This window comes from Halomonas cerina, assembly GCF_014192215.1.
GTDB classification, from domain to species: Bacteria; Pseudomonadota; Gammaproteobacteria; order Pseudomonadales; family Halomonadaceae; genus Halomonas; species Halomonas cerina.
Genome location: NZ_JACHXP010000011.1, coordinates 1 through 112,278, shown reverse-complemented (window position 1 = coordinate 112,278; position 112,278 = coordinate 1). Strand labels below are relative to the sequence as shown.

Annotated in this window: 106 protein-coding genes (1 of these 106 only partly in view); 68 read left to right on the top strand and 38 right to left on the bottom strand. The window is 67.6% G+C overall.

Going from position 1 to position 112,278, the window contains the following annotated elements; translation table 11 throughout:
* From minD to sbcB, 3 genes are all read left to right on the top strand, one after another.
* Window positions 1-817, top strand: partial view of a septum site-determining protein MinD gene (minD, locus tag FHR94_RS12130; RefSeq protein ID WP_183325987.1) — the 3' portion only. The gene continues 2 nt to the left of window position 1, outside the view; only the last 817 of its 819 coding nucleotides appear in the window; its start codon straddles the left edge of the window (only 1 of its three bases is visible, at window position 1); its stop codon occupies window positions 815-817.
* Window positions 814-1,065: a cell division topological specificity factor MinE gene (minE, locus tag FHR94_RS12125; protein ID WP_183325986.1), complete on the top strand. Its 252-nt coding sequence runs from the start codon at window positions 814-816 to the stop codon at window positions 1,063-1,065. The genes minD and minE overlap by 4 nt, the downstream gene beginning before the upstream one ends.
* A 63-nt stretch (window positions 1,066-1,128) precedes the next feature.
* Window positions 1,129-2,616, top strand: coding sequence for an exodeoxyribonuclease I (gene sbcB, locus FHR94_RS12120; protein ID WP_183325985.1), 1,488 nt, complete (start codon window positions 1,129-1,131; stop codon window positions 2,614-2,616).
* 69 nt (window positions 2,617-2,685) lie between these two features.
* On the opposite strand, the gene FHR94_RS12115 is transcribed toward sbcB, so the two are convergent.
* Window positions 2,686-5,568 carry an insulinase family protein gene (locus FHR94_RS12115; RefSeq protein ID WP_425485375.1) on the bottom strand — a complete coding sequence of 961 codons (2,883 nt, stop codon included), beginning with the start codon at window positions 5,566-5,568 and terminating at the stop codon, window positions 2,686-2,688.
* Complete coding sequence (locus tag FHR94_RS12110) at window positions 5,568-6,254, bottom strand: SOS response-associated peptidase (protein WP_183325983.1); 687 nt, start codon at window positions 6,252-6,254, stop codon at window positions 5,568-5,570. The genes FHR94_RS12115 and FHR94_RS12110 overlap by 1 nt, the downstream gene beginning before the upstream one ends.
* 190 nt (window positions 6,255-6,444) lie before the next feature.
* Here FHR94_RS12110 and FHR94_RS12105 point away from each other — a divergent pair, with 190 nt between their 5' ends.
* Complete coding sequence (locus FHR94_RS12105) at window positions 6,445-7,062, top strand: TetR/AcrR family transcriptional regulator (RefSeq protein ID WP_183325982.1); 618 nt, start codon at window positions 6,445-6,447, stop codon at window positions 7,060-7,062.
* Between the two features lie 71 nt (window positions 7,063-7,133).
* On the opposite strand, the gene FHR94_RS12100 is transcribed toward FHR94_RS12105, so the two are convergent.
* Complete coding sequence (locus FHR94_RS12100; RefSeq protein WP_183325981.1) at window positions 7,134-8,417, bottom strand: HlyC/CorC family transporter; 1,284 nt, start codon at window positions 8,415-8,417, stop codon at window positions 7,134-7,136.
* A gap of 80 nt (window positions 8,418-8,497) precedes the next feature.
* Complete coding sequence (locus FHR94_RS12095; protein ID WP_183325980.1) at window positions 8,498-9,298, bottom strand: cytochrome C assembly family protein; 801 nt, start codon at window positions 9,296-9,298, stop codon at window positions 8,498-8,500.
* 219 nt (window positions 9,299-9,517) lie between these two features.
* On the opposite strand from FHR94_RS12095, the gene ffh reads away from it, so the two are divergent.
* The 10 genes from ffh to FHR94_RS12045 all read left to right on the top strand — a co-directional run bounded on the left by ffh (window position 9,518) and on the right by FHR94_RS12045 (window position 19,927).
* The gene (gene ffh, locus FHR94_RS12090) at window positions 9,518-10,909 is read left to right on the top strand and encodes a signal recognition particle protein (protein ID WP_183325979.1); all 1,392 of its coding nucleotides are present in this window, start codon (window positions 9,518-9,520) and stop codon (window positions 10,907-10,909) included.
* Between the two features lie 222 nt (window positions 10,910-11,131).
* Window positions 11,132-11,380 (top strand): 30S ribosomal protein S16, encoded by a 249-nt coding sequence (gene rpsP / locus FHR94_RS12085; protein ID WP_183325978.1) that lies wholly within the window; start codon window positions 11,132-11,134, stop codon window positions 11,378-11,380.
* A gap of 38 nt (window positions 11,381-11,418) precedes the next feature.
* Window positions 11,419-11,970 carry a ribosome maturation factor RimM gene (gene rimM, locus FHR94_RS12080; RefSeq protein WP_183325977.1) on the top strand — a complete coding sequence of 184 codons (552 nt, stop codon included), beginning with the start codon at window positions 11,419-11,421 and terminating at the stop codon, window positions 11,968-11,970.
* Between the two features lie 29 nt (window positions 11,971-11,999).
* Complete coding sequence (gene trmD / locus FHR94_RS12075) at window positions 12,000-12,785, top strand: tRNA (guanosine(37)-N1)-methyltransferase TrmD (RefSeq protein ID WP_183326015.1); 786 nt, start codon at window positions 12,000-12,002, stop codon at window positions 12,783-12,785.
* A 136-nt stretch (window positions 12,786-12,921) separates the two neighbouring features.
* Entirely contained in the window at window positions 12,922-13,278 is a 357-nt protein-coding gene (rplS, locus tag FHR94_RS12070; RefSeq protein ID WP_183325976.1) for a 50S ribosomal protein L19, read from the top strand.
* A 125-nt stretch (window positions 13,279-13,403) separates the two neighbouring features.
* On the top strand, window positions 13,404-14,303 hold the full coding sequence (gene xerD / locus FHR94_RS12065; RefSeq protein WP_183325975.1) for a site-specific tyrosine recombinase XerD: 900 nt from the start codon (window positions 13,404-13,406) through the stop codon (window positions 14,301-14,303).
* A 20-nt stretch (window positions 14,304-14,323) separates the two neighbouring features.
* Window positions 14,324-15,061 carry a DsbC family protein gene (locus tag FHR94_RS12060; protein ID WP_183325974.1) on the top strand — a complete coding sequence of 246 codons (738 nt, stop codon included), beginning with the start codon at window positions 14,324-14,326 and terminating at the stop codon, window positions 15,059-15,061.
* A gap of 86 nt (window positions 15,062-15,147) precedes the next feature.
* Entirely contained in the window at window positions 15,148-16,464 is a 1,317-nt protein-coding gene (locus FHR94_RS12055) for a homoserine dehydrogenase (RefSeq protein ID WP_183326014.1), read from the top strand.
* Window positions 16,465-16,552: 88 nt separating this feature from the next.
* A complete protein-coding gene (thrC, locus tag FHR94_RS12050) occupies window positions 16,553-17,941 on the top strand; it encodes a threonine synthase (RefSeq protein WP_183325973.1) in 1,389 nt (462 codons plus the stop codon).
* A gap of 180 nt (window positions 17,942-18,121) precedes the next feature.
* Complete coding sequence (locus FHR94_RS12045) at window positions 18,122-19,927, top strand: single-stranded-DNA-specific exonuclease RecJ (protein WP_183325972.1); 1,806 nt, start codon at window positions 18,122-18,124, stop codon at window positions 19,925-19,927.
* 40 nt (window positions 19,928-19,967) lie between these two features.
* On the opposite strand, the gene FHR94_RS12040 is transcribed toward FHR94_RS12045, so the two are convergent.
* The 3 genes from FHR94_RS12040 to FHR94_RS12030 all read right to left on the bottom strand — a co-directional run bounded on the left by FHR94_RS12040 (window position 19,968) and on the right by FHR94_RS12030 (window position 23,522).
* Entirely contained in the window at window positions 19,968-20,387 is a 420-nt protein-coding gene (locus FHR94_RS12040) for a VOC family protein (protein WP_183325971.1), read from the bottom strand.
* A gap of 118 nt (window positions 20,388-20,505) precedes the next feature.
* Entirely contained in the window at window positions 20,506-23,079 is a 2,574-nt protein-coding gene (locus FHR94_RS12035) for a heavy metal translocating P-type ATPase (protein WP_183325970.1), read from the bottom strand.
* Window positions 23,076-23,522 (bottom strand): MerR family transcriptional regulator, encoded by a 447-nt coding sequence (locus tag FHR94_RS12030; protein WP_183325969.1) that lies wholly within the window; start codon window positions 23,520-23,522, stop codon window positions 23,076-23,078. The genes FHR94_RS12035 and FHR94_RS12030 overlap by 4 nt, the downstream gene beginning before the upstream one ends.
* Before the next feature lie 169 nt (window positions 23,523-23,691).
* Between FHR94_RS12030 and FHR94_RS12025 the strand changes: the two genes are divergently transcribed.
* From FHR94_RS12025 to FHR94_RS11990, 8 genes are all read left to right on the top strand, one after another.
* Entirely contained in the window at window positions 23,692-25,053 is a 1,362-nt protein-coding gene (locus FHR94_RS12025; protein WP_183325968.1) for an OmpP1/FadL family transporter, read from the top strand.
* Window positions 25,054-25,191: 138 nt separating this feature from the next.
* Window positions 25,192-26,290 (top strand): peptide chain release factor 2 gene (gene prfB, locus FHR94_RS12020; protein WP_183325967.1). Its coding sequence is split into 2 segments (ribosomal slippage): window positions 25,192-25,266 and window positions 25,268-26,290, totalling 1,098 coding nucleotides; the frame shifts between segments, so codons are not numbered across the junction.
* A 103-nt stretch (window positions 26,291-26,393) separates the two neighbouring features.
* Entirely contained in the window at window positions 26,394-27,932 is a 1,539-nt protein-coding gene (gene lysS, locus FHR94_RS12015) for a lysine--tRNA ligase (protein ID WP_183325966.1), read from the top strand.
* 59 nt (window positions 27,933-27,991) lie between these two features.
* Entirely contained in the window at window positions 27,992-28,378 is a 387-nt protein-coding gene (locus tag FHR94_RS12010; RefSeq protein WP_183325965.1) for a hypothetical protein, read from the top strand.
* Between the two features lie 77 nt (window positions 28,379-28,455).
* Window positions 28,456-29,880: an MFS transporter gene (locus FHR94_RS12005; RefSeq protein WP_183325964.1), complete on the top strand. Its 1,425-nt coding sequence runs from the start codon at window positions 28,456-28,458 to the stop codon at window positions 29,878-29,880.
* Window positions 29,881-29,922: 42 nt separating this feature from the next.
* Window positions 29,923-30,234, top strand: a complete 312-nt coding sequence (locus FHR94_RS12000) for a BolA family protein (RefSeq protein ID WP_183325963.1) — start codon at window positions 29,923-29,925, stop codon at window positions 30,232-30,234.
* Window positions 30,231-31,058: a hypothetical protein gene (locus FHR94_RS11995; RefSeq protein ID WP_183325962.1), complete on the top strand. Its 828-nt coding sequence runs from the start codon at window positions 30,231-30,233 to the stop codon at window positions 31,056-31,058. The genes FHR94_RS12000 and FHR94_RS11995 overlap by 4 nt, the downstream gene beginning before the upstream one ends.
* Window positions 31,051-31,533: a GNAT family N-acetyltransferase gene (locus FHR94_RS11990; RefSeq protein ID WP_183325961.1), complete on the top strand. Its 483-nt coding sequence runs from the start codon at window positions 31,051-31,053 to the stop codon at window positions 31,531-31,533. The genes FHR94_RS11995 and FHR94_RS11990 overlap by 8 nt, the downstream gene beginning before the upstream one ends.
* Before the next feature lie 7 nt (window positions 31,534-31,540).
* Here FHR94_RS11990 and zapB read toward each other — a convergent pair whose 3' ends face one another.
* Window positions 31,541-31,738, bottom strand: a complete 198-nt coding sequence (zapB, locus tag FHR94_RS11985; protein ID WP_183325960.1) for a cell division protein ZapB — start codon at window positions 31,736-31,738, stop codon at window positions 31,541-31,543.
* Between the two features lie 85 nt (window positions 31,739-31,823).
* Window positions 31,824-32,453, bottom strand: coding sequence for a 16S rRNA (guanine(966)-N(2))-methyltransferase RsmD (gene rsmD, locus FHR94_RS11980; RefSeq protein WP_183325959.1), 630 nt, complete (start codon window positions 32,451-32,453; stop codon window positions 31,824-31,826).
* A 91-nt stretch (window positions 32,454-32,544) separates the two neighbouring features.
* Between rsmD and ftsY the strand changes: the two genes are divergently transcribed.
* The 4 genes from ftsY to rpoH all read left to right on the top strand — a co-directional run bounded on the left by ftsY (window position 32,545) and on the right by rpoH (window position 36,492).
* Window positions 32,545-33,885, top strand: coding sequence for a signal recognition particle-docking protein FtsY (gene ftsY / locus FHR94_RS11975; protein WP_183325958.1), 1,341 nt, complete (start codon window positions 32,545-32,547; stop codon window positions 33,883-33,885).
* Window positions 33,882-34,550, top strand: coding sequence for a cell division ATP-binding protein FtsE (gene ftsE / locus FHR94_RS11970; protein ID WP_183325957.1), 669 nt, complete (start codon window positions 33,882-33,884; stop codon window positions 34,548-34,550). The genes ftsY and ftsE overlap by 4 nt, the downstream gene beginning before the upstream one ends.
* The gene (ftsX, locus tag FHR94_RS11965; protein ID WP_183325956.1) at window positions 34,547-35,518 is read left to right on the top strand and encodes a permease-like cell division protein FtsX; all 972 of its coding nucleotides are present in this window, start codon (window positions 34,547-34,549) and stop codon (window positions 35,516-35,518) included. Before ftsE ends, ftsX begins: the two co-directional genes overlap by 4 nt.
* A 107-nt stretch (window positions 35,519-35,625) precedes the next feature.
* On the top strand, window positions 35,626-36,492 hold the full coding sequence (gene rpoH, locus FHR94_RS11960) for an RNA polymerase sigma factor RpoH (protein WP_183325955.1): 867 nt from the start codon (window positions 35,626-35,628) through the stop codon (window positions 36,490-36,492).
* Between the two features lie 224 nt (window positions 36,493-36,716).
* Here the strand turns inward: rpoH and argB are convergent, their stop codons facing one another.
* Genes argB through coaBC form a run of 4 tightly spaced genes read right to left on the bottom strand, consistent with a single transcriptional unit; the run spans window position 36,717 to window position 40,893 of the window.
* The gene (argB, locus tag FHR94_RS11955; protein ID WP_183325954.1) at window positions 36,717-37,640 is read right to left on the bottom strand and encodes an acetylglutamate kinase; all 924 of its coding nucleotides are present in this window, start codon (window positions 37,638-37,640) and stop codon (window positions 36,717-36,719) included.
* 48 nt (window positions 37,641-37,688) lie between these two features.
* Window positions 37,689-39,086 (bottom strand): phosphomannomutase/phosphoglucomutase, encoded by a 1,398-nt coding sequence (locus tag FHR94_RS11950; RefSeq protein WP_183325953.1) that lies wholly within the window; start codon window positions 39,084-39,086, stop codon window positions 37,689-37,691.
* Between the two features lie 48 nt (window positions 39,087-39,134).
* Window positions 39,135-39,602, bottom strand: a complete 468-nt coding sequence (dut, locus tag FHR94_RS11945) for a dUTP diphosphatase (RefSeq protein WP_183325952.1) — start codon at window positions 39,600-39,602, stop codon at window positions 39,135-39,137.
* 25 nt (window positions 39,603-39,627) lie between these two features.
* On the bottom strand, window positions 39,628-40,893 hold the full coding sequence (gene coaBC, locus FHR94_RS11940; RefSeq protein ID WP_183325951.1) for a bifunctional phosphopantothenoylcysteine decarboxylase/phosphopantothenate--cysteine ligase CoaBC: 1,266 nt from the start codon (window positions 40,891-40,893) through the stop codon (window positions 39,628-39,630).
* Between the two features lie 132 nt (window positions 40,894-41,025).
* Here coaBC and radC point away from each other — a divergent pair, with 132 nt between their 5' ends.
* The 11 genes from radC to FHR94_RS11885 all read left to right on the top strand — a co-directional run bounded on the left by radC (window position 41,026) and on the right by FHR94_RS11885 (window position 50,101).
* On the top strand, window positions 41,026-41,700 hold the full coding sequence (gene radC / locus FHR94_RS11935) for a RadC family protein (RefSeq protein WP_183325950.1): 675 nt from the start codon (window positions 41,026-41,028) through the stop codon (window positions 41,698-41,700).
* A gap of 207 nt (window positions 41,701-41,907) precedes the next feature.
* Window positions 41,908-42,144 (top strand): 50S ribosomal protein L28, encoded by a 237-nt coding sequence (gene rpmB, locus FHR94_RS11930; protein WP_126483875.1) that lies wholly within the window; start codon window positions 41,908-41,910, stop codon window positions 42,142-42,144.
* 22 nt (window positions 42,145-42,166) lie between these two features.
* Window positions 42,167-42,322, top strand: a complete 156-nt coding sequence (rpmG, locus tag FHR94_RS11925; RefSeq protein WP_021819788.1) for a 50S ribosomal protein L33 — start codon at window positions 42,167-42,169, stop codon at window positions 42,320-42,322.
* 90 nt (window positions 42,323-42,412) lie between these two features.
* Window positions 42,413-43,237 carry a bifunctional DNA-formamidopyrimidine glycosylase/DNA-(apurinic or apyrimidinic site) lyase gene (gene mutM / locus FHR94_RS11920; RefSeq protein ID WP_183325949.1) on the top strand — a complete coding sequence of 275 codons (825 nt, stop codon included), beginning with the start codon at window positions 42,413-42,415 and terminating at the stop codon, window positions 43,235-43,237.
* Window positions 43,238-43,266: 29 nt separating this feature from the next.
* Window positions 43,267-44,460: a class I SAM-dependent rRNA methyltransferase gene (locus tag FHR94_RS11915; protein ID WP_183325948.1), complete on the top strand. Its 1,194-nt coding sequence runs from the start codon at window positions 43,267-43,269 to the stop codon at window positions 44,458-44,460.
* A 78-nt stretch (window positions 44,461-44,538) separates the two neighbouring features.
* Window positions 44,539-44,859, top strand: a complete 321-nt coding sequence (locus FHR94_RS11910) for a putative signal transducing protein (protein WP_183325947.1) — start codon at window positions 44,539-44,541, stop codon at window positions 44,857-44,859.
* A gap of 227 nt (window positions 44,860-45,086) precedes the next feature.
* On the top strand, window positions 45,087-46,202 hold the full coding sequence (gene ald / locus FHR94_RS11905; RefSeq protein ID WP_183325946.1) for an alanine dehydrogenase: 1,116 nt from the start codon (window positions 45,087-45,089) through the stop codon (window positions 46,200-46,202).
* 77 nt (window positions 46,203-46,279) lie between these two features.
* Window positions 46,280-47,305, top strand: coding sequence for a tryptophan--tRNA ligase (gene trpS, locus FHR94_RS11900; RefSeq protein ID WP_183325945.1), 1,026 nt, complete (start codon window positions 46,280-46,282; stop codon window positions 47,303-47,305).
* Window positions 47,306-47,436: 131 nt separating this feature from the next.
* Window positions 47,437-49,116 carry an NAD-dependent malic enzyme gene (locus FHR94_RS11895; protein WP_183325944.1) on the top strand — a complete coding sequence of 560 codons (1,680 nt, stop codon included), beginning with the start codon at window positions 47,437-47,439 and terminating at the stop codon, window positions 49,114-49,116.
* 122 nt (window positions 49,117-49,238) lie between these two features.
* Window positions 49,239-49,667, top strand: a complete 429-nt coding sequence (locus FHR94_RS11890; RefSeq protein WP_183325943.1) for a YybH family protein — start codon at window positions 49,239-49,241, stop codon at window positions 49,665-49,667.
* 41 nt (window positions 49,668-49,708) lie between these two features.
* On the top strand, window positions 49,709-50,101 hold the full coding sequence (locus FHR94_RS11885) for a cupin domain-containing protein (RefSeq protein WP_183325942.1): 393 nt from the start codon (window positions 49,709-49,711) through the stop codon (window positions 50,099-50,101).
* Between the two features lie 161 nt (window positions 50,102-50,262).
* Here the strand turns inward: FHR94_RS11885 and acnA are convergent, their stop codons facing one another.
* Window positions 50,263-53,028, bottom strand: coding sequence for an aconitate hydratase AcnA (gene acnA / locus FHR94_RS11880; RefSeq protein WP_183325941.1), 2,766 nt, complete (start codon window positions 53,026-53,028; stop codon window positions 50,263-50,265).
* Between the two features lie 163 nt (window positions 53,029-53,191).
* Here acnA and FHR94_RS11875 point away from each other — a divergent pair, with 163 nt between their 5' ends.
* Together FHR94_RS11875 and trxB are read left to right on the top strand one after the other, a co-directional pair.
* On the top strand, window positions 53,192-53,401 hold the full coding sequence (locus FHR94_RS11875; RefSeq protein WP_183325940.1) for a zinc ribbon domain-containing protein: 210 nt from the start codon (window positions 53,192-53,194) through the stop codon (window positions 53,399-53,401).
* Window positions 53,402-53,502: 101 nt separating this feature from the next.
* On the top strand, window positions 53,503-54,453 hold the full coding sequence (trxB, locus tag FHR94_RS11870) for a thioredoxin-disulfide reductase (protein WP_183325939.1): 951 nt from the start codon (window positions 53,503-53,505) through the stop codon (window positions 54,451-54,453).
* A gap of 160 nt (window positions 54,454-54,613) precedes the next feature.
* On the opposite strand, the gene FHR94_RS11865 is transcribed toward trxB, so the two are convergent.
* Window positions 54,614-54,859 carry a SlyX family protein gene (locus tag FHR94_RS11865; RefSeq protein ID WP_183325938.1) on the bottom strand — a complete coding sequence of 82 codons (246 nt, stop codon included), beginning with the start codon at window positions 54,857-54,859 and terminating at the stop codon, window positions 54,614-54,616.
* 150 nt (window positions 54,860-55,009) lie between these two features.
* Here FHR94_RS11865 and FHR94_RS19860 point away from each other — a divergent pair, with 150 nt between their 5' ends.
* Window positions 55,010-55,474 (top strand): cold-shock protein, encoded by a 465-nt coding sequence (locus FHR94_RS19860; RefSeq protein WP_281376015.1) that lies wholly within the window; start codon window positions 55,010-55,012, stop codon window positions 55,472-55,474.
* A 148-nt stretch (window positions 55,475-55,622) separates the two neighbouring features.
* Here FHR94_RS19860 and FHR94_RS11855 read toward each other — a convergent pair whose 3' ends face one another.
* The 7 genes from FHR94_RS11855 to map form a co-directional block, all read right to left on the bottom strand.
* Window positions 55,623-56,024, bottom strand: a complete 402-nt coding sequence (locus tag FHR94_RS11855; protein ID WP_183325937.1) for a hypothetical protein — start codon at window positions 56,022-56,024, stop codon at window positions 55,623-55,625.
* Between the two features lie 8 nt (window positions 56,025-56,032).
* On the bottom strand, window positions 56,033-57,199 hold the full coding sequence (gene dapE / locus FHR94_RS11850) for a succinyl-diaminopimelate desuccinylase (protein ID WP_183325936.1): 1,167 nt from the start codon (window positions 57,197-57,199) through the stop codon (window positions 56,033-56,035).
* Entirely contained in the window at window positions 57,186-58,211 is a 1,026-nt protein-coding gene (dapD, locus tag FHR94_RS11845; protein WP_183325935.1) for a 2,3,4,5-tetrahydropyridine-2,6-dicarboxylate N-succinyltransferase, read from the bottom strand. The genes dapE and dapD overlap by 14 nt, the downstream gene beginning before the upstream one ends.
* A 42-nt stretch (window positions 58,212-58,253) precedes the next feature.
* On the bottom strand, window positions 58,254-58,592 hold the full coding sequence (locus tag FHR94_RS11840; protein ID WP_183325934.1) for a Spx/MgsR family RNA polymerase-binding regulatory protein: 339 nt from the start codon (window positions 58,590-58,592) through the stop codon (window positions 58,254-58,256).
* A complete protein-coding gene (gene dapC, locus FHR94_RS11835; protein ID WP_183326012.1) occupies window positions 58,592-59,791 on the bottom strand; it encodes a succinyldiaminopimelate transaminase in 1,200 nt (399 codons plus the stop codon). Before dapC ends, FHR94_RS11840 begins: the two co-directional genes overlap by 1 nt.
* Window positions 59,792-59,966: 175 nt before the next feature.
* Entirely contained in the window at window positions 59,967-62,648 is a 2,682-nt protein-coding gene (locus tag FHR94_RS11830; protein WP_183325933.1) for a [protein-PII] uridylyltransferase, read from the bottom strand.
* Between the two features lie 8 nt (window positions 62,649-62,656).
* Window positions 62,657-63,448 (bottom strand): type I methionyl aminopeptidase, encoded by a 792-nt coding sequence (map, locus tag FHR94_RS11825; RefSeq protein ID WP_183325932.1) that lies wholly within the window; start codon window positions 63,446-63,448, stop codon window positions 62,657-62,659.
* A gap of 284 nt (window positions 63,449-63,732) precedes the next feature.
* On the opposite strand from map, the gene rpsB reads away from it, so the two are divergent.
* The 18 genes from rpsB (at window position 63,733) to tilS (ending at window position 84,528) form a co-directional block, all read left to right on the top strand.
* Entirely contained in the window at window positions 63,733-64,476 is a 744-nt protein-coding gene (gene rpsB, locus FHR94_RS11820) for a 30S ribosomal protein S2 (RefSeq protein ID WP_183325931.1), read from the top strand.
* A gap of 167 nt (window positions 64,477-64,643) precedes the next feature.
* Entirely contained in the window at window positions 64,644-65,513 is an 870-nt protein-coding gene (gene tsf, locus FHR94_RS11815) for a translation elongation factor Ts (RefSeq protein WP_183325930.1), read from the top strand.
* A gap of 114 nt (window positions 65,514-65,627) precedes the next feature.
* Window positions 65,628-66,395, top strand: a complete 768-nt coding sequence (pyrH, locus tag FHR94_RS11810) for a UMP kinase (protein WP_183325929.1) — start codon at window positions 65,628-65,630, stop codon at window positions 66,393-66,395.
* A 4-nt stretch (window positions 66,396-66,399) separates the two neighbouring features.
* On the top strand, window positions 66,400-66,957 hold the full coding sequence (gene frr / locus FHR94_RS11805) for a ribosome recycling factor (protein WP_183326011.1): 558 nt from the start codon (window positions 66,400-66,402) through the stop codon (window positions 66,955-66,957).
* A gap of 75 nt (window positions 66,958-67,032) precedes the next feature.
* Window positions 67,033-67,809, top strand: coding sequence for a polyprenyl diphosphate synthase (uppS, locus tag FHR94_RS11800; RefSeq protein ID WP_183326010.1), 777 nt, complete (start codon window positions 67,033-67,035; stop codon window positions 67,807-67,809).
* Window positions 67,802-68,602, top strand: coding sequence for a phosphatidate cytidylyltransferase (locus FHR94_RS11795; protein WP_183325928.1), 801 nt, complete (start codon window positions 67,802-67,804; stop codon window positions 68,600-68,602). Before uppS ends, FHR94_RS11795 begins: the two co-directional genes overlap by 8 nt.
* Before the next feature lie 2 nt (window positions 68,603-68,604).
* Window positions 68,605-69,798 carry a 1-deoxy-D-xylulose-5-phosphate reductoisomerase gene (gene ispC / locus FHR94_RS11790; RefSeq protein WP_183325927.1) on the top strand — a complete coding sequence of 398 codons (1,194 nt, stop codon included), beginning with the start codon at window positions 68,605-68,607 and terminating at the stop codon, window positions 69,796-69,798.
* Between the two features lie 36 nt (window positions 69,799-69,834).
* Window positions 69,835-71,190 carry a sigma E protease regulator RseP gene (rseP, locus tag FHR94_RS11785; protein ID WP_183325926.1) on the top strand — a complete coding sequence of 452 codons (1,356 nt, stop codon included), beginning with the start codon at window positions 69,835-69,837 and terminating at the stop codon, window positions 71,188-71,190.
* 87 nt (window positions 71,191-71,277) lie between these two features.
* Complete coding sequence (gene bamA / locus FHR94_RS11780; protein ID WP_246389937.1) at window positions 71,278-73,623, top strand: outer membrane protein assembly factor BamA; 2,346 nt, start codon at window positions 71,278-71,280, stop codon at window positions 73,621-73,623.
* A gap of 24 nt (window positions 73,624-73,647) precedes the next feature.
* Complete coding sequence (locus FHR94_RS11775; RefSeq protein WP_183325925.1) at window positions 73,648-74,154, top strand: OmpH/Skp family outer membrane protein; 507 nt, start codon at window positions 73,648-73,650, stop codon at window positions 74,152-74,154.
* Window positions 74,155-74,185: 31 nt separating this feature from the next.
* Window positions 74,186-75,223: a UDP-3-O-(3-hydroxymyristoyl)glucosamine N-acyltransferase gene (lpxD, locus tag FHR94_RS11770; RefSeq protein WP_183325924.1), complete on the top strand. Its 1,038-nt coding sequence runs from the start codon at window positions 74,186-74,188 to the stop codon at window positions 75,221-75,223.
* A gap of 105 nt (window positions 75,224-75,328) precedes the next feature.
* Window positions 75,329-75,772: a 3-hydroxyacyl-ACP dehydratase FabZ gene (gene fabZ / locus FHR94_RS11765; RefSeq protein ID WP_183325923.1), complete on the top strand. Its 444-nt coding sequence runs from the start codon at window positions 75,329-75,331 to the stop codon at window positions 75,770-75,772.
* The gene (lpxA, locus tag FHR94_RS11760; protein ID WP_183325922.1) at window positions 75,769-76,536 is read left to right on the top strand and encodes an acyl-ACP--UDP-N-acetylglucosamine O-acyltransferase; all 768 of its coding nucleotides are present in this window, start codon (window positions 75,769-75,771) and stop codon (window positions 76,534-76,536) included. The genes fabZ and lpxA overlap by 4 nt, the downstream gene beginning before the upstream one ends.
* 10 nt (window positions 76,537-76,546) lie before the next feature.
* Window positions 76,547-77,743: a lipid-A-disaccharide synthase gene (lpxB, locus tag FHR94_RS11755; RefSeq protein ID WP_183325921.1), complete on the top strand. Its 1,197-nt coding sequence runs from the start codon at window positions 76,547-76,549 to the stop codon at window positions 77,741-77,743.
* Entirely contained in the window at window positions 77,740-78,351 is a 612-nt protein-coding gene (gene rnhB, locus FHR94_RS11750) for a ribonuclease HII (protein WP_183325920.1), read from the top strand. The genes lpxB and rnhB overlap by 4 nt, the downstream gene beginning before the upstream one ends.
* A gap of 217 nt (window positions 78,352-78,568) precedes the next feature.
* Window positions 78,569-82,081: a DNA polymerase III subunit alpha gene (gene dnaE / locus FHR94_RS11745; protein WP_183325919.1), complete on the top strand. Its 3,513-nt coding sequence runs from the start codon at window positions 78,569-78,571 to the stop codon at window positions 82,079-82,081.
* Window positions 82,082-82,272: 191 nt separating this feature from the next.
* Window positions 82,273-83,226 (top strand): acetyl-CoA carboxylase carboxyl transferase subunit alpha, encoded by a 954-nt coding sequence (gene accA, locus FHR94_RS11740; protein WP_183325918.1) that lies wholly within the window; start codon window positions 82,273-82,275, stop codon window positions 83,224-83,226.
* 21 nt (window positions 83,227-83,247) lie between these two features.
* Window positions 83,248-84,528, top strand: coding sequence for a tRNA lysidine(34) synthetase TilS (gene tilS / locus FHR94_RS11735; RefSeq protein ID WP_183325917.1), 1,281 nt, complete (start codon window positions 83,248-83,250; stop codon window positions 84,526-84,528).
* Here tilS and ppx read toward each other — a convergent pair.
* Window positions 84,508-86,034, bottom strand: coding sequence for an exopolyphosphatase (gene ppx, locus FHR94_RS11730; protein ID WP_183325916.1), 1,527 nt, complete (start codon window positions 86,032-86,034; stop codon window positions 84,508-84,510). The two genes, tilS and ppx, sit on opposite strands and share 21 nt — an antisense overlap.
* Before the next feature lie 444 nt (window positions 86,035-86,478).
* Here ppx and rho point away from each other — a divergent pair, with 444 nt between their 5' ends.
* From rho to FHR94_RS11695, 8 genes are all read left to right on the top strand, one after another.
* A complete protein-coding gene (gene rho / locus FHR94_RS11725) occupies window positions 86,479-87,738 on the top strand; it encodes a transcription termination factor Rho (protein WP_183325915.1) in 1,260 nt (419 codons plus the stop codon).
* A 72-nt stretch (window positions 87,739-87,810) separates the two neighbouring features.
* Window positions 87,811-89,307, top strand: a complete 1,497-nt coding sequence (ubiD, locus tag FHR94_RS11720; protein WP_183325914.1) for a 4-hydroxy-3-polyprenylbenzoate decarboxylase — start codon at window positions 87,811-87,813, stop codon at window positions 89,305-89,307.
* Window positions 89,304-90,083: an NAD(P)H-flavin reductase gene (locus tag FHR94_RS11715; RefSeq protein ID WP_183325913.1), complete on the top strand. Its 780-nt coding sequence runs from the start codon at window positions 89,304-89,306 to the stop codon at window positions 90,081-90,083. The genes ubiD and FHR94_RS11715 overlap by 4 nt, the downstream gene beginning before the upstream one ends.
* A complete protein-coding gene (folM, locus tag FHR94_RS11710; protein WP_183325912.1) occupies window positions 90,080-90,793 on the top strand; it encodes a dihydromonapterin reductase in 714 nt (237 codons plus the stop codon). The genes FHR94_RS11715 and folM overlap by 4 nt, the downstream gene beginning before the upstream one ends.
* Window positions 90,794-90,876: 83 nt before the next feature.
* Window positions 90,877-91,005 (top strand): hypothetical protein, encoded by a 129-nt coding sequence (locus tag FHR94_RS19855; RefSeq protein WP_281376014.1) that lies wholly within the window; start codon window positions 90,877-90,879, stop codon window positions 91,003-91,005.
* A gap of 77 nt (window positions 91,006-91,082) precedes the next feature.
* On the top strand, window positions 91,083-91,220 hold the full coding sequence (locus FHR94_RS11705; RefSeq protein ID WP_183325911.1) for a hypothetical protein: 138 nt from the start codon (window positions 91,083-91,085) through the stop codon (window positions 91,218-91,220).
* A 299-nt stretch (window positions 91,221-91,519) separates the two neighbouring features.
* Complete coding sequence (locus FHR94_RS11700; protein WP_183325910.1) at window positions 91,520-92,593, top strand: 3-deoxy-7-phosphoheptulonate synthase; 1,074 nt, start codon at window positions 91,520-91,522, stop codon at window positions 92,591-92,593.
* Between the two features lie 138 nt (window positions 92,594-92,731).
* Window positions 92,732-94,861, top strand: coding sequence for a PhoX family protein (locus FHR94_RS11695; protein ID WP_183325909.1), 2,130 nt, complete (start codon window positions 92,732-92,734; stop codon window positions 94,859-94,861).
* A 109-nt stretch (window positions 94,862-94,970) separates the two neighbouring features.
* Here FHR94_RS11695 and ppk1 read toward each other — a convergent pair whose 3' ends face one another.
* Both ppk1 and hemB read right to left on the bottom strand, forming a co-directional pair.
* Window positions 94,971-97,172 carry a polyphosphate kinase 1 gene (gene ppk1, locus FHR94_RS11690; RefSeq protein WP_246389935.1) on the bottom strand — a complete coding sequence of 734 codons (2,202 nt, stop codon included), beginning with the start codon at window positions 97,170-97,172 and terminating at the stop codon, window positions 94,971-94,973.
* 50 nt (window positions 97,173-97,222) lie between these two features.
* Entirely contained in the window at window positions 97,223-98,221 is a 999-nt protein-coding gene (hemB, locus tag FHR94_RS11685; protein WP_425485376.1) for a porphobilinogen synthase, read from the bottom strand.
* A gap of 216 nt (window positions 98,222-98,437) precedes the next feature.
* Between hemB and elbB the strand changes: the two genes are divergently transcribed.
* The gene (gene elbB, locus FHR94_RS11680) at window positions 98,438-99,100 is read left to right on the top strand and encodes an isoprenoid biosynthesis glyoxalase ElbB (RefSeq protein ID WP_183325907.1); all 663 of its coding nucleotides are present in this window, start codon (window positions 98,438-98,440) and stop codon (window positions 99,098-99,100) included.
* Window positions 99,101-99,290: 190 nt separating this feature from the next.
* Here the strand turns inward: elbB and tatC are convergent, their stop codons facing one another.
* From tatC to FHR94_RS11615, 13 genes are all read right to left on the bottom strand, one after another.
* The gene (gene tatC, locus FHR94_RS11675; RefSeq protein WP_183325906.1) at window positions 99,291-100,055 is read right to left on the bottom strand and encodes a twin-arginine translocase subunit TatC; all 765 of its coding nucleotides are present in this window, start codon (window positions 100,053-100,055) and stop codon (window positions 99,291-99,293) included.
* On the bottom strand, window positions 100,052-100,516 hold the full coding sequence (tatB, locus tag FHR94_RS11670; protein WP_183325905.1) for a Sec-independent protein translocase protein TatB: 465 nt from the start codon (window positions 100,514-100,516) through the stop codon (window positions 100,052-100,054). Before tatB ends, tatC begins: the two co-directional genes overlap by 4 nt.
* Before the next feature lie 6 nt (window positions 100,517-100,522).
* A complete protein-coding gene (gene tatA, locus FHR94_RS11665; RefSeq protein WP_183325904.1) occupies window positions 100,523-100,783 on the bottom strand; it encodes a Sec-independent protein translocase subunit TatA in 261 nt (86 codons plus the stop codon).
* 61 nt (window positions 100,784-100,844) lie between these two features.
* Window positions 100,845-101,180 (bottom strand): phosphoribosyl-ATP diphosphatase, encoded by a 336-nt coding sequence (locus FHR94_RS11660; RefSeq protein ID WP_183325903.1) that lies wholly within the window; start codon window positions 101,178-101,180, stop codon window positions 100,845-100,847.
* A 42-nt stretch (window positions 101,181-101,222) separates the two neighbouring features.
* Complete coding sequence (gene ubiB, locus FHR94_RS11655; RefSeq protein ID WP_183325902.1) at window positions 101,223-102,845, bottom strand: ubiquinone biosynthesis regulatory protein kinase UbiB; 1,623 nt, start codon at window positions 102,843-102,845, stop codon at window positions 101,223-101,225.
* A complete protein-coding gene (locus tag FHR94_RS11650) occupies window positions 102,842-103,483 on the bottom strand; it encodes a ubiquinone biosynthesis accessory factor UbiJ (protein WP_183325901.1) in 642 nt (213 codons plus the stop codon). The genes ubiB and FHR94_RS11650 overlap by 4 nt, the downstream gene beginning before the upstream one ends.
* Before the next feature lie 7 nt (window positions 103,484-103,490).
* Complete coding sequence (gene ubiE / locus FHR94_RS11645) at window positions 103,491-104,246, bottom strand: bifunctional demethylmenaquinone methyltransferase/2-methoxy-6-polyprenyl-1,4-benzoquinol methylase UbiE (RefSeq protein ID WP_183325900.1); 756 nt, start codon at window positions 104,244-104,246, stop codon at window positions 103,491-103,493.
* Window positions 104,247-104,351: 105 nt separating this feature from the next.
* Entirely contained in the window at window positions 104,352-104,735 is a 384-nt protein-coding gene (locus FHR94_RS11640; protein WP_183325899.1) for a gamma-butyrobetaine hydroxylase family protein, read from the bottom strand.
* Between the two features lie 131 nt (window positions 104,736-104,866).
* Window positions 104,867-106,189: an ATP-dependent protease ATPase subunit HslU gene (hslU, locus tag FHR94_RS11635; protein ID WP_183325898.1), complete on the bottom strand. Its 1,323-nt coding sequence runs from the start codon at window positions 106,187-106,189 to the stop codon at window positions 104,867-104,869.
* Window position 106,190: 1 nt separating this feature from the next.
* A complete protein-coding gene (gene hslV / locus FHR94_RS11630) occupies window positions 106,191-106,709 on the bottom strand; it encodes an ATP-dependent protease subunit HslV (RefSeq protein WP_183325897.1) in 519 nt (172 codons plus the stop codon).
* A gap of 143 nt (window positions 106,710-106,852) precedes the next feature.
* On the bottom strand, window positions 106,853-107,560 hold the full coding sequence (locus FHR94_RS11625; RefSeq protein WP_183325896.1) for an SPOR domain-containing protein: 708 nt from the start codon (window positions 107,558-107,560) through the stop codon (window positions 106,853-106,855).
* 3 nt (window positions 107,561-107,563) lie between these two features.
* A complete protein-coding gene (gene argS / locus FHR94_RS11620) occupies window positions 107,564-109,249 on the bottom strand; it encodes an arginine--tRNA ligase (RefSeq protein ID WP_183325895.1) in 1,686 nt (561 codons plus the stop codon).
* A gap of 259 nt (window positions 109,250-109,508) precedes the next feature.
* The gene (locus tag FHR94_RS11615; protein ID WP_246389939.1) at window positions 109,509-111,704 is read right to left on the bottom strand and encodes a primosomal protein N'; all 2,196 of its coding nucleotides are present in this window, start codon (window positions 111,702-111,704) and stop codon (window positions 109,509-109,511) included.
* Between the two features lie 196 nt (window positions 111,705-111,900).
* Here FHR94_RS11615 and rpmE point away from each other — a divergent pair, with 196 nt between their 5' ends.
* Window positions 111,901-112,113: a 50S ribosomal protein L31 gene (gene rpmE / locus FHR94_RS11610; RefSeq protein ID WP_183325893.1), complete on the top strand. Its 213-nt coding sequence runs from the start codon at window positions 111,901-111,903 to the stop codon at window positions 112,111-112,113.
* Window positions 112,114-112,278: the final 165 nt, after the last annotated feature.

Sequence of the window (112,278 nt, the reverse complement as noted above, 5' to 3'; positions counted from 1 at the left end):
GGCCAAGATCATCGTTGTGACCTCCGGCAAGGGTGGGGTCGGCAAGACAACCAGTGCAGCAGCCATTGCCACCGGCCTGGCCCTGCGCGGCAAGAAGACCGTGGTTATCGACTTCGACGTGGGGCTGCGTAACCTCGACCTGATCATGGGCTGCGAGCGTCGCGTGGTGTATGACCTGGTCAACGTCATCCAGGGGGAGGCCGGGCTCAACCAGGCGCTGATCCGCGACAAGCGGGTCGACAACCTGCACATCCTGCCGGCGTCCCAGACCCGCGACAAGGATGCCCTGACCCTGGAGGGCGTCGAGAAGGTGCTCGACACCCTGGACAAGGACTTCGACCATATCATCTGCGACTCCCCGGCGGGGATCGAGCGTGGGGCGCAGCTGGCCATGTACTTCGCCGACGAGGCGATCGTGGTCACCAACCCTGAGGTCTCCTCGGTGCGCGACTCCGACCGGATCCTTGGCCTGCTGGGGTCCAAGACCCGGCGGGCCGAGCGCGGCGAAGACCCCATCAAGGAACACCTGCTGATCACCCGCTACAACCCGACCCGGGTCGACCTGGGCGAGATGCTCAATCTCGAGGACATTCGCGAGATCCTGGCCATCGACCTGCTCGGCCTGATTCCCGAGTCGGAGGCGGTGCTGCGGGCCTCGAACCAGGGGGTGCCGGTTACCCACGACGAGCACAGTGATGCCGGCCAGGCCTACGCGGATACCGTCGCCCGGTTGCTGGGGGAGGAGGTCCCTTTGCGCTTCCACGAGTTCCAGAAGAAGAGCCTGTTGAGCCGCATGTTCGGAGGAGGTCGCCGGTGAAGTTGCTCGAATTCCTGAAGCGCGAACGCAAGAAATCTGCGTCGGTCGCCAAGGAGCGGTTACAGATCATCGTGGCCCACCAGCGCAGCCAGCGGGGCCAACCGGACTACATGCCGATGCTCGAGAGGGAGTTGCTGGAGGTGATCCGTCGCTACGTCCAGGTCGACGACGATGCCATCAACATCAGCCTCGACAGCGAGGACAACTGCTCGGTGCTCGAGCTCAACGTCACGCTGCCCCGGGCCTGAGTCGCCGTCGGGGCTGTGCTAGGCTGGGGGCCTTGTCCCACTGCTGTTGGAGAGCCCTTGTCCATGGCGCAGCCGCAAGCCCCGCTGACCTTCCTGTGGCACGACTACGAGACCTTCGGCGCCGACCCGCGCCGGGACCGGCCATCGCAGTTCGCGGCCATCCGCACCGATGATGCCTTCCAGGAGATCGGCGAGCCCATCGAGCTCTTCTGCCAGCCGGCCGATGACGATCTGCCGCATCCCCGGGCCTGCCTGATCACCGGCATTACCCCCCAGCAGGCGCGTCGCCGCGGGCTGCCCGAGGCGGAGTTCGCTGGCCGTATCCAGGCCGCCATGAGCGAACCCGGGACCTGTGTCCTGGGCTACAATAACCTGCGCTTCGATGATGAGGTGAGCCGGCAGCTCTTCTACCGCAACCTGCTCGATCCCTATGCCCGGGAGTGGCAGCACGGCAACTCCCGCTGGGACCTGATCGATGTGGTGCGAGCCTTCCATGCCCTGCGTCCGGAGGGCATCAGCTGGCCGAGGCGCGAGGACGGCACGCCGAGCTTTCGCCTCGAGGACCTGACCGCCGCCAATGGCATCGAGCACGCCGGGGCCCACGATGCCCTGGCCGATGTCCGGGCCACCATCGCCCTGGCGCGGCTCCTCAGAGCGAGCAATGCGAAGCTCTTCGACTACCTGCTCGAACTGCGCGGCAAGCGCGCGGTGGCGCGGCGGCTCGACATCCCGGGGCGCAAGCCGGTGCTGCACATTTCCCGGCGCTATCCGGCGAGCCGCGGCTGTAGCGCCCTGGTGATGCCGTTGGTCGAGCACCCCACCAACCCCAACGGGGTCATCGTCTATGATCTTTCGGTGGCCCCCGATCCCCTGCTGACCCTCGGTCCCGAGCAGATCCGTGAGCGAGTCTTCGTCAGCAATGATGACCTCGCCGAGGGCGAGGTGCGCATCCCGCTGAAGGTCATCCATATCAACAAGTGCCCGGTGATCCTGCCGGCGAACGCCCTCAAGGACACGGCGGGACCGCATCAGGGGGAGTATGGCGAGCTCGTCGAACGCCTGGGCCTCGACCTGGCCGCCTGTCGCGACCACTGGAGGCAGTTGGCCGCGCATCCCGAGGTGGCGGCCCGCGTCAGTGAGGCCTTCGCCGCGCCACCCCCCGAGCCGCCCCGGGATCCGGATCTGATGCTCTACTCCGGCGGTTTCTTCTCGGCCGCGGACCGCCAGCAGATGCAGCGGGCCCGCGATACCGACCCCTGGGCGCTGAGCGAGGCCCGCTTCGCCTTCCAGGACCCGCGTCTCGAGGAGATGCTGTTCCGCTATCGGGCGCGCAGCTACCCCGACACCCTGACCAGCGAGGAGCAGGCGCGCTGGGAGGCCTTCCGCTGGGAGCGCATGAACGACCCGGCGCTGGCCGGCCTGACCCTGAAGGAGTTCGCCCGGCAGATCGAGGCGCTCAACCAGGAGCCGCTGGGCGACCGGGAACGGCAGATCCTCGAGGAGCTGGTGATGCATGTCGAAGCCATCATGCCGTCGCAGGCCTTCGGCTAGTCATTCGCCTCACGCTCGGCATCGATGCAAGCGCCCGGCCAGATGGTCGGGCGCTTGCGTCAGGGCGGGTCAGTCGCTGTGGCCTTGGGGACCGTCGCCTTGGGGGAGGGGCGGCAGGTCATCCTTGAGCGCCATGACGTCGCTAGGGGGGTCGCCGGGGTCATGGGTGATGTGCACCACGGCGTCGTTGCGCAGGCTGGGCCAGGTTTCGCGCAGCGCCACCGGAGTTACCGCCAGCACTCGCCTGGCCAGCCGCTGCCGCTGATCGAAGGCGGTATCGTCCATGGCCAGTGCCTGCCACAGACGATTCATGCGCTCGGGCAGGCCGGTGTCGCGACGCAGCAGGTCATCGTGCACCGCCTGGCGGTAGGGGGCCAGAACCGCGTCGTCCAGTTGGCCGAGGTGCGTGCCGAAGTCCTCGAGGAAGGCATCGATGCGCGACTGGATGATGGCGCTGTCGGTGTCCGGAGACTGCACCAGCAAGCCGATACCCGGGGCGTCGAGCAGTGGCCGGTAGCCGGCGTTGACCACATAGCCGAGCTGCTCTTCGGTGCGCAGCTGCTGATAGAAGGGCGTCTCGAGCAGGCGGCCCAGCAGGGCCAGTCGGGCCTGGCTATCCAGTGACCGGTCGGGGCCCTGCAGGTAGCGCATCACCAAGGACTCGTCCCGGGCGGTATCCGGTGTCAAGGGGGGGAGGTTGCGGCTGGCTTGCAGCGGAACCAGATCGGGAATGGCCGTCTCGGCAAGCTGCGGGGCCAGGGTCTCGGCCACCGTCTGGGCCTGGCGGATCGCCCCCTCGGCCGTCTGGTTGCCCACCGCCATGGCTTCCAGGTGCAGATCACCGAGGAAGGCATCGCGAAAGTCGCGCAGCGCCTGGGCATCGACGTCTTCGAGGGACGCCAGCAGCGCCTCGGTGGGCCACTGGGGACGGATCAGCGTCTCGGTCAGGGTGCGGTTGGCCTGCCGATAGAGGGATTCCTGGGGCGCGTTGCGCCACTCGCGGCGCAGCCGGTGGCTGACTCGCGCCACGTTGGCGGCCTCGATCTCGCCCTCGGCGAGCTGATCGAGAACGCGGTCGATCAGGCGGTCCTGGCGGTCACGCCAGCCGGAGAACGACAGGGTGATGCCACGGGCATGGGCGTAGGCCTCGAAACCGTGACCGGCCAGTCGCGCCGGGTAGAGGGCCTCATTCAGGCTATCCCCGAGCCAGCCGGCCAGCAGGCGTGCCATGGCGGCCTCCCGGGCATCGCGGCCCGCGGCGGGATGCTGCAGGCTGAAGCGCCACTCCACCCGGGGCGTGTCGAAGGTGTCATCGCGCATGTGCCAGAAGGCGAAACCCGGCTCATCGATCCGTTGAACGGGCCCCTCATCTTGGCCCTCGAGCAGATCGAGGTCCTCGGCGATATAGGGGTTGGGGGCCGGCAGCGCCAGGCCGGCGAGGGGGTCGGCCCTCATTGCGTCCAGGGGAACCTCACGCCAGGGTGTCTCGAACCAGGGGGAGGTGTGCTCACCCTCGACCTCGGGGCCGCTGTAGAGGCGCAACAGGTTGTCCGGCCGCAGGGCCCCCAGCCAGTCGCCGATCAGCGCGGGTCGGAAGCCGTCCATGCGATAGGGCGCATAATTGACGTCCTCCAGCGGATAGCGGGACAGATTTATCGACAGGCGCATGGCATCCTGCAGCGGCGCGCCATGTTGCTGGAAGCGAAACTCTTGCTCGGCGAGCTGGGCCTGCTCGTCGTAGCGCCAGGCCTCGAGTCCGGCCTCGCGGATCCGCTCGATGGCGGCGAACAGCGTGGCCTGAATGCGCTCCAGCTGGCGGGCACCCGCCGGCGTGAGGCTGATGTCGATGGTAAAGAGGGCATGGCGGCCATCGCCGTGGGTCACGCCGGCGGACAGCCCGTCGGCGAGGCCCGCCTCGCGCAGCACGTCGAGCAGGCTGCCCTCGCCCTCGTGGCCCAGCAGGTTGGCCAGGTAGCTGGCCGGCTTGTGGCGGTAGGCCGTCTCGGGGTCGGGCACGGGGAACAGGAAGCGGACCGAGCGGTGGTCACGCAACGACTGCATGGCCACCGCCCGGGGCAGGGTGGCGTCGAGGGCCAGGGGCGTGTCGATGACCGGGCGTGACAGGCCACGGTCGGGGATGGCGGCGAAGCGTTCGGTGACCAGCGCCTCGAGTTCGTCCAGCGGCTGGGGGGCAACCACGGCGAGCTGCATCACGTTGGCGCCGTAGTGAGCGCGGTAGAAGTCGATCACCCGTTGGCGTAGGCTCGGCTCCCCCGCGGGGCGGTCGGCCAGCGTCTCGCGGCTGCCCACCGAGAAGCCGGTCATCGGGTGGGCCGGGTTGAGCAGCTGGTCGAGGACGTCGTTATGGCGCCGTCCCTCGTCACGCTTGCGGGCCATGTATTCCGAATGCACCACTTGGCGCTCGCTCTCCAGGCGATCGGCATTGAACAGCGGGTTGACGAAGAAGCGACTGAAGCGGTCCAGGGCGCCGGCCAGGGCGTCAGGCTCCACCGAGAAGAAGTAGTTGGTGTCCCGGGGGGCGGTGAAGGCATTGTGCTGGCCCCCGTGGCGGGACAGGTAGCCCTGGTAGGCATCGGCCGCCGGATAGGTCTCGGTGCCCAGGAACAGCATATGCTCGAGGAAGTGGGCGAGACCGGCCAAGTCGTCCGGGTCCTGGGCGCTGCCCACCGCCACGTTCAGCGAGGTGGCGGCCTTGTCGGCGTCGGGGTCGCTGACCAGCAGGACGCTGAGCCCATTGTCCAGGGTGAGGGCGCGGTAGGCCCGGTCATCATGGGGGCTGACCTTGGGGGCGATTCGCGAGGCGACCGGGTCGGTCGAGGCCTCGGGCTGGCGTGCCTCGGCAGCCAAGGGCAGCAGCAGGGTCGCGGCGAGGGCCAGCAGGATCAGCGGCCGGCGTGTCCGTTGCCGGTGCAAGGCGATCGGTCTGGGCATCATGGCTCCTGTTCAGATGTCCGGCGCAGCATGGGGCCGGTGGGATAGGCGCAGGATGGATCCTGGTGACGAGGATCGTTCACCCGTCTTGATACCGGGAAAGCGCCCAACAGTTCCAATGGGGCGGGAACGAGTTGCGCTTGTAAGGCTTCCACGGGCGTATCGGGGTCGAGCCAGCGGCGGGCGTGCCCGGCGTCAATCATCGCCGGCAGGCGGTCGACGAGCGGTGCGAGCAGGCCATTGGCCGGCACCGTGATCAGCGCCATGGAGTCATTGTAGGCGGTCAGGGTGGTATGGAAGCGACACCATAGCCCGGCCAGCAGCAGCGGGCCGCGATCGGTCCGGGTCACCAGGAAGGGCTGCTTAAAGCGTGGCTGCGGCTTCCAGACATAGATGCCGCTCACCGGCACCAGGCAGCGTCGGGCGGCGAAGGCCTCGCGGAACATGGGGCGCGCCGTCAGGGACTCGGCCCGGGCACAGTGGGGGGCGTGATCCAGCACCTTGAGCCAGGGCGGCGTCAGGCCCCAGAACACGGTGTCGAGATTCGCTCGACCCGCCTCGAGGCGGATGATGGATAGCGGGCGGCGTGGCGCCAGGTTGGCCCCCGTGACCAGCGGTCGGTCCACCGTCAGGTCCGGCAGCAGGCGGTCGAGGTCGAGGGGCGTGATATAGAGACGGCCGGCCATGGGAACTCCGCGGGAGATGGCGAATCAGGGTAACCAAGAGCCGGAGGCGAGAAAAGCGTCGCCGATCGTGGTCCCAAGCGGGGTTTGCGTCGGCTGCAAGGCGCGATATGCTAAAGGAAACGGTGTTCGATCTGGCCTGCCCGTCAGGCCCCTCGGGCGCTGCCCCGTCACCACCGCAACGAGGAGCCTGATGGCCCGTCCCAGACAGCACGCACCGGAGGCGCTGCATGCCCAGGTCATGGCAGCCTGCGATGCCTGGCTCAGCAAACATCCCGTCCACACGCTGTCATTGCGTGCGCTGGCGCGGGAGGTGGGGTGTGCCCCCAGCACGCTGCTTAAGCTCTACGGCAGCTTCGGCAACCTGCTGCAGCACGTCAATATCGAGTCCCTGGCGCGCCTGCGAGCCACCATCGAGCCGCTGTTCACGACCGGCGCCCCCGAGGCGCGCCTCAAGGCCCTGGCCCGCGCCTACTGGGAGTTCGCCCGGCAGGATGCCTATCGCTGGCAGCTGCTGTTCGACTATCCCCTCGCCCAGGAGGGCGAGCTGGATCAGCGTCAGAGTGCCATGATCGAGGCTCTGTTCCTGAATGTGGAGGCCACGCTCAAGGAGTACCAGCCAGCGCTGGACGACCCGGAAGCACGGCGGCTGGGGCGTACCCTGTGGGGCAGCGTGCATGGCCTGGTCCAGCTGGGGCTCAACGAGCGCCTCGGCTACTGGCAGGGCGAGCCTCTCGAGGTGGGTGAGCTGCTCGACCAGCTGCTGTGCACAACCCTGGCTGGCCTCAAGCACCATTCCGATGTGGCGTGACACCATGGCTGCCTGCAGCGAAAAGCCCCTCGCGGCCGCTCGCGGGGGCGCCACTCCGCGGCCGTGGTGACTCAGCCACGGCGCGGGGCGCGCCGCACGGGCTGCCAGCAACGCGCCGCGGTGATCAGGTTGTCACGCACCTCGAGGATTTCCATGCGCACGCTGGCGATCTGCAGACAGGCCGGGCCGTCGGGGAAGGATTCCAGGTGCTCGAGGATCAGGCCGTTGAGGGTCTTGGGACCGTCGGTGGGCAATTGCCAACCCAGCGCCTTGTTGAGGTCGCGGATGTTGGCGGTCCCGTCGATGACGTAGCTGCCGTCTTCCTGGGGATAGATCTCCTGGTCCTGGCCGGCCACGTCGGTGGTGAATTCGCCGACGATCTCCTCGAGGATGTCCTCGAGGGTCACCAGCCCCTCCACGTCGCCATACTCGTCGACGACGATGCCGATGCGTCGCTTCTGTTTCTGGAAGTTGAGCAATTGGGTATGCAAGGGCGTCGACTCGGGGATGAAGTAGGGCTCTCGGGCCTCCTGGACAATGGCCGCCTTGGTCACCTCGCCCCGGGACAGGAAACGCGCCGCATTGCGCAGGTGCAGCATGCCGATGATGTTGTTGATGTCGCCCTTGAAGACCGGCATGCGGGTATGCTGGCTGGTGCGGATCTGCACCAGGATTTCCTCGAGATCGTCGTCCAGGTCGATGCCTGACACCTCGTGGCGGGGCACCATGATGTCGTTTACGGAGACGTTCTCCAGATCGAGGATCGACAGCAGCATGGCCTGGTGACGGTGGGGGATCAGCGTCCCGGCCTCGTGGACCACGGTGCGCAGCTCATCACGGGTCAGGTTGTCGCCGCCCCCCTCGATGCTCTTCACGCCGAGCAGGCGCAGCAGGCCGTTGGAAAGGGCGTTGACCAGCCACACCAGCGGGTAGAGCAGCTTGAGCAGCGGCTCGAGCACCAGCGAGGCGGGGTAGGCGATGCGCTCCGGCTTGATCGCCGCATAGGTCTTGGGGCTCACCTCGGCAAAGATCAGGATCACGATGGTGAGGAGCAGCGGGGCGATGGCCGGGCCCGTGACCTCGCCGAAGAAGTGGATGGCGAGCACCGTGGCGATGGCCGCGGCGAGGTTGTTGACCAGGTTGTTGCCGATCAGGATCACGCCAATCAGGCGATCGGGTCGGGCCAGCAGACGCAGCACGCGCTGGGCAGCGCGCTCACCGCTGCTCGCCTGGTGGCTCAGGCGGTAGCGGTTGAGCGACATCATGCCGGTCTCGGAGCTCGAGAAGAAGGCGGAAAGGCAGATGAGCAGAAGCAGCAGGCCGAATAGCAACTCCAGCGGGAAGTCGTCGCTCAAGTCGAAGGATCCTCAATCGCGTGTCAGGCTCGAGTTGTAGGGACTCGGTCGGGCAGTGTCAAGGCGCCCTCCCTGGCGGCTCAGCCGCGGCTCAGCAGCACCTCGAGCACGAACTTGCTGCCGAAGTAGGCCAGCAGCAGCACCGCATAGCCGCCCAGGGTCCAGCGCACGGCCCGCAGGCCGCGCCAGCCCAGCCAGTGATGGCTGATCAGGAGGATGGCGAAGATCACCCAGGCGGCCAGCGACAGGATCGTCTTGTGGGCCAGGTGCTGGGCGAACATGTTGTCAAGAAAGAGGAAGCCGCTGGCGATCGACAGGGTCAGCAGGGCCATGCCGGCCCAGATCAGTTCGAAGAGGATGCGCTCCATGGTGGTCAGCGGTGGCAGCGACTGCACTACGCCGCGGATGTGATGATGGCGCAGGGCCTGATTCTGGATGCCCAGCAGCACCGCCTGAATGGCGGCGATGGCCAGCACGGCGAAGGCCAGGGCGCTGCTCAGGGCGTGCAGGGCGATGCCGGGGGTCATGCCCGAGGCCCGCTCGGGACTCGGCAGCCCCGTGGCCAGCACCAGGGTCAGTCCGGCCAGCGGCAGCAGGCCGGTGGCGACGTTGAGTACCGGCTTGAAGAGACTGACCGCCAACAGCACCAGCACCGCCAGGCCGCTGGCCAGCACCGCGCTGGTCGAGAGCCCCGGCAACAGGGAGTCCCCTTGACCCAGCAGACCGATGGCCAGGGGCAGGTGGCAGAGCAGGCCCAGGCCGGTGAAGCTGCGTACCAGCGCGGGACGCGGTGGCACCCGCCGGGTCAGGGTCAGGCCCTGCCAGGAGGCGGCCGCGACATAGAGGATGAGGGCCATGACGGCAAGGGGGAGCGCCTGCATAGGTTGCTATCCGTGCGCCTTCGCCAGCGCCTGATGACGTGAATGGAGGCGTCGACTATACCGAATCCGTCCGGCGGCGGACAGTCGAAGGCCCTGCCCCGTGGATGGAGACTTGAGCGCACAAGGCGTATAATTTTTGCCCATTGCGGGTGAGTCCCCGGGGTGCCAAGCGTGACATGCCCTCGGTGGCTCGCCAGGCCATCGTTTGCGGAGAGGCCCATGTTCCAGAATCTCAGCGATCGTCTGTCCCAGACGCTCAAATCGATCAAGGGTCAGGCGCGCCTGACCGAGGACAACGTCAAGGACACCCTGCGCGAGGTGCGTCGCGCCCTGCTCGAGGCGGATGTTGCCTTGCCGGTGGTCAAGGCCTTCATCGAGCGGGTGCGCGAACGGGCCGTGGGGCAGGAGGTTTCGAAGAGCCTGTCGCCGGGCCAGCAGTTCGTCAAGATCGTCCAGCAGGAGCTCGAGGCGATCATGGGCGAGGCCAACGAAGGCCTGTCCCTCAAGGGTAAGCCTGCCGTGGTGCTGATGGCCGGCCTGCAGGGCGCGGGCAAGACCACCTCGGTGGCCAAGCTGGCGCGCTACTTGCGCGAGCGTGAGAAGAAAAAGGTGCTGGTGGTCTCCGCCGACGTCTATCGGCCGGCGGCCATCGACCAACTCGAGACCCTGGCCCGCGAGGTCGAGGTCGACTTCTTCCCTTCGCGGTCCGACCAGCAGCCGGTGGCCATCGCCGAGGCGGCGATCAAGCACGCCAGGGTCCAGTTCCATGATGTGGTGCTGGTCGATACCGCGGGTCGTCTGGCCATCGACGAGGCGATGATGGCCGAGATCCAGGCGCTCAACGCGGCCGTGTCGCCGGACGAGACGCTGTTCGTCGTCGACGCCATGACCGGCCAGGACGCCGCCAACACCGCCAAGGCCTTCCACGAGGCGCTGCCGCTGACCGGGGTGATCCTCACCAAGGCCGACGGTGATGCCCGCGGCGGGGCAGCGCTCTCGGTGCGCCACATCACCGGCAAGCCGATCAAGTTCATGGGCGTGGGCGAGAAGGTCGATGCCCTCGAGCCCTTCCATCCCGACCGGGTGGCCTCGCGCATCCTCGGCATGGGCGACGTGCTGTCGCTGATCGAGGAGGCCGAGCGGACCGTCGACAAGGGCAAGGCCGAACAGCTCGCCAAGAAGGTCAAGAAGGGCCAGGGCTTCGATCTGGAGGATTTCCGCGACCAGCTCCAGCAGCTCAAGAAGATGGGCGGCATGGGTGGCCTGCTGGGCAAGCTGCCAGGGATGGGGCAGATGGCCGAGATGGCCCAGGGGCCCGGCCCCGAGAAGGAGCTCGGCAAGCTCGAGGCGCTGATCAACTCGATGACGCCCCAGGAGCGTCGCAAGCCCGAGATCATCAACGGCTCCCGCAAGCGGCGGATCGCCGCCGGGGCGGGCCTGCAGGTGCCCGACCTCAATCGCCTGCTCAAGCAGCACAAGCAGATGCAGAAGATGATGAAGAAGGCGGGCAAGAAGGGCGGCATGCAGAAGATGATGCGCGGCATGTCCGGCATGATGGGCGGCGGTGGCCCCGGCGGCATGGGTGGTCCTGGTGGCCTGCCGTGGCGCTGAGCCCGGCCCTGGCCGGCCCGCCCTGCAAAAAGGTTTCCAAGCGGGGCGGATTTCCGTAGAATATCGCGTCTTCACTGGCAGGGCCGCGCTCGTGCGGCCGTCGTCGTGACCGAATGACCCGAAGCCGGGCCGCCGGCCCGCTTCCCCGAGCAGCTCGTCGAGGCCGGCCGGTGCCGGGCCCGACCGAAATATCCGCAACTTCAACCGAAGGACAGTCAACGCATGGTTACCATTCGTCTGGCACGTGGTGGCGCCAAGAAGCGCCCCTTCTACCACCTGGCCGTGACCGATTCACGCAATTCGCGCGACGGTCGCTTCATCGAGCGCCTGGGCTTCTTCAACCCGGTGGCCCGTGGTCAGGAAGAGCGTCTGCGCATCGACCTCGACCGCATCAGCCACTGGCAGGCCCAGGGCGCCCAGCTGTCCGGCCGCGTCGCCGAGCTGGTCAAGGAAGCCCGCAAGCAGGCCTGAGTGCCTGACGCGCCCGAATGTCCGACGCAGGATCGCCGATGAGCGCGAACACCGAGCGCCACCCGGCCGACGATCACGTAGTGCTGGGCAAGTTGACCAGTCCCTACGGCGTCAAGGGCTGGCTCAAGGTGTACTCGTACACCAGCCCCATGGAGGGCATCCTCGACTATGACGAGTGGGTGCTGCGCCATCAGGGCGGCCTGGTCCGCTATCGTCTCGCCCAGGGGCGCCCCCATGGCAAGGGCCTGGTGGCTCGTCTGGAGGGGGTCGACGGGCGTGAGCCGGCCGAGGCCCTGGTTGGTGCCGAGATCCTCCTGCCCAAGGCCGAGCTGCCCGAACTCGACGGTGACGACGAGTTCTACTGGTACCAGTTGGAAGGCCTCAAGGTGGTGACCCTCGAGGGTGAGACGCTGGGCCGCGTCGATTACCTCTTCGAGACCGGTGCCAACGACGTCATGGTCGTCAAGGGTCGAAGCGAAGACGCCATCGACGACCGCGAACGGCTGCTGCCCTTCCTGCCCGGCGAGGTCGTGCGTGATGTGGACCTCGAGGCCGGCGTGATGACCGTCGACTGGGACCCGGAGTTTTGAGCCCCGGGGTGGCGAAGGACGACACGGCGATGTGGATCGGCGTGGTGTCGCTGTTTCCCGAGATGTTCGAGGCGCTGACGGCTCAGGGCGTGACGGGCCGGGCGGTGGACAAGGGGCGCATCGCCCTGGAGTTCTGGAACCCCCGGGACTACGCCACCGATCGGCATCGCACCGTGGATGACCGCCCCTATGGCGGTGGCCCGGGGATGCTGATGAAGGTCGACACCCTGCGCGCGGCCATCCAGGCGGCTCGAGAGCGTGCCGAGCGCGCCACCGGGCAGCGCCCGAGGGTGATCTACCTGTCTCCCCAGGGGCGGCGGCTGGATCAGCGCGGCGCGCAGGAACTGGCCTCGGGTCCCCCGCTGGTGGTGGTGGCCGGACGCTACGAAGGCATCGATGAGCGGGTGGTGGAAGCCGACATCGATGAGGAATGGTCGATCGGCGACTATGTGCTTAGCGGCGGCGAGCTGCCGGCCATGGTGCTGATCGATGCCGCGGCAAGGCTGGTCCCCGGGGTACTGGGGCATCAGGATTCCGCGGCCGAGGACTCCTTCAACGACGGACTGCTGGACTGTCCGCACTATACCCGCCCCGAGCAGGTCGACGGGCGACGGGTGCCGGAGGTCCTGCTCAGTGGCCACCATGGCGCCATCCGGCGCTGGCGGCTGAAGCAGTCTTTGGGGCGGACCTGGCTCAGGCGGCCCGACCTGCTGGAAGGCAGGACGTTGACGGCCGAGCAGCAGCGCCTGCTCGAGGAGTTCATCGAGGAATACGCCCTGTCTACCAGCAGGCCAGGGCGGAGGTGCGGGACGTGACGGCCCCCTGAGGGCAGGCGGACCCGTGTCACCAACAGCACTCCCGCGCCTCGAGCCTTCTCGAGCGCCGGGATCACGATGCACCGGCAACGAACAGGATTCGGCGCATCACCGATGTTATCGAGGAGTTATCGTCATGAGCAGCAAGAACAAGGTGATCCAGGCGCTCGAGACCGAGCAGATGAGCAAGGACGTGCCGGCCTTCGCCCCGGGCGATACCGTGGTCGTCCAGGTCAAGGTCAAGGAAGGCAATCGTGAGCGTCTCCAGGCCTTCGAGGGCGTGGTCATCGGCAAGCGCAACCGCGGCCTGAACTCCGCCTTCACCGTGCGCAAGATCTCCCACGGTGTCGGCGTCGAGCGGACCTTCCAGACCTACAGCCCGCTGGTCGACTCCGTGAGCGTCAAGCGTCGCGGCGACGTCCGCCAGGCCAAGCTCTACTACCTCCGTGAGCGCAGCGGCAAGTCTGCCCGCATCAAGGAAAAGCTGGCCTGAGGCGGACTGCCGCCCGCCGGCGGTGACGGGCGTCTCGCCCCGCCACCCTCCGACACCCCGTCACCGCACTCGCGGGGCGGGGTGTTTTTGCATGACCGGATGGGCCGGTGAGCGAAGGAGAGACCATGCCAAGCGACCGCAGCGGTGAGCTGATCGATGCCTTCCTCGATGCCCTCTGGCTGGAGCAGGGCGCGAGCGATAACACCTTGGCCGCCTATCGCCGTGACCTCCAGGCCTGGGCGACGCAGTTGGAGGCACAGGGGCGGACCCTATGCGCGCCCGGAGGCGAGACCCTGGCGGCCTGGTTCGACGCGCGCCGCGAGGCCGGCTACCATCTGCGCAGCAACGCTCGGTTGCTCTCGAGCCTGAGGCGCTTCTACCGCTGGGCCCTGGCCGACGGGCTCGTCGATCACGACCCCCTGGTGGCGGTGCGCCTGCCCCGGGTGCGGCCGTCGCTGCCTGAGCATTTGCAGGAGGACGAGGTGGAGCGGCTGCTCGCGGCCCCGGATGTCGCCACCGACCTCGGCCTGCGCGACCGTGCCATGCTCGAGGTGCTCTATGGCGCCGGGTTGCGGGTCACCGAGCTGGTGGGGTTGACCACCGATGCCCTGAACCTGCGCCAGGGGGTGGTGCGAGTACGCGGCAAGGGGGACAAGGACCGGCTGGTGCCGCTGGGCGAGGAGGCGCTGGACTGGCTCGAGCGCTACCTGCGCACGGCCCGGGGCGCACTGATGCACGACACGACACGCCCGGCGCTGTTTCCGGGGCGGAGCGACGCCTGCCTGACCCGCCAGGCCTTCTGGTACCGGATCAAGGCCTATGCCCGGATGGCCGGTATCGACCGGCCGCTGTCACCGCACACCCTGCGCCATGCCTTCGCCACCCATCTGTTGAATCATGGGGCCAACCTGCGTGTCGTACAGCTGCTGCTGGGGCACAGTGACCTGTCGACCACGCAGATCTACACCCATGTGGCACAGGCGCGGCTGGAGGCGCTGCATGCCGACCACCATCCCCGAGGCTGAATCATGACCGAGGCTGAATCATGAGAGTACCGACCCTATCCGCCGGCCTGCTGGCCGCATCCCTGCTGCTGCCGAGCCTGGCCATGGCCGACGCCGCGTCCCGGCTCGCCGAGCGTCTCACGGTCAACGGCCGTGCCATGCCGGTGGAGCGCGTCAGCGAGACACCCCTGGCGGGCTTCTTCGAGGTGCGCCTGGAGACCGGCGAGACCTTCTACAGCAACGCCGAGGGCAGTCACTTCCTGGTCGGGGATCTCTTCGAGAACACCGAGGCGGGGCTGGTGAACCTCACCGAGCAGGCGCGCAATGCCGAGCGGGCCGCGCGGCTGGCCGCGGTGCCCAAGGCCGAGCGAGTGATCTTCCGCGGCGCCGAGACGCCGCAGGCGACACTTGCCGTCTTCACCGACACCACCTGCCCCTACTGTCGCCAGTTCCACGAGGAGGTGCCGCGGCTCAATGAGATGGGCATTGGGGTACACTACCTGGCCTTCCCGCGTGCCGGCATGAATTCCCCGGGCGCCCGTCAGCTGCAACAGGTGTGGTGTGCCGCCAACCCGAGCGAGGCGCTGTCGGCCGCCAAGCGCGAGGAAGCGCTGGCCGGAGCCACGGACTGCGACAATCCGGTCGAGGCACAGTATCATCTGGGCATGGAGCTCGGTGTGCAGGGTACGCCAGCCATCGTGCTGCCCGACGGGCGCCTGGTGCCCGGCTATGTGCCGGCCGAGCGCCTGGCGAGCATGCTGGGCCTGAATGATCGATGACCGACGTCGATGAGCGTCGGCGATCGGGGCCGTGCGCGGCCCCGCCTAAACGCTGAGACACACGCCACAACGAGAGGGGAATGACATTGAAACCGGTGAGAGTGGGAATCTGTGGCCTGGGCACCGTCGGTGGCGGAACCTTCAACGTGCTGACACGCAATGCCGACGACATCGCCCGGCGAGCGGGACGGCCTATCGTTATCGAGCAGGTCGCCTTCCGCACCCTGAATCCCGAGTGTGACACCACCGGCATCCGGACCACCTCCGACGTCTTCGAGGTGGCCACCAACCCCGAGATCGACGTGCTGGTCGAGCTGATCGGCGGTTACGACGTGGCCCGCGAGCTGGTGTTGACCGCCATCGAGCACGGCAAGCACGTGGTCACCGCCAACAAGGCGCTGATCGCCGTGCACGGCAACGAGATCTTCAAGGCCGCCCACGAGAAAGGCGTGATCGTCGCCTTCGAGGCGGCGGTGGCCGGGGGCATCCCGGTGATCAAGTCGCTGCGCGAGGGCCTGGGGGCCAACCGCATCGAGTGGCTGGCCGGGATCATCAACGGTACCGGCAACTACATCCTGACCCACATGCGCGACGAGGGCCGCGCCTTCGAGGACGTGCTGGCCGAGGCCCAGGCGCTGGGGTTCGCCGAGGCCGACCCGACCTTCGACGTGGAAGGCATCGATGCCGCCCACAAGCTGACCATTCTCGCCTCCATCGCCTATGGCGTACCGCTGCAGTTCGACAAGGCCTACACCGAGGGCATCTCGCGGGTCACCGCCGAGGACGTGGAGCAGGCCGACAACCTGGGCTATGTCATCAAGCACCTGGGCATCTCCAAGCGCACCGAGTCGGGCCTGGAGCTGCGCGTGCATCCGACCCTGATTCCCAAGGAGCGGCTGCTGGCCAATGTACATGGCGTGAAGAACGCCATCGCCATCATGGGCGATGCGGTAGGACCGACCCTCTACTATGGGGCCGGGGCCGGCGCCGAGCCCACCGCCTCGGCGGTGGTCGCCGACCTGCTGGATGTCGCCCGCGACATCGCCACCGACCACCACTACCGGGTGCCGTATCTCGCCTTCAGCGGCATCGGCGAGCAGGAGAGCCACCTGCCGATGATGCCCATGGAGGACATCACCACCGCCTACTACCTGCGGTTGCTGGCCGTGGACCGTCCCGGTGTCCTGGCCCGGGTGGCGACCATCCTCTCCGAGCAGGGGATCTCCATCGAGGCGCTGATCCAGAAGGAGGCCACCGAGGGTGAGCTGGTGCCGATCATCCTGATGACCCATCGGACTCGCGAGAAACAGATGAACGAGGCGATCCGCCTGATCGAGTCGCTGGCCGACATCGCCGGCCCGGTGACGCGGATCCGGGTCGAGTCCCTGGACGAGCATGAATAACATCGGCCGCGAGCCTCGGGTAGCGGGCGGCGGGCAGCGATGTGCCCGTAGCCCGTAGCCCGTAGCTCGAGTCCCACGGAGTGGAATGATGCGCTATATCAGTACCCGCGGGCGAGCGCCCGCGCTGTCCTTCGAGGAGGTCGTGCTCACCGGCATGGCCAGCGACGGCGGCCTCTACGTGCCCGAGACCGTCCCCGAGCTCAGCCGCGATGACCTGGCCGACATGGCAGGGTGCTCCTATGCCGAGATCGCCTTCCGGGTGATGAAGCCCTACGTGGGCGGCGAGATCGACGACGACATCTTCCGGACGATCGTCCGCGATGCCTACGCCACCTTCAGCCATGACGCCGTGGTGCCGCTCAACCAGCTCGACGCCAACCACTTCCTGCTCGAGCTCTTCCACGGCCCCACGCTGGCCTTCAAGGACGTGGCCCTGCAGCTGCTCGGCCGGATCCTCGACCACTTCCTCGCCAAGCGTGGCGAGCGGGCGGTGATCATGGGGGCGACCTCTGGCGATACCGGCTCCGCGGCCATCGAGGGCTGCCGCCACTGTGACAACCTGGATATCTTCATCCTGCACCCTTACCAGCGGGTTTCGGAGGTGCAGCGGCGCCAGATGACCACGGTGCTGGCCGACAACGTCTTCAACGTGGCCATCGAAGGCAACTTCGACGACGCCCAGGCCATGGTCAAGGCCAGCTTCGCCGACCAGGCCTTCCTGAACGGCACCCGGCTGGTGGCGGTGAACTCCATCAATTGGGCGCGCATCATGGCCCAGATCGTCTACTACGTGGCCGCCGCCGTGGCACTGGGCGCGCCGCACCGTCCGGTGAGCTTCTGCGTGCCCTCGGCCAACTTCGGCAACGTCTTCGCCGGCTACATGGCCTACCGCTCGGGGTTGCCGGTGGAGCGCTTCGTGATCGCCACCAACGCCAATGACATTCTGCACCGCACGCTCGCCGACAATGACTTCTCCAAGCAGGAACTGGTCGCTACCCTGGCCCCCTCCATGGACATCGTGGTGTCCTCGAACTTCGAGCGGCTGCTGTTCGAGGCCTACGAGCGCGACGGTGAGGCCGTGGCCGCGCTGCTCGAACGCTTCCAGAGCGAGCCCGCGGCGCTGGCCGAGGCGCCGCTCGCCCGGCTGCGCGAGCGCTTCGCCAGCCACAGCGTGGACGATGCCACCATCCTCGAGGTGATCCGCGAGGCGCATCACCGCACCCAGGAGATCCTCGACCCGCATACCGCCACCGGCTACCGGGCCGCCGAGTGCGAGCGGGGCGACGAGGCCGTGCCGATGATCACCCTGGCGACGGCCCACCCGGCCAAGTTCGCCGAGGCGGTGGTCAAGGCGGGCTTCCCGGGGGTGCCGCTGCCGCCGCACATGGACGACCTGCTGGAGCGCGAGGAGCGCTACACCGTGCTGCCGGCGGAGCTTGCCGCGGTGCAGAAGTTTGTCGCCGAGAACCGGCGCTAGTTTCCCCCTCGGGGCTGATCCGGCGACAGGCCTGCGAGGGGGCGCTGTGAACCCCTCCCTGGGCGCTACCGATGCCATCCCTGGCATAGGACCCCCTCTTCGGCCTGTCCCCGGCGCCCCTCGCTAGGCCGGCGGCCCTCTCTTGCCAGCGGTCACAGACTTGAACCACAGGAGCCAGGCTTGAACGCCGTAAGCGATCCCGTCGACCTTCATCAACGCCTGAAGCCGCGCATCCTGCCGCGGTCCCGGGATGCCGCCCTCTACGCCCGCGCTCAGCGCGAGGGGCTCTCCGAGCTTCAGGCTCGGGTGCTGGCCGGGCGCCTGGCCGGCTACGCGGGGGAGCTTGCGCCGCTGGTCTCGCCCAGCCTGCGCTACCTGGCCCATCCCGAAAGGCTCGCCGACGGCCGGCGCGCCGCCGAGCGCATCGCCCAGGCGGTGATCGACGGCGAGCATATCGGCATCCTCACCGACTACGACGTGGACGGCATCACCTCCCATGTGGTGATCCGCCGCACCCTGCACGAACTGTTCGGGGTGCCGGAGGCGAAGCTGCACAGCCTGATCGGCCACCGCATCCATGACGGCTATGGCATCAGCCTGCCGCTGGTGGAGCGCACCCTGGCACTCTCGCCGCGCCCCAGCCTGGTGATCACCGCCGACTGCGGCAGCTCAGACGAACCTCGCATCGCTCGGCTCAAGGCCGCCGGCATCGAGGTGGTGGTCAGCGACCACCACGCCCTGCCGGTGGAGGGCCCGCCGGCCTCGGCCTACGCCGTGGTCAATCCCACCCGTGACGACTGCGCCTATCCCGACCCGACCATCGCCGGCTGCATGGTGGCCTGGCTGGTCATGTCGCTGACCCGCGGCGTGCTGATCGAGTGGGGCGTGCTCGAGGCTGCCACGCCCAAGCTCTCTCCCTGGCTCTCCTACGTAGCGCTGGGCACGGTGGCCGACTGCGTGTCGCTGGGTGGCAGCGCCGCCAACCGGGCGGTGGTGACCCATGGCCTGGCCCTGATTAACCGCATGGAGGCCGCCTGCTGGCGCGCCATGGCGGCACGGCTGGGTGCCGACAGCGTGCCCTTCGATGCCGAGACCCTGGGCTTCCAGATGGGGCCGCGGATCAACGCCCGCTCGCGGCTCGACGATCCCTATGCGGCGCTGCACTTCATGCTCGCCGAGCAGGATCACATCGCGCAGCGCTATCTCGAGGTGCTGGACCAGGACAACCAGTCCCGCAAGGCGATCGAAGCGGAGATGGCGGAGGCGGCGAAGGCGCTGGCGCTGCCGGCCCTGATCGCCGACGCGCCGGCCTTGGTGGTCTACCTGGAGGACGGCCATCCCGGCGTGCAGGGCATCGTCGCCTCGCGCCTGGTGCAGGCCTACGGCCGGCCGGCGCTGGTGCTGACCCCGGCGGCAGCACCGGGCATGCTGACCGGTTCCGGGCGCTCCATCGAGGGCCTGCACCTGCGCGACGCCCTGCAGCGTACCTTCGAACTGGCGCCGGAGGCCCTGCCGCGTTTCGGCGGCCACCGCGGCGCGGCCGGCGTCGGGGTGCCGCAGGAGCACCTCGACGCCTTCAGGACCGCCTTCCTCTGCGCGGTGGGTGAACAGCTGGGCGAGGCCGAACTCTATCCGAGAATCCTGACCGATGGCGACCTGGCCCCCGAGCAGCTCAGCCTCGAGACGCTAGAGACCCTGGAGGCGCTGGGACCCTATGGCCGGGAGTTCGATGCCCCGCTCTTCCAGGGCGAATTCCGGGTGGAAGCCCTGCGCCCGGTAGGCGCCGACGGCACTCACCTGATGCTGGAACTCTCGGCGGGGGCAGCCGTGCACCGGGCGATCTGGTTCCGCGCCCTGACACCCGGCGAAGTGCCGGCCTTCGGTGTCGGCGACCCCCTGCGCTGCGCCTTCAAGCTCAACCGCAACCGCTGGCGGGGCCGCGAGTCATTGCAGCTGATGGTCGAGCACGCCGAACCGCTGGCGTAAGGCCTGGTAGACTGAGACAGGCTTTCTCGCGAGCGCGCTCTCAATAGTTGGGCCAGACCCCGGGGGTGGCCAGTTCCAGCAGATGCCCATCGGTGTCCCGGAAATACAGACTCTCCCCGCCTCGTGGCCAGTGGGTGCGCCCCTCGATCTCGATCCCGTGGTCATGCAGTTGCTGTTCCCAGGCCGCCAGGTCGCGCTCGGCGATAGCGAAGGCCAGGTGCACCCGACCGGCGCCATCATGGGGGGGGATGGTACCCATGTCATCGGGCAGCACCACCGTCTCCAGGGTCTCGCCATACAGGAACAGCAGCAGCACCGACCCGGCCCCCGCATCGTAGGCGGTGAAGCGGTGATCGGCGTTGAAGGGCTCAAGCCCCATCACGCCCTCGAAGAAGGACCGTGCATGAGGCATGTCTGCCACGTAGAGCGCAGTTTCCAGTACACCATTGAGACGAGGCATAGGACCTCCTGAGCCGGTGTGCTTGACTTTAAGCCTAGCAGCCGTCAGCGCCCGGCCCCCCAGAACCACCAGGCGATCAGGGCGATCAATGCCAGGCCAGCGAGATTGACGAGCCAACTCATGACAGGGCCTCCTGCGTTTCCCGGGGGGGCTGGGGGTGCGGCTTCGCATCGCGATCGCCGCGAGTCCTGAACAGCCGCAGGCGGCTGGCATTGCTGACCACGGTGATCGAGGACAGCGACATGGCCGCGCCGGCGATCATCGGCGAGAGCAGGGTGCCGGTGACCGGGTAGAGCACCCCGGCGGCGATGGGGATACCCAGCACATTGTAGCCGAAGGCGCCGACCAGGTTCTGCTTGATGTTGGCAAGCGTGGCCCGGCTGATCTCGATGGCATCCGCGATGCCATGCAGCGAGCCGCGCATCAGGGTGATGCCGGCGCTCTCGATGGCCACGTCGGTGCCCTGGCCGATAGCGAAGCCCACCTCCGCTCGGGCCAGCGCCGGCGCGTCATTGATGCCGTCGCCGACCATGCCCACGACCTCGCCCTCGGCCTGCAGACGCTCGATCTCGGCGTGCTTGTCCTCGGGCAGCAGGCCGGCGCGGAAGTCATCGATGCCCACTTCCCGGGCGATGGCCGCCGCGGTGTGCGCATTGTCGCCGGTGAGCATCACGACCTTCAGACCATCGGCCTGTAGACGCCTCACGGCTTCGCGTGTGTCGTGACGCAAGGGGTCACTGATGCCGAAGACCGCGGCCAGCCGGCCGTCCACGGCGAGATATACCACGCTGCGTGCCTTTTCCTCCAGGTCGGCGGCGATGTCGCGGCCGCGGGCCAGGTCGACCCCGGCCTCCTCCAGCAGGCGGGCATTGCCCAGCAGCAGCGGGCGACCGTCGGCGGTGGTCGCCTTGACGCCGCCACCGGTGATGGTGTCGAAGCCCGTGATCCCGGCGGGGGCGACCTCACGTGCCTCGGCATGGGCCATCAGCGCCGCGGCCAGGGGATGCTCGGAGCCACGCTCGAGAGCCGCCACCAGGGACAGCACGTCCTGTTCGTCGCCGGTGAGGACCTCGGCCTCCGTCACCCTCGGCCTGCCCTCGGTGAGGGTGCCGGTCTTGTCCACCACCAGGGTGGTGAGGCGGCTGGCGGTCTGCAGGGCCTCGCCGCTTCTCACCAGCACGCCGTGTTCGGCGGCCTTGCCGACCCCAACCATGGTGGAGATCGGCGTGGCCAGGCCCAAGGCGCAGGGACAAGCGATGATCAGCACCGTGGTGGCGGTGACCAGCATATGGATCACCCGCGGCTCGGTGCCAACGTTGAACCAGGCGAGCGCGGTGATCACGGCGATGATCATCACCGCGGGCACGAAGACGCTCGACACCTGGTCGGCCAGCGCCCCGATGGGCGGGCGCGAGGCCTGGGCGCGGGCCACCTGCTCGGTGATCTGTCCGAGTCGCGTGTTCGCCCCCACCCGGGAGGCGCGGTAGACGAAGCCGCCCTTGCCGTTGACGGTGCCGGCGCTGACTTCGTCTCCTTCGCGCTTGGCCACCGGCAGGGGCTCACCGGTGAGCATCGATTCGTCGATATGGCTCGCCCCCTCGATCACCACGCCATCCACCGGCAGGCGCTCGCCGGGGCGCACACGGAGCGGGTCGCCCTCGCGCACCGCGTCAATGTCCACCTCGCATTCCTCGCCATCGCGGATTACCCGCGCGGTGCGGCTCTGCAGGTCGAGCAGGCGCTTGAGAGCCTCGCTGGTTCGGCCCCGCGCCCGCAGCTCCAGGGCATTGCCCAACAGTACCAGGCCGATGACCATCGCCGAGGCCTCGAAGTAGATGCCCCGGGCCACCTCGGGCAGCCAGGGCCCGAAGGCCACCACCGCCATGGAGTAAGCCCAGGCAGTGCCGGTGCCCATGGCGATCAGGGTGTCCATGTTGGCCTGGTGGTGCCGGAAGTTCTTCCAGGCATTGACAAAGAAATGGCGGCCCGGGAACACCATGACCGCCAGGGTCAGCAGCCCCACCACCAGCCAGTAGAGCCGACCCCCGCCCACCGGGTGGGGATGGTAGACGAACATGCTGGCCATCAGCGGTACGGCCAGGGCCAGCGACCAGGCGCTCCCCTTCAGGCGGCGGCGGTACTCCCGCTCGTCCCGCTCGGCGCGGGCCTGCTCGGCCTGGCGCAGGTCGTGGATCGGCTCAGCGCCATAGCCCACCGCCTCCACGGCCCGAATCAGGTCGTCCTCGGTGGCGCGGCCGCGTACCTGGGCGGTGTGGGTGCCGAAGTTGACCGTGGCCGAGGCCACGCCAGGCGTGTGCTCCAGCGCCCGCTGAACGCTCTTCACGCAGCCGGCACAGGTCATGCCGCCGATGGAGAGCCGCTGGGTGGTGGTGCGCCCGTCCGATGTTTCCTGTGCCTTTGCCTCGGTCGGGGCCTCGGAGGGAGGTTCGTCGGTGCTCTCCTCGGCGCCATCGGCTGGTACCCCTGCCGCCTTCCTCGGCGGATAGCCGGCATCCACCAGCAGCCGGTCCAGCGTTTCGTCATCCAGGCGGGTGGTCACGCTGAGGCGCTTCTCGCCGGGCTCTCCGATCACCTCGGCGGCTGGATCCTTGGCCTGGATCGCCTCGCGCATGCGCTTCACGCATCCCTGGCAGTTCATGCCGGGCACGCGGCGCTCGAGTGTCGCATTCATGACATCTCCTTGGCGGAGCGATGGTCATCACCGCGCAGCGGTTCGGGAAAGCTCTCGATCAACTGGCACAGGCTATGGCCGTCCGGGGTGCCGTCCGGCATCTGCGCCCAGGCGTCCAGGGCCTGCTCCATGCGGCTGGCCAGGGCCTGGAGCTCCTCGATGCGCGCCCGGATCAGCGGCAGGCGACTGGCCAGCAAATCGCGCACCAAGGGGCAGGGCGAGTCGCCGTGGTCGGCATGATCGAGGATGTCGCGAATCTCGGCGATACCGAAGCCCAGGGTGCGGGCCCGCTGGATGAAACGCAGTCGCTCTAGATCGCCCTGGTCGAAGAGTTGGTAGCCGTTGTTCGGGTGGCGCTCCGGGTGCAACAGCCTCTCGCGAATGTAGTGGCGTACCGTCTCGGCGGTGACGCCGGCCCGGCGGGCCAGCTCGCTGACCTTCATCGCAGCCTCTCGTTTAAGGGAAGTTTTTCCAATATAAAACCCTTGGGTAACACAAGGGTCAAGCAGGGCGAACGGAAGCCATGCCCTTGGCCAGCTCGATAACACGGCCAGGCATCAATCGGCCATACTGCCAGAGAGTGAGGATTCTCAGGTTTCAAAGGGGGGCAATATGGATAACACGTTCAGCAGGCTTCCAGTCGCCATGCTCATCGCCTCGACCACCCTGATCGTCAGCCAGGCCTGGGGCTCCGGCTACCAGATCCGCGAGCAGAGCGCCAGGGCGCTGGGCAATGCCTGGGCCGGTGCCGCCGCTGCTGCCGAGGATGCCGGTTTCATGACCTATAACCCGGCGGCCATCGGCCAGCTCGACGGGACCCAGGCGATGGCTGGCCTCGCCTATCTCGATGCCACCTTCAAACTACACGATGGCCGGGCCGCCGCGGTGACGCCGATGGGGGCGGTGTCCTATGGCTCCTCGGCCTCGGGGGAGGGCGGCGAGTCGGCCTGGGTGCCGAGCCTTGCCGCCAAGACCCGGCTCGGCGACGCGCTGGACCTGGGCCTGGCGATCCATGCGCCCTATGGCCTCTCCACCGAATACGACGCGGACTGGATCGGCCGCTACCATGCCATCGAGACCGAGCTCGAGGTCCTTGAGCTCCAGCCGACCCTCAACTATCGGGCCACCGATCGGCTCAACCTGGCCGTCGGCCTGCGCGCCCAGTATGCCGATGCCACCCTCTCCAATGCGGTGGATCTCGGTGCCCTGGGAGCCGGCGCCGGCCAGCTGCCGCCCAGCGCCATCGGCAATGCCGACGGCAAGGCGGAGGTCACCGGCGATGACTGGGGCTATGGCTATACCCTGGGCGTCCTGTTCCAGGCCACCGAGCGCACTCGCCTGGGGCTCGGCTATCGCTCGAAGATCGACCTGACCCTGGAGGGCGAGGTCGACTTCAGCGCGGATAATGCCGTCGGCCAGCAGGTGCTGGCCGGTGCCCAGGCCGGAGGGCAGCTGCGTGACGGCGGTGGCAAGGCGGATCTGACCATCCCGGCCAACCTGAACCTGGGGGTCTATCACCAGCTGAGCGACCGCCTGGCGCTGATGGCCAATGCCGAATGGACCGAGTGGAGCCACTTCGACGAGCTGGTCGTCGAGTTCGATGACGGCACCGAGAGCCGGACCACCGAGAACTGGGACAACACCTGGGCCATCTCGGTGGGAGCCAGCTATGCGGTGAATCGTCAGTGGCTGCTGCGTGCCGGGCTGGGGGTCGACGAGACCCCGGTGCCCAGCGCCGAGTTTCGCACGCCACGGGTGCCGGATGCCGACCGTCGCTGGGCAGCCTTGGGGGCTACCTGGATGCCCAATGCCCACCTGGGCGTGACCGCGGGCTATCTACGGGTCTTCGGCGACGATGTCGAGATCGATCAGGACGCCACGCCGACCAATGAGAACGCCCGCCGCGGTAGCCTGTCCGGTGACTATGAGGTCGCGGCAGATGTGTTCGCCCTCTCGGTGGACTATCGCTTCTGAGTCACCCGGTGGGCGAGAGGTGGATGCGAGTCGCCGCGGCTTTGGCTACAATGGTCGCCTTTTCCGTGCCGCCGTGGACTGGGTCGCGATGCCCTCGTCGCGGCGGCCGTCTTGCCACTGCAGATTCAGGCGAATGCCATGCTGGAAACCAACCCCATCCACCACCTCATCAAGGACCTGTCTGAGCGGACAGACGTCCTGAGGGGGTATCTTTGACTATGCCGAACGCAAGGATCGGCTAGAGGAAGTCACCCGCGAGCTGGAGGACCCGGACGTCTGGAGCGACCCTGAGCATGCCCAGCAGCTCGGTCGCGAGCGTGCCTCCCTAGAGCAGGTCGTGGCCACTATCGACGAGCTCGAGCAGGGGCTGGGCGACAGCCGCGACCTGCTGGAGCTGGCCGAGATGGAGGAGGACGCGGGCACCGTCGAGGAGGTCCATCGTGAACTCGAAGGGCTGCAGGCGAGCCTTGAGAGACTCGAGTTCCGGCGCATGTTCTCCGGCGAGATGGACGAGAACAACGCCTATCTGGACATCCAGGCAGGCTCCGGCGGCACCGAGGCCCAGGACTGGGCCAACATGCTGTTGCGCATGTACCTGCGCTGGGCCGAGCACCATGGTTTCAAGGCCGAGATCATCGAGGTCTCGGCCGGCGAGGTGGCGGGCATCAAGTCGGCCTCCGTGCATGTCCAGGGCGATTACGCCTTCGGCTGGCTGCGCACCGAGACCGGCGTGCACCGCCTGGTGCGCAAGAGCCCCTTCGACTCCGGCGGTCGCCGCCACACCTCCTTCGCCTCGGTGTTCCTGTCCCCGGAGATCGACGACAGCTTCGAGGTCGAGATCAACCCCTCGGACCTGCGCGTCGATACCTACCGCTCCAGCGGCGCCGGTGGGCAGCACGTCAACACCACCGACTCGGCCGTGCGTATCACCCACGAGCCTACCGGCATCGTGGTGGCTTGTCAGAGCCAGCGCAGCCAGCATGCCAACCGCGACTTCGCCATGAAGCAGCTCAAGGCGAAGCTGTGGGAGCACGAGATGCAGAAGCGCAACGCCGCCAAGCAGGAGGCCGAGGACGCCAAGGCCGATATCGGCTGGGGCAGCCAGATCCGCTCCTACGTGCTCGACGACCAGCGCATCAAGGACCTGCGGACCGGCGTGCAGTCGAGCAGCTGCGACAAGGTGCTCGACGGCGACCTGGACCCGTTCATTATCGCCAGCCTCAAGCAAGGATTGTAGCCACGGGCTTCGCGCTACGGGCCGCGAGCGGGGACGCCTGCTCGCGCCCGTCGCCCGTCGCCCGTCGCCCGTGGCCCGTAGCCCATTCTTTACAGGTAACGACATGGCCAACCAGGACACTTCCCAGGACGAGAACCGGCTGATCGCGGAGCGCCGGTCCAAGCTGGCCGCGCGTCGCGAGCGCGCCGCTGGCGGCGGTGACAGTGCCTTCCCCAACGACTTCCGCCGCGACAGCCTGGCCGCCGAGCTCGTCGCCGAACTCGGCGACAGGGACAAGGCCGAGCTCGAGGCCCTGGGTCGCCCGGCCGCCGTGGCCGGGCGCATCATGCGCAAGCGCGGCCCCTTCATCGTCATCCAGGACGCCTCTGGCCAGATTCAGCTGTATGTCGACAAGAAGGGGCTGCCGGGTGAGGTGCTCGAGGACATCAAGGGCTGGGACATCGGCGATATCGTCGCCGGCCGCGGCCCGGTGCACAAGTCCGGCAAGGGCGATCTCTACGTGATGATGGAGGAGGCCCGGCTGCTGACCAAGAGCCTGCGCCCGCTACCCGACAAGTTCCATGGCCTGACCGACCTGGAAGCCCGCTACCGCCAGCGCTACGTGGACCTGATCATGAACCCCGACTCGCGCCGGGTCTTCGAAACCCGCGCCGGGGTGATCAGCGCCATGCGCCGCTTCTTCGAGGCCCGCGGCTTCATGGAAGTCGAGACGCCGATGCTGCAGCCGATTCCCGGCGGGGCCACGGCGCGGCCCTTCATCACCCATCACAATGCGCTGGATATCGACATGTACCTGCGCATCGCCCCGGAGCTCTACCTCAAGCGCCTGGTGGTGGGCGGCTTCGAGAAGGTCTTCGAGATCAACCGCAACTTCCGCAACGAGGGGCTGTCCACCCGGCATAATCCCGAGTTCACCATGATCGAGTACTATCAGGCCTACGCGGACTACCAGGACCTGATGGACCTCACCGAGGCGATGCTGCGTGCCGTCACCCAGGAAGTACTGGGCACCACCACGGTGGTCAATACGGTGCGCAATGCCGAGGGCGAGGTGCTGGAGACCTTTGAGTACGACTTCGGCCAGCCGCTGCGCCGGATCAGCGTCTTCGACGCCATCCTCGAATATAACCCCGACATCCGGGCCGAGGCGCTGGCCGACGAGACCGCCGCCCGGCAGATCGCCGAGCGCCTGGATATCGAGGTCAAGGACGGCTGGGGACTCGGCAAGGTGCAGATCGAGATCTTCGAGAAGACCGTGGAGCATCGCCTGCAGGCGCCGACCTTCATCACCGAGTATCCTACCGAGGTCAGCCCGCTGGCCCGGCGCAAGGACGGGGACCCCTTCGTCACCGAGCGCTTCGAGTTCTTCGTCGGCGGCCGCGAGATCGCCAACGGCTTCTCCGAGCTCAACGACGCCGAGGATCAGGCCGAGCGTTTCGCCGCCCAGGTGGCCGAGAAGGACGCCGGCGACCTGGAGGCCATGTACTACGACGCCGACTACATTCGGGCCCTGGAGCACGGCCTGCCGCCGACCGCCGGCGAGGGCATCGGTATCGACCGGCTGGTGATGCTGCTGACCGACAGCGCCTCTATCCGCGATGTGCTGCTGTTCCCGGCGATGCGCCCCGAGGCGGTGGAATAATTGGTAAGGGGTGCCCCGAGCGATCATAATGGCAGCGTTTCGACGTCGAGGAGACCGTGATGAAACTGCTCAACCGCTCCGCCCTGAGCGTCAGGCCGACCCAGCACTTCGTCGACTGGATCAATGCGCTGGAACCGACGGTCGGGGACGATGACTTGGACCTGTCCGACGTCGAACGCGAAAGTACCGTCTACCTGATCCCGGAAATGGACACCCCCGAGGCCATGCAGGCCTTCGTGCGCGAGCGCTACCTCGAGATCCTCGAGACCGAGCTGCGCGCCTGGGAGGAGGACGAGCGGCAGTGGCCCGAGACCCTCGACTGGGCGTTGTTCCAGCGTTTCCTGAGGCTCGAGCACAGCTACCTGGCCATCGACCTCGACGACGAGGCGGCGCTGGAAATTTCCGAGGTGGATGACAGCCTTCTCCTGGAAACCGACCAGGACTGAGCCCCGGCCGGTAGTGACCCCGAGAAACCGGCTGCGGCCGGTTTCTGCATGATGGATCCCGCAGTGATGGCAACAGGATGAGTCGACTCTTCGAGACGCGCCCCGGCGACGATGGCCTGCCGGGACCGGAGCGGCGCCTGGCGGTGCTGGCGCTGATCCTCGGCACCCTGATGTCGGTGGTGGATGCCACCATGATCAATATCGCGCTGCCGTCTATCGCCGCCGACCTGGGGGTGTCCGCCTCCCGAGTCGTCTGGGTGACCAACCTCTTCCAAGTGGTCTGTGCCGCCTTCCTGCTGGTGTTTGCCGCCCTCAGCGAGCTGGTCAGCCGCCGGCGGCTCTATGCCGCCGGGGTGGCGCTGTTCACCCTGGCCTCGCTGGGCAGCGCCCTGTCGTCCAGCCTCGAGTCCCTGCTGGTCTTCCGGGCCCTGCAGGGGCTGGGCGCCGCGGCCACCCTGTCGATCGGGCCCTCGCTCTATCGCACCATCTTTCCCTCGCGGCTGCTGGGCAGTGCCCTGGGTCTCAGTGCCCTGGTGGTGGCCGGCGGTTATGCTGCGGGGCCGGCCATCGGCGGCCTGGTGCTCTCGGTGGCGCGCTGGCCGTGGCTGTTCGCGCTGCACGTGCCGCTGGGGCTGTGTGCCGCGGTGCTGGCCTGGCGGGTGCTGCCTCGTGAGGCGGGGCGTGGCGGGGGGTTCGATTGGCGCGGGGCGCTGTGTTCCGTGGCCATGCTCGGCGGCCTCTTCCTGGCCATGGACGGGATCGGCCATGGGGCGCCGTCCTGGCAGCCCCTGGCCTGGGGCGCGTGCGGGCTGATGGCCGGCCACCTCTTCCTGAGACGGCAGCGGCGAGCCAGCCATCCGCTGCTGCCGCTCAGCCTGTTCGCGCAACGCCGCTTCAGCTTGGCGGTGTCGGCCTCGGGGCTAGCCTTCGTCGGCCAGGGACTGACCTTCGTGGCTCTCTCCTTCCTCTACCAGCAGGAGATGGCCTTCTCGCCGCTCGAGACCGCCTGGCTCTTCACCCCCTGGCCGTTGACGATCATGGTGGTAGGGCCGCTGGCCGGGCGCCTGGCCGACCGCCTCAATCCCAGCCTGCTCTCCAGCGCCGGCCTGGGCCTGCTGCTGCTGGGGCTGGCCTCGCTGGCCCTGCTCGATGCCACGGCAAGCGTCGCCGACTGCCTGTGGCGCACGGCGCTGTGCGGGCTCGGCTTCGGGCTCTTCCAGCCGCCCAACAACCGGGAAATGATGACCAGTGTGCCCCCGGCGCGTAGCGCCAATGCCTCGGGGGTGATGAGCACCATTCGCACCGTAGGGCAGTCACTGGGCGTGGCGCTGGTCGGCGCCTTCCTGGCCGCCGGCACCTCGGTACAGGCGACCCTGTGGGTGGGCGTCCTGACCACCGGCCTCTCGCTGCTGGCCAGCCTGGCGCGCGTTCCCCTGGCCGGCCGCGCTCGTCGCGAGGCGATGTGTGCCGCGCTGCCAGGGGCGTCGTCGCGCTCCGACTGAGCGAGTACAATGGGGCCATCATTCACCCACCGGGACGCCGCCATGAGCATCCAGGCCATCATCGAAGACAAGCTTCAGGCCCTCGAGCCCACCTTGCTGTCGGTGGAGAACGAGAGCCACCGCCACAACGTGCCCGCCAACAGCGAGACTCACTTCAAGGTGACCCTGGTCTCGCCTCGCTTCGAGGGGATCATGCCGGTCAAGCGTCACCAGCAGATCTATGCCCTGCTGGCCGATGAGCTGGACGGGCCGGTGCATGCCCTGGCGCTGCATCCCTACACGCCCGCGGAGTGGGAGGCCCGGGGCGGGACCCGCCCCGATTCTCCCGACTGCCGGGGCGGCAGCGGGTCGTGACCACCGAGCCCCAGCGGCTCCAGTATCTGGAGGCCATGGGCCTGACGGCCTGGGTGGCGCGCTTTCGGTTGCCCAACGCCCGACCCAGCGAGGCCTGCGAGTGGGTCTCCCCACCGAAGGCGACGCCACGCGCGCCTGGCGAGCGGCTGCATGCGCTGCTCGACGAGGCCGCCCGAGCCCGTGACACGGCGGCGATGCCGCCCGACGAGACGCCGCCGATGGAGCCCCCCGCGGCGCGATCGGGCGCCGTGCGTGGCAAGGCACGGGCCCTGCTCGGCGAGGTCGCCCTGACGAGTGCCGAGGCGGCGAGTCCCCAAGTGTCCTCCGTCGACTCGGCCGGCGAGCCGTCGGGTGAAGCGCTGCGCTTTACCCTGCAGGTCGGTTGCTTCGACGGCCGCTGGCTGGTGGTCCTGCCCCAACCGCGACCGCTGCCGGCCACCGAGCAACATCTGCTGATCAATGTGTTGCGGGCTGCCGGTGTAATGCCCGAGCAGGCCCCAGGCTTCGAGACCTTCCGCTGGCCCCAGGTGGAGGGGCTGCCGGTGCAGGCCCCGCTGGAAGAGGCCCGAGAGGGGCTGCAGGCCTTCCTCGCCGGTTGCCGCCGTCGGGGTTGGGCTCCCGAACGTCTGCTGATCTTCGGTCATGACACCACCTTGACCACGCTGTTGGCGTGCGAGGGTGGGTACTGTCCGCTTCTGGACCTGCCGGTCTGGGAGGGCCCAGCCTTGGACAAGCTGGCCACCAGTGCCGCGGCCAAGCGCGCGCTCTGGCCACGCCTGGCCGGTTGGCGAGAGGCCTGGCAGGGGGCCTCGGGCGATGCCTGACCCGCGATTGCGCTCCCTGGGGCCCGCCGACCTCGCGATCCTGGACGCGCTGGAACAGGCGAGCCAGGCCCAGCCCGGGTCGCGGAGACAGCTGGCTGAGGTGCTGGCCGATGCCCGGCGGGTGGTGCTGGGGATAGAGGTCGAGGGACGGTTGGTCGGCCAGGCCGTGGTGGCGCGCCAGCCCTTCGATGCCGAGCTGGAAAGCATCGCCGTGTCGCCGGGCTGGCGCCGGCGCGGGCTGGCGCATCGCCTGCTGGAGGCCGTGATCGAGCAGGCTCGGGCATGGGGAGGCGAGCGGCTGCTGCTGGAGGTCAGGGCCGGCAATGTGGCGGCCCTCACCCTCTACCGTCGTGCCGGCTGGCACGAGGATGGTCGGCGCCGCGGTTACTATCCACCGTGGCCCGGTGAGGGAAGGGCAGAGGGAAGAAGGGGAGAGGAAAGAGAGGACGCCGTGCTGATGTCACGGCGCCTCTGAGGCGATCTCAGGCCTGCTGAGCCGCGGCATCCACCTCATCGAACTTGCCCAGCAGGGCTTCGAGACGACGCTCCCACTCCTCGCGCTCCTGCTTGAGGCGGGCGTTTTCCTCGCGCAGCTCTTCGGCTTCCATCCTCGCCAGCTCCAGGGCCTCGACGGCGCTGGTCACTTTCTGCTCGAGCTGGTTGAAGAGTTCGGTGCTCATCCTGTTCTCCTGACGACATCCTGCGGATCGGGCGATGCCCGGGGGAAGATTCCACGAGGGCGCAGCGTAACGCCGCCGCCGGGGCTCAGCAAGCGTCGGTGTCCGGCGATGCGCTCGCCTGGCGTTGATAGAGGCGGCCAGTGCTGTCGCCGGCCCGCACCTCCCGATGGAGCTGCCAGGTCGGCGGCACCGCCGGCATCAGCGACGTCTCGGTCTCCAGATAGATCAGGGCCTCGGCCGTGAGCCAGCCGGTCTCCAGTGCCTCGCAGCAGGGCGCGGCGAGCCCCTGGCGGAAGGGCGGGTCGAGGAAGGCCAGCGTGAACGGGGAGGGCACGCCGGCCAGAAAGGCCCGGGCGTCGCCGGTGACTACCGTGCCGTCATGGATCCCCAGCGTGGCCAGGTTACGCGTGAGCTGGTCGGCGACTCGGGCGTCCTGCTCCACGAAGGTAGCCGCTCGGGCCCCCCGGGAGAGGGCCTCGAGGCCCAGCGCCCCGGTGCCGGCGAACAGGTCCAGTACCCGGGCGCCGGAGAGCGCCCCGCCCAGCCAGTTGAACAGCGTCTCGCGGACCCGGTCCGGGGTCGGGCGCAGGCCGGGGCGGTCGAGCACGGGCAGCTGGCGACGGCGATGCTCACCGCCGATGATGCGTAGCCGGCCGGCGGCCCGGCGCGGGGCGGACTGGCGGCGAGGGGGGCGAGGGTGGCGTCGTCGGGTCATGGCGGCCGATTGTAGCGGGCGTCGTGTCCACAGTCATGGTGCGCGATGGTAGGATGGAGCGATTCGTTCACCGCGAGGTTGAATCCCCCCCATGTTCGGTTTTCTCAAGCGCAGGAAGAAGCAGGAAGAGCAGGAACGTCAGGCAGAGCCGGCGACACGGCAGGCGTCGGAGCCGGCGCCCGAAGGCGCGAGCGCGTCGGAGCCGGAGGCCGGAACGGCCCCGTCGCGGCCAGCGATTCCCGAGGAGCAGCGACCCGATGAGGTCGCCATGGCCGGGCCGGCCACCGACGAGGCACTCGAGCGGACCGAGACAGTCGACGAGCTGAGCCAGGAAGAGGAGAACGCCACGTTGCGCGCCGAGGCGTTGGGAGGGGCGCGAGCCGAGGTGGAAGCGTCTGCCCCGGGGGATGTTGCGCCGGCCGAACCGGAGACGCCGCCGGCTCCTGGGCCTGAGCCGACATCGGCGCCCCTGCAGGAAAAGCCGCGCCAGGAGAAGAAGGGATGGTTTGCGCGGATCAGGGCGGGGCTTGGGAAGACCCGCGCCAGCCTGACCGATGGCCTGGCCGACCTCTTCATGGGGCGCAAGCAGATCGATGACGACCTGATGGAGGAACTCGAGACTCAGCTGTTGATGGCGGACGTGGGCATCGAGGCCACCACCGAGATCATCGATCGGCTCACCGAGCGGGTGTCGCGCAAGGAGCTCCAGGACCCTCAAGCGCTCTACCGGGCCCTGCAGGAAGAGCTCGCCGCGATGCTCGAGCCGGTCACCCGCCCCCTGGTACTACCGCCCAAGGGCGAGGGGCCCTTCGTGATCCTGGTGGTGGGGGTCAACGGCGTGGGCAAGACCACCACCATCGGCAAGCTCACCCAGCGCTTCCAGCGCGAGGGGCACAGCGTGATGCTGGCCGCCGGGGACACCTTCCGCGCCGCGGCGGTGGAGCAGCTCAAGGTGTGGGGCGAACGCAACGACGTGCCGGTGATCGCCCAGCACACCGGCGCCGACAGCGCCTCGGTGGTCTTCGACGCGCTTTCCGCGGCCAAGGCCCGGGGCATCGACGTACTGATCGCCGACACCGCCGGGCGACTGCACAACAAGGCCCACCTGATGGAAGAGCTCAAGAAGGTCCACCGGGTGATGGGCAAACTCGATGCCGCCGCGCCCCACGAGGTGATGCTGGTGCTCGATGCCGGCACCGGCCAGAACGCCCTGTCCCAGGCCAGCACCTTCAACGAGGCGGTGCCGGTCACCGGTATCACCCTGACCAAGCTCGACGGCACCGCCAAGGGCGGGATCATCTTCGCCCTGGCCAAGCAGCTGGGCACTCCGATCCGCTTCATCGGGGTCGGCGAGTCCCTGGATGACCTGCGCCCCTTCGTGGCCGACGAGTTCGTCTCGGCGCTGTTCGATCGGGACGTCGCCGAGGCATGATCGCCTTCGAGCACGTCGGCAAGCGCTATGGAGGGCGCTTCGAGGCGCTGGCCAACCTCGACTTCCGGGTGCGTCGGGGCGAGATGGTCTTTCTCACTGGCCATTCCGGGGCGGGCAAGAGCTCGCTGCTGCGCCTGATCATGCGCCTGGAGCGTCCGACCCGCGGCCGGGTGCTGGTGGCCGGCCACGATATCGACCGGCTGCACCCCACGCAGGTGCCCTTCTACCGGCGCCAGATCGGCGTGGTCTTCCAGGACCACCAGCTGCTCTTCGACCGTTCGATCTTCCACAACGTGGCCCTGCCGCTGGAGATCCAGGGCATCGAGCCCCGTGAGGCGGCCCGCCGGGTGCGGGCGGCGCTGGACAAGGTGGGCCTATTGCATCGCGAGAAGGCGCTGCCCATCGAGCTCTCCGGGGGCGAGCAGCAGCGGGTGGGGATCGCCCGGGCAGTCGTGAACAAGCCGGCGCTGCTGCTGGCCGACGAGCCCACCGGCAACCTCGACCCCCAGCTTTCCGCCGACATCATGACGCTGTTCGAGGACTTCCACCGCATCGGCACCACGGTGATGATCGCCAGTCATGACCTGGCGCTGATCACCCGCCTTCGCCACCGGACCCTGCGCCTGCACGACGGACGCCTGGTGGCCGACGAGGAGGCCGCATGAGTCGTGACGCCGCCCCCGCGCGCGGGGCCCGTACCCACCGCACCACGGCCGGCAGTCGCTGGCGCGGTTGGCTGCGCCATCATCGGGCCATGTGCCTGGACAGCGCCCGCCGCCTGCTGGTGCACCCTCTAGGCAGCCTGATGACGATGCTGGCCATCGCCATCGCCCTGGTCCTGCCGGCCGGCCTCTGGCTGACTCTCGACAGCGCCCGACTGCTGGATGCCGAACTCGAGCAGAGCGCCACCCTGACCCTGTACCTGGAGCACGGGATCGGGGAGGACGAGGCGCGACGCCTCGAGGCGACGGTGGCGGCCGAGGCGGGGGTGGCCGGCACCCGCCTGGTCACCGCCGCCGAGGGCATGGCCGAGTTCCAGCAGGCCCTGGGGCTCTCCGATGCCCTGCACCGGCTCGACGAGAACCCGTTGCCGGCCAGCATCGTGGTGCGTCCTCGCGACCCGTCCCCGGAGGTGGTACGCGCCCAGGCCGAGCGGCTCGGCGAGCTGGCCGGTATCGATGAGGTACGCCTCGACCTGGCCTGGCTCGAGCGCCTGCGCCACCTGGCCGCGCTGGGTCAACGGGTCATTCTGGCGCTGGGCGTGTTGTTCGGCCTGGGCGTGCTGCTGGTGGTGGGCAACACCATTCGTCTGGCGGTGGAGAATCGCCGCCAGGAGATCGAGGTGGTGACCCTGATCGGCGCCACCCATGCCTTCGTGCGCCGTCCCTTCCTGTACAGCGGGGCCTGGTTCGGTCTGGGCGGTGGCCTGCTGGCCTGCGGCCTGCTGGTCCTGGGGCGTGACTGGCTGTCGGCACCGGTGACCGCCCTGGCGGCGAGCTACGGGGCGAACTTCCGGCTGCCGGCCCTGGGGATGGAAGGCTCGGCAATCCTGCTCGCCTGTAGTACACTATTGGGCTGGCTGGGAGCCTGGATCACGGTGAGTCGTCACCTGGCCGGCATCCGGCCCCGCTAGCGAAACCGGCTGGCCTTTGCCAGGCTGACGGAACAAAAGCGCTGCCGAAACGTCCAATGCGGCGTCCGCGAACACCAATCTTGGGCTTCGATGGAGACAACCTGCACATGAGCACCAGTCTTCTGCCGGTGGGGCAACTTTCCCCGGGACACGATCTGAACGGCTATATCCAGGCCGTCAACGGGATCCCCATGCTGACCGCCGACGAGGAGCGTGAACTGGCCTTTCGCCTGCATGACGAGGATGACCTCGAGGCGGCGCGTCGCCTGGTGATGTCGCACCTGCGGTTCGTGGTGCATATCGCGCGGAGCTACTCCGGCTATGGCCTGCCCCAGGCCGACCTGATCCAGGAGGGCAACGTCGGCCTGATGAAGGCGGTGAAGCGGTTCGACCCTCGCCAGGGTGTGCGTCTGGTCTCCTTCGCCGTACACTGGATCAAGGCCGAGATCCACGAGTTCGTGCTGCGCAACTGGCGCATCGTCAAGATCGCCACCACCAAGGCCCAGCGCAAGCTGTTCTTCAACCTGCGCAGCGCCAAGAAGCGCCTGGCCTGGCTGAACAACGACGAGGTCGATGCCATCGCCAAGGACCTCGATGTCAAGCCCGAAGTGGTGCGCGAGATGGAGGGTCGTCTCACGGCCCACGACGCCGGCTTCGATGCATCGCCGAGCGATGACGAGTCATCCGCCTATCAGGCACCGGTGCACTACCTGGACGATGCCAGCCTGGATCCAGCCACGCAGCTCGAAGACAGCGACTGGGAACAGGATGCCACCCAGCGTCTCCAGCAGGCGCTGGAGCAGTTGGATGAGCGCTCCCGGGACATCCTGAAGCGCCGCTGGCTCAGCGATAACAAGGCGACCTTGCACGAGCTGGCCGACGTCTATGGGGTCTCCGCCGAGCGCATCCGTCAGCTTGAGAAGAACGCCATGAAGAAGATCCGCCAGCAGATTGGCGGCGCCCTGGCGGCCTGACGCCCTCGAGCAGCGCCAAGCTGCTCCGTGACGGGCGGCGGGTGTAGAGCCAGAAGATAAAACCCGTTGGGCGACGAGCCCAGCGGGTTTTTTGTTGACTTGTGATCCGTCGCCGGCATCATCCTGCTCGGCGCTCGGCGCTCGGCGCTCGGCGCTCGGCGCTCGGCGCTCGGCGCTCGGCGCTCGGCGCTCGGCGCTCGGCGCTCGGCGCTCGGCGCTCGGCGTCAGTCGGCAGTGGCCTCCGGAACGGGGACCGTGTCGGTGATCAGGGTGCCGACCCCGGCGTTAGTGAAGATCTCCAACAGGGTGGCGTGGGGTACCCGGCCATCGATGATGTGAGCGCTCGCGACGCCACCCTTCACGGCCTCCAAGGCGCAGCGGATCTTGGGCAGCATGCCGCCATGGATGGTGCCGTCAGCGATCAAGGCGTCCACCTGGGCGGTGGTGAGCCCGGTGAGCACCTCGCCCTCGGCATTCATCAGGCCGGCGACGTTGGTCAGCAGCATCAGCTTCTCGGCATCCAAGGCCTCGGCCACCTTGCCGGCCACCAGGTCGGCGTTGATGTTGTAGCTGTGGCCGGCGGCATCGACGCCGATGGGCGCGATTACCGGGATGAAGTCGCGCTCGGCGAGCATCTCGATGAGGTCGGTGGAGACGTGCTCCACCTCGCCCACGTGGCCGATGTCGATGATCTCTGGGGCGGTCATCTCCGGACTCTGGTGCTCCACCTTCAGCTGGCGGGCGCGGATCTGGGCGCCGTCCTTGCCGGTCAGGCCGATCGCCTTGCCGCCGCACTGGTTGATCAGGTTGACGATGCCCTTGTTGACCAGGCCGCCCAGTACCATCTCCACCACGTCCATGGTCTCGGCGTCGGTCACCCGCATGCCGTTGACGAAGCGCGACTCGATCTTGAGCTTGGCCAGCAGCTCGCCGATCTGCGGCCCCCCACCGTGGACCACCACCGGATTGATGCCCACCTCCTTCATCAACACCATGTCGCGGGCGAAGGAGTCGATCAGGGTATCCTCGGTCATGGCGTTGCCACCGTACTTCACCACCACGGTCTTGCCGGAGAAGCGCTGGATGTAGGGCAGCGCCTCGGAGAGCACCTCCACCACCAGGCGTGGGTCGCGGGTCTGTGCGGTCATGTTGGGGTTCCCTTGTGGTTCTTGAGAGCGGTTCTGGCGTGCGGGCGGCTAGAGGGCCGCGTTCAATTCCGGGGCCACCTGAGCCAGGGCGTCGGTGAAGCGGGCGCGGATGCGCGCCAGCGCCGCCTCGCTCTTGCCCTCGAAGCGCAGTACCAGCACCGGCGTGGTGTTGGACGCACGGCACAGGCCCCAGCCATCCGGGTAGTCGACGCGGATGCCGTCCAGGGTGGTCCTGATGCCCTCCTCGCCGAAGTCCCCCTTCCGGGCCAGCCGCGCCACCAGGTCGAACTTGGTCTCGTCGGTGACCGTGACGTTGATCTCCGGGGTGCCGATGTCCTGGGGGTAGCGGGCGAAGAAGGCGTCGGCGTCGACCTCTTGCTTCGCCAGGATCTCCAGCAGGCGGGCGGCGCCGTAGAGACCGTCGTCGAAGCCGTACCAGCGCTCTTGGAAGAAGATGTGGCCGCTCATCTCGCCGGCCAGCAGGGCGCCGGTCTCCTTCATGCGGGCCTTGATCAGCGAGTGCCCGGTGCGCCACATCTCCGGCGTCCCGCCGGCTTCCTCGATCACCCGAGTCAGGTTGCCGGTGCATTTGACGTCGAAGATCACCCGGGCGCCGGGGTTGCGCGAGAGCATGTCCTCGGCGAAGGCCATGAGCAGATGATCGGGATAGATCAGCTCGCCTTTGGGCGTGATCACGCCCAGGCGGTCGCCGTCACCGTCGAAGGCCAGGCCGATATCGGCACCGGTCTCTTGGACGGTGCGGATCAGGTCCATGAGGTTCTCGGGCTTGCCGGGATCCGGGTGGTGATGGGGGAAGGTGCCGTCGATCTCCGCAAAGAGCGGGATCGTCTCGGCGCCAAGCCGTTCGACCAGCGCCGGGCCGAGCTCGCCGGCCACGCCGTTGCCGCAGTCGACCACCGCCTTGAGCGGGCGCTTGAGCACGACGTCGCCGAGGATGCGCGCGAGATAGGCGTCGCGCACATCCTCCTGACGCACGCGGCCCTCGCCCACGGCCAGGTCGCCCTCCTTGATCCGGTGGCACAGGGCGGTGATGGCCTCACCGGAGAGGGTCTCGCCGCCCAGCACGATCTTGAAGCCGTTGTAGTCCGGCGGGTTATGGCTGCCGGTCACCATGACACCGGAGGCGGTGCCCTCCAGCGCGTGGGTGGCGAAGTAGAGCACCGGGGTGGGGACCATGCCGATATCGACCACGTCGCAACCGGTCCTGGTCAGGCCACGGGTCAGCGCGGCGAGCAGACGCGGGCCGGAGAGGCGCCCGTCCCGGGCCACCACCACGGTGGCTTCGCCACGCGCGAGCGCCGCGCTGCCGATGGCGCGGCCGATGGCCTCGACACCGGCCTCGGTGAGGGTGTCGTCGACGATGCCGCGAATATCGTAGGCGCGGAAGATGGAGGCCGGCACGGCCGAGTGCTGGTCTTGCGTCATGGTGTCGTCCTTGGTCGAGCAGAGTGGGGGCAGTGGCATCCCCGGGCGTCAGTGACGACCGGAGTGGCCGAAACCGCCCGCACCTCGGTCGCTGGCGGCGAAGTCGTCGACCACCTCGAGCTCGGCCTGCACCACCGGCACCAGCACGTACTGGGCCAGACGCTCGAAAGGCTCGAGGGTGAAGGGCGTGTCGCCACGGTTCCAGACCGAGACCATCAGCTCGCCCTGGTAGTCGGAGTCGATCAGGCCCACCAGGTTGCCGAGCACGATGCCGTGCTTGTGGCCCAGGCCCGAGCGGGGCAGGATCATCCCGGCGAGGCTCGAGTCGGCGATATGGATGGCCAGGCCGGTGCGCACCAACTCGCAGTCGCCGGGGGCAAGCACCAAGGGGGCATCGAGCAGGGCACGCAGGTCCATGCCGGCGGCGCCGGCGGTGGCATAGTGGGGCAGGTAGTCGCGCAGGCGCTCGTCGAGCAGCTTGACGGCGAGGCGGGGGCGATCGGGGAACGTCGGCATCGGGGGCTTCCAGCAGGGTATCGGTTCAGGTCGTGTCGGCGGCGTCGAGGCGTGCCAGGGCCTGGCGGACCACCGCCAGGGCAAGCTCGGACTTGGGTTGGGGCGGCAGGTCGACCTGCCCCACCTCGTCGCCGTCCCGCCACAGCAGCAGGGCGGCATTACGGTCGCTACCAAAGCCGGTCTCGGTGCCGGAGACGTCATTGGCGACGATCATGTCCAGACCCTTGCGGGTGAGCTTGTCCCGGGCATAGGCCTCGAGGTCGCGGGTCTCGGCGGCGAAGCCCACCACATAGGGACGGTCGGGACGGGCGGCGATAGCCGCGATGATGTCGGGGTTCTTCACCAGCCGGAGGATGAGCCCCTCCTCACCCTCGACTTTCTTGATCTTGTGCTCGGCGGCGGCCTCGGCCCGGTAGTCGACCACGGCGGCGCAGCCGATGAACAGGTCGCATTCCCCGGCGAGCCGCTGGGCGACCTCATGCATCTCACGGGCCGTCTCCACGTCGAGGCGTTCCACGCCTTCGGGGGTAGGTAGGGTCACCGGGCCGCTGATCAAACGCACTCGGGCGCCCAGGGCGGCGGCCGCCGCCGCCAGGGCGAAGCCCATCTTGCCGGAGCTGTGGTTGGAGAGGTAGCGCACCGGGTCCAGCGGCTCCCGGGTGGGGCCGGCGGTGATCACCACGGTCAGGCCCTCGGCCTCCCGTGGAGCAGTTGGCGTGGCCGGCGCGGCATCGGGCGCCATAGAGAGCAGCGCATCCATGATCGCCTCAGGCTCGAGCATGCGACCGGGGCCCACGTCGCCACAGGCCTGGTCGCCGTTGTCCGGGCCCAGCAGTCGCCAGCCGTCCTCGGCCAGTCGGCGGGCGTTGCGCTGCGTGGCGGGATGGCCCCACATGGCCTGGTTCATGGCCGGGGCCATCACCTTCTCGGCATCGCTGGCCAGGCACAGGGTGGTGAGCAGGTCGTCGGCCATGCCGGCGGCCAGGCGGGCCATCAGGTCGGCGGTGGCCGGGGCGATAAGCACCAGGTCGGCCCAGCGGGCCAGCTCGATATGCCCCATGCCGGCCTCGGCCTCGGGATCGAGCAGCGAGGTGCGCACCGCCTCGCCGGTCAGAGCCTGCAGCGTCAGGGGCGCGATGAAGGCTTGGGCGCCTTCGGTCATGACCACCCGCACCTCGAAGCCCGCCTGCCTGAGCAGGCGGGCGAGCTGGGCGCTCTTGTAGGCGGCGATGCCGGCGCTGATGCCGAGCAGTATGCGTCGGGTGATCCGGGGGCCGGTCGGTGTCGGCATGGCGGTGTCCGAGTGGAAATCTGGCTGCCTACCTTATCATTCGCCCATGGGCTTGCGTAGCCGTCAGGCCGGTCTCGCGACCAGCGGCTACACTGCTGCCAGGCGCAGGGATGACACGACAGGGAGGCAGGGATGTCGATTCGTGACTGGCCGGAGGGAGAACGGCCGCGAGAGAAGCTGCTCACGCTGGGGGCCGAGGCGCTGTCGGACGCCGAGCTGCTGGCGATCTTCCTGCGAGTGGGGGTGGCGGGGCGCTCGGCGGTGGACCTGTCCCGCGACCTGCTCGCCCGCTTCGGCGGGCTGCGCCAGCTGCTCGAGGCGGAGCAGGCGCAGTTCTGTGCGGCCCGCGGTATGGGCACCGCCAAGTATGTGCAACTGCAGGCGGTGCTCGAGCTGTCGCGGCGCCACCTGGCCAGCCAGCTGGCGCGGGGCGAGGCGCTGACCTCGCCGACGCTGGTGCGGGCCTATCTTTCCAGCCAGTTGCGCCACCTGGGCCATGAGGAGTTCGCCGCGCTGTTCCTCGACAGCCAGCACCGGGTGATCCGTTACGAGTCGCTGTTCCGCGGCACCCTGGACAGTGCCTCGGTCTATCCCCGCGAGGTGGCCCGCCGCGCGTTGGCGCTCGGCGCCGGGGCCGTGATCTTCGCTCACAATCACCCTTCCGGCATCGCCGAGCCCTCTGATGCCGACCGGCGCATCACCGAGCGGCTCAAGGAGGCGCTTGCGCTCTTCGAGATCCGCGTGCTGGATCACTTCGTGGTGGGGGACGGCGAGGTGACCTCGTTCGCCGAGCGGGGCTGGCTATAAGCGTGCCAGCACGGGCTTTTCCCCTCGGCTGACGCGGCGACCTGCCACGGCCCGATGACCTCATCGCTTGCCCGATGGGGCGGTCTCTGGTATAAAGTGCAGCCTTTGAATTCCCTTGGGTCAAATCACGACGGGGTCGCCCCGGTTTGCCCGACAGGTTTTGAACACTCAGGTATAGAACACCTGGCCAAGCGGTTGGAGGCTCTCATGTCCAAAGTATGTCAGGTTACCGGCAAGCGCCCGGTGACTGGTAACAACGTTTCACACTCCCAGCGCAAGACGCGTCGTCGTTTCGTGCCGAATCTGCACAGCCACCGGTTCTGGGTGGAGTCCGAGAAGCGCTTCGTTCGCCTGCGCGTCTCTTCCAAGGGCATGCGCATCATCGACAAGAAGGGCATCGAGGCGGTGCTCAGCGACATTCGCAAGCGCGGCGAAGCCGTCTAAGCGACCCGAAGGGAGAAGACTCATGCGTGACAAGATCAGAATGGTGTCCAGCGCCGGTACCGGCCACTTCTACACCACCGACAAGAACAAGCGAAACACCCCGGACAAGCTCGAAATGAAGAAGTTCGACCCGGTGGTTCGCAAGCACGTGATGTACAAGGAAGCCAAGATCAAGTAACCCTTGGTCGACTTCCGCAGGTGTTCTTGCCTGTCTGACTGAACCCGGCCTCGTGGTCGGGTTCAGGCGTTTAGGAGTCCGAAGGTCGCCATGCCCGAGTTGCCCGAAGTCGAGACTACTCGCCGCGGACTCGCCCCGCATGTGGAGGGGCGCGAGATCAATGAGGTCATCGTGCGCCAGCCCCGCTTGCGGGTGCCGGTCCCCGGGGATCTCGTCGACCGCCTGGTGGGGGCGCGTATCGGGCCCCTGTCGCGCCGCGCCAAGTACCTGCTGCTGCCCGTTGAGGGCGCGGCGCCGGCCACCCTGCTCTGGCACCTGGGTATGTCTGGCAGCTTGCGCATCGCGCGACTCGGCGAGTTCCCCAGGAAGCACGATCATGTTGACCTGGTGCTCGACGACGGGGCGGTCCTGCGCTATCACGACCCGCGTCGCTTCGGCTTCGTCGACTGGCTGGCCGGCAGCGTAGAAGGTGACTCGCGCCTGGCCCGGTTGGGGCCGGAGCCGCTCGCCGAGGCCTTCGACGGCGAGCGACTCTTCGCCCTGTCCCGGCGACGACGCCTGGCCGTGAAGCCCTTCCTGATGGACAGCGCCGTGGTGGTGGGCGTGGGCAACATCTACGCCAGCGAGGCACTGTTCCTGGCCGGCATCGACCCTCGCCGGGCCGCCGGGCGTATCGCGAAAGAGCGCTACCACCGGCTCGCCGCCGCGGTGAAGGAGGTACTGGCCGCCGCCATCACCCAGGGCGGCACCACCCTGCGTGATTTCGTCGGCGGTACCGGCGAGCCGGGCTATTTCAAGCAGCGACTCAATGTCTATGGTCGTCACGGCGAGCCCTGTCGTCGCTGCGGTGGCGAGCTGCGCCTGGTTACGCTCGGCCAGCGGGCCAGTGTGTTCTGTGCCCGCTGCCAGACCTGAACCTTCCCTCCCCAGTGAGACGATTCCTCATGACCCAGCACGCCCTGCGCCTGAAGAAGAACGCCGACCGCCGCCTCAAGGCCGGTCACCTGTGGCTCTACTCCAACGAGATCGACACCGACGCCACCCCGCTCAAGGCGTTCGCGCCCGGTGAGCAGGCGGTGGTGGAGGCCGCCAATGGCAAGGCCATGGGGGTGGCCTATGTCAATCCGCATTCGCTGATCTGCGCGCGGCTGGTGTCCCGGGACCCGAGCCAGAGGCTCGATCGCTCGCTGCTGGTGCACCGTCTGAACCAGGCCCTTGCCCTGCGCCAGCGGCTCTTCGACACTCCCTTCTACCGTCTGGTACATGGCGAGGGGGATCTGCTGCCGGGCCTGATCATCGACCGTTTCGACGATGTCCTGGTGGTGCAGCTCAATACCGCCGGCCTGCAGGCGGTGGCGGCCGAGCTGCTCGATGCCCTGGACAAGGTGCTCGCGCCGCGCGCCGTGGTATTGCGCAACGACACCCGCGGTCGGCGCCAGGAGGGCCTCGAGCCCGGTGTCGAGGTGGTGAAGGGCGAGTTGCCCGAGGTCGTGCTGCTCGAGGAGAACGGGGTGCGCTTCGCTGCCCCGGTGCTCGAGGGTCAGAAGACCGGCTGGTTCTTTGACCACCGGGTCAATCGTGCCTGGTTGAACGGCTTGGTGGCCGGCAAGCGGGTACTGGACCTGTTCAGCTACGTGGGCGGCTGGGGCGTGCAGGCCGCCGCTCATGGTGCCCGCGAGGTGCTGTGTGTGGACGCCAGCGCCAAGGCCCTGGCGCGCGTCGCCGAGAATGCGGCGCTCAACGGCCTGCATGAGCAGGTGGCAGTGGGCGAGGGCGATGCCTTCGAGGCCCTCGCCGCGCTCAAGGCCGACGGCGAGCAGTTCGACGTGGTGATCCTCGATCCGCCGGCCTTCATCAAGAAGCGCAAGGACATCCCTGCCGGCGAGCGGGCCTACGCCAAGCTCAACCGCGAGGCCATGCGTCTGCTGGGCCGTGACGGTCTGCTGCTCTCGGCGTCCTGCTCCATGCACCTCGCGCCGGAGCGGCTGGTGGACACGGTGCGCGGAGCGGCCCGTCACCAGGACCGCCACGCCCAGCTTCTCTTCCAGGGACATCAGGGGCCGGACCATCCGGTCCACCCGGCGATTCCCGAGACGTCCTACCTCAAGGCGCTGGGCGTGCGCGTGTTCCGCGACTAGGAAGGGGCACGGTGGCGTTCGGCTTCACCGCGTCGAGTCTGGCGCATCGGGCCGGCGCTCGCCCCTGTCTCGACAGTGATGAGAGAATTCGACTTCGTTCGCGTCTTCGCCCACTCGAATCCGCTGCTGGTCAGCCATGTCGCCAATCTGCTGGAGGTGGCCGGCGTGCCGGTCGAGCGGCGCAACCTGACCCTCGGCGGGGGCGCCGGGGAGTTGCCTCCGGGGGAGTGCGAGCCCGAGGTCTGGGTGGCGCCGCACAACCGGCAGCGGGCCGAGCGGCTGATCCGCGAGGCCCTGGCCGACGATGACCCGCGGCCGGCTTGGACCTGCCCCGGCTGCGGTGAGCGCCTCGAGGCGGTCTTCGACACCTGCTGGCAGTGCGGTCACTCGCGGCCATGAGCGGCGCCACCTGCCTGCGAAATATCGCCCGACGCCGGTCGATGCGTCGCCGCCAGCCTGACGTCTTTCCGTTTGATGCCGTTGATTCGGTTGGATGCTCGGTATGTCGGCGGACATGTCTGATATGTTTTTGTTTTCCTTCCGTGATCTCATCGTGAATATTCTGTTGTGCTGTAATGAGGAAACGAGCCGATCTCATCCCATCACCAGGCACCGGAGGACTTCCCATGAAGATCGCCGTTCCTAAGGAAATCAAGAACCATGAATACCGCGTCGCCCTGACCCCCAGCGGCGCCCGCGAGCTGGTCGACCGTGGCCATGTGGTGACCGTCCAGACCGGCGCCGGCGAGGGAGCCGGCTTCGGCGATGCCGACTACGAGGCCGCCGGCGCCCGCCTCGAGGCTGACGTGGCCAAGGTCTGGAGCGGGGCCGAGCTGATCCTCAAGGTCAAGGAGCCCCAGGCCAATGAAGTCGCCAGCCTGTCGGCCGGCCAGACCCTGTTCACCTACCTGCACCTGGCCGCCGAGGAGACCCTCACCCGCGGCCTGATGGACAGCGGTGCCACCTGCATCGCCTACGAGACCATCACGGACCGCCAGGGGGGGTTGCCGCTGCTGGCCCCGATGAGCACCGTGGCCGGTCGCATGGCCGTCCAGGCCGGCGCCCACAGCCTGGAGAAGGCCCAGGGCGGGGGGGGCGTGCTGCTGCCCGGTGTTCCCGGGGTGGCCCCGGCGAGGGTGGCCGTGATCGGCGGCGGCGTGGTCGGCGAGAACGCCGCCCGCATGGCGCTGGGCCTCGGAGCCGAGGTCACGGTACTGGACAAGTCGATTCCGCGCCTCGAGACCCTGGATGATCGCTACCAGGGCCGCATGAAGACCGTCTTTTCCACCGCCGATGTCCTCGAGACGGTCGTGCGCGAGTCCGACCTGATCATCGGCGCCGTGCTGGTGCCCGGTGCCGCGGCGCCCAAGCTGATCACCCGGGCCATGCTCGCCGAGATGAAGCCCGGCAGCGTGCTGGTGGACGTGGCCATCGACCAGGGCGGCTGCTTCGAGACCAGCAAGCCCACTACCCATGCCGAGCCGACCTATGTGGTGGACGGCGTGGTGCACTATTGCGTGGCCAATATGCCGGGGGCTGTGGCGCGTACCTCTACCCAGGCCCTGACCAACGCCACCCTGCCCTTCGTGAAAGCGCTTGCCAATAAGGGCTGGCAGCAGGCGCTGGCCGACGATCCGCATTTCGCCGCCGGTCTCAACGTCCACGACGGCCAGGTGACCTACGCCGCGGTGGCCGAGGCCTTCGGCCTAGAGTATGTCGAGCCGGCCAGCCTGTTGGGCTGAGGGGGTGGCCCCGGTCGCCTTGATCGGGGCCTCGCGTTACCATAGCGGCCATTTCCGAACCGCAGAGTCCGCTTTCCATGAGTGCAGCTTCCGAGAAGATCCGCGTTCTCACCGGCATCACCACCACCGGCACGCCCCACCTAGGCAACTACGTGGGGGCCATCCAGCCCGCCATCGCGGCGAGTCAGGACCCGAGCGTCCAGTCCTACTATTTCCTCGCCGACCTGCATGCGCTGATCAAGTGCCAGGATCCTCGACAGGTGCAGGCATCCCGCCTGGAGATCGCCGCTACCTGGCTGGCACTGGGGCTGGATGCCGACAACGCCATCTTCTACCGCCAGTCGGACATCCCCGAGATCCCTGAGCTCACCTGGATGCTCTCCTGCGTCTGTGCCAAGGGTCTGATGAACCGTGCCCACGCCTACAAGGCGGCGGTGGCCGAGAATGAGGCCGCCGGCAACCTAGACCCGGATAAGGGCATCACCATGGGGCTGTTCGGCTACCCGGTGCTGATGGCCGCGGACATCCTGATGTTCAATGCCCAGCGCGTGCCGGTGGGGCGCGACCAGATCCAGCATATCGAGATGGCTCGCGACATGGCCGGGCGCTTCAACCACCTCTACAAGGGCGACTACTTCACCCTGCCCGACGCGGTGGTGGACGAGCGGGTCCAGGTGCTGGGCGGTCTCGATGGACGTAAGATGTCCAAGAGCTACCACAACACCATCCCACTGTTCGTCTCCGAGAAGAAGCTGCTCAAGTTGGTGCGCAAGATCAAGACCAACTCGCTGGAGCCCGGCGAGCCCAAGGACCCGGAGACCTGCACCCTGTTCCAGATCTTCTCGGCCTTCGCCACCCCCGAGGAGACCGCGACCATGCGCACCGAGTATGCAAATGGCATCGGCTGGGGCGAGGTCAAGAACCGCCTCTTCGAGTATCTCAACGAGCATCTGCGTGAGCCCCGCGAGCGCTATCAGGCATTGATGGAGGATCCGGGACACATCGAGGCGGTGCTGCTGAAGGGCGCCGAGCGGGCCCGTGCCGAGGCCGCCCCCGTCATGGATCGTCTGCGTCAGACCGTCGGGCTCGGCCGCTTCATCTGACCGCCCCGGAGCCCTCTCGAGGGGAAAGCGCCCCGGCCGGGGCGCTGGCGTTTCCGGCATGGTAGAGTGACTGGCGAGGCGCCGGGAGGGCGCCCAAGGCCCGGATTCCAGTCACCCGATCGAGGCGAGAGATGACCACCGAACACAAGCGTCCCCTCTACATTCCCTATGCCGGCCCCCCCTTGCTCGAGATGCCCCTGCTCAACAAGGGCAGCGCCTTTACCCGCGAGGAGCGCCTGGAGTTCAACCTGATCGGCCTGCTGCCGCAGAACGTGGAGACCATCGAGGAGCAGGTCGAGCGTGCTTATCGCCAGTACCGCCAGTGCCAGAACGACCTGGACCGCCATATCTACCTGCGGGCCATCCAGGACGACAACGAGACCCTCTATTACCGGCTGGTCGAGGAGCACCTCGAGGAGATGCTGCCGATCATCTATACCCCCACGGTGGGCAAGGCCTGCGAGGAGTTCTCCAACATCTACCGCAACCACCGCGGGCTGTTCATCGCCTATCCCGACCGCGACCGCATGGACGATATCCTGCGCAGCGCCACCAAGGACAAGGTCAAGGTGATCGTGGTCACCGACGGCGAACGCATCCTGGGACTCGGCGACCAGGGCATCGGCGGCATGGGCATCCCCATCGGCAAGCTGGCGCTCTATACCGCCTGTGGCGGCATCAGTCCGGCCTACACCCTGCCGGTCATGCTCGATGTGGGCACCAACAACCAGGCGTTGCTGGACGATCCGATGTACATGGGGTGGCGCCATCCCCGGGTCTCCCAGGAGGAGTACGATGCCTTCATGGCGGAGTTCATCGCCGCGGTGAAGCGCCGCTGGCCCCACGTCCTGCTGCAGTTCGAGGACTTCGCCCAAGCCAATGCCATGCCGCTGCTGGAGCGCTATCGTAACGAACTGTGCTGCTTCAACGACGACGTCCAGGGCACCGCCGCGGTGGTGGTCGGCACCCTGATGGCGGCCTGCCAGGCGCGTGGCGAGACCGTGGCCGACCAGCGGGTCGTGTTCGTGGGGGCCGGTTCCGCGGGTTGCGGTATCGCCGAACAGGTGGTGGTGGCCATGCAGGCCGAGGGGCTGGCCGAGCGGGAGGCGCGCGCGCGGGTCTACATGGTGGATCGCGAGGGGCTCGTCACCTCGGATCAGACCTGGCTGCAAAACTTCCAGCGGCGCCTGGCTCACGATCCCGAGATCACGGCGGGCTGGGAGGGCCAGTCGCTGCGGGAGGTGGTGCGCCGGGTCGGGCCCACGGTGCTGATCGGTGTCTGCGGCATGCCGGGCATCTTCACCGAGGAGGTGATTCGCGCCATGCATGCCGGCTGCGAGAACCCGGTGGTGATGCCGCTCTCCAACCCCACCTCCCGGGCCGAGGCGGTGCCGGAGGACGTGATCCGCTGGACCGATGGGGCCGCGCTGGTGGCCACCGGCAGCCCCTTTCCGCCGGTGGAGCATGAGGGCCGCCGTATCCCCATTGCCCAATGCAACAACGCCTACATCTTCCCGGGCATCGGCCTGGGTGTGGTCGCAAGCGATGCTCGCCGGGTCACCGATGCCATGCTGATGGCGGCCTCCCGGTCGCTGGCCCGGGAGGCACCGCTGGTCAAGGAAGGCGTCGGCTCGCTGCTGCCGTCGCTCTCCCAGATCCGCGAGCTCTCCAAAGCGATCGCCTTCGACGTGGCCGGCCAGGCCCAAGGGGAGGGTGTGGCGCTCAAGACCAACGGCATCAAGCTGCGCCAGGCCATCGAGCGCAACAGCTGGTGGCCGGAATACCGGCGCTACCGGCGTCGCTCGTTCTGAGCCGCTAACATCCCCCTGAAAGGCCCCGTCGGCCCCCGGCGGGGCCTGCATGTTTCCAGCGCATCAACCCGGCCGCTGGTCTAAGCTGATTCTCGGGGAAGCCGAGGGTAGGAGACATTGCCATGTCGACAGAAGATGATGTTCAAGCCATATCGCGCCGGTTCTATGCGGCCCTGAATCGCATGGCCAACGGTGATGCCGCGGCGATGGAAGAGGTCTGGTCGCACGGTGAGGCGGTGACCGCCATGCATCCGATCGGTGATCGCCAGATCGGCTGGGGGGCGGTCAGAGAGTCTTTCGAGGCGTTTGCTCGAGTGGCCTCGGAGGGGCAGATCGAACTGAAGGATCGTCTTGTGCGCATCGAGGGTAATATGGCCTACGAGGTGGGACTCGAGTCCGGCACTTTCAAGCTGGCGGGGGAGGCGGTTACGTTCGAGCACCGGGTCACCAACATCTATCGGCGAGTCGAGGAGGCTTGGGAGGTGGTGCATCATCATGCGGATCTTTCCCCGGCGATCCTGGAGGTGCTCGATCGCCTTCGCGCCGCGTGATTAGGGAAGGCGGGGCCGCTCCGCGTCTCCGGAGGTGAACCATGCCAGAAGCAACCGTCCAGGGCATCCGTCCCGATGTCGAAGTGATGACGCGGCAGCGCCTGCCCTACTTCGTCGGCATCTCGGGGCAGACCGTGGGTGCCACGGGGCTGTCCATGCACCTGGTGGTCATCCCACCGGGCGGGCGTGCCGACCCGCACCTTCATGTCGGCTACGAAACCGGCATCTATGTGCTGGAGGGTCGGGTATGCACGCGCTGGGGAACGTCGCTCGAGAACGAGACGATCAGCGAGACGGGGGATTTCCTGTTCATCCCGCCGGGAGTGCCCCACGAGGCCATTAACCTCAGCGACACGGCGCCGGCCCGGGCGGTCGTCGCCCGTAACGACCCGGCGGAACAGGACAAGGTCGAGCCTTTTGACCCCGGGCGCTAGTGTCGCCCGAAGGCCGTGCGGGGCCTTCAGGACAGCGAGACAAGCGTAAAGGCCCCAGCGGTTTCCCCGGTGGGGCCTTTCGGTCAGCGACGAGTGATCAGGCTGCTGACGCTATCCTGGTTAAACTGACCGCGTCAGGCCGAGCCACCTAGGCGGTCCTGTCAGGCCGACCCAATCATCTTGCGCAGCACATAGTGCAGGATGCCGCCATGGCGGTAGTACTCCAGCTCGTTGGCGGTGTCGATGCGGCACAGCGCCTCGAGCTTCTTCTCGCCCTTGTCGGAGGCGATGGTCACCTTGACCTTGCCGCCCGGGGTGAGCTCACCGAGCCCTTCGATGGAGACCTGCTCGTCGCCGGTCAGGCCCAGGGTCTGGCGACTCTCGCCCTCGGGGAACTGCAGGGGCACGACGCCCATGCCGATCAGGTTGGAGCGGTGGATGCGCTCGTAGGATTCCGCCAGTACGGCGCGCACGCCCAGCAGCCGCGTGCCCTTGGCGGCCCAGTCGCGGCTGGAGCCGGTGCCGTACTCCTTGCCGGCGATCACCACCAGGGGCGTGCCTTCCTCCTGATACTTCATGGCGGCGTCGTAGATGGCCATCTGCTCGCCGGAGGGCACGTGACGGGTCTCGCCGCCGACCACACCATCGAGCATCTCGTTTCTGATACGCACGTTGGCGAAGGTGCCGCGCATCATGATCTCGTGATTGCCCCGCCGCGAGCCGTAGGAGTTGAAGTCCACCGGCTTCACGCCACGCTCCTGCAGGTAGCGCCCGGCGGGGCTGTCCGGCTTGATGGCGCCGGCCGGGGAGATGTGGTCGGTGGTCACCGAATCACCCAGCATGGCGAGTACCCGGGCGTCCTTGACGTCCTCCACCGGGGCCGGGTCGCGGCCCATGCCCTCGAAGAAGGGCGGGTGCTGGATGTAGGTAGAATCGGGGTCCCACTGATAGACCTGGCTCTGGGGCACGTCGATGGCCTTCCATACCTCGTCGCCCTCGAAGACCTCGGCATACTCCTTGCGGAACATCTCGGTCTTGACCTTCTCGACCGCCTCGGCAATCTCGGCCTGGCTGGGCCAGACATCCTGCAGGTAGACCGGCTTGCCATGGCGGTCGACGCCCAGCGGCTCCCGGGCGAGATCCTTCTGCACGTTGCCGGCCAGGGCGTAGGCCACCACCAAGGGGGGCGAAGCCAGCCAGTTGGTCTTGACCAGCGGATGCACGCGTCCCTCGAAGTTGCGGTTGCCGGAGAGCACCGAGGCCACCGTCAGGTCGCCATCGGTGATGGCCTCTTCGATGGGCTCGGGCAGCGGCCCCGAGTTGCCGATGCAGGTGGTGCAGCCATAGCCCACCAGGTTGAAGCCCAGGGCGTCCAGGTCGTCCTGGAAGCCGCCGGCGGCCAGGTAGTCGGTCACCACCTTGGAGCCGGGAGCCAGCGACGTCTTGACCCACGGCATGGTGTGAAGCCCCTTCTCGCGGGCCTTCCGGGCCAGCAGGCCCGCCGCCATCATCACGCTGGGGTTGGAGGTATTGGTGCAGGAAGTGATGGCGGCGATCACCACGGCGCCGGGATGGAGCCTGAACGCCTTGCCTTCATGTTCGACGTTCTGGCTGTCCTGGTGCTCGAAGGCGGTATGCTCGTAGTAGCTTTCCTCGACGCCCACGGCAGTCTGGCCGCCCTCGGAAAATAGCCGGCCCTTGTCCTCGGAGGGCGTGGCGGTCTTGTCGTCGTCGTCCATCACCCGGGCGAAGGCCTGGGGCATGTCCTTGAGGGCGACCCGGTCCTGGGGCCGCTTGGGGCCGGCCAGGCTGGCTTCGACCTCATTCATGTCGAGGGCCAGGGTATCGCTGTAGATCGGCTCGTGGCCGGGTTCGCGCCACAGCCCCTGCGCCTTGCAGTAGGCCTCGACCAGCGCCAGCTGGGCGTCGTCGCGGCCGGTGAGACGCATGTAGTTGAGCGTCTCCTCGTCGACCGGGAAGAACCCGCAGGTGGCCCCGTACTCGGGGGCCATGTTGGCGATGGTCGCGCGGTCGGCCAGCGGCAGGTCCTTGAGGCCGTCACCGTAGAACTCGACGAACTTGCCCACCACGCCGTGGCTGCGCAGCATCTGGGTGACCGTCAGCACCAGGTCGGTGGCGGTGATGCCTTCGCGCAGCTTGCCGGTGAGCTTGAAGCCCACCACCTCGGGGATCAGCATCGACACCGGCTGACCGAGCATGGCCGCCTCGGCCTCGATGCCGCCCACGCCCCAGCCCAGCACGCCCAGGCCGTTGATCATGGTGGTGTGGGAGTCGGTGCCGACCAGGGTGTCCGGATAGGCGATCATCTTGCCGTCTTCTTCCCGGGTCCAGACGGCTCGGCCCAGGTACTCCAGGTTCACCTGGTGGCAGATGCCGGTGCCCGGCGGCACCACTCGGAAATTGTCGAAGGCCTGCTGGCCCCAGCGCAGGAACGCGTAGCGCTCCCGGTTGCGCTCCATCTCGATGGCGACGTTGTCCTTGAAGGCGCTGGCGTTGCCGAACTCGTCGACCATCACCGAGTGATCGATCACCAGGTCCACCGGCGACAGCGGGTTGATGCGGGCCGGGTCCTCGCCCAGCGTCTCCACGGCGGCGCGCATGGAGGCCAGGTCAACCACGCCGGGCACCCCGGTGAAGTCCTGCATCAGCACCCGCGCGGGGCGGTAGCCGATCTCACGGGTCGATCTTGCTTCTTTCTGCCAGTCGACCAGCGCCTGCAGATCCTCCCGGGAGACGCTCTCGTCATCGGCGAAGCGCAACTGATTCTCGAGCAGGATCTTGAGGGTCATCGGGAGCCGGTCGATGTCACCCAGCGCCTCGGCGGCCTTCGGCAGGCTGTGATAGTGATAGGTGGTACCGCCTGCCTCGAGGGTTTGCAGGGTATCCAGTGTGGACTCGGTGCTCATGCTGTCCTCCTTACTGAGGGAGTGAACGTACCATCCTGGTATCAAGGCTATTACATGGTCATGATAGATGGCGTTTTCAACCACTGCCGTGGGAGCCGGCCGGGGCCTGCCTTGAAATATGCCCGCCGGCTCCCCATATTCCCTATAAATCAGGAGGTGTACGGTGAACGAGGAAGACCTCGCGTCGCAGCCGGTCCATTGTCCCTACTGTGACACCCCCTTCGACCTGCAGGTCGACCCTTCCCAGGGCAGTCATGTGACCTGGGAAGACTGCCCATGCTGCTGTGCACCCATCCAGCTGCGTATCGAGGTGTCGCCGTCGAGCGGCGACGTCGAGTCGGTTTCCCTGGGGCGTGACGATGATGTGCTCTAGGGGGCCGACGACAGCGCACTGCGCCATGCCGGCTAGTCCGCCCGCATCGCCCAGTCCGTTGTGTCTGATATCCGCCATTCTCCGAGTTGCGAGGTCTTTCCATGAGCGATACGCGTCATGAGCGCCTGGTCATCCTGGGCTCCGGTCCGGCCGGCTACACCGCCGCCGTCTATGCCGCCAGGGCCAACCTCAAGCCACTGCTGATCACCGGCATGCAGGCCGGTGGCCAGCTGACGACCACCACCGACGTGGACAACTGGCCCGGCGACGATGTCGGCGTGCAGGGGCCCGAGCTGATGGAGCGCATGAAGCGCCATGCCGAGCGTTTCGACACCGAGGTGCTGTTCGACCATATCAACGAGGTGGAACTCCGTGAGCGTCCCTTCACGCTGAAGGGCGATGGCGGCACCTACACCTGCGATGCCCTGATCATCGCCACCGGTGCCAGTGCCCGCTACCTGGGCCTGCCCTCCGAACAGCAGTTCATGGGGCAGGGCGTGTCGGCCTGCGCGACCTGCGACGGCTTCTTCTATCGCAACCAGGAAGTTGTGGTCGTGGGCGGCGGCAACACCGCCGTGGAGGAGGCCCTCTATCTCTCCAACATCGCCTCGAAGGTCACCCTGGTGCATCGGCGCGACAATCTGCGCGCCGAGAAGATTCTCCAGGACAAGCTGTTCGAGAAGGCCGAGAACGGCAATATCGAGCTGGTGTGGAATCACACCCTGGCGGAGGTGCTGGGCGACAGCAGCGGGGTGACCGGGGTGCGGCTCACGTCCACCCAGGACGACAGCACCCGGGAAATGCGTGTGCCGGGGGTCTTCATCGCCATCGGCCACAGTCCTAACACCGGGATCTTCGAGGGACAGCTGGAGATGAGCGGCGGCTACATCAAGGTGAAGTCGGGCCTCGAGGGGAATGCCACCGCCACCAGCGTGCCGGGCGTGTTCGCCGCCGGTGACGTGATGGATCACGTCTATCGCCAGGCGGTCACCTCCGCCGGCAGCGGCTGCATGGCCGCGCTCGACGTCGAGCGTTACCTGGACGAGCTTTAAGCTTCGGGCTTCGGGCTTCGGGCTTCGGGCTTCGGGCTTCGGGCTTCGGGCTTCGGGCTTCGGGCTCAATATACTCTGGCTAGCTCGTAGCTCGTAGCTCGTAGCTCGTAGCTCGTAGCTCGTAGCTCGTAGCTCGTGGCTCGTGGCTCGTGGCTCGTGGCTAATAGTGCGGCGGCACCTCGTCCTCGGGACGGGGTGTCGTCGCGCTGGTCTCCCGCAGCGCCTGCTGCTGCTCGCGAAATTTCTGCTGCATCAGCGCATTGAGGCGCTCGAGCCGCATCAGGCGGCGCTCCTGCTGTGCCACCGCCTGGTCGAGGGTATCCAGCCAGTGCTCCTGATGCGCGATACGGCTTTCCAGGGCGTCCAGGCGCTGACCCAGCGTCGAGGGCGTCGTGTCCTGGCTCATGGTAGAATCCCCCGCGGCGTGTCATCGTTCATCTTGACACCCCGCTGCCTGTGTGCAGCCGGGCCGAGGTCGGCGTCCGGCGTCGTGTCCTGTCTCGGTCCCATGGTCACTCCTTTCCTTTTTACCATGACAAGAGAGCATTAAAGGTCCATGAATCGTAAGGTCGTGTTTCGTTGTACCGTTATCAGCCTCCTGCTGGCCGTGCCGGCCCCGCTACTGATCGCCCTGTTCATCCATCTGACCGGAGGCGTGCTGTCCCGTGAGCTGTTCGCCAGCCTCGAGGTCGGTGGGGTGGTCCTTGTCTATGTCGCGGCGGCGGCGGCGGTGTTCCTGCTGCTGCTGATCGCTACCCTGGCCATCAATGCCCTGACGCCCCAATTGGTCAATCTGGCCGAGGTCGAGGACGATGACCGGGAGATCGGCGAGGTCAAGTGGTTCAATGTCAACAAGGGGTATGGCTTCATCACTCGCCACAGCGGTGAGGATGTCTTCGTCCACTTCCGTGCCATCCGCGGTCGGGGTCACCGGACCCTGGCCGAGGGGCAGAAGGTCCGCTATCACGTGACCGAGAATGAGCGGGGGTTGCAGGCCGACGATGTCACCGTGATCACTTGATTCGAAGCGCCTGAGTATGATCGCGGCTATGCCGCTATAAGAAGGAAGTACGGCGCTTCGCGCCTTGAAGAGGGAAGAAGAACCACTATCTTGGCTTCTTCCTTCTTCCTTCTTCCTTCTTCCTTCTTCCTTCTTCCTTCTTCCTTCCTTATTGCCCCGAGTCTGGCCAATCGATGGTGCTCTCGGTGCCATCGGGCAGGACCTGCAGGAAACGGTCCGGGGCGTCGCCGGGCTGCCAGCCGCCCAGCGAGCAGCGCACCTCCACGCCCAGGCGGGCGGCCGCCTCTCGGGCGCACTCGGCATCGGTGGCCCAGGGCGTGCGGGGGCTGTCGAACCACAGGCTGGCGAAGCCGTCGGCGGCCTTCGTTACCAGCAGCACCGGCACCTCGTCGCCGTCGATGCGCCCCCGAGTGCGCCACTGGTGCTTGCCGGCGGCGGCCAGTGGCGGGGCCGCCAGCGACTCGCCGAGCCAGGCGTTCAGGCCGTCGCGGTCGCCCTCGGCCAGGTAGATCTCGATATCGGGGTAGCGGGTCTCGTCGTCGCGTGCCATGGGGTGCCTCAGGGCTGGGCCGAGCCGTTGATGAAGAGTTTCGCGAGGATCGCCTCATAGACCCGGCTGAGCTCGTCGAGGTCGGCGGCGCGTACTCGCTCGTTCACCTGGTGGATGGTGGCGTTGCAGGGGCCGAGTTCCACCACCTGGCTGCCCAGGGTGGCGATGAAGCGCCCGTCCGAGGTGCCCCCGCTGGTGGAGAGCACCGGGCGGTGCCCCATCACCTGCTCGACCCCGCTCATCGCAGCGTCCACCAGCTCACCCTCGGCGGTGAGGAAGGGCTCGCCATTGAGCGTCCAGTCGAGGTGATAGTCCAGGCCATGGGCATCGAGGATCGCCTCGGTGCGCTGTTTCAGCCTCTCGTGGGTCACCTCCGTGGAGAAGCGGAAGTTGAACACCACCTCCACCTCGCCGGGAATGACGTTGGTGGCCCCGGTGCCCGCGCGGAGGTTGGAGACCTGGAAGCTGGTGGCGGGAAAGAAGGCGTTGCCGCCGTCCCAGTGCTCGCGGACCAGGGCGTCCAGGGCCGGCATGGCCTGGTGGATGGGGTTGCGGGCCAGGTGGGGGTAGGCCACATGGCCCTGTACCCCCTTGATGTGCAGCACGCCGCCCAGCGAGCCTCGCCGACCATTCTTGATCACGTCACCCACGTGGTCCGTGGAGGAGGGCTCCCCGACGATGCAGTAATCGAGTCGGTCGTGGTGCTCGCGCAGGTGCTCGACCACCGCGCGGGTACCGTCCACCGCCGGCCCTTCCTCGTCAGAGGTGATCAGAAAACCGATACGGCCGTGGTGGTTCGGGTGGCTCGCCACGAAACGCTCCACGGCGGTGACCATCGCGGCCAGGCTACCTTTCATGTCGGCGGCACCGCGGCCGCGCAGCATGCCTGCCTCGTCGATGCAGGGCTCGAAAGGGGGAGTAGTCCAGTGCACATGGGGACCGCTCGGCACCACGTCGGTATGACCGGCGAAGGCCAGCAGCGGGCCGTGGTGGCCGCGAGTGGCCCAGAAGTTCTCTACGTCGCCGAAGGGCAGGCGCTCGACACGGAAGTCGAGTGCCGTTAGGCGCTCGATCATCAACGCCTGGCAGCCCAGGTCGTCCGGCGTCACCGAGGGCCGCCGGATCAACTCGAAGGCGAGCTCGAGCGTCGGGGACAGGGCCTCAGTCATTGGCATGCAGCGCCTCGTTCAGCGCGATGGCGCTCTTGTTGGTCAGACACTCGATGCGGCCGTTCTGGGAGTTGCGGCGCAGTAGCAGGTCATCCTGGCCGGCCAGCTCCCGGGCGGCCACGGTGTCGGCGACCTGGCCCTGGTCGTCGAGCAGGGTGACCTTGGCGCCGGCGGTGATGTAGAGGCCCGCCTCCACGGTGCAGCGGTCACCCAACGGGATGCCGATGCCGGCGTTGGCGCCGATCAGGCAGCCCTCGCCGACCTTGATGACGATGTTACCGCCGCCGGACAGGGTGCCCATGGTGGAGCAGCCGCCGCCCAGGTCCGAGCCCTTGCCGACCATGACGCCGGCGGAGATGCGGCCCTCGATCATGCCGGGGCCTTCGGCGCCGGCGTTGAAGTTGACGAAACCCTCGTGCATCACGGTGGTGCCCTCGCCTAGGTAGGCGCCCAGGCGCACCCGCGCGGTATCACCGATGCGCACGCCGGTCGGCACCACGTAGTCGGTCATCTTGGGGAACTTGTCGACGCAATCCACTGACAGCGCTCTGCCCTCGAGGCGGGCCTTGAGGCGGCGCGCCGGTAGTTCCTCGATGTCGATCGGGCCTTCGCTTGACCAGGCGACGTTGCGCAGCAGGCCGAACATCCCGGTGAGGTCGACGCCATGCGGCTTGACCAGACGATGGGAGAGCAGGTGCAGCTTGAGGTAGACCTCCGGCGCGCTCTGGGGTGGCAGGTCCTCGCTGAGGAAGGTGGCCACCAGCGGGCGCTGGCTCGCCGCCAGGGACTCGGCGAGTTCCGCCTGCTCCGCGTGTCCCGCGGCCTTCAGGGCGGCGGCGAGCTCGGCGCAGTGCTCCGGCAGGAAACTCACCGCGGCGTTGCCAGCCGGGGCGTCGAGCACCTTGGCGGCGGCGTCGGTCAGGCGAGTGTCGGGATCGATCAGCGGTGCCGGATAGTAGATCTCCAGCCAGTCGCCTTGGGTGTTCTGGGTGCCGATACCGAGTGCAAAGCTGAGCATGGGAGGTGTCCTCTGGAAGGTGGGAAGGGGCGGAATGGCCGCCTAGAGTGAGTCGTAATCGCCATCGCGATAGCCGACGAGCAGCGTCTCGCCGGTATCCAGCAGCGGGCGCTTGAGCAGAGTGGGGTAGGCGAGCAGCAGCACGCGGGCGTCGGCGTCATCGAGCCCGGCCTTCTGTCCGTCATCCAGTTGTCGCCAGGTGGTACTGCGCTTGTTGAGCAGCGTGGTCATCGGGACGTGCGCGAGGAAGTGAGCGAGCAGATCGGCCGATAGGCCATCCTTGCGCAGGTCGTGCAGTCGGTAATCCAGGTCCTTGGCCTCCAGGGCCTGACGGGCGCGACGGCAGGTGTCGCAGCTCTTGATCACGTAGAGCGTCGGCATCAGGCCCTCCTCTCGACGAAGCGGCGGAGGCGGCGGGCGGCCTCGGCGGTGGCATCCGCCTCGGCCACCAGCGCCAGGCGCAGCCGTCCGGCGCCGGGGTTCACGCCATCGACGCCGTCACGGCCCATGTAGCGGCCGGGCAGCACGCTGACGTGTTGCTCGGCGTAGAGCGCCCGGGTGAAGGCCTCGTCGTCGCCGCCCGGCACCGCCGGCCACAGGTAGAAGCCCGCCTCGGGCGCGGGGAAGTCCATCACCGGGGCGAGGATCTCGGTCACCGCAGCGAACTTCGCGCGGTAGGCCTCGCGGTTGACACACACGTGCGCTTCGTCGTGCCAGGCGGCGATGGCGGCGTGCTGCACCGGCAGCGACATGGCACAGCCATGATAGGTGCGGTAGCGCTTGAAGGGCGCGATCAGCTTGGCGTCGCCGGCCACGAACCCGGAGCGCAGTCCCGGCAGGTTGGAGCGCTTGGAGAGCGAGTGAAACACCAAGCAGCGCCGGTAGTCGTGGCGACCGAGCTCGGCGCAGGCCTGGAGCAGTCCGGGCGGGGGTGCCATCTCGTCCAGGTAGAGCTCCGAATAGCACTCGTCGGAGGCGATGAGGAAATCAAACTCGTCGGCCAGCGCGATCAGTCGCGCGAAGTCGGCCAGGGGCGTCACCGCTCCGGTAGGGTTGCCCGGCGAGCACAGAAAGACCAGCTGGACGTCCCGCCAGGTCTCGGCCGGCACGGCGTCGAGATCCGGCCGGAAGCCGGTCTCGGGCCGGCAATCCAGGTAGAGCGGCGTGCCGCCGGCGAGCAGCGTGGCGCCCTCGTAGATCTGGTAGAAGGGGTTGGGCATCGCCACCCGGGCCGGACGGGTGCGGTCGAGCGCCGCCTGGACGAAGGCGAAGATCGCCTCTCGGGTGCCGTTGACCGGCAGCACCTGGTGGTCGTCATCCAGCGCCTTGAGCGCGAAGCGGCGGCTCGCCCAGGCGGCGATGGCGCGGCGCAGCTCGGGTGTCCCGGCGGTGGCCGGGTAGCGGACGAATTCTCCCTGATGGGCGTGGAGCGCCTCCAGGGCGGCGGCGTAGGGGGCATGTTGCGGCTCGCCGATGGTCAACGGGATGTGCGAAAGCCCTTCGGGCGGCGTCACGCCGGCCTTCAGCGCGGCGAGTTTCTCGAAGGGGTAGGGGTGCAGGGCATCGAGGTCGGGGTTCATGGGCGTCCAGTCGCACCCGAAGCGCAAGGCCATCGGGCGTCGTTAGCGTGCTGTCGTTGTCGTGAGGCAAGACAGCGATTATAGGGAAGCCCCGGGATGGCCTCAAACGCGGTGTCCCCGGACCGGCGTGTGGGCGCCTGCGCCCGACCCAGAGAGCCTGCCTGGCTGGCGACGCCTAGCCGGTCACGCTGAGGACCTCGACCAGGCGTTCGCGCAGCCGTTGCTGGCGGTCAGGATCGGTCAGCGGGGCGCCACGCTTATCGGTGATGAAGAAGACGTCCTCGACCCGCTCGCCCAGGGTGGCGATCTTGGCCGCCGAGAGGGCGATGTCCTGCTCCATGAAGATGCGTCCTACCCGGGCCAGCAGGCCCGGCCGGTCGGGGGCGGTGAGCTCGAGCAGGGTGCGCTCGTTGGCCGGATCCTGCTCGATGGCCACCTCGGTGGGCACACGAAAGTGCTTGAGCTGGCGCGGGGTGTGACGGCTGACGATCTGCGGGTAGTCGTCCGGGTCGTCGAGTTCCTCCACCAGGTGGCGGTGGATCTCCTCGATGCGCTGCGGGTCGCGGATCGCCTGGCCCCGGTCGTCGAGCACGATGAAGGTGTTCAGCGTCCAGTCGTTGCTTGAGGTGGCGATGCGGGCATCGTGGATCGATAGCCCTAACTGCTCCATGGCCGCCGAAGTGGCGGCGAAGAGGTCGTCCACCGAGCGGGTATGGATGAACACCTTGGTGCCACCCTCGGCCATGTCCTCGGTGGGGGCGCTGATCAGCACCAGCGGCAGCTCGCTGCCCTGGTGGGCGAGGATGCCCTGGGTCTGCCAGGCGATCTCGCTGGGCGCATACTGCAGGAAGTAGTCCTCGCCCAGCGACTCCCAGAGCCGGTCGACCCGGTCCATGTCGACGCCGATGACGGCGAGCAGGGAGTGGGCCTCGCTGCGGGTCTCGCGGACCCAGTCGTCCCGCTCCAGGGGGTTCTCCAGGCCGCGACGCAGGGCCCGCTTGGTGGCGGAATGCAGTTGGCGTAGCAGCGAGGCACGCCAGCCGTTCCACAGGGTGGGGTTGGTGGCATTGATGTCGGCCACCGTCAGCACGTAGAGGTAATCCAGCTGTGTCTCGTCGCGCACCACGCGGGCGAAGTCGGCGATCACGTCCGGGTCGCTGATGTCACGCTTCTGCGCCACCATCGACATCAGCAGGTGATGTTCCACCAGCCAGCTCACCAGCCGGGTATCGCGACGCGACAGGCCGTGGCGTTCGGCGAAGGCCTCCACGTCTCGAGCACCGATCAGCGAGTGGTCACCGCCGCGGCCCTTGCCGATGTCATGGAACAGCCCGGCGATCCACAGCAGCTCCAGCTTGGGCAATTGGTGGATCAGCGCCGCCGCCACCGGGAACTCCTCGCGCCCCTCCGGCTTGCGAAAGCCATGGAGGCACTTGAGCAGGCGCAGGGTGTGGGCGTCCACGGTGTAGATGTGGAAGAGATCATGCTGCATCAGGCCCACCGCCTGGCCGAATTCCGGCAGGTACTTGCCGAGCACGCCGTAGCGGTTCATGCGTTGCAGCTGGCGGGCGACATTGCCGCTGGAACGCAGCAAGGCCATGAACAGCTGCTGGTGACGCGGGTCGCTGCGATAGAGGTCGTCGATCTGGTGGCGATGGTCGCGGATCAGGCGGATGGTGGCGGCGCGTACCCCTTCGATCTCGGGATGCTCGGCCATCAGCAGGAAGAGTTCCAGCAGCGCCGAGGGCGACTCTCGGAACACCCCGCGCGAGCGTGCCTGGATGTAGCCGCCCTTGATCTCGAAGCGCGGATTGAGCGGTACCGTGGCGAGCGCCTCGCCGGCATGCAGGATCGCCTCGTCGAAGTGTTGCAGCAGCATGTCGTTGAGGCCGGCCAGCGCCGTCACATGACGATAGTAACGCTTCATGAACTGCTCGACAGCCAGGCGCTCGGGCGTGTCGTGATAGCCGAACAGCTCGGCGATGGTGGCTTGGTGATCGAACAGCAGGCGGTCCTCGGCACGACCGGTGAGCATGTGCAGGGCGTAGCGCACCTGCCACAGGAAGGCCTGACCCTGGCTGAGGATGCGCAGCTCGGCATCGTTCATGAAGCCGTTGGCAACGATGTCCTCGTAATGCTGGGTGCCGAAGTGGCGCTTGGCCACCCAGCCGATCATCTGGATGTCGCGAAGTCCCCCGGGAGAGCTCTTGATGTTGGGTTCCAGGTGATACTCGGAGTTGTTGAAACGGTAATGGCGAGCGATCTGCTCCTGCCACTTGGCCTCGAAGAAGCGATCGGCAGGCCACAGGTGATCGGTGGCGATCCGCGCGTTCATGGCCTGGCGTAGCCGCGCCGAGCCGGCCAGGGTGCGCGACTCGATCAGGTTGGTGATCACCGTGACATCGGCCTTGGCCTCGCGCTCGCAGTCATTGAGTGACCTAACGCTGTGGCCGATCTCCAGGCCGATGTCCCACAGGAAAGTGATGAAGGCCGTCAGCGGCTCCCGGTAGGGGGTATCGTCATCGTCCTTAAGCAGCAGCAGCAGGTCGACGTCGGAATGCGGGTGCAACTCGCCACGGCCATAGCCGCCCACGGCAAGCAGGGCGATGCCCTCGTCGGGCCAGTCATGCTGTGCCCAGGCCACCGCCAGTAGCTGGTCGAGGCACCAGGCACGGCCGTGCACCAGGTCGCGGATATCGGCGCCGGCGCGGAAGCGTTCGTCGAGACGGGCCTGGATCTCGCGCAGGGCCGCCTTGAAGGGCGCGATCGGCGAGCGGCTGCCCGTCAGCTCGGCGCGGAAGGCCTCGACATCGAACAGCGTCTCGTCGGGCACGAAGCGATAGTGGTGCAGCAGCATGGGCCGGCTCAGCGTTCGAGGAAGGAGAGGTCTTCGTCCTGCCGGGCGGTCAGCACCTCCACCCCGGTCGCGGTGACCAGCAGGGTGTGTTCCCACTGGGCGGACAGGCTCCTGTCCTTGGTCACCGCGGTCCAGCCGTCGCGCAGGACCTTGGTGCGGTAGTCGCCGACGTTGATCATCGGCTCGATGGTAAAGCACATGCCTTCCTCGAGGGCGATGTCGGCCTCGGGGGCATAGCCGTCGTAGTGGAGGATCTGCGGATCCTCATGGAAGCCGGCGCCGATGCCATGGCCGCAGAAGTCCCGGACCACCGAGTAGCCGTTGGCCTCGGCGTGACGCTGGATCGCCCGGGCCAACTCGGACAGGCGGACGCCGGGTCGGACGAGGGCGATGCTCCGATAGAGGCACTCCTGGGTGATGCGCGACAGGCGCTCGCCCTGGATGGTCTCGCCGATCACGAACATCATGCTCGAATCGCCGTGATAGCCGTCGGCGGTCTTCACGGTGATATCGATGTTCATGATGTCGCCCCGCTTGAGCTTCTTGGCGTCATCGGGAATGCCATGGCACACCACGTGGTTGATCGAGGTGCAGATCGACTTGGGAAAGCCGTGGTAGTTGAGCGGGGCCGGGGTGGAACCCAGCTCGTCGACGATGTAGTCGTGGCAGAGGCGGTCCAGCTCGCCGGTGCTGACGCCGGCCTGGACATGGGGGATGAGCATTTCGAACACGCTGGCGGCCTGACGACCGGCCTCGCGCATCTTATCGATCTCGTCGGGCGTCTTGATGGGTACGTTCATGGGGTCTCGGATCAGGGGGTGGTAGCGCCGGTGCCGGCAGGCGTCGACCTCTGGCGACTTCATCTCGAAGGGGATCCATGGTATAAAGCTGCGCGCTTTCCTGCAATCGCCGAGCCGTCGGGGCCATCCGACGGGGCGTCGACCCCCGCGGGAAGGTTCGAACCAACGCAACGCCTTGAAAACACACATGCACCGGCACATGGTCCCGGGTGCCGTCGGTTCATCCCGCCGGTCGGATCCATGGGGTGCATGGAGGCCTAACCCGATTTTTCCAGGAGTCATCCATGGCACACGTCAACATGCGTGACCTGCTGAAGGCAGGCGCTCACTTCGGTCACCAGACCCGTTACTGGAACCCGAAGATGAGCAAGTTCATCTTCGGCGCTCGCAACAAGATCCACATCATCAACCTCGAGCACACCCTGCCGGCCCTCAACGAGGCCATCGATGTGGTCGAGAAGATGGCGGCCGCGAACAACAAGATCCTGTTCGTCGGCACCAAGCGTAGCGCCAGCAAGATCGTCAAGGAAGAGGCGACCCGCGTGGGCCAGCCCTTCGTTAACCATCGCTGGCTCGGCGGCATGCTGACCAACTACAAGACCATCCGCGTTTCCATCAAGCGCCTGGCCGAACTCGAGGCGATGCACCAGGACGGCACCTTCGACAAGCTGACCAAGAAGGAAGTGCTGATGGCGACCCGCGAGCAGGAGAAGCTCGAGCGCTCCGTGGGTGGCATCAAGGACATGGGCGGCCTGCCCGATGCCCTGTTCGTGGTCGACGTCGACCACGAGCGTATCGCCATCAACGAGGCGAACAAGCTGGGCATCCCGGTCATCGGCGTGGTCGATACCAACTCCGACCCGGACGGCGTCGACTACGTGATTCCCGGCAACGATGACTCCATCCGTGCCATCCAGATCTACGTCAAGGCCATCGCCGATGCCTGCGCCCGTGCCAAGGAAGGGCGTCCGGACGAGTTTGTCGAGGTCACCGAGGCCAGCGAGGGCGACGCCGCCGCCGCCGAGTGATCGTCGACCCGTCCGGGCCGGCCAGTGCGCCGCCCGTCAGGGTGGCCACCGCCGGTCAGGCGGAAGGGGGCCTCGGCCCCCTTTTCTCGCCAGGGCGGGCACCGGATGCCGCCGGGCTGCATGCTCGGTCCCCAACCCCTAGGTCGAACCATTCAGAGGACACTACCATGGCAGCGATCAGCGCCTCCCAGGTGAAGGAACTGCGCGAGCGTACCGGGCTCGGCATGATGGAGTGCAAGAAGGCACTCACCGAAGCCGGTGGTGACATCGAAGTCGCCATCGAGAACCTGCGCAAGAGCTCCGGGCTCAAGGCCGCCAAGAAGGCCGGCCGCACGGCCGCCGAAGGCGCCGTGGTGACTCGCGTCGCCGAAGACGCCTCCTTCGGCGTGGTGGTCGAGATCAACTCCGAGACCGACTTCGTCGCCCGAGACGATAACTTCAAGGCCTTCGCCGAGAAGATTGCCGACGCCTTCTTCGACGCCAGGAGCGAAGACGTGGCCGCGGTGATGGAGGGCGCGCTGGAAACTGCTCGCGAGCAGCTGGTGCAGAAGATCGGCGAAAACATCGGCGTGCGCCGCTGCGCCGTGGTCGAGGCTCCGGAAGGCGGTGTGGTGGGCGAATACGTCCACGGCGGCCGTATCGGCGTGCTGACCCTGCTCAAGGGCGGCAATGCCGAGGTGGCCAAGGATGTCGCCATGCACGTGGCCGCCATCAACCCGGCCGTGGCGCGTCCCGAGGACATGCCCCAAGACAAGCTGGAGGCCGAAAAGGCGATCATCCTGGCCCAGCCGGACATGGCCGGCAAGCCGGAGAACATCGCCGAGAAGATGGTCCAGGGCCGTCTGAAGAAGTACCTGGCCGAGAACAGCCTGACCGAGCAGCCGTTCGTCAAGAACCCGGACCAGACCGTCGCCGAGTTCGTCAAGGCGGCCGGCGGCGAGGTGGTCGGTTTCACCCGCTTCGAGGTGGGCGAGGGCATCGAGAAGGAAGAGGTCGACTTCGCCAAGGAAGTGATGGAACAGGCCAAGCGCAGCTGAAGTCAGAGCTTCCAGTGTGACGATGGCGTGCGCGCAAGCGCACGCCATCGCGTATCCGGCCGGTGATTCCGGCCATCCACCATGTCCCATTCGTCGAGACCCGGAGACTCCCTCATGACCCGTGCCGATCACTCCCTGCCCAGCAAGCCCGAGAAGACCCGTGCCGAGGTGTCGAAGTACAAGCGCATCCTGCTCAAGCTCTCCGGCGAGGCGCTGACCGGCGACGCGGAATTCGGCATCGACCCCAAGGTGCTGGACCGCATGGCGCTGGAGATCGGCCAGCTGGTGGGCATCGGCGTACAGGTCGGCATCGTGGTCGGTGGCGGTAATCTGTTCCGGGGGGCCGCCCTGCATGAGGCCGGCATGGAGCGGGTCACCGGTGACCACATGGGCATGCTGGCCACGGTGATGAATGCCCTGGCCATGCGCGATGCCCTGGAGCGCTCCAATATCCGCTCACGAGTGATGTCGGCGATTCCCATGAGTGGCGTGGTGGAGCACTATGACCGACGTACCGCCATCCGCTACCTCACCTCCGGTGACGTGGTGCTGTTCTCGGCCGGTACCGGCAACCCTTTCTTTACTACCGACTCGGCGGCCTGCCTGCGCGGTATCGAGATCGATGCCGACGTAGTGGTCAAGGCCACCAAGGTGGACGGGGTCTACGATAAGGATCCGGTCAAGTTCGTGGATGCGGTCAAGTATGAGCAGCTCTCCTACGATGACGCGCTCGACCAGAAGCTCGGCGTCATGGATTTGACCGCCATCTGCCTGGTGCGGGACCATGACATGCCGGTACGGGTCTTCAACATGAACAAGCCGGGCGCACTGCTGAATCTGGTGGTGGGCGGCAAGGAAGGCACGCTGATTGACAGAGGGTGAGATCGTGATCGACGACATCAAGCAGGATGCAGCAAACCGCATGAAGAAGAGCCTCGAGTCTCTTCACCACAACTTCAACAAGATTCGTACCGGTCGGGCGCACTCCAGCATCCTGGACGCCGTGACCGTGGAGTACTATGGCAGCCAGGTGCCGCTCAACCAGGTGGCCTCGATCAATGTCGAGGATGCCCGCACCCTGGCCGTGGTGCCGTGGGAGCAGAACATGGTGCCCAAGATCGAGAAAGCCATCATGACCTCCGACCTGGGCCTCAATCCGGCCAGCGCCGGCAATGTGATCCGGGTGCCCATGCCGATGCTCACCGAAGAGACCCGCAAGGGCTACATCAAGCAGGCACGGCAGGAGGCCGAGCATGCGCGGGTGGCGGTGCGCAACGTGCGCCGCGATGCCAACGGTGATATCAAGGCCCTGCTCAAGGAGAAGGAGATTACCGAGGATGAGCAGCACCAGGCCGAGGAGGCGATCCAGAAGCTGACCGACGGCATCATCGCCGAGATCGACAAGGCGCTCGAGTCCAAGGAACATGACCTGATGCAGGTCTGAGACATGGTCAACGGCACCGCCTGGGTGGTGCCGCCCGCGATGGACCGCCGCCGCTCACCCGCCCAGCGAGACACCATGACGTCACCGCAGTCTTCCCATTCCCGTCCCACGGCGTCCCCTGCCGAGGAGGCCTTGCCGCGCCACGTTGCCATCATCATGGACGGCAACAACCGTTGGGCGAGGGCCCAGGGTCTCTCCGGCGTGCGTGGCCATCATGCCGGCGTCGAGGCGTTGCGCGCCGTGATCCGGCGTGCCGCCGAGCGGCGCATCGAGACCCTCACGCTGTTCGCCTTCTCCAGCGAGAACTGGAAGCGTCCCGTCACCGAGGTCAATGCCCTGATGGAGCTGTTCCTGATGGCGCTCAAGCGGGAGGTCAAAAAGCTCCATCGCCATGGCATCCGCCTCTCGGTGATCGGCGAGCGTAGCGCCTTCTCCACGGCGATCCAGCGCCACATCGAGCAGGCCGAGGCGTTGACCGCCGACAATCCCGGCCTGCACCTGGTGGTCGCCGCCAACTACGGCGGGCGCTGGGATATCGCCTCGGCGGCGCGGCGGCTGGCCGAGCGGGTGGCCGCCGGCGAGCTCGAGCCCTCCGCCATCGACGAGCAGGCCCTCGACCGGGAGGTCAGCCTGTCGGGAGATGCCCCAGTGGACCTGTGCATCCGCACCAGCGGCGAGAAGCGCATCTCCAACTTCCTGCTCTGGCAGATGGCCTATGCCGAGTTGCACTTCACGCCGGTGCTGTGGCCCGACTTCGGCGCCGAGGCCTTCGACGCGGCCCTGGCCGACTTTGCCGGCCGCCAGCGCCGCTTCGGCATGACCGACGAGCAGGTCGAGGCCCGGGGTGCTTAGGCAGCGCATCACCACCGCGGCCTGGCTAGTCCCGCTGGCCCTGGGGGGGCTGTTCGGCCTCTCGGGTGGTGGCTTCGCGCTGTTCACCGCCGCCATCGTGCTGATCGCCGGCTGGGAGTGGGCCAACCTGGCCGGGCTGACCGCCTCCTTCCGCCGGCTGCTGCCGGTGGCCGCACTGGCCGTGCTGATGGCCCTGTTGTATGCCACCGGTGCCTCCCGGTCGCCTTGGCTGCTATGGCTCGGGGCCCTGGGCTGGCTGGTCAATCTCTATTGGGTGAGCGGCCACCCCGACCGCCAGGCCCAGTGGCAATCGACCGGCATGCGCCTGGCCATGGGGCTCTGGGTGCTGCTGCCCGCCTGGGTCGGCTTCAATGTGCTGCGCGAGAGTGGGGCGGTCTGGCTGCTGTTCGTGCTGCTGCTGGTGTGGGGGGCCGATATCGGTGCCTACTTCATCGGCCGTGCCCTGGGGCGCCACAAGCTGGCGCCGCGCGTCAGTCCCGGCAAGACCCGGGAGGGGGTGGCCGGTGGCCTGGCAGTGACCACGTTGCTGGCGCTGGTCTTCGCCGTCTGGCAGGGGCTAGGACTGGCCGGGGGGCTGGTCCTGCTGGTGGTGACCCTGGTGGTGACGCTCGTCTCGGTGCTGGGCGACCTGCTGGAAAGCATGCTCAAGCGTCATCGCGGGATCAAGGACTCGAGCCAGCTGCTGCCCGGCCATGGTGGCGTGCTCGACCGTATCGACAGCCTGACGGCGGCCGTACCCTTGTTCGCCCTGCTGTATTCAGGAGTCATGTGAGCATGTCGACGACCCTGCGATGCCAGGCGGTTACGGTGCTCGGGGCCACCGGCTCCATCGGCACCAGTACCCTGGACGTGATCACCCGTCACCCCGACCGCTATCGGGTGCATGCCCTTACTGCCCACCGCTCCCGCGAGGCGCTGCTGGCGCTATGCCGTATCCATCGGCCAGCCCAGGCCGTCATGAGCCGCGAGACGGATGCGGCCTGGTTGCGCGAGCGCCTGCGCGAGGCCGGCCTGGCCACCGAGGTGCGGGCGGGGGCCGAGGCGCTGGTCGAGGTGAGCGAGGCCGCCGAGGTCGATACCGTCATGGCGGCGATCGTGGGCGCCGCCGGGCTGCTGCCGACGCTCGCCGCCGTGCGGGCCGGCAAGCGAGTGCTGCTGGCCAACAAGGAGGCCCTGGTGATGTCGGGGGCGCTGTTCATGGAGGCGGTCGCCCGCTGCGGTGCCACCTTGCTGCCCATCGATTCCGAACACAACGCCATCTACCAGTGTCTACCCATCGAGCATCGGGGCGGGCTGGCCCGGCATGGCGTTACCCAACTGCTGCTGACCGCCTCCGGGGGACCCTTCCGCGGCTGGTCGGCGCGAGAACTCGCGGCGGTGACACCGGCGCAGGCCTGTGACCATCCCAACTGGTCGATGGGCCGTAAGATCTCGGTGGACAGTGCCACCCTGATGAACAAGGGGTTGGAGCTCATCGAGGCGTGCTGGCTGTTCGACGCGCGTCCGTCGCAGGTGCAGGTGGTGGTGCACCCCCAGAGCGTGATCCACTCGATGGCGGCCTACAGCGATGGCTCGGTGATCGCCCAGTTGGGCAACCCCGACATGCGCACGCCGATCGCCTACGGGCTGGCCTGGCCGGAGCGCATCGAGGCGGGCGTGAAGACGCTGGACCTGTTTTCGGTGGCCCGGCTCGACTTCGAGCCCCCGGACGAGACGGCCTTTCCCTGCCTGCCCCTGGCCCGGGCGGCCATGGTGGCGGGGGGCACTGCACCGGCGGTGCTCAATGCCGCCAACGAGGTGGCGGTCGCGGCCTTCCTCGACGGCCGGCTCGGCTTCAACGGCATCGGCGACCTGGTGGCCCGGGTGCTCGAGGCGCGCCCCGCCGAGCCAGCCGGTGAGCTGGGCACCATCCTGGAGGCGGATGCCGCCGCCCGGGAGACAGCGCAGGCCTGGTTGGCCGGGTGCTGAACCTCTCCCCCTGTCGTCAATCATGAGGAGACTGCCGTGGGCCTGATCCAGAACGTGCTGGCCGTGATCGTGGTGCTCGGCCTGCTGATCACCTTCCATGAGTTCGGCCACTTCTGGGTGGCACGTCGCTGTGGCGTCAAGGTGCTGCGCTTCTCGGTGGGCTTCGGCAAGCCGATCTGGTCGCGTCGCGACCGCCACGACACCGAGTTCGCGGTAGCGGCTATCCCGCTGGGCGGCTACGTCAAGATGCTCGATGAACGCGAGGGGCCCGTGGATCCGGCCGAGCGTCATCTCGCCTTCAACCACAAGACGGTGTGGCAGCGTATCGCCATCGTCGCTGCCGGCCCCCTGGCCAACTTCCTGCTGGCCATCGTCGCCTACTGGGCGCTGTTCGTGGCCGGCACCACCACGGTGGTGCCGGTGATCGGTGAGGTGGCCCCAGACTCGCCGGCGGCTCGCGGCGGTCTGGCCGCCGGCCAGGAGATCACCGCGGTGCGCGGTGAGGCGGTGCGCTCCTGGGAGGAGATCAACCTCAAGCTGGTGGCGGCCATCGGCGCCGACGGGGCCCTCTCGGTGAGCACCCGGGAGGGTGGCGGCGAGCCCCGCGAGCATCGCCTGCCCGTGCAGGACTGGCTGGTCCGCCAGGATCCGCCCCAGCCGCTGCCGAGCCTCGGCATCACCCCCTGGCGGCCGGCGATCCCGGCGGTGCTCGATCGAGTGGTCGAGGGCGAGCCGGCCGCCGCCGCCGGACTCCAGGCCGGCGACGAGATCCTCACGGTGGACGGCAGGCCGATCGAGGACTGGCAGCAGTTCGTCGAGATCGTGCGGGCCAGCCCCGGCGAGACGCTCGACCTCGAGGTGGCGCGTGACGGGGCACGGCGTGAGCTCTCCCTGACGCCGCGCGCCAACACCCTGGAGGACGAGGCCACCATCGGCTACATCGGGGCTGGGGTGGCGGCAGTCGACTGGCCGGAAGAATACCGTCGCGAGGTCCGCTACGGTCCGCTGGCTGCGGTGGGCCAGGCGGTGGGACGCACCGGCGAGATGACCGTGCTGACCGTCGACGCCATCCGCAAGATGCTGGTGGGGCTGATCTCGCCGTCGAATCTCTCCGGGCCCATCACCATCGCCCGCATCGCCGGGGACACCGCCCGTTCCGGCCTGGAGAGCTTCATCGGCTTTTTGGCCTACCTCTCCATCAGTCTGGGGGTGCTCAACCTGCTGCCGATTCCGGTGCTGGACGGGGGGCACCTGCTCTACTACTTGGTCGAGGTGGTGCGTGGCCGGCCGGTCTCCGAGCATGCCCAAGCGGTCGGCCTGCGCATCGGGCTGGCCCTGGTCGGCACCCTGATGCTGATGGCGCTGTATTTCGATCTGATGCGGCTCTGGTAGCCGGGCGCCGGCTTGTCAGTGGCGTATGCAAATGTATAAGGTGCCTGTCTGGACGGGTAGGCAGACCAACGCGAGTGAATCGACTGAATGAAGATCAAGACCATCGGACTGGCGGCTCTGCTGCTCGCCGGTGCCGGACCGGCACTGGCGGAACCCTTCAATGTCTCCGACATCCGAGTCGAGGGCCTGCAGCGGGTCTCCGCCGCTTCCGTGTTCAATGCCTTTCCCGTCAATGCCCGTGATCGGGTCGACGAGCGCGAGTTGGCCGAGGCGGCCGAGCGCCTCTTCGCCACCGGGCTGTTCGAGGACATCTCCCTGGCCCGGGAGGGCGACGTGCTGATCATCCAGGTGGTCGAGCGTCCTACCATCGTCCGGCTCGACATCGAGGGCAACAGCCAGATTCCCGACGAGGACCTGCGCGAGGGACTCAAGCAAGCCGGCCTGCAAGAGGGCCAGGTGCTTGAGCTCTCCACCCTGGAGGAGATCCAGCGTGAGCTGGCCGGGCTCTACCAGTCCCAAGGCCGCTATAGTGCCCGCATCGACACCTCGGTCGAGGAGGTGGGCGAGGGCCGAGTCCAGGTCAACATCGACATCGATGAGGGGGCGGTGGCCAAGATTCGCCAGATCAACATCGTGGGCAACCGGGCCTTCGACGATGCGACTCTGCGCGAGGTCTTCGAGCTGGAGGACACCCCGGGCTGGTTCTTCGGCTGGTTCTCCAGCGACGACTACTCCCGCCAGGCACTCTCGGGGGATCTCGAGCGGCTGCGCTCCTTCTACCTGGATCGCGGCTACGTCAACTTCAGCATCGAGTCCACTCAGGTCTCGATCAGCCCCGACAAGTCGCGAATCTTCGTCACCGTCAACGTCGACGAGGGGGATCAGTACCGCCTCGGTGACGTGCGCTTCGCCGGCGATCTGCGCGTCAGTGAGCGCGAGGCCCGCGAGCTGCTTGAGGTGGTGCCGGGCGAAATCTTCTCGCGTAGCGACGTCACCGCCTCGTCGGAGGCTCTGCGCGCGCGCCTTGGCGCCGAGGGCTTCGCTTTCGCCAGCGTCGACGGCATCCCGGAGGTCCAGGCCGATGGCGAGACCGTCGATCTGATCTTCCGCGTCGACCCCGGTCGTCGGGCCTATGTGCGGCGCATCGAGTTCGTCGGCAATACCACCACCCAGGATGAGGTGCTGCGCCGTGAGATGATCCAGATGGAGGGCGCCCCGGCCTCCACCGAGTCGATCAGCCAGTCGCGCCAGCGCCTCGAGCGCCTGGGGTTCTTCAAGCAGGTGGAGGTCCAGACCCAGCCGGTGCCCGGTGACCCCGACAAGCTCGATGTCACCTACACCGTCGAGGAGCAGCCCTCCGGGTCGATCTCGGCGAGCATCGGCTTCTCCCAGAGTGCCGGGGTGATCTATGGCGCCTCGCTTTCCCAGAACAACTTCCTTGGCACCGGCAATCGGGTCAACATCGGCGCCCAGCGCAGCGATACCTTCACCAGCCTCAACTTCGGCTTCACCGATCCCTATTGGACCTTGAGCGGCATCTCGCGCGGCTACAACCTCTACTACCGCGAGACCGACTACGAGGACTCTGATATCTCCACCTACTCGACCGACGCCTATGGCGGCGGGATCAACTTCGGCTACCCGATCAACGAGCTGACCCGGCTCAACTTCGGGGCCAGCGCCGAGAACCTGACCATCCGGACCTTCCGCGACACGGCCTCGGAGATCGAGCGCTACGTGCAGGAGGAGGGCGAAGATGCCCAGGCCCTCAAGCTGACCGCCAGCTGGACCCGTAACGACCTCAACCGCGGCATCATGCCCACCGCCGGCAATTACCAGCGCCTGTCGCTGGAGACCGCGGTCCCTGGTAGCGATGCCGAGTACTACAAGCTGCGGGCTCAGGCGCGCCAGATCCTGCCATTCAACGAGGAGCAGACCTGGGGGCTGAAGTTCAGCGGCGAGCTCGGTTACGCCGACAGTGTCGGTGGTGATCCCTATCCGTTCTACGAGAACTTCTTCTCCGGGGGGCTGGGCTCGGTACGTGGCTTCACCGGCAACACCTTGGGGCCGGCGACTACGCCTCAGGCCGGCTCGAGGGGAGATGACCGCACCCTGGGCGGCAATGTCCTGATGGAGGGCAGCGCCGAACTGCTCTTCCCGATGCCCTTCGTCGAGGATCAGCGCTCCCTTCAGAGCTCGCTGTTCTTGGATGCCGGCAACACCTTCCTGACCGACTGCTACCCGGTGCTGGAGGAGGACCGCTCCAGCTGCGAGTCGGGGGTGGATCTGGGGGAGCTGCGCTACAGCGTCGGTGTCGGCCTCTCCTGGCTGACGCCGGTAGGACCGCTGACCTTCAGCATCGCCGAGCCCCTCAACGACAAGAGCGGCGACGATACCCAGTTCTTCCAGTTCTCGCTGGGACAGACCTTCTGATTCGTTTTTCAAGGAGCCCGATCCATGCGCACGTTGACCGCCGCTTTCTGTCTCGGCCTGCTGGGCATCATCGCCCTGCCGGCCCAGGCCGCCGATGTCGCCGTGCTGGACTGGCGCACCGCGCTGCTGGATACCGAGGCCGCGCAGCGCTCCATGAACCAGTTCCGCAACCAGACCGGCAGCCAGCAGCAGGAAGCCGAGGCGCTGGGCCAGGCGTTGCAGGACCTGCAGGCCCGCCTCCAGGAGGAGGGCGAGGTCATGGCCGAGGCCGAGCGCCGCTCGGCCGTGCAGGAGCTCCAGCAGAAGGGCCAGCGGTTTCAGCAGCTGCGCCGTGAGCTGCTAGAGGCCCGCCAGCAGGCCGAGCAGCAGTTCCTCCAGGAAGCCGAGCCCAAGCTGGATCAGGCGATCCAGCAGGTCATCGACCGCCACGAGGTCCAGGTGCTGGTGGACCCTAACGGGGTACTGCATGCCGAGGCCGACCTGCCCGATCTGACGGGCGAGGTGACCGAGATCCTCGACTCGCGCTTCTGAGCCGGCCCTACGTTCTGGATATCGGGTTCCCATGACACACGACACCCCTACCTTCACGCTTGCCGAACTCGCCGAACGCCTCGGGGCCCGCCTGCAGGGTGACGGTACGCGACGGGTCGGTGGCCTGGCCACGCTCCGCGATGCCGGACCGGATCAGGTGGCCTTCCTGGCCAACCGCGCCTACCTCAAGGACCTGCCGGATACTCGGGCCGCCGCCGTGCTGCTCGCGCCGGCCCATGGCGAGGCCTGTCCCGTGGACCGCCTCGAGCTGGACAACCCCTACCTGGGCTATGCCGAGCTCTCGCGCCTGTTCGACCCCCTGGTCGGGCGTGCTCCGGCGGGGGTCCACCCCACCGCCGTGGTGGCCGACGACGTGACCCTCGGGGCCAACGTGGCCATCGGGGCTCAGGCCATGGTCGAGTCGGGTGTCGTGCTAGGCGACGGCGTGGTCATCGGTGCCGGCAGCGTGGTGGGTGCCGATACCCTCATCGGCGCGGATTCGCGCCTGCATGCCAATGTCACCGTCTATCATGGCGTGGTGATCGGCGCCCGGGCCATCCTGCACAGTGGCTGCGTGATCGGTGGCGATGGCTTCGGCTTCGCCCACGACGGCGAGCGTTGGCACAAGATCGCCCAACTCGGCGGAGTGGTGCTGGGCGATGACGTCGAGGTGGGCAGCTGTTCGAGCATCGATCGCGGGGCCCTGGGCGATACCGTGATCGGTGATGACGTCAAGATCGACAGCCAGGTGCAGATCGCCCACAACGTGCAGGTCGGCGACCACAGTGCGCTGGCCGGCTGCGTGGGGATCGCCGGCTCCACCCGGGTCGGTCGGCACTGCATGCTGGGCGGCGGGGTAGGACTCTCGGGGCACCTGACCATCGCCGATGGCGTGCAGGTCACCGGCATGAGCCTGGTCACCAATTCGATCCACGCGCCGGGCGTGTATTCCTCCGGCACCGGGGCCATGGACAACGCCCATTGGCGCCGCAATGCGGTGCGCTTCAAGCAGCTCGATGACATCGCCCGGCGGCTCGCCAGGCTCGAGAAGGTCGGGCGCCGCGGTTGAGCCGAGCTCGCAGGGCGGTATAATCGCCGCCTGCCCGTCGGTCCGGCGCCGACGGTCATGTCCGTTCCACAGGGCGGGCAACCTGTCATTTCAGAGGTCGCTACGATGGTAATGGACATCAACGAGATTCGTGAGTATCTACCCCACCGCTATCCCTTCCTGCTGGTGGATCGGGTGACGGAACTCACCATTGGCGAAGTCATCGTGGCCTACAAGAATGTCAGCATCAACGAGCCGTTCTTCAATGGCCATTTCCCGCACCATCCGATCATGCCCGGGGTGCTGGTGATCGAGGCCCTCGCCCAGGCCTGCGGCATCCTCGGCTTCAAGACCGTCAACAAGCTGCCCGCCGATGGCTATGTCTACTACCTGGTGGGCAGTGACAACGTGCGCTTCAAGCGGCCGGTGATGCCCGGCGACCAGCTGACGCTGGAGGCTCGGGTGATCCGTGGCAAGCGCGGGATCTGGAAATTTGCCTGCCGCGCCACCGTGGCCGGCGAGCTGGCCTGCGAGGCCGAGATCATCTGTGCCGAGAGGAAGGTCACTTGATTCATTCCACCGCCCTCATCGATCCCGCGGCGCGGCTGGCCGACGATGTCGAGGTCGGTCCCTTCACGGTGATCGGCCCCGATGTCGAGGTCGGAGCCGGTTCGCGCATCGGGCCACACGTGGTGATTAAGGGGCCCACGGTGCTCGGCGAGCGTACCCGGGTCTTCCAGTTCGCCTCGGTGGGCGAGGACTGCCAGGACAAGAAATACGCCGGCGAACCCACCCGTCTGGTGATGGGCGACGACAACGTCATCCGCGAGGGCGCCACCCTGCACCGCGGCACCGTCCAGGATCGCGGCGAGACCACCATCGGCTCGCGCAACCTGTTCATGGCCTATGTCCACGTGGGTCACGACTGCGTGATCGGCAATGACTGCATCCTGGCCAACCAGGTGACCCTGGCCGGCCATGTCCATTTGGGCGACTTTGTGATCCTCGGCGGCCTCTCTGCGATCCACCAGTTCTGCCACTTCGGCGCGCATGCCATGGCCGGCGGCGGCTCGATCATCACCAAGGATACCCCGGCCTACGTGATGATCAACGGCAACCCGGCCCAGGTCCATGGGCTGAACCTGGTGGGCCTGCGCCGCCGCGGGTTCTCCAACGAGGCACTCCGGGCGCTCGGCGAGGCCTACAAGCTGGTCTACCGCCAAGGGCTGACCGTGGCTCAGGCGCTCACCGAGATTCGCGCACGCTTCTCGCTGCCCGAGACCGAGGCCTTCGCGACCTCCATCGAGGCCTCGACCCGCGGCATCGTGCGCTGAGGGGGCGCACATGACGCTTGAACGTGTTTACCTCGTCGCCGGGGAACTCTCCGGGGACATCCTGGGGGCCGGCCTGATGCGCGAACTGAAGGCGCGCCATCCGGGGGTCGCCTTCCGCGGCATCGGCGGGCCGCGGATGATCGCCGAGGGCATCGACAGCCGCGTGCCCCTGGAGACCCTCTCGGTGATGGGGCTCGTGGAGGTGCTCCGGCATCTGCCCGGCCTGATTCGGGTGCGCCGTGCGCTCAGGCGCGATGCTCTGGCCTGGCGGCCGGATATCGTGATCGGCATCGATGCCCCGGACTTCAACCTGGGCCTGGAACGACAGTTGCGCGAGGCCGGCCTGCCCACCGTCCACTACGTCAGCCCCTCCGTCTGGGCCTGGCGACAGGGCCGGGTCAGGGGCATCGGACGGGCCGTGGACGCCATGCTCACCTTCCTGCCTTTCGAGGCGGCCTTCTATGCTCACCACCGGGTACCGGTGGCCTTCGTCGGCCATCCACTGGCCGACGAGCTGCCGCTCGACAACGATCGCGAGGCGGCCCGGCAGGCGCTGGGACTGGACACCTGCGGACCACTGCTGGCCCTGCTACCCGGCTCCCGGGCCAGCGAGATCCGCTTTTTGGGGGCAACCTTCCTGGCGGCGGCCGAGCGACTGTGCCACGCGCGTCCCGCTCTGCGAGTAATCATCCCCGCCGCTACCCCAGCGCGACGCGCCGAGCTCGAGGCTCTGCTCAGGGAGCGTGAGGCGTTGCGCGATCGGGTGACCCTGGTCGAGGGCCATTCCCGGGAAGCCATGGTGGCCAGTGACGCCGTGCTGCTGGCCTCGGGCACCGCGGCGCTGGAGGCGATGCTCTGTCACCGCCCCATGCTGGTCGCTTACCGCATGGCGCCGCTGACCCATTGGCTGGCCAGGCGTCTGGTCAAGACCGAATGGATCTCGCTGCCTAACCTGATCGCCCGTGAGACCCTGGTGCCGGAGCTGATCCAAGACGCGGCGACCCCGGAAGCCATCGCCGACCGGCTTGCCGCGATACTCGACGATCCCGAAGGCCGAGCCGCCCTGGAGGCGCGTTTCGCCGCGCAGCATGCTGGTCTGCAACGCGGAGCCAGTCGCCGTGCCTGCGAGGCCATCGAGGCCGTTGCGGCGCGCCGGGCGCTCCCGGAAAGCGTCGCGCCCGAGCGGGCACAGGCGGGTATGCCATGATGACAAGCGAGCTGCCACCGCTGGTCATCGATTACCACGGCGACCGGCTGGCCGGGATCGACGAGGTAGGGCGCGGTCCGCTGGTCGGCCCGGTGGTGGCCGCGGCGGTGATCCTCGACCCCGCTCGGCCCATCGCCGGCCTCACCGACTCCAAGATGCTCGCCGCGCCGCGCCGAGAGGCCCTGGACGGCGAGATCCGCGCCCGGGCTCTGGCCTTCGCCGTGGCCGAGGCCTCGGCGGCCGAGGTCGATGCGCTCAACATCTTCCACGCGACACATCTCGCCATGCGCCGGGCCATCGACGCCCTCTCGCCCGCGGCCGAGTACCTGCTGGTGGACGGCAATCGGCTGCCCGGGCATCATGTCCCCGGCCAGGCGGTGGTCAAGGGCGACGCCCGCCACCCGGCCATCGCGGCGGCCTCGATACTCGCCAAGGTGGCCCGGGATGCCGGCATGGTGGCGCTGGATGCGCGCCATCCCGATTATGGCTTCGCCCGCCACAAGGGCTACCCGACGCCCGAGCACCTGGCCGCTTTGGAGCGTCTGGGGCCGCTGCCCGACCATCGTCGCTCCTTCGGCCCGGTGAAACGCCAGCTGGCGTTGTTCTAGCCAACGAGTAGCTCCCGAGAGCGAGGAGCGCCGGGGATAGATCGTAGCGGGGGTCTTTTTCCATGGATGGCAAAAGTAGCGTACAGGGAGGTATTTACAGCGCCCCCGCGTAGATCTATCGCCGGGTCAGCCCGAGCGGACAGGATGCGAAAGCGCTGGATCAGCGTCGAGCAATGTCACCAGTACTGACTATTTATCGCCCAATCTTGAGTCCACCATGACCACGCCCTTCGTACATCTTCGCGTCCACAGCGAATTCTCCCTGGTCGACGGCCTGGTGCGCCTCAAGCCGCTGGTCAAGGCGGCGGTGGCCCAGGGCACGCCGGCGCTGGCGCTCACCGACGAGACCAACCTCTTCGCGCTGGTCAAGTTCTACAAGGCCGCCCAGGGCGCCGGCCTCAAGCCGATCATCGGCAGCGATCTCTGGTTGGCCAACCCCCATGACGAGGGGCACCCCTATCGCTTGACCCTGCTGGCCATGAACGACGTCGGTTATCGTAACCTCACCGAGCTGATCTCGCGGGGCTGGATGCACGGCCAGCGCCAGGGCCAGGCGCTGATCGACAAGGCCTGGGTGCTCGAGCAAAGCGCGGGGCTGATCGCGCTTTCCGGCGGGCGTGAAGGGGAGGTCGGCCGCCACCTGCTCAGCGACCATCATGACGAGGCCCGCGTCCTGCTCGAGGAGTGGCAGGCCGCCTTCCCGGGTCGCTTCTACCTGGAGCTGACCCGCACCGGCCGGGCGCTGGAGGAGGAATGCGTGCACCTCTCGGTGGACCTGGCCATCGAGACCGGCACCCCGGTGGTAGCCACCAACGACGTGCGCTTCCTCGAACGCGAGGACTTCTGGGCTCACGAGACCCGGGTGGCCATCGGCGAGGGCAAGGCGCTGGACGACGCACGCCGCGAGCGCAAGTACACCGAGGAGCAATACCTCAAGGGTCCCGAGGAGATGGCGGAGCTGTTCGTCGACATCCCCGAGGCGCTCACGAACAGCGTGATGATTGCCGCGCGCTGCAATGTCGAGGTGCGCCTCGGCGAGATCTTCCTGCCGGAGTTCGAGATTCCCGAGGGCATGACCCAGGACGAGTTCTTCCGCAAGATCTCCCACGACGGCCTCACCGAGCGCCTGGACTTCCTCTATCCGACCGACCAGTACCCCCGCGACGGCGACGCGTATGCCGAGATCGACGCTCGCTATCGCCAGCGCCTCGACTTCGAGCTCGACATCATCATCCAGATGGGCTTCCCCGGCTACTTCCTGATCGTGATGGACTTCATCCAGTGGGCCAAGGACAACGACGTCCCGGTGGGGCCGGGGCGCGGCTCCGGCGCCGGCTCCCTGGTGGCCTACGCCCAGAAGATCACCGACCTGGACCCCATCGGCTACGATCTGCTGTTCGAGCGCTTCCTCAATCCCGAGCGGGTCTCCATGCCCGACTTCGACGTCGACTTCTGCATGGAGAAGCGCGACCGGGTGATCGACTACGTGGCCGACCGCTACGGCCGCGACGCCGTCTCGCAGATCGTCACCTTCGGCACCATGGCCGCCAAGGCGGTGGTGCGCGACGTGGCCCGGGCCCAAGGCAAGCCCTACTCGCTGGGCGACAAGCTCTCCAAGCTGATCCCCTTCGAGGTGGGCATGACACTCGCCAAGGCGCTGGAGGCCGAGCCGGCGCTCAAGGACTTCCTCGAGGCCGACGAGGAGGCCGCCGAGATCTGGGAGATGGCCGAGAAGCTCGAGGGCATCACTCGGGGCACCGGTAAGCACGCCGGCGGCGTGGTGATCGCGCCCACCAAGCTCACCGACTTCTCGCCGCTGCTCTGCGACGAGGACGGTTCGGGGCTTGTCGTGCAGTTCGACAAGAATGACATCGAGGACGCCGGCCTGGTCAAGTTCGACTTCCTGGGCCTGCGCACCCTGACCATCATCGACTGGGCGCTGGAAATGGTCGACAAGGTGCGCGCCGTCGAGGGCCAGGGGCCGCTGGACATCGATGCCATCCCGCTGGATGACGTGCCGACCTTCGAGATGCTCAAGAAGGCCGAGACCACGGCGGTGTTTCAGCTTGAATCCCGCGGCATGAAGGAGCTGATCAAGCGCCTGCTGCCCGATTCGCTCGAGGACATGATCGCCTTGGTCGCGCTGTTTCGTCCGGGCCCCCTGCAGTCGGGCATGGTCGACGACTTCATCAACCGCAAGCACGGCCGGGCGGAGATCTCCTACCCGCACCCGGACTACCAGCACGAGCTGCTCGAGCCGGTGCTCGCCCCGACCTACGGCATCATCCTCTACCAGGAGCAGGTGATGCAGATCGCCCAGGTGATGGCGGGGTACTCGCTGGGTCAGGCCGACATGCTGCGCCGCGCCATGGGCAAGAAGAAGCCCGAGGAGATGGCCAAGCAACGCGCGGGCTTCATGGAGGGCTGTGCGGCCAACGGCATCGACAAGGATCTGGCCGGCAACATCTTCGATCTGGTGGAGAAGTTTGCCGGCTATGGCTTCAACAAGTCCCACTCGGCGGCCTATGCGCTGGTCTCGTATCAAACGGCTTGGTTAAAAGCGCATTATCCCGGCCCTTTTATGGCCGCGGTGATGTCCACCGAGATGGACAACCTCGACAAGGTGGTGCCGCTGATCGAGGAGTGCCGCCACCTCTCACTCACGGTGACGCCGCCCGACGTCAACGTCGGCGGCTACAAGTTCACCGTGGATACCGAGGGACGCGTGGTCTATGGTCTGGGGGCCATCCGCGGCGTCGGCGAGGGCCCGATCGGCGCCATCGTCGAGGCCCGGGAGGCGGGCGGCGCCTTCACGGACCTGTTCGACTTCTGCAAGCGGGTCGATCCCAAGCGCATGAACAAGCGCACCCTGGAGGCGCTGATCCGCTCCGGTGCCCTGGATGCCCTGGGGCCGAGCCGAGCGGTGCTCGCCGCCTCGCTGGACGCGGCCCTCAAGGCGGCGGCCCAGAACCAGACCAACCAGAACCTGGGCATGATGGACATGTTCGGCGAGGTCTTCGCCGCCTCAAGCGACGAGGGCGACGCGTCCGATTCCTACGCCGACTATCGCGGCGTGCGCGACTGGACGGACAAGGAGCGTCTGGCCGGCGAGAAGGAGACCCTGGGGCTCTACCTCACCGGCCACCCCATCGACGAGTACGAGGGTGAGCTTGAGCGCTTCGTGTCGACCCGCATCGGTGAGCTCAGGCCCTCCCGGGAGCCCCAGCGGGTGGCCGGCCTGGTGGTGGGGCTGCGCACCATGAAGTCCAAGCGTGGCGACACCATGGCCTTCATCACCCTGGACGACCGCACCGGACGCATCGAGGCGTCGCTGTTCGGCGAGCTGTTCGAGGCCCTGCGTGGCAGGCTCGAGGCCGACCAGGTGCTGATCATCGAGGGCGAGGTCTCCACCGACGACTACTCCGGCGGCCTGCGCCTGCGCGGCAAGGAGGTCACGCCGATGGTCGAGGCGCGGGCCCGCTACGGCCAGGCCGTGGAGCTGTCGTTGGACGGGGCTCGGCTCAACGGCCGGCTGGTGGAGAGCCTGCGCGAGAGCCTGGCCCCCTTCCGCGACGGCGAGGGCCTGCCGGTGCGCCTGCGCTACCGCAACGCCGAGGCGGCCGGTTGGCTGGAGCTTGCCGACGAATGGAAGGTGCTGCCGTCCGACGAGCTGCTGATCGCCCTGCGCGAGGTGCAGGGCCAGGATGGCGTGCGGCTCAAGTATCGGTAATTTGGCTTCGGGCTTCGGCGTATCAGCGAGGGGCGTCGGGGGGCCGAAGAGGAGGTCCTACGCCGGGTCAGCCCCGAGCAGTCGCGGCAGCGGTAGATGTACTGCCTTGCGTGGTACCGTCAGGGTGAGATAATGCCCGCCATTCACGATTCGCCCCGGTCGTGCCCCGGCCGACGAGACAAGGCTAGCCCATGAACCCCAACTATCTCGATTTCGAACAGCCCATCGCCGAGCTCCAGGCCAAGATCGAGGAGCTGCGGCTGGTTGGCAACGACAGCCAGGTCAATCTCAACGACGAGATCGGTCGGCTCGAGGAGAAGAGCCGCCGGCTCACCGAATCGATCTTCAAGGATCTCTCTCCCTGGCAGGTCTCCCAGCTCTCTCGGCATCCACAGCGGCCCTATACGCTGGACTATTTGGAGCACGTCTTCACCGACTTCGATGAACTCCACGGTGACCGGCGCTTCGCCGACGATGCCGCCATCGTCGGCGGGGTGGCCCGGCTCGACGACCGGCCGGTGATGGTGATCGGTCACCAGAAGGGCCGCGACGTCAAGGAGAAGGTGCGCCGCAACTTCGGCATGCCGCGCCCCGAGGGCTATCGCAAGGCCTGCCGGCTGATGGAGATGGCCGAACGCTTCCGGATGCCGGTGCTGACCTTCATCGACACCCCGGGCGCCTATCCGGGCATCGATGCCGAGGAGCGCGGACAGAGCGAGGCCATCGCCTACAACCTGGCGGTGATGTCGCGTCTCAAGACCCCGATCGTCGCCACCGTGGTAGGCGAGGGCGGCTCCGGCGGGGCGCTCGCCATCGGCGTCTGCGATGAGCTGGCCATGCTGCAGTACTCCACCTATTCGGTGATCTCCCCGGAGGGTTGTGCCTCCATCCTGTGGAAGAGCGCCGAGAAGGCCGCCGATGCGGCCCAGGCCATGGGCATCACCGCCGAGCGTCTCAAGGAGCTGGGCTTCGTCGATACCCTGATTCCCGAGCCCCTCGGTGGCGCCCATCGTCATCCGGTGACCACCGCCGAGCGGGTCCGGGCGTCGCTGCTGGCCAGCCTCGACCGCCTGGAGGCGATGGGGGTGGATGACCTGCTCACACGCCGCTATGAGCGGCTGATGTCCTATGGAGCCCCGGCTTAACGGCCCTTTCTGCACTCGGCCATGTCCCTGCAAACCTTGATCGATGACGCCCTAGCGCAGACGCCGCCGGGGCGCCCTGTCTGGGTCAGCCTGTCCGGCGGGCTCGACTCCACGCTGCTGCTGACGCTGGCCGCCGATGCCTGCCGGCGTTACCCCCGCCCACTGCGCGCCCTGCATGTGCACCATGGCCTCCAGGCCGCGGCCGATGATTTCGAGACTCACTGCCGTCGCCTCGGATCACGCCTTGGGGTACCGCTTTATGTCGCGCGGGTTGGCGTGGACCGCGATACCGGCCAGGGGGTCGAGGGCGCGGCGCGGGAGGCCCGTTACGCCGCCCTGGCCCGCCGGGTGGCGCCCGGCGAGACCCTGTGGCTGGCCCAGCATCGTGATGATCAGGCCGAGACCTTCCTGCTTGCCGCCCTGCGTGGCAGTGGTGTGCGTGGCCTCGCGGGCATGCCATCGAGCCGCGACTGGCGCGGGCGCCGGCTCGGACGCCCGTTACTGGGGGTTGCCAGGGCCGAGCTCGAGGACGCCGCGGCGCACCGCGGATTGGCCTGGTGCGAGGACCCCTCCAACATCGATACTTCCTTGGACCGTAACTTCCTGCGCCACCGGGTACTGCCTTTGCTGGCAAGGCGCTGGCCCCATGTCGGCGAGGCCCTGGCGCAGAGTGCCGCCTTGACCGGTGACGCCGAGGCCCTGCTCGAGACGCTGGCGGAGGAGGACCTCGCTCGGTTGGGCGGCGATCCGGGCTGCCTGCCCGTGACGGGGCTGGTGGCGCTCAGTGCGCCGCGCCGTCGTCTGCTGGTGCGCCATGCCTGCCGTCGGTCTGGCCTGCCCACGCCGCCGTCCCGGCGTCTCGAGACCCTGCTCGGCCAACTCGCGGCCCGGGGTGATGCCGAGGTGTGCCTGGACTGGCCCGGTGCGGAGGCACGGGTCTGGCGGGGAACGCTCTATCTGATGCCCCCGGTGATGCCCCTGCCGGTCGACTGGCACGCCGACTGGGATGGTGCCTCGCTGCTGGTCACCCCCGCCGGGCCGCTGATCGGTGGCCTGGTACATGAGGCGGGCGAGGCAGAGGGGCTGGGGGTGTCGCCGCGGCGTGGCGGCGAGACGCTGCGCCTGGGGGCGCGCGGTCGACGGGACCTCAAGCGTCTGCTGCAGGAGGCGGGGGTCCCCCCCTGGCGGCGCAGGCGGCTGCTGGTGGTCCATCACGGCGCGACGGTGGTGGCGGTATTCGATCCGGCGATCCAAGGCTGGATTGCCCTGGCCGAGGGCTGGTCAGGTCTGGATCAGCGCTAGGGGGAAATCGGCCGCCGCCTGGTAGGCCACCTCCTGTTCCAGGTCGGTGTGCAGCAGGCTTGGTTCGTCGCTGCCCGGCAGCGTCAGGGTCAGGGCATCGCCGTCTGCTGCCAGGGGCAGCGCCTCGGGGGGGGATTCGGGGCGCGAATGGTTGAGCAGCACCGCCAGGCGCAGCAAACGGGCGAGGCGGGCATGCGAGGCCCGTTCGCTCGATGGCAGGGCCTGCCACTCCTTGAGCGGGAACTTGCGGCGATGCGCCCGGACCAGAAAGGCCAGTAGGCGCTGCTCGGGCCGCGAGAAGCCGGGCAGGTCGGAGTATTCCAGCAGATAGGCGCCGTGGCGGTGGAACTGGCTGTGGGAGATGGCCAGGCCGATCTCGTGCAGGCGGCTGGCCCACCTCAGGAAGCGTGCCTGGTCGTCGTCCAGCGACCAGGCCCCGCGCACCTGGCCGAGCAGGGCGGTGGCCGTGGTGGCCACGTTACGGGCCTGGCGAGTGTCCACGCCGTAGCTGCGTTCCAGCACGGCCAGGGTCTTGAGGCGGGAGTCCTCGGGGCTGTTACGTCCCACCATGTCGTAGAGCACCCCCTCGCGCAGGGCGCCATCGGCATAACGCATGCTTTTTAGATCGAAGGCCTCGAAGATGGCGCAGAGGATGGCGATGCCGGCGGGGAAGACCCGGGCCCGGTCGGCCTTGAGGCCGGGCATGGCGACCTTGTCCAGGTGCTTGCACTTGATCAGTCGCTTGCGCAGGGCCGCCAGCCCCTGGCGAGTGATGATCCCCTCTGGGGCATCCCCGGTGGCACCGATCACCGCGGCCGCCGCCTTGATGGTGCCGCTGGAGCCGACCGGGTCGGCCCAGCCGAGCTCCCGATAGGGCCGCTGGATGTTGGCCAGTTCCGACAGGGTGATAAGCTCCGCCTTGCGAAAGGCCTTCTCGCTAAGCGCGCCGTCGGCGAAGAAGCGATCGCGGAAGGTGACACAGCCCATGCGCAGGCTTTCCAGAGCCAGTGGCTCGAAGCGCTCGCCGATGATGAACTCGGTGGAGCCACCGCCGATGTCGACGATCAGGCGTCGGCCGTCCTCGGCCAGGGCGTGGGCCGCGCCCAGGTAGATCAGGCGCGCCTCCTCGCGACCGGCGATGATCTCGATCCGGGTCCCCAGCAGGGCCTCGGCGCGCTCGATGAAGGCCTGGCTGTTGTCGGCGTCACGCAGGGCGTTGGTGCCCACCACCCGCAGGTGACCGGGAGCAATATCCACGAGGAAGGGGGCGAAGCGGGCCAGGCAGTCCAGGGCACGCTGCATGGCCGCCTCGTCGAGCAGGCCGTCCGTGCCCAGGCCGGCGGCGAGCTGGACCTTCTCGCCGAGGCGCGCGACGACCTGCAGGCGGTCTTCCCGGTAGTTGGCCACCAGCAGGTGGAAGCTGTTGGAGCCGAGGTCGATGGCGGCCAGGCGGCGCGGGGGGTGACCGGGCGGCGACATGGGGGGCCTTTCCGTGGGTATGGTCATGGCGGGTCCTGTCGGGCAATGTGCCAAGGTTGCGGGCGCCCTTCGGGCTTGTCAATCGCACGGTGCGGCGCACTTGCGTTTCCCGGTGGCCTTGACTAGTATCGAGACGTTCGCCTGTTCCGAATGCTTCTCGACCGCTTCATGGCGAAGGCTACGCGGTCAAATCTCAAGTCGTCAGTCAGCCCACTGCATCAGCCTGCGATCCTGGTCGATCGGCCACGACCCGCTGATCAGGCGAAAACGAACCTGTCCCCTCGCTTCCGCTATCGGCCCGGCACGCCGCTACCGCGCGGCTGCCCGTCCCCGGCCATGCGACGCATCACGACGAGTGGCAGCCTGACCGGGCACTGAACGCATCCATGCGGCGTTACCCTCTCGCCTCCTGTCTTTTCATGGTCACGGCGCCTGACCGCCCGGCTTCCAAGAGCAACTCTGAACACACCGATGAACCTTACCGAACTCAAGCAAAAGCCCGTTCCGGAACTCCTGGAGATTGCCCGCGAGATGGGCATCGACAACCTGGCCCGTTCCCGCAAGCAGGACATCATCTTCGCCATCCTCAAGAAGCACGCCAAGAGTGGCGAGCCGATTTACGGGGACGGGGTGCTGGAGATCCTGCAGGACGGCTTCGGCTTCCTGCGCAGTGCCGACAGTTCCTACCTGGCTGGCCCCGACGACATCTATGTCTCGCCCTCGCAGATTCGCCGCTTCAACCTGCGCAAGGGTGACTCCATCTCCGGCAAGATCCGTCCGCCCAAGGAGGGGGAGCGCTACTTCGCCCTGCTCAAGGTCAGCGAGATCAACTTCGACAAGCCGGAGAATGCCAAGCACAAGATTCTGTTCGAGAACCTCACGCCGCTATTCCCCCAGGAGCGGCTGCGCATGGAGATCGGCAACGGCTCCACCGAGGATCTTACCGCGCGCATCATCGACCTCACCGCCCCCATCGGCAAGGGCCAGCGCGGTCTGCTGGTCTCCCCGCCCAAGGCGGGCAAGACCCTGATGCTACAGAACATCGCGACCTCGATCACGCGCAACAACCCCGAGTGCCACCTGATCGTGCTGCTGATCGACGAGCGCCCCGAGGAGGTGACCGAGATGTCGCGCACGGTACGTGGCGAGGTGGTGGCCTCGACCTTCGACGAGCCGCCGGCACGCCACGTCCAGGTCGCCGAGATGGTCATCGAGAAGGCCAAACGCCTGGTCGAGCACAAGAAGGACGTGGTGATCCTGCTCGACTCCATCACCCGCCTGGCGCGGGCCTACAACACCGTGGTGCCCAGTTCCGGCAAGGTGCTGACCGGCGGCGTCGACGCCCACGCCCTGGAGAAGCCCAAGCGCTTCTTCGGCGCGGCGCGCAACATCGAGGAGGGCGGCAGCCTGACCATCATCGCCACGGCGCTGGTGGACACCGGCTCCAAGATGGACGAGGTGATCTTCGAGGAGTTCAAGGGCACCGGCAACATGGAGGCGCACCTGGACCGTAAGCTGGCCGAGAAGCGCGTCTATCCTGCGATCAACATCCGTCGCAGCGGCACCCGCCGCGAGGACCTGATCGCCTCCGAGGAGGAGATGCAGCGCATGTGGATCCTGCGCAAGCTGCTCAACCCCATGGACGATACCGCGGCCACCGAATTCCTGATCGATCGCCTGAAGGATAGCAAGACCAACCTCGAGTTCTTCGAGGCGATGAAGCGCCGCTAGGGAAGCCGGCGATGCGCGAGGGGGCGGCATGCTATGCTGCCCCTTTCGTCATTCAGGAACCGGGAAATCCGAATGAAGTACAAGGACCTGCGCGAGTTTATCACGGTGCTCGAGGCTCAGGGCGAGCTCGTCCGGGTCACCGCCGAGGTGGACCCCTATCTCGAGATCACCGAGATCTGTGATCGCACCCTGCGCGCCGGCGGCCCGGCGCTGCTGTTCGAGAACGTCAAGGGACATAGCATGCCCCTGCTGGGTAACCTCTTCGGCACGCCGAAGCGGGTCGCCTTGGGCATGGGTCAGGAGTCGGTCGCCGCGCTGCGCGAGGTCGGCAAGCTGCTCGCCTTCCTCAAGGAGCCGGAGCCGCCCAAGGGGTTCCGCGACGCCCTGGACAAGCTGCCGGTCTACAAGCAGGTCATGAGCATGGGGCCCAAGGTGCTCAAGCGGGCGCCGGTGCAGGAGGTAATCCTCGAGGGCGATGATGTCGACCTCGACCGCCTGCCCATCCAGCACTGCTGGCCCGGCGACGCCGCGCCGCTGGTGACCTGGCCCTTGGTGATCACGCGAGGGCCCCACAAGACGCGCCAGAATCTCGGCATCTATCGCCAGCAAAAGCTTGGCAAGAACCGTCTGATCATGCGCTGGCTCTCCCACCGTGGCGGGGCCCTCGACTTCCAGGAGTTTTGCAAGGCCCATCCCGGCGAACCCTTCCCGGTGGCAGTGGCACTGGGCGCCGACCCGGCGACCATCCTCGGCGCCGTGACCCCAGTGCCCGATACGCTTTCCGAGTACGCTTTCGCCGGGTTGCTCCGGGGTTCGCGCACCGAACTGGTCAAGTGCGGCCATGCCGACTTGGAGGTGCCGGCCTCGGCGGAGATCATCCTCGAGGGCTTCCTCTATCCGGACGACACCGCGCCGGAAGGCCCCTACGGCGACCACACCGGTTACTACAATGAGGTGGAGACCTTTCCGGTGTTCACGGTGCTGCGCATGACGATGCGTCGCGACGCCATCTATCACTCCACCTACACCGGTCGCCCGCCGGACGAGCCGGCGGTTCTGGGGTTGGCGCTCAACGAGGTCTTCGTGCCCATTCTGCGCCGCCAGTTCCCCGAGATCGTCGACTTCTATCTGCCGCCGGAGGGCTGCTCCTACCGCATGGCGGTGGTGACCATGCGCAAGCAGTACCCGGGCCATGCCAAGCGGGTGATGATGGGCGTGTGGAGCTTCCTGCGCCAGTTCATGTACACCAAGTTCGTGGTGGTGCTCGACGACGACGTCAGCGCCCGAGACTGGAAGGACGTGATCTGGGCCATCACCACCCGCATGGACCCCGTCCGGGACACGGTGCTGGTGGAGAACACGCCCATCGACTATCTGGACTTCGCCTCGCCGGTGGCCGGACTGGGTTCCAAAATGGGCCTGGACGCTACCACCAAATGGCCCGGCGAGACCGACCGCGAGTGGGGCACACCCATCGTCATGGACGCGGCCGTCAAGGCCCGCGTCAGCGAGCGTTGGGCCGAGCTGGACATTCCCCTTTCCCCCGACAACGACACGAGGCATTCATGACGCCAAGGACCCTGACCTGCCGGGTCGCCGAGGTCGAGGACCTCACCCCCGACGTCTTCCGCGTCACCCTGGAAGGGCGACCCGAGGCGGTGGCCCACGACCCCGGCCAGTACCTGGAGCTCCGGCTGGATGACACGACCTGGGTCCCCTTCTCCATCGCCAATGCCCATGGTGGTGACGGCGTGATCGAGCTGCATATCCAGCACTGGCCCGAGCGCGACAACTCCGCCCGGCTGCGCGAGTTGCTCCAGGTCGCCGAGCGGCTCACCCTGCGCCTGCCCGGCGGTGACTGCGTGCTCGACCCCGACAGCGAGCGCCCCCTGCTGCTCATCGCCGCCGGTACCGGCTTCGCCCAGATGAAGGCGATCGTCGAGGCGGCGCTGCATGCCGACCCGGAACGCGAGATCGAGCTGTGGTGGGCGGCCCGCGAGCGGCGCGACCTCTACCTGGAACGCCTGGCCCGGGAGTGGGTGGAGCGGCACGCGGGCGTGACCTTCCATGGCGTCAGCGAGCAGCCGCTGGAGGCCGGCTTCGACGCCGAGCGGGTGCTCGGCCACCGGGGGCGGATCGACCAGGCCCTGGCCGAGCACCTCGATGACGCCTCGCGCCATGACGTCTACCTCTCCGGCTCGCCGGGCATGGTCTATGCTTGCGTCGATGTCCTGGCGTCGCTGGGGCTTGTGGCCTCGCGGGTCTTCTCGGACGTCTTCGCCTACGCGCCCCGGGATCCCCTGGTGCCGACGGTGGGCAGCCTGGTGCGGAAGCGGCGGGCATGAGCGCCTCGCCGGTCCTGATCACCGGCGGCGCCCAGCGTCTGGGGCGCCACTGCGCCGAGCGGCTTGTCGATGATGGCCACCCGGTGATCATCAGCTATCGCCGCGAGCGCCCCGCGCTCGATGCCCTGCGCGAGCGCGGCATCGTCACCCTGGCGGCGGACTTCTCCACCGAGGCGGGCATCCTCGACTTCCTCGAGCGCCTGAAGGCCGAGACGTCGTCGCTGCGGGCCATCGTCCACAACGCCAGCGACTGGGCACCGGATATCACCGGCCCCAAGGCCGGCGAGAACTTCGAACGACTGTTCCGGGTGCACATGCTGGCGCCCTACCTGATCAACCTGCATGGCCGAGCGCTGCTGGAGGCCTGCCGCGAGCCCCAGCGCGACATCGTGCACCTGACCGACTACGTGGCGCGCAAGGGGTCCAGGAAACACGCCGCCTACGCGGCCACCAAGGCAGGACTCGAGAATCTGACGCTGTCCTTCGCGGCGATGTATGCGCCGGCGATCCAGGTCAACGCCATCGCGCCGGCGCTGATCATGCTGGGGGAGGGCGATGACGACGCCTATGTGGCGAAGGTCAAGGCCAAGGCGGTGATGGACATGGTGCCCGGCCCCGGGGTGATCTACCAGAGCCTGCGCTACTTGCTCGACAACCGCTATGTCACCGGCATCACCCTGCCGGTGGACGGCGGTCGGCACCTGCGCTAAGGGCGACACCCCGTGCCGTCGGTCGCCATCTTCGCTAGAATGTCCGACCGACCCCGGCGCGACGACATACGGAGGCAATACCCATGGCGGAACACGACGAGAACTTCAAGGACGACAGCGGCCTGCTGTCGGTCCTCCTGGGGCTGGTGGTGCTGGTGGGCATGAGCGCCCTGCCCGCCACCATCGGCTGGATACAGCTCGCCACTGGCTGAATGCCCCTGCGACCTTGGGGGCACTTGCCAGGGCCATGCTCCATGCGGCAGGATGAAGGCTGACTCAGGAGATGACCATGATCCCGACGCGACACATCCATGCCCCTGCAGACGCCGCCGCTTTCGGCGCGATGCGGCGCGGTCGCGTGATGGCGAGTCACTATTATGGTATCGGCTACTGGTTTAGACCCGGTGTGCCGGCGGCCATGTCCTGAACGCAAGACACGACATCGCCGAGAGGCACACCCTCCCAGGGTTGCCTCCCCCAGAACCCCCGGACGGCAACCCGCCCGGGGGTTCTGTCTTTCACGACACTCGACAGCACAGATGACATCAAGGAGCGCGACCATGACCGCATCCATCGCCATTCGCCTGACCCGGAGCCTTGCGGGCTATTACGGCTATTGGCGATTTAGCGAGCTGCGGTCGGCTCACTCCGCCACACCCGGCCGTAGCGCGTTCGGTGGCCCCCGACAGACACGATGGATGACCGCTACCCGGAGTTGATGACGCCATGACCGCTACCCTTGCCACTGCCCCGCTGAACGACACTGCCCGTCCCGCCTCCCATCCGGCACGCGCCCTGCCCACCGCCGGCGAACTGCGGCGCAGCCTGCCCGTGGCGCCCGAGCTCGCCACCCGAATCGCCGACCAGCGCCAGGCGATCCGCGACATCCTGGCCGGTCGCGACGACCGCCTGCTGGTGGTGGTCGGCCCCTGCTCCATCCATGACCCCGAGGCCGCTCTCCAGTATGCCCGCCGCCTGGCCGCGTTGGCCCCCCAGGTCTCCGATCGGCTGCTCCCGGTGATGCGGGTCTACGTGGAGAAGCCGCGGACCACCGTGGGCTGGAAGGGGCTCGCCTATGATCCGGATCTGGACGGCTCGGGTGACATGGCCCGGGGCCTTGAGCTCTCGCGTGCCCTGATGCGTGACATCGCCGGGCTGGGCCTGCCGGTGGCCACCGAACTGCTGCAGCCGATGATCGCCCCCTACCTGGACGACCTGCTGGCCTGGGTGGCCATCGGCGCGCGGACCACCGAGTCCCAGCTGCATCGCGAGCTGGCCAGCGGCCTTTCCGCCGTGGTGGGCTTCAAGAATGCCACCAGCGGCGACGTCCAGGTGGCGCTGGATGCCATCCGGTCTGCGGCCCACCCCCACCACCACTTCGCTCTCGACGCAGACGGTCGCCCGGTGATGCACGAGACCCGGGGCAATCCCCACACCCACCTGGTGCTGCGTGGCGGTCACGGGGAACCCAACTACCGGGCCCCCCAGGTGGCCGCGGCCCGTCGCGCCCTGGAGGCCGCAGGGCTTCGCCCCGGGCTGATGGTCGACTGCAGTCATGCCAATGCCCGCAAGGACCATCACCGCCAGGGTGAAGTGCTGCGTGATGTGCTGGGTCAGCGCCTGGCCGGTGACACCTCCCTGGCAGGGGTGATGCTGGAGAGCCACCTGCACGAGGGCAAGCAGCCCTTGGTGCCCGGCCAGCTGCGCCATGGCGTCTCGGTGACCGATGCCTGTATCGGCTGGGAAACCACCGAGCGGTTGCTGCTCACCGCCGCCGAGCGGCTGCGTGGCATGCCGTAGCGCATCTTCCCGCTCGCCCGTTCGAGGGGGCGGCGGGCGTCATCCTCCTGTCACCTGGCTTGGGTATCGTCCTCCTTGCATCGATGCGCGGCCTTGCCAGTGCCGCGCCCCGCACCAGCGTGACGAGTGAGGACCCTCATGAGCAAGGAAATCGAAGATCATCGTCTCTTGAACCCCAGCAGCAACACGCCTTTCTCCTCGGTGCTGGAGCGCCACGTCTCGCGTCGCGAGGTGATGAAAGGCGGCATGGGCATGGCGGCCATGACCATGCTGGGCGGTTTCGGACTATCGGCCCTCGCCGACCGCCATGAAGAGGGCATGGCCAAGAAGCCACTGACGCTGGCCTTCGACGCCATCGCCGGCTCGCGCACCGACGCGATGGTGGTGCCACCAGCGTACACCGCCCAGGTACTGGTGCCTTGGGGCACGCCGCTGAACGACGGCGCGTCGGAATGGAGCGAGGACCTGGCCATGACGCCGGAGCGCCAGGCCGCCAGTGTCGGCATGCATCATGACGGCATGCACCCCTTCGCGCTGGATACCGCGACGGCATCCCAGCACTTCCTGCTGGTGATGAACAACGAGTACATCGACGAGCATGCCCTCTGGGGGCCCCAGGGCGGCCCCACCAACCTGGCCGAGGGCCGGCGTCCCGCCGATGAGGTGCGCACCGAGATCAACGCCCATGGCGTCACCGTGGTCGAGGTCAAGAAGAACGCCGACGGCCGCTGGAGCCACGTCACTGGCTCGCCACACAACCGGCGCTTCACCAGTGCCACGCCGATGCACCTGGCCGGTCCCGTAGCCGGCAGCGACTACGTCAAGACCCGGTACTCGCCCCAGGGCACCATCGCTCGTGGCACCAACAACAACTGCGCCAACGGCTATACGCCCTGGGGCACCTACCTGACCTGCGAGGAAAACTGGCCGGACTACTTCGTCAAGGACGAGGGGCGCACCCGGGACGATAACCGCCTGGGCATCGCCACTGGCCGCGGCCGCTATGGCTGGGAGACCGCCGCCGGCGACGAAAGCGAGCGTGAAGACGAGTTTACCCGCCTGATCGGCAACCCCACGGCCGACGACGCCAGCGGCGACTATCGCAACGAGGCGCGTCAGTTCGGCTATATCGTCGAGATCGATCCCTACAGCGGCGAGCAGGCGGTGAAGCGCACCGCCCTGGGCCGCTTCCGCCACGAGGGCTGCTGGCCGGGCAAGCTCGACGCCGGTGAGCCGGTGGTGTTCTACTCCGGTCACGACTCGCGCAACGAGTACATCTATAAGTTCGTTTCGGCCGCTGCCTGGGACCCGGCCGATGCCCATGCGCCCGGGGCCGAGGCCGACCGTCTGGCGATCGGGGCCAAGTACCTGGACGAGGGCACCCTCTACGTGGCGCGCTTCGATGCCGACGGCCGCGGCGAATGGCTTCCGCTGACGCCGGCGTCGGTCACGCCCGACGGACGCCCCCTGGCCGAGGCTCTGGGGCTGGCCGCCGATGATCAGGCCGGCGTGATCATCCACACCTGCGACGCCGCCGACCTGATGGGCGCCACCCCTATGGATCGCCCCGAGTGGGGGGCGGTGGACCCGACCTCCGGCGACGTCTACATGACGCTGACCAACAACTCGAAGCGTACCGCCGAGGGCACCGCGCCGACCTTTACCCATGCCGGCGAGGCCATCGAGATGCCGGGCTCGGGCTACGCCACGGCACCCGTCAACGCGGCCAATCCCCGGGCCAACAACGAGGCGGGGCAGATCATTCGCTGGCGCGAAGGCGATGACGTCACGCGCTTCGACTGGGAGGTGTTCGTGTTCGGCGCGGCCGCGTCGGATACCGACAATCTCTCCGGCCTGACCGAGATGAACCAGTTCGCCAGCCCCGATGGCCTGTGGTTCGATGAGCGCGGTGATGACCAGGGCATCCTGTGGATCGAGACCGATAACGGCTATGAAGGCGTCGCCGAGACCACCAACGACCAACTGCTGGCGGTCGTGCCGGCAGCACTTCAGCGCGCCGATGGCAGCGCGGCGGTGGTCTCGGGCGCGAACCAGGAGCAGGTGAAGCGCTTCGCCGTCGGCCCCAACGGCTGCGAGGTGACCGGGATCTTCGCCACCCCGGACAAGACCGCGCTGTTCATCAACATCCAGCACCCGGGCAACTGGCCGGCCTCGGCCGATGCCACGGTGCCCGCCGAGGGCACGGTGCGCCCACGTGCCGCCACGGTGGTGATCCAGAAGCAGGATGGCGGCAAGATCGGCGTGTAACCGAAAGCGAGAAGCTGGAAGAGCGCCCGCTTCGCGGGCTTGAGCTTGAAGCCGGAAGAGTAAACCTTGACCCCAGCGTTAGCGGGATCATGCTGGCTTCCAGCTTCGCTCAGGCGCGGGCCGCGTAGGCGTAGAGCAGGGTCTCCTGGGCGCTGATCGGCGCGGCATCGCCTGGGTTCTGCTTGACGTAGGTGCCGTCCCCCTGCAGTAGCCAGCTCTGGCAGTTGTCCACCAGGTAGGTCTCGAGGTCCTTGCGCACCCGGGCGGCCAGCTTCTTGTCCAGCAGCGGGAAGCAGGTCTCCACCCGGTGGAACATGTTGCGGGCCATGAAGTCGGCGCTCGAGCACCAGGTCTCGGGCTTGCCGTCGTTGTGGAAATGGAACACTCGGGTGTGCTCGAGGAAGCGGCCGATGATCGAGCGCACCCGGATATGCTCGGAGATGCCCGGGATGGCCGGGCGCAGGCAGCACATGCCGCGGATGATCAAGTCGCACTCCACGCCGGCCTGGGAGGCGCGGTAGAGGGCCTGGATCAGCTTGGGCTCGGTCAACGAGTTGCACTTGATGATGATATGGGCGCGCTTGCCCTTACGGGCGATGGCGGCCTCGCGGTCGATCATCGCCACCAGGCGCTCGTGGAGCGTGAAGGGGGCGTGCAGCAGTTTCTCGATCTGCCGGGCGCGGCCCATGCCGGAGAGCTGCTGGAACACCTTGTGCACATCGGCACAGAGGGTGGGATGGGCGGTCAACAGGCTATAATCGGTGTAGAGCTTTGCGGTCTTGGAATGGTAGTTGCCGGTGCCCAGGTGGGCGTAGTGGCGCAGCTGTCCCTTCTCACGGCGCACGATGTGCATCATCTTGGCGTGGGTCTTGTAGGCCATGACACCGTAGATGACGATGGCGCCCGCCTCCTGCAGCCGCGACGCGAGCGCCAGGTTATCGGCCTCGTCGAAGCGGGCACGCAACTCGATTACCACCGTGACTTCCTTGCCGTTGCCGGCGGCTTCCACCAGAGCATTGACGATGGGGGAATCGGCGCCGGTGCGATAGAGGGTCTGCTTGATGGCCAGCACGTCCGGATTTCGGGCCGCTTCGCGGGCGAGTTCCTCCACGGGCGAGAAGGACTGGAAGGGGTGGTGGAGCAGGATATCGCCCTCGGCGATGGCCGCGAACAGGCTCTCCTGCTTGCGCAGGCTCTTGGGCAGGCCCGGCGAGAAGGGGCGGTACAGCAGTTCGGCGCGTTGTACCTCGCCCAGCACCGACATCATGCGCGTCAGGTTGACCGGGCCGTTGACCCGGTAAAGGTCGGCCGCGTCCAGCTCGAACTGCTTGAGCAGGAACTCGGCCAGTTCCTCCGGGCAGTTGTCGGCCACTTCGAGGCGCACACCGCTGCCGTAGCGACGCGCCAGCAGCTCGCCGCGCAGCGCCGAGGCCAGATCCGAGACCTCTTCCGGGTCCACCGAGAGGTCGGCGTTGCGGGTCAGGCGGAACTGATAGCAGCCGCGTACCGCCATGCCGGGGAAGACCTCCTCGGCATGGGCGTGGATCATCGATGAGAGGAAGACATACTCGGTGAACCCCTCCTCGCAGAGTTCCTCGGGCAGGGCGATCACCCGGGGCAGGGAGCGTGGGGCCGGCAAGATGGCAAGGCCACCCTCGCGACCGAAGGCATCCTTGCCCTCGAGCTCGACGATGAAGTTGAGACTCTTGTTGACCAATCGCGGGAAGGGGTGCGAAGGATCGAGCCCGATGGGGCTGACCACCGGAGTGATCTCGGTGGTGAAGTAGTCGTGGATCCAGGCGGCCTGGGCCTGGGTCCAGCTGCCACGGCGGCGGAAGCGTAGCCCCTGGGCTTCGAGCTCGGGGATCAGTCGCTCGTTAAGGATCTGGTACTGGCGTTCCACCTGGGCGTGGGCGATCTGGCTGATCTCGCCGAGCACCGAGCGAGGTGGGCGCCCGTCGGCCCCGCTGCTCTCGTCGCCCAGTGCCACCTGGTTCTTCAGTCCGGCCACTCGGATCTCGAAGAACTCGTCCAGGTTGGAGGAGAAGATCAGCAAAAACATCAGCCGGTTGAGCAGGGGGTGCGCCTCATCGAGCGCCTGCTCGAGGACCCGGATGTTGAACTGCAGGTGCGAAAGCTCGCGGTTGAAGTACAGGCCCGGGTCTGCCAGGTCTGCTTCCGGGTCCGGCATCGCCTTGGGCTTGATGCCGGTGCGGGTCTGGTTGAGCCGCGGGGCCGGCGGCTCGCTTGCGATCTCGGTACCCTCCGGCGCGGTAGCGCTCGCAGGGGGTGGGTGGGGGGTGTGGTCCATGAGAGTTCCCTGTCGTGGGCCGGAAGGGCAGCATGACATCCCCCGGCGGATCATGGGGCGAGCAGGCGGGCCGCTCGCTTGGCGAAGTAGGTCAGTACGCCATCGGCGCCGGCGCGCTTGAAGCACACCAGGGACTCGAGCATCACGCCGTCGGCATCCAGCCAGCCGTTCTCGAAGGCGGCCATGTGCATGGCATATTCACCGCTGACCTGATAGGCAAAGGTCGGGACCTTGAGCTCGTCCTTGATGCGACGCACCACATCCAGGTAGGGCATGCCGGGTTTGACCATCACCATGTCGGCGCCTTCAGCCAGATCCAGGGCCACCTCGTGGAGCGCCTCGTCGCCATTGGATGGGTCCATCTGGTAGGTGGCCTTGTCGGCGCGGCCCAGGTTGGCGGCGGAGCCCACGGCATCGCGGAAGGGGCCGTAGTAGCGCGAGGCGTACTTGGCGCTGTAGGCCATGATGCGGGTATTGTGCAGCTGCTCCTGCTCGAGCACCTGGCGGATGGACCCGATACGGCCGTCCATCATGTCGGAGGGGGCCACCACATCGGCACCGGCCTCGGCGTGGGAGAGAGCCTGCTTGAGCAGGGTCTCCACGGTACGGTCGTTCTGCACGTAACCCTCGGCATCGAGGATGCCGTCCTGGCCGTGGCTGGTGTAGGGGTCGAGTGCCACGTCGGTCATGATGCCGAGCCCGGGAAGGGCCTGCTTGAGGGTGCGCACACTGCGCTGGATGAGGCCGCCGGCGTTGTAGGCCTCTTCGGCCAGCTCGCTCTTGAGCGAGGTATCCACGACCGGGAACAGAGCCAGCATCGGGATACCGAGCTCGAGTGCCTCCCGGGCTTCCTCGATCAACAGATCCAGCGACAGCCGCTCGACCCCCGGCATCGAGGGCACCGCCTCCCGCTGCCCCTCGCCCTCCATGACGAAGACTGGCCAGATCAGGTCGGCCGGGGTGAGGGTGTGCTCGCGCATCAGCCGGCGCGAGAAGTCATCCCGGCGCATGCGGCGCATGCGGGTGGCGGGAAACTGGCGTGCGGTCATGTGGCTCAAGATCTCTCTCCGACTGGGTCACCAGGGCCGCCAGGTAAGGAGTGTGACGGCGCTGGATGACGATACGATGACATCGTGACGAGTATATCAGTGCAGCGTCGGGTCGAAAGCCGCGCCTTGTCGCGCCCGGGGGGACTCTCTAAAGTGAAGGGCTCACGATTTGCGGCCCTGCCGGTGGGCAGGAGCAAGGCTTCCAAGGAGAACGAGATGAGCAAACAGGTCGCGGTCATTCTCTCGGGGTGCGGGGTCCAGGACGGTACCGAGATTTACGAGGCCACGCTGACGCTGCTGCGCCTGGACCAACTGGGCATCGGCTATCGCTGCTTCGCGCCGGACATCGACCAGCATGATGTGGTCGATCATCGGCACGACGAGGTGGCCGAGGGCGAACGGCGCAATGTCCTCACCGAGTCCGCGCGCCTGGCTCGCGGTGTGATCACACCGCTCGCCGAACTCGTGGCGGAGGACTTCGATGCGGTGATCCTGCCGGGCGGGTTTGGCGCGGCCAAGAACCTGTCGAATTTCGCCGAGGCGGGCGCCGACATGGTGGTGCTCGACGCCCTCGTCGAGGCCCTGGCCGGGTTCCATGAGACGCGCAAGCCGATCGGCCTGATGTGCGTCGCCCCGGTGCTGGTGCCGCGCCTGCTCGGGCCGGGGATCGCTGTGACCATCGGCAATGACCCGGGAATGTCTGGGGCGATCAGTGCCATGGGCGGGCTGCATCGCCGCTGCGCCGTCGACGATATCGTGGTGGACTTCGAGAACCGCGTGGTCACCACGCCCGCCTACATGCTGGCGACTCGCCTCAGCGAGGCCGCCGCCGGCATCTTCAAGCTGGTCGATCGCATCGATGAACTGATGGGTCTGTAAGCGTCGAGCTACAAGCGCCGAGCGCCCAGTCGCTTGGCGACGGGCGGCAGGTATCGAGGTGAAAACGAGCCCCTGTTGGATCGAATCCGACGGGGGCTCTTGTTAATCCCAGACTTGTCGATGGCATCATCCCGCTGGGCGCTGGGCGCTGGGCGCTGGGCGCTGGGCGCTGGGCGCTGGGCGCTGGGCGCTATTCGCCGTCTTCCTCGCGCTCCCGCTTACGCCGCACCAGGCGGCCGAACAGCAGTCCCACCTCGTAGAGCAGGTACATGGGGACCGCCAACAGGCTCTGGGAGACCACGTCCGGCGGGGTCAGCAGCATGCCGACCACGAAGCAGCCGAGAATGATGTAGGGACGCTTGCGTGACAGGCTCTCCACCGTGGTGGCGCCGGAGAGGATCAACAGGAAGGTGGCGATGGGGATCTCGAAGGCCACCCCGAAGGCGAAGAACAGCTTGAGAACGAAGTTCAGGTACTGGTTGATGTCGGTCATCACCGCCACGTTCTCAGGCCCGGTCTGGGTGAAGAACTGGAACAGCAGCGGGAAGACCACGTAGTAAGCGAAGGCGGCCCCGGCATAGAAAAGCGCCACACTGGAGGCCAGGATCGGCAGGGCCAGCGCCTTCTCGTTGTCGTAGAGGCCGGGGGCCACGAAGGCCCAGGCCTGGTGGAGGACGTAGGGCACGGCGATGAACACCGCCACCACCAGAGTCAGTTTGAAGGGCGCCAGGAAGGGTGAGGCCACCTCGGTAGCGATCATCTGCGAGCCTTCCGGCAGCAATGCCATCAGCGGCTCGGCGACGAAGCCATAGATGTCGTTGGCGAAGGCATAGAGGCCCAGGAAGATCACCAGGATCGCGATCACCGCATGCATCAGCCGCGAGCGCAACTCGATCAGGTGCTCGATCAGCGGGGCCTGCTTCGGTTCCTGGGGCGGTTCACCGGCGTTGCTCATCGGGAGGGCGAGTCCTTGTCGGCAGCAGGGGCATCGGTCGGGGCATGGCGGTCATCGGCAGGCTCGAGCCGTGCCCGGGAGAGGGCGTCCTCGAGCCGGGTCTCGGCGGATGCCTCCGGCGCCTGCCGGGCATCGTTGGCACCCCTGTCGCTCGTATCGGCGGGGCGGGTGGTCGATGCCGTAGCGCGGCGTGTCGGTGGCTCGTCGGCGAGGCCTTCCACATCGCGCTTGACGCGGTTGACGCTCTCGTCGAGCTTCTTCTGCTGCTCGTCGAGCTTCTGACGCAGCTCCTCCGCCTCGAGCTGGGCGCTGATTTCGCGTTGCATGCCCGAGACGGTCCGCTTGATCTTGCCGATCCACAGGCCGAGGGTGCGCGCCGCCTTGGGCAAGCGCTCGGGACCCAGCACCAGCAGGCCCACCACGCCGATGATCAGCAGTTCGAGAAAGCCGATGTCGAACATGGCGGTTTACTTGCGCTCTTCCTGTTCCTCGGACTTCCGCTCGGCCTTGACGTCGTAGGTGTGGCCCTCGTTGTCATGGCGCACCTGAGCCTGGGGCTTGTCGGTGTCCTCCTCAGTCTGCTTGTCTTCGTCGTGCATGGCCTTCTTGAACCCCTTCACGGCGCCGCCCAGGTCGCCGCCGACATTACGCAGCTTCTTGGTGCCGAAGATCAGGATGATGATGCCGAGAACGATCAGCAGTTGCCAGATACTGATACCACCTAACATAGGGACTTCCTCAGGTTGGGGCTCCGGACGGTTGCCGGAACGGCCAGTTCATACTGTGCGGCTATTGCGGCCTTGCGGCCTTCTCGTCGTGCCCGGATAGACCGAAGCGCCGGGCCAACTCATCGAGCACCATCCGGTGGTCGAGCTCCAGATGCGAAAGCATCACAAGACTATGAAACCACAGGTCGGCGGTTTCGGCGATCACTGCCTGGCGTTCTGCCTCGCCTCCGTCCTGGGCATCCTTGGCGGCCAGCAGCGTCTCGGTGGCTTCCTCGCCGATCTTCTCGAGTATCTTGTTCAGGCCCTTGTGATGCAAGGCGGCGACATAGGAGGTCTCGGGGTCCGCTACCCGGCGCTGTTCGAGCACGTCATGGAGGCGTTCGAGGATATCACTCATGGGTGAAGGTTCCGTTGCGGTGGGTGGAGGTCGAGGAACGGCTCAGTGCCAGGCCAGCAGGAGCACGCCGATGATCGCCGCCGCCAGCACGGGCCAGGGCTGATCGGCGGCCCAGTCGGCCAGCGGTTGCCAGGCAAGTGCCACCGCCACCAGCACGAGTCCCAGGCGTCCCCGGCGCTGATGCTGTCCCTGACGGGTCAAGTGGCGGCGGATATCGCCCATCGCCGCGGCCTGGCGTCGGCGCTGGTGGTGCTCGTGCTCGGCTCGGCTGAGCACCTGGTGGGCGAGTACCGGGAGCTCCGGCAACTGGCGGGAGAGCTCTGGGGCCTGGCGCTTGAGCGACTCCCAGAAGCCCCGGGTGCCGGCGCGCTCCTTCATCCATTGCTCGAGGAAGGGCTTGGCGGTGCTCCACAGGTCCAGGTCGGGATAGAGCTGGCGGCCCAGTCCTTCGATATTGAGCAGGGTCTTCTGCAGCAGCACCAGCTGGGGCTGCACCTCCATGTTGAAGCGCCGCGCCGTCTGGAACAGCCCCAGCAGCACCTGGCCGAAGGAAATATCCTTGAGCGGCTTCTCGAGGATCGGCTCACAGACGGTACGCACCGCGGCGGCGAACTCGTTGGCCCGGGTATCCTCGCCGACCCAGCCCGACTCGATGTGCAGGGCGGCTACTTCATAGTAATCCTGGTGGAAGAAGGCCAGCAGATTGCGCGCCAGGTAGTCCTGGTCCTCGCGGGTGAGGCTGCCGACGATGCCGCAGTCGATGGCGATGTACTGCGGGTCCCTCGGGTCGCCATGGGCCACGAAGATATTGCCGGGGTGCATATCGGCATGGAAGAAATTGTCACGGAACACTTGGGTGAAGAAGATCTCCACGCCGCGCTCGGCCAGCTTCTTGAGGTCGGTGCCCTGGGCGAGAAGCGCCACGGTATCGGCGACCGGCACGCCATGGATGCGCTCCTGGACCATGACCCGGCGGCGAGTCAGCGCCCAGTGGATGCCCGGCACGTAGAGCAGCGGCGAATGGCGGAAGTTGCGCTTCAACTGGGAGGTGTTGGCCGCCTCCTTGGTCAGGTCGAGTTCGTCGAACAGGGTCGACTCGTAGTCGCGCACCACCTCCACGGGCCGCAGTCGGCGGGCCTCGGGAATCCGTGCCAGCACACTGGCGAAACGATACATCAGCGCCATGTCCTGGCGCATCACCCGCTCGATGCCCGGACGGATGATCTTGACCACCACCTCCTCGCCGTCGTGGAGTCGCGCTGCATGTACCTGGGCGATGGAAGCCGAGGCCAGCGGCTCGGGCGCGAAGTGGTCGAAGGCCTGGGCCAGTGGCATGGCCAACTCCTCTTCCACCAGGGCCATGGCCTGCTGACCCGGAAAGGGCGGCACCTGATCCTGCAGGCGCCGGAGTTCGTCGGCGATGTCCTCGGGGAAGAGGTCGCGCCGGGTCGACAGCACCTGGCCGAACTTGACGAAGATCGGGCCCAGCGCTTCCAGGGCCAGGCGCAGTCGCTCCCCTCGGGGTCGCACACCGATCGGCACCAGGCGCAGCGGCGAGAGCGTGAACAGGCCGCGTAGCCACCAGGGCAGCCGCTCCAGGGGAATCAGGGTGTCGAGCCGGTAGCGAGTGATCACCCAGACGATGCGCGCAAGCCGCAGGATCATGAGGCCGGCCTCGTGCCGGCCAGGCGACGGTTCAGCCGGGCGAGCCGTGCCTCGAGACGATCGGCGGCAATCTCCAGTTCGGTGAGGTGGTCGCGCAGCGCCTCGAGCTGATGGCGACCGGGCAGCAGGCGGGCTTCCTCGAAGACATATTCCGAAACGTCGGCGCAGAGCTCCTGTCGGGTGCGCAGCCCCCAGCGCCCGAGGCTGCGCACCCCCTCGGCCAGGCTATGAGCGGGGATGTCGCCGAGCCACCGGGCCAGCTCGCCCTCCCAGTCCAGGTCCAGGTCCATGAACAGGTCACGCGTCGCCTCCAGCAGGTGGACGCGACCGCGCACCGCCAGGCGGCCCTGGAACATCAGACGCTCCATGGACTCGCCGCCGAGCAGGGCGCCGGCGGTCTCGGCATCGAGTTCGACGACGGCCTCGACCTCCTCCTCGACCGGGAGGTCGAGGCGCCGCAGGTCCACGCCCTGGGGATGAAACTGCAGCACCAGGGCCAGGGGCGGGTGCTCGAGGCGCAGCAGGATGCGCTGGCCCGACAGGCGGGCCAGACGCGTGGGGGCGGCAGGGTCGCGCGCCAGCAGGGCATTGAGGGTACGCTCGAGGCCGGCCAGCAGCAGGGTCGGTGTCAACGCCATCACGACCTCACAGCTTGATGCCGCGGTGCAGGGCGACGATGCCCCCGGTGAGGTTGGTGTACTCGACCCGCTCCAGGCCGGCGGCTTCCATCATGTCCTTGAGAGTCTCCTGGTCGGGGTGCATGCGGATCGACTCGGCCAGGTAGCGGTAGCTGTCGGCGTCGCCCGCCACCAGCTGGCCAATCCGCGGCAGGAAGCGGAAGGAGTACTCGTCGTAGGCTTTGGAGAACAGCGGATTGCCAGGCTTGGAGAACTCCAGCACCAGCAGGCGACCGCCGGGCTTGAGCACCCGAGCCATGGAGCGCAGGGCGGCGTCCTGGTCGGTGACGTTGCGCAGCCCGAAGGCGATGGTGATGCAGTCGAAGGTGTTGTCGGGGAAGGGCAGGGCCTCGGCGTTGGCCTGCACGTACTCGACGTTGGCCCCGACGCCCTGGTCGAGCAGCCTGTCGCGCCCGACCCGCAGCATGGAGGCATTGATGTCGGCGAGCACCACACGGCCGCGGGGACCGACCAGCCGCGAAAACTTCAGCGTCAGATCGCCGGTCCCGCCGGCGATGTCCAGCACGCTGTGGCCCGGGCGCACGCCGGCCCGCTCGATGGTCAGGCGCTTCCACAGGCGGTGGATGCCGAAGGACATCAGGTCGTTCATGACGTCGTAGCGGGCCGCGACCGAGTGGAAGACATCGGCCACCCGCGAGGCCTTCTCCTCGACCGGGACATCCTGATACCCGAAGTGGGTGGTGCGCTTGTCGCTGGGGCTCATGCGGTGTGGCTCCCGAATCGCTGCAAGTAGGGGGGAGGCCCGTGGGCCTCGAGATGGGCGCCATTGTAGCCTCCCGTGGCAGCGATTGTCTTGACGCGGGGCCCGCTACAGCTGCTTGATCTCGATGCCCAGCGGCTCCCGTGAGGCGCCGGCGGCTTCGAGGCGGTCCAGGTAGTCGGCCCAGTTGGCCTCGCGATGTTCGATCAGCCACCACAGGTAGTCCCAGCTGTAGAGGCCGCTGTCATGGCCATCGTCGAAGTGCAGCTTGAGCGCGTAGCGGCCGGCCGGGGTAATGTTGGCCAGGCCCACGTGCTTCTTGCCGACCTGCAGGGTAGCGCTGTCGGGGCCATGGCCGCGCACTTCGGCCGACGGCGAGAAGACTCGCAGGTACTCCACCGATAGGCGGTGACGCTCACCGTTCTCGTAGATGAGCTCGAGTTCGCGGGCCTGCTTGTGGTAGTGCACCTTCACGGGAATCGGGGCGGACATGGGATAGACTCCTGGCTTCGAGCTTCGAGCTTCGAGCTTCGAGCTTCGAGCTTCGAGCTTCGAGCTTCGAGCTTCGAGCTTCGAGCTTCGAGCTTCGAGCGGCTCGTAGCCCCAAGCCCGTAGCGCGTGGCTTATAGGATGTAACGCGACAGATCCTCATCCATCGCCAACTCGCCGAGCTGGGAGTCGACGTAGGCGGCATCGATGGTCAAGGGGCTGCCGATGTCGGACCCCTTGAACGAGGCCTCCTCCAGCAGACGCTCCATCACGGTGTGCAGGCGGCGGGCGCCGATGTTCTCGGTTCCCTCGTTGACCTTCCAGGCGATCTCGGCGATGCGCTCGATGCCGTCGTCGGTAAAGCCGATCTCAAGCCCCTCGGTCCTGAGCAGCGCCTGGTACTGGCGGGTCAACGCCGCGGAGGGCTCGGTGAGGATGCGCTTGAAGTCCTCCGGGGAGAGGGCGTCGAGCTCGACCCGGATCGGCAGGCGGCCCTGCAGTTCGGGAATCAGGTCCGACGGACGCGACAGGTGGAAGGCGCCGGAGGCGATGAACAGGATATGGTCGGTCTTCACCATGCCGTACTTGGTGGAGACCGTGGAGCCTTCGATCAGCGGCAGCAGGTCACGCTGTACGCCTTCGCGGGAGACCTCGCCGCCGCTGGACTGACCGCTGCCCTTGGCCACCTTATCGATCTCGTCGAGGAAGACGATGCCGTTCTGCTCCACCGCCTCGATGGCGCGGCTCTTGATGTCATCCTCGTTGACCAGCTTGGCGGCTTCCTCGTCACGCAGCAGGGCGAAGGCGTCCTTCACCGCCACCCGCCGCGTCTCGGTCTTCTGCCGGCCCATGTTGGAGAACAGGCTCTGCAGCTGGCTGGTCATCTCCTCCATGCCCGGCGGGGTCATGATGTCGATACCCTGGCCCTGGGGGGTGACCTCGATGTCGATCTCCTTGTCGTCGAGGTCACCCTCGCGAAGCTTCTTGCGAAAGGCCTGGCGGGTCGAGCTCTCGGCACGGGGCTGGTCCTCCTGGCCTCGGGGCGGCGGGAGCAGGGCGTCGAGGATGCGGTCCTCGGCGGCGTCCTCGGCGCGGTGGCCCACCTCGGCCTTGGCCTGCTCGCGTACCAGCTTGATGGCGGCCTCGGTGAGGTCGCGGATGATCGATTCCACGTCACGGCCGACATAGCCCACCTCGGTGAACTTGGTGGCCTCGACCTTGATGAAGGGGGCTCCGGCCAACCTGGCCAGACGGCGGGCGATCTCGGTCTTGCCCACCCCGGTGGGGCCGATCATCAGGATGTTCTTGGGGGTGACTTCCTGGCGCAGCTCGTCATCGAGCTGCATGCGCCGCCAGCGGTTACGCAGGGCGATGGCCACGGCACGCTTGGCATCCTGCTGGCCGATGATGTACTGATCCAGGGCGTGAACGATCTCGCGGGGGGTCATCCGTGTCATATCAGAGCTCTTCCAGCGTGACGTGATGGTTGGTGAACACGCAGATGTCGCCGGCGATCTCCAACGACTTCTCGGTGATCTCCCGGGCGGAGAGGTCGGTATTCTCCAGCAGGGCGCGGGCGGCAGCCAGGGCGTAGTTGCCGCCGGAGCCGATGGCGATGATGCCGCGTTCGGGCTCCACCACGTCGCCGTTGCCGGTGATGATCAGCGAGGCGTCCTTGTTGGCCACGGCAAGCAGGGCTTCCAGCCGACGCAGGGCGCGATCGGTGCGCCAGTCCTTGGCCAGCTCCACGGCGGCCTTGACCAGGTTGCCCTGGTACTTCTCGAGCTGGGCCTCGAAGCGCTCGAAGAGGGTGAAGGCATCGGCGGTGCCACCGGCGAACCCGGCCAGCACCTCGCCGCGGTAGAGGCGACGCACCTTGCTGGCGTTGCCCTTCATCACGGTGTTGCCCAGCGAGACCTGGCCATCGCCGGCCAGGGCCACCTGGTCGCCGCGACGCACGGAAACGATCGTGGTCATGGAGGGGACTCCTTGTGGGAGCGGCTTGCTCCCGATGACTTTCGGCGCAAGGGTAGGCCCGGGCGCCGCGAATAAGCTCAGTGGAGAAGTGCGGGCGGGCGGTGCGGAATTCAACCTGGGTCGCGTCGACCTGCCCGGGCGCGTCAGTTCTGCAGCTGAATGAGCAGGGGGTCGATGCCCTGGGTAACCATCAGGTCCTGGGCGCGATTGAGCTCGCGGCGATCCTGGTAGGGGCCGACCTGGACCCGATGCCAGGTGGCCCCGCCAGTGGCCTCGACCTCGCTGATGCGGGCCAGCAGGCCGAAGTCCTTCAGGCGCCCGGCCAGTTGGCGGGCATCGCCGGCATCGCGGAAGGAGGCCGCCTGCAGGACGTAGCGCTTGTCGGTGCCGGCGGAGCCGGCAGCAGGGGCGGCCTCGGGGGGGGGCGCGTCGGTCTTCTGATTCGCGGCGATGACCCGAGCGATGGGGTCCTCGGCCGTCTCGGCTTCGTCCGTAGGGCGCGGGGGAGGGGTCGCCGTGGAGGCCGTCTTGCCGCTCGGCGCGATCACCTCGGACTCCGGCAGCAGAGTATAGAATTCGAAAGTCGGCATCGACGGAGGTTGGCGGGTCTCGTCATTGCCCTCGGGCGCCTCCGACGGCGTCTTGGGCAGCACGGTGGCCAGGGGCGAAACCGGTGGCGTGTCCTGCCAGGGAGCCGTGCCGTGCTGGTGCTGAGAGATCAAGAAGCCGGCCACGAGACCGGCGAGACCCCACAGCCAGCCGGGCAGGCCGCGTCGGGGTGGCGGGGCGGCGGGGCGCCGCTTGCTGGTGGTGGCCCCGCGCTTGCGGGGCGTCGGTGGGCGGCTGGCCATGGATTACATCTCCTCGGGAGCGCTCACGCCCATCAGGTCCAGGCCGTTGCGCAGCACCTGGCGGGTGGCCAGGCCCAGGGCCAGGCGGGCGTTGCGCAGGGCGTCATCCTCGACCATCACCTTCACCGCGTTGTAGCAGGTGTGAAACTCGGCAGCGAGGTCGAGCAGGTACTGGGCGATCTGCTGAGGCTCGCGGGCAGCGGCCGCATGCGTCACCACCTCGGGGTAGCGGGTCAGGCGATTCATCAGGGTCTTCTCCTGGTCCGCCTCGAGAAGGGCCAGATTCGCCATGGCCAGGGTAGGATCGAAGGGCAGGCCGTCGGCCTCGGCACGGCGCAGCATGCTGCAGACCCGGGCGTGGGCGTACTGCACGTAGTAGACCGGGTTATCGTTGGACTGGGAGCGCGCCAGGTCGATGTCGAAGGTTAGCTGGGAGTCGGCGCGGCGGGCTGCCAGGAAGAAGCGGGTAGCGTCGCGCCCCACCTCGTCGATCAGGTCGCGCACGGTGACGTAGCTGCCGGCGCGCTTGGAGAGTTTCACCTCGACCCCCGAGCGGGTGACCATCACCATCTGGTGCAGCACATAGTCCGGCCAGCCCTCGGGGATGCCGACCTCCAGCGCCTGCAGGCCGGCCCGGACGCGGGTGACGGTGGAGTGGTGGTCGGCGCCCTGCTCGTTGATCACCGTCTCGAAGCCGCGCTGCCACTTGTCCAGGTGGTAGGCGACATCGGGCAGGAAGTAGGTGTAGTCGCCATCCCCCTTGCGCATTACTCGGTCCTTGTCGTCGCCGAAGTCGGTGGTGCGCAGCCACAGGGCGCCATCCTGCTCGTAGGTATGCCCCTGTTCGATCAGCCGCTCGACGGTGGCTTCCACCTTGCCGTCCCGGTAGAGCGAGGACTCGAGGAAGTAGACGTCGAACTCCACGCCGAAGGCCCGCAGGTCCAAGTCCTGCTCGCGGCGCAAGTAGGCCACGGCGAAGTCGCGGATGGCGTCGAGGTCGTCCGGGTCGCCCTTGGCGGTGACGTGGCGGTCATCGGCATGGACGGCCTCCCGCGCCAGGTAGGCATTGGCCACATCGATGATGTAGCCGCCGCGGTAGCCGTCGGTGGGCCACCCCTCGTCGCCGGGGTCGATGCCCTTGACCCGCGCCTGCACCGAGAGCGCCAGGTTGGTGATCTGGGCACCGGCATCGTTGTAGTAGAACTCGCGGGTGACGTCGAAGCCTGTGGCCTCGAGCAGGCGGCACAGGCAGTCGCCGATGGCGGCGCCGCGGCCATGGCCCACGTGCAGGGGGCCCGTGGGGTTGGCGGAGACGAACTCCACCTGCACCTTGTGGCCCTGGCCCGTCAGGCTGCGGCCGTAAGCGTCACCGGCGTCGAGCACCTGGCGCACCACCTGGGCGGCGGCATCGGTGGCGGCGAAGAAGTTGATGAAGCCGGGGCCGGCGATCTCCACCTTCTGCACGGCATCGCTCTCCGGCAAGGCCGCGACCAGCGCTTCGGCCAACTCGCGGGGCTTCTTGCCGGCGGGCTTGGCGAGCATCAGGGCCAGGTTGGTAGCATAGTCGCCGTGGGCCTTGTCGCGGGAAGGGTCGACCTTGATGGTCGGGGCGAGCTCGGCGGGCAAGAGCTCCTGGCGCTTGAGCTCGTCCAGGGCGCCCTCAAGCAGCGCGATAATGGTCTCTTTCATGGAAAATTCCGGTGTCCTGTGGCGCGGGCTGGTGTCAATCGCCCGTCGGCGGGCATTTGGGCGCATATTATCGACAATTGCGCTCGGGCTTTAAAGCCTTGCTCGGCTTCGGGCTTCGGGCTTCGGGCTTCGGGCTTCGGGCTTCGGGCTTCGGGCGTAGACTGATCGCTCGTCGCTCGTCGCTCGTCGCTCGTCGCTCGTCGCTCGTCGCTCGTCGCTCGTCGCTCGTCGCTCGTCGCTCGTCGCTCGTCGCTCGTCGCTAGGCCAGCGTCTGGGGATCGATATCCAGCGACCAGCGCACCCGACGGGCCGCGGGCTCGGCTTCCAGCCAGGTGGCGAGCCAGGCTACCGCCGCGTGGAGCCGGCTGCGCTTCTCGGCAGTAAGCATGACCTGTAGATGGTAGCGATTCTGGCGACGCTCCATGGGGGCCGGTACCGGCCCCAGGCAATCGACGTCGAGACGGTGCTCGCCCAAGTGGTCGCGCAGCGCCCTGGCGGCCGCGCCAGCGAGCGCCTGCACCGCCTCGTCCCGCGGGCTCTCCAGGCGCAGCAGAGCCAGGAAGCGGAAGGGCGGCAGGGCCGCGGCCCGGCGCTCCTCCAGCAATTGCTCGGCCAGGGCATCATAGCCCTGGTGTGCCAGCAGACGCAGGTTGGGGTCGTCGGCGTGCATCGTCTGGACCAGCACCCGGCCCCGGTGGGCGGCGCGCCCGGCCCGGCCGGCGACCTGCTCAAGCAACTGGGCGCTGTGCTCCAGGGCACGGAAATCGCTGGCGTACAGGCCGGCATCGGCGTTGACCACCACCACCAGGGTCACGTGGGGCAGGTGATGGCCCTTAGCCAGCATCTGGGTACCGACCAACAGGCAGGGTGCGCCCCGGCGCACCTCGCCGAGGAGCTGCTCCAGGGCGTCGCGGCGGCGGGTGCTGTCGCGGTCGATGCGATAGACGGGTGTCTCGGGGAATCGCTCGGCCAGGGTCTCCTCGGTGCGCTCGGTGCCGCTGCCCAGAGGCCGCAGGTCGGCGCTGCCGCACTCGGGGCAAGCATCAGGGAGGGGACGGCGTCGGTCGCAGTGATGGCAGGCCAGTAGCGGCGGCTGGCGGTGCAGGGTCATGCGGGCGTCGCAGTGGTCGCACTCGGCCAGCCAGCCGCAGGCATGGCAGGCCAGGGTCGGCGCGAAGCCACGCCGGTTGATGAAGACCAGCACCTGATGGCCGGCGGCGAGGGTCTCGCCGATGGCCTCCAGTACCGGAGGAATCAATCCGCCCTGGCGGCGGCGGCCGCGCAGGTCGATGAGTTCCAACCGTGCCGGGGGGTGGCGGCTGGCGCGCTGGGTGAGACGCAGGTGGCGATAGTCGCCGGCCAAGGCGCGCTGAAGGCTCTCCAGTGACGGGGTGGCGCTGCCCAGTACCAGCGGGATGTGGTGATGGTGGGCCCGGGCCACGGCCAGATCCCGGGCGTGGTAGCGCAGGCCTTCCTGCTGCTTGAAGGAGCCGTCGTGCTCCTCATCGACGATGATCACCCCCGGGCATGCCAGGGGCGTGAAGACCGCCGAGCGGGTACCGATCACGATAGGCGCCCGTCCACTGGCCGCGGCCGTCCAGGCGTCCAGTCGCTCGTGGTCGGTGAGCCCCGAGTGCAGCGCCACCACCGGCATCCGGAAGCGACGGCGAAAGCGCGCCAGCGTCTGGGGCGTCAGGCCGATCTCGGGGACCAGCACCAGCGCCTGGCGGCCGCGCGCCACCACGGCCTCGATCAGCTGGAGGTAGACCTCGGTCTTGCCGCTGCCGGTGACGCCGTGCAGCAGGCAGGGATGGAAGGCCTCGAGCCCCTCGTGCAGGGCCGCCAGGGTGGCGGCCTGTTCGTGGTTAAGGGGCAAGGCCGGTTCGGCCAGCAGCCGGCCCGGCTCGGTCAGGGGAGGAGCGGCGAGGGGCTCCTCGGAGCGCTCGACGAGCCCCTTGTCGGCCAGGGCGCGCAACTGGTCGCGGGTGAAGGACTGGGCCAGTACCGCCTGGCTCACCAGGCCGTGGGGGTGCTGGCGCAGCATCCCCAGCAGCGCGGCCTGGCGGGGTGCCCGGGCCAGACGCTCTGGGGCGGCATCCAGGCCCTGAGAGGTTACCCGCCAGCGCTCCCGGGTGCGTCCCTGCAAGGGGCGACCCTGGCGGAGAAGAGTCGGCAGGGCCTGATGGAGGGTGCCGCCGAGCGGGTGCTGATAGTAGCGCGCCGTGAAGCGGCATAGCCACAGCCAGTCGGCCGGTAGCGGGGCATCGTCCAGGCAGGCCTCGATGGGCTTGAGGTCGGCCAGCGGCAGTGTGCTGTGCTCCCGGCACTCCAGCACCACCCCCACCACCTGGCGCCGTCCAAAGGAGACGCGTACCCGCAGACCGGGCTGCCAACCTGCGGCCGGGGCCGTCTGGCAGGGGCGGTAGTCGAACAGGCGGCGCAGGGGTGAGGGCATGGCGATGCCCAGCACCCGGGGGGCGGGTGGGCAGGGGATGTCGGGCAATTGGCCTCCGGTGTGGGCTCTGATAGAATGCTCGGCCGCCGTGGGGAAGTGATGCCTGCGGCGGCAACCGGTTCGCATATTACAGACAACCCGTATGCGGTGCCTGGCAGAGGATCAGGTGGCGGCATACAGCGCAACGAGGCTCAAGATGAAACAAGCTATTCACCCGGATTACAAGACGGTCACCGCGACCTGCTCCTGCGGTGCCACCTTCGAGGTCGGTTCCACTGCCGGTCACGACCTCTCCCTGGACGTCTGCTCCCAGTGCCATCCCTTCTACACCGGCAAGCAGAAGCAGGCGACCACCGGCGGTCGCGTCGAGCGCTTCAACAAGCGTTTCGGTGCCGCCATCAAGCGCTGATCGTGTCGCCGGTGCCTGGCACGGCCAGGCGACACTGCCGAGAAAACCCGTCCCACGTGGCGGGTTTTCGTGTGGTGCGCCAGGCATGGCGCGCAGCGCCTGACTGGCGCTGTTCCCGAGGGTGGTGCCTCGGGATGACTTGGGGGTGAAAGTTCCCTGCACGCC

What these genes read in the sequence shown, in the direction of transcription:
- rpoH (WP_183325955.1), top strand. Translation starts at nt 35,626, where the DNA reads ATGAGCACCAGTCTTCTGCCGGTGGGGCAACTTTCCCCGGGACACGAT.
- ubiB (WP_183325902.1), bottom strand. Translation starts at nt 102,845, where the DNA reads ATGATCCTGCGGCTTGCGCGCATCGTCTGGGTGATCACTCGCTACCGG.
- rnhB (WP_183325920.1), top strand. Translation starts at nt 77,740, where the DNA reads ATGATGACAAGCGAGCTGCCACCGCTGGTCATCGATTACCACGGCGAC.
- FHR94_RS11640 (WP_183325899.1), bottom strand. Translation starts at nt 104,735, where the DNA reads ATGTCCGCCCCGATTCCCGTGAAGGTGCACTACCACAAGCAGGCCCGC.
- rpmG (WP_021819788.1), top strand. Translation starts at nt 42,167, where the DNA reads ATGCGTGACAAGATCAGAATGGTGTCCAGCGCCGGTACCGGCCACTTC.
- ppk1 (WP_246389935.1), bottom strand. Translation starts at nt 97,172, where the DNA reads ATGGACCACACCCCCCACCCACCCCCTGCGAGCGCTACCGCGCCGGAG.
- xerD (WP_183325975.1), top strand. Translation starts at nt 13,404, where the DNA reads ATGCCAAGCGACCGCAGCGGTGAGCTGATCGATGCCTTCCTCGATGCC.
- rpsP (WP_183325978.1), top strand. Translation starts at nt 11,132, where the DNA reads ATGGTTACCATTCGTCTGGCACGTGGTGGCGCCAAGAAGCGCCCCTTC.
- FHR94_RS11700 (WP_183325910.1), top strand. Translation starts at nt 91,520, where the DNA reads ATGACCGCTACCCTTGCCACTGCCCCGCTGAACGACACTGCCCGTCCC.
- mutM (WP_183325949.1), top strand. Translation starts at nt 42,413, where the DNA reads ATGCCCGAGTTGCCCGAAGTCGAGACTACTCGCCGCGGACTCGCCCCG.
- FHR94_RS12105 (WP_183325982.1), top strand. Translation starts at nt 6,445, where the DNA reads ATGGCCCGTCCCAGACAGCACGCACCGGAGGCGCTGCATGCCCAGGTC.
- sbcB (WP_183325985.1), top strand. Translation starts at nt 1,129, where the DNA reads ATGGCGCAGCCGCAAGCCCCGCTGACCTTCCTGTGGCACGACTACGAG.
- rsmD (WP_183325959.1), bottom strand. Translation starts at nt 32,453, where the DNA reads ATGACCCGACGACGCCACCCTCGCCCCCCTCGCCGCCAGTCCGCCCCG.
- FHR94_RS11660 (WP_183325903.1), bottom strand. Translation starts at nt 101,180, where the DNA reads ATGAGTGATATCCTCGAACGCCTCCATGACGTGCTCGAACAGCGCCGG.
- tatA (WP_183325904.1), bottom strand. Translation starts at nt 100,783, where the DNA reads ATGTTAGGTGGTATCAGTATCTGGCAACTGCTGATCGTTCTCGGCATC.
- rpmB (WP_126483875.1), top strand. Translation starts at nt 41,908, where the DNA reads ATGTCCAAAGTATGTCAGGTTACCGGCAAGCGCCCGGTGACTGGTAAC.
- FHR94_RS11890 (WP_183325943.1), top strand. Translation starts at nt 49,239, where the DNA reads ATGTCGACAGAAGATGATGTTCAAGCCATATCGCGCCGGTTCTATGCG.
- ubiE (WP_183325900.1), bottom strand. Translation starts at nt 104,246, where the DNA reads ATGAGCCCCAGCGACAAGCGCACCACCCACTTCGGGTATCAGGATGTC.
- hslV (WP_183325897.1), bottom strand. Translation starts at nt 106,709, where the DNA reads ATGACCACGATCGTTTCCGTGCGTCGCGGCGACCAGGTGGCCCTGGCC.
- FHR94_RS11855 (WP_183325937.1), bottom strand. Translation starts at nt 56,024, where the DNA reads ATGGCACGCGACGACGAGACCCGCTACCCCGATATCGAGATCTACCTG.
- FHR94_RS11895 (WP_183325944.1), top strand. Translation starts at nt 47,437, where the DNA reads ATGACCACCGAACACAAGCGTCCCCTCTACATTCCCTATGCCGGCCCC.
- ftsY (WP_183325958.1), top strand. Translation starts at nt 32,545, where the DNA reads ATGTTCGGTTTTCTCAAGCGCAGGAAGAAGCAGGAAGAGCAGGAACGT.
- dnaE (WP_183325919.1), top strand. Translation starts at nt 78,569, where the DNA reads ATGACCACGCCCTTCGTACATCTTCGCGTCCACAGCGAATTCTCCCTG.
- FHR94_RS12030 (WP_183325969.1), bottom strand. Translation starts at nt 23,522, where the DNA reads ATGAAGGTCAGCGAGCTGGCCCGCCGGGCCGGCGTCACCGCCGAGACG.
- argB (WP_183325954.1), bottom strand. Translation starts at nt 37,640, where the DNA reads ATGACCGCACAGACCCGCGACCCACGCCTGGTGGTGGAGGTGCTCTCC.
- elbB (WP_183325907.1), top strand. Translation starts at nt 98,438, where the DNA reads ATGAGCAAACAGGTCGCGGTCATTCTCTCGGGGTGCGGGGTCCAGGAC.
- dapC (WP_183326012.1), bottom strand. Translation starts at nt 59,791, where the DNA reads ATGAACCCCGACCTCGATGCCCTGCACCCCTACCCCTTCGAGAAACTC.
- FHR94_RS12060 (WP_183325974.1), top strand. Translation starts at nt 14,324, where the DNA reads ATGAGAGTACCGACCCTATCCGCCGGCCTGCTGGCCGCATCCCTGCTG.
- hemB (WP_425485376.1), bottom strand. Translation starts at nt 98,221, where the DNA reads ATGACCGCACGCCAGTTTCCCGCCACCCGCATGCGCCGCATGCGCCGG.
- argS (WP_183325895.1), bottom strand. Translation starts at nt 109,249, where the DNA reads ATGAAAGAGACCATTATCGCGCTGCTTGAGGGCGCCCTGGACGAGCTC.
- FHR94_RS12005 (WP_183325964.1), top strand. Translation starts at nt 28,456, where the DNA reads ATGAGTCGACTCTTCGAGACGCGCCCCGGCGACGATGGCCTGCCGGGA.
- pyrH (WP_183325929.1), top strand. Translation starts at nt 65,628, where the DNA reads ATGACCCGTGCCGATCACTCCCTGCCCAGCAAGCCCGAGAAGACCCGT.
- trpS (WP_183325945.1), top strand. Translation starts at nt 46,280, where the DNA reads ATGAGTGCAGCTTCCGAGAAGATCCGCGTTCTCACCGGCATCACCACC.
- FHR94_RS11885 (WP_183325942.1), top strand. Translation starts at nt 49,709, where the DNA reads ATGCCAGAAGCAACCGTCCAGGGCATCCGTCCCGATGTCGAAGTGATG.
- FHR94_RS12000 (WP_183325963.1), top strand. Translation starts at nt 29,923, where the DNA reads ATGAGCATCCAGGCCATCATCGAAGACAAGCTTCAGGCCCTCGAGCCC.
- dapE (WP_183325936.1), bottom strand. Translation starts at nt 57,199, where the DNA reads ATGCCAATGACTGAGGCCCTGTCCCCGACGCTCGAGCTCGCCTTCGAG.
- FHR94_RS12110 (WP_183325983.1), bottom strand. Translation starts at nt 6,254, where the DNA reads ATGGCCGGCCGTCTCTATATCACGCCCCTCGACCTCGACCGCCTGCTG.
- fabZ (WP_183325923.1), top strand. Translation starts at nt 75,329, where the DNA reads ATGGTAATGGACATCAACGAGATTCGTGAGTATCTACCCCACCGCTAT.
- FHR94_RS11775 (WP_183325925.1), top strand. Translation starts at nt 73,648, where the DNA reads ATGCGCACGTTGACCGCCGCTTTCTGTCTCGGCCTGCTGGGCATCATC.
- FHR94_RS11695 (WP_183325909.1), top strand. Translation starts at nt 92,732, where the DNA reads ATGAGCAAGGAAATCGAAGATCATCGTCTCTTGAACCCCAGCAGCAAC.
- dapD (WP_183325935.1), bottom strand. Translation starts at nt 58,211, where the DNA reads ATGCTCAGCTTTGCACTCGGTATCGGCACCCAGAACACCCAAGGCGAC.
- rpmE (WP_183325893.1), top strand. Translation starts at nt 111,901, where the DNA reads ATGAAACAAGCTATTCACCCGGATTACAAGACGGTCACCGCGACCTGC.
- tsf (WP_183325930.1), top strand. Translation starts at nt 64,644, where the DNA reads ATGGCAGCGATCAGCGCCTCCCAGGTGAAGGAACTGCGCGAGCGTACC.
- rho (WP_183325915.1), top strand. Translation starts at nt 86,479, where the DNA reads ATGAACCTTACCGAACTCAAGCAAAAGCCCGTTCCGGAACTCCTGGAG.
- acnA (WP_183325941.1), bottom strand. Translation starts at nt 53,028, where the DNA reads ATGAGCACCGAGTCCACACTGGATACCCTGCAAACCCTCGAGGCAGGC.
- FHR94_RS11650 (WP_183325901.1), bottom strand. Translation starts at nt 103,483, where the DNA reads ATGGCGTTGACACCGACCCTGCTGCTGGCCGGCCTCGAGCGTACCCTC.
- ppx (WP_183325916.1), bottom strand. Translation starts at nt 86,034, where the DNA reads ATGACCATACCCACGGAAAGGCCCCCCATGTCGCCGCCCGGTCACCCC.
- FHR94_RS11715 (WP_183325913.1), top strand. Translation starts at nt 89,304, where the DNA reads ATGACGCCAAGGACCCTGACCTGCCGGGTCGCCGAGGTCGAGGACCTC.
- lpxD (WP_183325924.1), top strand. Translation starts at nt 74,186, where the DNA reads ATGACACACGACACCCCTACCTTCACGCTTGCCGAACTCGCCGAACGC.
- thrC (WP_183325973.1), top strand. Translation starts at nt 16,553, where the DNA reads ATGCGCTATATCAGTACCCGCGGGCGAGCGCCCGCGCTGTCCTTCGAG.
- zapB (WP_183325960.1), bottom strand. Translation starts at nt 31,738, where the DNA reads ATGAGCACCGAACTCTTCAACCAGCTCGAGCAGAAAGTGACCAGCGCC.
- tatC (WP_183325906.1), bottom strand. Translation starts at nt 100,055, where the DNA reads ATGAGCAACGCCGGTGAACCGCCCCAGGAACCGAAGCAGGCCCCGCTG.
- FHR94_RS11705 (WP_183325911.1), top strand. Translation starts at nt 91,083, where the DNA reads ATGATCCCGACGCGACACATCCATGCCCCTGCAGACGCCGCCGCTTTC.
- lpxB (WP_183325921.1), top strand. Translation starts at nt 76,547, where the DNA reads ATGACGCTTGAACGTGTTTACCTCGTCGCCGGGGAACTCTCCGGGGAC.
- FHR94_RS19860 (WP_281376015.1), top strand. Translation starts at nt 55,010, where the DNA reads ATGAATCGTAAGGTCGTGTTTCGTTGTACCGTTATCAGCCTCCTGCTG.
- FHR94_RS12115 (WP_425485375.1), bottom strand. Translation starts at nt 5,568, where the DNA reads ATGCCCAGACCGATCGCCTTGCACCGGCAACGGACACGCCGGCCGCTG.
- FHR94_RS11625 (WP_183325896.1), bottom strand. Translation starts at nt 107,560, where the DNA reads ATGGCCAGCCGCCCACCGACGCCCCGCAAGCGCGGGGCCACCACCAGC.
- ffh (WP_183325979.1), top strand. Translation starts at nt 9,518, where the DNA reads ATGTTCCAGAATCTCAGCGATCGTCTGTCCCAGACGCTCAAATCGATC.
- FHR94_RS11840 (WP_183325934.1), bottom strand. Translation starts at nt 58,592, where the DNA reads ATGCCGACGCTCTACGTGATCAAGAGCTGCGACACCTGCCGTCGCGCC.
- FHR94_RS19855 (WP_281376014.1), top strand. Translation starts at nt 90,877, where the DNA reads ATGGCGGAACACGACGAGAACTTCAAGGACGACAGCGGCCTGCTGTCG.
- FHR94_RS11830 (WP_183325933.1), bottom strand. Translation starts at nt 62,648, where the DNA reads ATGCTGCTGCACCACTATCGCTTCGTGCCCGACGAGACGCTGTTCGAT.
- ubiD (WP_183325914.1), top strand. Translation starts at nt 87,811, where the DNA reads ATGAAGTACAAGGACCTGCGCGAGTTTATCACGGTGCTCGAGGCTCAG.
- map (WP_183325932.1), bottom strand. Translation starts at nt 63,448, where the DNA reads ATGAACGTACCCATCAAGACGCCCGACGAGATCGATAAGATGCGCGAG.
- tilS (WP_183325917.1), top strand. Translation starts at nt 83,248, where the DNA reads ATGTCCCTGCAAACCTTGATCGATGACGCCCTAGCGCAGACGCCGCCG.
- coaBC (WP_183325951.1), bottom strand. Translation starts at nt 40,893, where the DNA reads ATGCCGACACCGACCGGCCCCCGGATCACCCGACGCATACTGCTCGGC.
- tatB (WP_183325905.1), bottom strand. Translation starts at nt 100,516, where the DNA reads ATGTTCGACATCGGCTTTCTCGAACTGCTGATCATCGGCGTGGTGGGC.
- rplS (WP_183325976.1), top strand. Translation starts at nt 12,922, where the DNA reads ATGAGCAGCAAGAACAAGGTGATCCAGGCGCTCGAGACCGAGCAGATG.
- FHR94_RS11950 (WP_183325953.1), bottom strand. Translation starts at nt 39,086, where the DNA reads ATGACGCAAGACCAGCACTCGGCCGTGCCGGCCTCCATCTTCCGCGCC.
- FHR94_RS11910 (WP_183325947.1), top strand. Translation starts at nt 44,539, where the DNA reads ATGAGAGAATTCGACTTCGTTCGCGTCTTCGCCCACTCGAATCCGCTG.
- ftsX (WP_183325956.1), top strand. Translation starts at nt 34,547, where the DNA reads ATGAGTCGTGACGCCGCCCCCGCGCGCGGGGCCCGTACCCACCGCACC.
- trmD (WP_183326015.1), top strand. Translation starts at nt 12,000, where the DNA reads ATGTGGATCGGCGTGGTGTCGCTGTTTCCCGAGATGTTCGAGGCGCTG.
- rimM (WP_183325977.1), top strand. Translation starts at nt 11,419, where the DNA reads ATGAGCGCGAACACCGAGCGCCACCCGGCCGACGATCACGTAGTGCTG.
- ispC (WP_183325927.1), top strand. Translation starts at nt 68,605, where the DNA reads ATGTCGACGACCCTGCGATGCCAGGCGGTTACGGTGCTCGGGGCCACC.
- ftsE (WP_183325957.1), top strand. Translation starts at nt 33,882, where the DNA reads ATGATCGCCTTCGAGCACGTCGGCAAGCGCTATGGAGGGCGCTTCGAG.
- folM (WP_183325912.1), top strand. Translation starts at nt 90,080, where the DNA reads ATGAGCGCCTCGCCGGTCCTGATCACCGGCGGCGCCCAGCGTCTGGGG.
- lysS (WP_183325966.1), top strand. Translation starts at nt 26,394, where the DNA reads ATGGCCAACCAGGACACTTCCCAGGACGAGAACCGGCTGATCGCGGAG.
- FHR94_RS12095 (WP_183325980.1), bottom strand. Translation starts at nt 9,298, where the DNA reads ATGCAGGCGCTCCCCCTTGCCGTCATGGCCCTCATCCTCTATGTCGCG.
- hslU (WP_183325898.1), bottom strand. Translation starts at nt 106,189, where the DNA reads ATGACACGGATGACCCCCCGCGAGATCGTTCACGCCCTGGATCAGTAC.
- FHR94_RS11865 (WP_183325938.1), bottom strand. Translation starts at nt 54,859, where the DNA reads ATGAGCCAGGACACGACGCCCTCGACGCTGGGTCAGCGCCTGGACGCC.
- FHR94_RS11915 (WP_183325948.1), top strand. Translation starts at nt 43,267, where the DNA reads ATGACCCAGCACGCCCTGCGCCTGAAGAAGAACGCCGACCGCCGCCTC.
- FHR94_RS12010 (WP_183325965.1), top strand. Translation starts at nt 27,992, where the DNA reads ATGAAACTGCTCAACCGCTCCGCCCTGAGCGTCAGGCCGACCCAGCAC.
- FHR94_RS12025 (WP_183325968.1), top strand. Translation starts at nt 23,692, where the DNA reads ATGGATAACACGTTCAGCAGGCTTCCAGTCGCCATGCTCATCGCCTCG.
- trxB (WP_183325939.1), top strand. Translation starts at nt 53,503, where the DNA reads ATGAGCGATACGCGTCATGAGCGCCTGGTCATCCTGGGCTCCGGTCCG.
- rpsB (WP_183325931.1), top strand. Translation starts at nt 63,733, where the DNA reads ATGGCACACGTCAACATGCGTGACCTGCTGAAGGCAGGCGCTCACTTC.
- dut (WP_183325952.1), bottom strand. Translation starts at nt 39,602, where the DNA reads ATGCCGACGTTCCCCGATCGCCCCCGCCTCGCCGTCAAGCTGCTCGAC.
- FHR94_RS12040 (WP_183325971.1), bottom strand. Translation starts at nt 20,387, where the DNA reads ATGCCTCGTCTCAATGGTGTACTGGAAACTGCGCTCTACGTGGCAGAC.
- bamA (WP_246389937.1), top strand. Translation starts at nt 71,278, where the DNA reads ATGAAGATCAAGACCATCGGACTGGCGGCTCTGCTGCTCGCCGGTGCC.
- uppS (WP_183326010.1), top strand. Translation starts at nt 67,033, where the DNA reads ATGACGTCACCGCAGTCTTCCCATTCCCGTCCCACGGCGTCCCCTGCC.
- accA (WP_183325918.1), top strand. Translation starts at nt 82,273, where the DNA reads ATGAACCCCAACTATCTCGATTTCGAACAGCCCATCGCCGAGCTCCAG.
- ald (WP_183325946.1), top strand. Translation starts at nt 45,087, where the DNA reads ATGAAGATCGCCGTTCCTAAGGAAATCAAGAACCATGAATACCGCGTC.
- radC (WP_183325950.1), top strand. Translation starts at nt 41,026, where the DNA reads ATGTCGATTCGTGACTGGCCGGAGGGAGAACGGCCGCGAGAGAAGCTG.
- FHR94_RS11615 (WP_246389939.1), bottom strand. Translation starts at nt 111,704, where the DNA reads ATGCCCTCACCCCTGCGCCGCCTGTTCGACTACCGCCCCTGCCAGACG.
- FHR94_RS11990 (WP_183325961.1), top strand. Translation starts at nt 31,051, where the DNA reads ATGCCTGACCCGCGATTGCGCTCCCTGGGGCCCGCCGACCTCGCGATC.
- FHR94_RS12035 (WP_183325970.1), bottom strand. Translation starts at nt 23,079, where the DNA reads ATGAATGCGACACTCGAGCGCCGCGTGCCCGGCATGAACTGCCAGGGA.